The 115,343-nt window shown below is 44.4% G+C and carries 106 protein-coding genes, 1 tRNA gene, 2 pseudogenes and 2 riboswitches (1 of these 111 cut by a window edge); of the genes and pseudogenes, 62 read left to right on the top strand and 47 right to left on the bottom strand.

The genetic code is table 11. The features are described from left to right. A protein-coding gene (gene fabI, locus BMX05_RS01275; protein ID WP_093308140.1) for an enoyl-ACP reductase FabI crosses the window boundary here: on the bottom strand, positions 1–702 show its 5' portion. It extends 72 nt beyond the left edge of the window; 702 of the gene's 774 nt are visible here — the first part of the coding sequence; the start codon lies at positions 700–702; the stop codon falls past the left edge of the window. Between the two features lie 260 nt (positions 703–962). Between fabI and BMX05_RS01270 the strand changes: the two genes are divergently transcribed. After that, entirely contained in the window at positions 963–1,601 is a 639-nt protein-coding gene (locus BMX05_RS01270) for a class I SAM-dependent methyltransferase (RefSeq protein ID WP_177166736.1), read from the top strand. A 14-nt stretch (positions 1,602–1,615) separates the two neighbouring features. On the opposite strand, the gene BMX05_RS01265 is transcribed toward BMX05_RS01270, so the two are convergent. Continuing rightward, entirely contained in the window at positions 1,616–2,545 is a 930-nt protein-coding gene (locus BMX05_RS01265; protein ID WP_093308138.1) for a hypothetical protein, read from the bottom strand. Positions 2,546–2,740: 195 nt separating this feature from the next. On the opposite strand from BMX05_RS01265, the gene BMX05_RS01260 reads away from it, so the two are divergent. Together BMX05_RS01260 and BMX05_RS01255 are read left to right on the top strand one after the other, a co-directional pair. After that, positions 2,741–3,955 carry a YbfB/YjiJ family MFS transporter gene (locus BMX05_RS01260; RefSeq protein WP_093308137.1) on the top strand — a complete coding sequence of 405 codons (1,215 nt, stop codon included), beginning with the start codon at positions 2,741–2,743 and terminating at the stop codon, positions 3,953–3,955. Positions 3,956–4,085: 130 nt separating this feature from the next. Continuing rightward, entirely contained in the window at positions 4,086–4,670 is a 585-nt protein-coding gene (locus BMX05_RS01255) for a superoxide dismutase (protein WP_093308136.1), read from the top strand. Positions 4,671–4,734: 64 nt separating this feature from the next. On the opposite strand, the gene BMX05_RS01250 is transcribed toward BMX05_RS01255, so the two are convergent. Then, positions 4,735–4,932, bottom strand: coding sequence for a hypothetical protein (locus BMX05_RS01250; protein ID WP_093308135.1), 198 nt, complete (start codon positions 4,930–4,932; stop codon positions 4,735–4,737). Positions 4,933–5,279: 347 nt separating this feature from the next. Between BMX05_RS01250 and BMX05_RS01245 the strand changes: the two genes are divergently transcribed. Genes BMX05_RS01245 through BMX05_RS01235 form a run of 3 tightly spaced genes read left to right on the top strand, consistent with a single transcriptional unit; the run spans position 5,280 to position 8,720 of the window. Further along, the gene (locus BMX05_RS01245) at positions 5,280–6,650 is read left to right on the top strand and encodes an NAD(P)/FAD-dependent oxidoreductase (RefSeq protein ID WP_093308134.1); all 1,371 of its coding nucleotides are present in this window, start codon (positions 5,280–5,282) and stop codon (positions 6,648–6,650) included. A gap of 25 nt (positions 6,651–6,675) precedes the next feature. Next, entirely contained in the window at positions 6,676–7,449 is a 774-nt protein-coding gene (locus tag BMX05_RS01240; protein ID WP_093308133.1) for a DUF1365 domain-containing protein, read from the top strand. Then, on the top strand, positions 7,449–8,720 hold the full coding sequence (locus BMX05_RS01235; RefSeq protein ID WP_093308132.1) for an SAM-dependent methyltransferase: 1,272 nt from the start codon (positions 7,449–7,451) through the stop codon (positions 8,718–8,720). Before BMX05_RS01240 ends, BMX05_RS01235 begins: the two co-directional genes overlap by 1 nt. Here the strand turns inward: BMX05_RS01235 and BMX05_RS01230 are convergent. Further along, entirely contained in the window at positions 8,703–9,134 is a 432-nt protein-coding gene (locus BMX05_RS01230; RefSeq protein WP_093308131.1) for a nuclear transport factor 2 family protein, read from the bottom strand. The two genes, BMX05_RS01235 and BMX05_RS01230, sit on opposite strands and share 18 nt — an antisense overlap. Positions 9,135–9,316: 182 nt before the next feature. Between BMX05_RS01230 and ycaO the strand changes: the two genes are divergently transcribed. Next, on the top strand, positions 9,317–11,074 hold the full coding sequence (gene ycaO, locus BMX05_RS01225) for a 30S ribosomal protein S12 methylthiotransferase accessory factor YcaO (RefSeq protein ID WP_218138957.1): 1,758 nt from the start codon (positions 9,317–9,319) through the stop codon (positions 11,072–11,074). On the opposite strand, the gene BMX05_RS01220 is transcribed toward ycaO, so the two are convergent. Genes BMX05_RS01220 through BMX05_RS01210 form a run of 3 tightly spaced genes read right to left on the bottom strand, consistent with a single transcriptional unit; the run spans position 11,052 to position 13,652 of the window. Beyond that, a complete protein-coding gene (locus tag BMX05_RS01220) occupies positions 11,052–11,477 on the bottom strand; it encodes a Rap1a/Tai family immunity protein (protein ID WP_143051923.1) in 426 nt (141 codons plus the stop codon). The genes ycaO and BMX05_RS01220 overlap by 23 nt on opposite strands. 58 nt (positions 11,478–11,535) lie before the next feature. Further along, entirely contained in the window at positions 11,536–12,984 is a 1,449-nt protein-coding gene (locus tag BMX05_RS01215; RefSeq protein WP_093308129.1) for a sensor histidine kinase, read from the bottom strand. Then, a complete protein-coding gene (locus BMX05_RS01210; protein ID WP_093308128.1) occupies positions 12,984–13,652 on the bottom strand; it encodes a response regulator in 669 nt (222 codons plus the stop codon). Before BMX05_RS01210 ends, BMX05_RS01215 begins: the two co-directional genes overlap by 1 nt. 163 nt (positions 13,653–13,815) lie before the next feature. On the opposite strand from BMX05_RS01210, the gene BMX05_RS01205 reads away from it, so the two are divergent. Next, complete coding sequence (locus tag BMX05_RS01205; RefSeq protein WP_093308127.1) at positions 13,816–14,577, top strand: hypothetical protein; 762 nt, start codon at positions 13,816–13,818, stop codon at positions 14,575–14,577. Positions 14,578–14,646: 69 nt separating this feature from the next. Here the strand turns inward: BMX05_RS01205 and BMX05_RS01200 are convergent, their stop codons facing one another. After that, positions 14,647–14,994: an H-NS family histone-like protein gene (locus BMX05_RS01200; RefSeq protein ID WP_093308126.1), complete on the bottom strand. Its 348-nt coding sequence runs from the start codon at positions 14,992–14,994 to the stop codon at positions 14,647–14,649. A gap of 260 nt (positions 14,995–15,254) precedes the next feature. On the opposite strand from BMX05_RS01200, the gene BMX05_RS01195 reads away from it, so the two are divergent. Then, positions 15,255–16,055 (top strand): crotonase/enoyl-CoA hydratase family protein, encoded by an 801-nt coding sequence (locus tag BMX05_RS01195; protein WP_093308125.1) that lies wholly within the window; start codon positions 15,255–15,257, stop codon positions 16,053–16,055. Between the two features lie 36 nt (positions 16,056–16,091). Here BMX05_RS01195 and BMX05_RS01190 read toward each other — a convergent pair whose 3' ends face one another. From BMX05_RS01190 to BMX05_RS01165, 6 genes are all read right to left on the bottom strand, one after another. Next, entirely contained in the window at positions 16,092–16,997 is a 906-nt protein-coding gene (locus tag BMX05_RS01190; protein WP_093308124.1) for an AEC family transporter, read from the bottom strand. After that, positions 16,994–17,419 carry an OsmC family protein gene (locus BMX05_RS01185; RefSeq protein WP_093308123.1) on the bottom strand — a complete coding sequence of 142 codons (426 nt, stop codon included), beginning with the start codon at positions 17,417–17,419 and terminating at the stop codon, positions 16,994–16,996. Before BMX05_RS01185 ends, BMX05_RS01190 begins: the two co-directional genes overlap by 4 nt. 226 nt (positions 17,420–17,645) lie before the next feature. Then, positions 17,646–20,783 (bottom strand): efflux RND transporter permease subunit, encoded by a 3,138-nt coding sequence (locus BMX05_RS01180; protein WP_093308122.1) that lies wholly within the window; start codon positions 20,781–20,783, stop codon positions 17,646–17,648. A 9-nt stretch (positions 20,784–20,792) separates the two neighbouring features. Continuing rightward, a complete protein-coding gene (locus BMX05_RS01175) occupies positions 20,793–21,899 on the bottom strand; it encodes an efflux RND transporter periplasmic adaptor subunit (RefSeq protein ID WP_093308121.1) in 1,107 nt (368 codons plus the stop codon). A gap of 47 nt (positions 21,900–21,946) precedes the next feature. After that, positions 21,947–22,771, bottom strand: coding sequence for a glycerophosphodiester phosphodiesterase family protein (locus BMX05_RS01170; protein ID WP_177166735.1), 825 nt, complete (start codon positions 22,769–22,771; stop codon positions 21,947–21,949). Positions 22,772–22,909: 138 nt separating this feature from the next. Next, positions 22,910–24,547 (bottom strand): electron transfer flavoprotein-ubiquinone oxidoreductase, encoded by a 1,638-nt coding sequence (locus BMX05_RS01165; protein WP_093308348.1) that lies wholly within the window; start codon positions 24,545–24,547, stop codon positions 22,910–22,912. A 512-nt stretch (positions 24,548–25,059) separates the two neighbouring features. Between BMX05_RS01165 and BMX05_RS01160 the strand changes: the two genes are divergently transcribed. Both BMX05_RS01160 and BMX05_RS01155 read left to right on the top strand, forming a co-directional pair. Then, on the top strand, positions 25,060–25,809 hold the full coding sequence (locus BMX05_RS01160) for an electron transfer flavoprotein subunit beta/FixA family protein (protein WP_093308119.1): 750 nt from the start codon (positions 25,060–25,062) through the stop codon (positions 25,807–25,809). A gap of 2 nt (positions 25,810–25,811) precedes the next feature. Then, entirely contained in the window at positions 25,812–26,741 is a 930-nt protein-coding gene (locus tag BMX05_RS01155) for an electron transfer flavoprotein subunit alpha/FixB family protein (protein WP_093308118.1), read from the top strand. A 105-nt stretch (positions 26,742–26,846) separates the two neighbouring features. Here the strand turns inward: BMX05_RS01155 and BMX05_RS01150 are convergent, their stop codons facing one another. Further along, positions 26,847–27,425, bottom strand: coding sequence for a TMEM165/GDT1 family protein (locus BMX05_RS01150; RefSeq protein WP_093308117.1), 579 nt, complete (start codon positions 27,423–27,425; stop codon positions 26,847–26,849). Between the two features lie 39 nt (positions 27,426–27,464). Continuing rightward, positions 27,465–27,621, bottom strand: a riboswitch (yybP-ykoY riboswitch). A 138-nt stretch (positions 27,622–27,759) separates the two neighbouring features. On the opposite strand from BMX05_RS01150, the gene BMX05_RS01145 reads away from it, so the two are divergent. Then, positions 27,760–28,140, top strand: a complete 381-nt coding sequence (locus tag BMX05_RS01145; RefSeq protein ID WP_143051922.1) for a hypothetical protein — start codon at positions 27,760–27,762, stop codon at positions 28,138–28,140. Positions 28,141–28,183: 43 nt separating this feature from the next. Here the strand turns inward: BMX05_RS01145 and BMX05_RS01140 are convergent, their stop codons facing one another. After that, complete coding sequence (locus BMX05_RS01140; protein ID WP_093308112.1) at positions 28,184–28,855, bottom strand: energy-coupling factor ABC transporter permease; 672 nt, start codon at positions 28,853–28,855, stop codon at positions 28,184–28,186. 127 nt (positions 28,856–28,982) lie between these two features. Between BMX05_RS01140 and BMX05_RS01135 the strand changes: the two genes are divergently transcribed. From BMX05_RS01135 to ychF, 9 genes are all read left to right on the top strand, one after another. Then, positions 28,983–29,393 carry a hypothetical protein gene (locus tag BMX05_RS01135; RefSeq protein ID WP_093308109.1) on the top strand — a complete coding sequence of 137 codons (411 nt, stop codon included), beginning with the start codon at positions 28,983–28,985 and terminating at the stop codon, positions 29,391–29,393. A gap of 118 nt (positions 29,394–29,511) precedes the next feature. After that, positions 29,512–29,997 (top strand): FKBP-type peptidyl-prolyl cis-trans isomerase, encoded by a 486-nt coding sequence (locus tag BMX05_RS01130; protein ID WP_093308106.1) that lies wholly within the window; start codon positions 29,512–29,514, stop codon positions 29,995–29,997. A gap of 84 nt (positions 29,998–30,081) precedes the next feature. Continuing rightward, the gene (locus BMX05_RS01125) at positions 30,082–30,582 is read left to right on the top strand and encodes a low molecular weight protein-tyrosine-phosphatase (RefSeq protein ID WP_218138956.1); all 501 of its coding nucleotides are present in this window, start codon (positions 30,082–30,084) and stop codon (positions 30,580–30,582) included. Positions 30,583–30,595: 13 nt separating this feature from the next. Continuing rightward, positions 30,596–31,531, top strand: a complete 936-nt coding sequence (gene ispE / locus BMX05_RS01120; protein ID WP_093308104.1) for a 4-(cytidine 5'-diphospho)-2-C-methyl-D-erythritol kinase — start codon at positions 30,596–30,598, stop codon at positions 31,529–31,531. Positions 31,532–31,589: 58 nt separating this feature from the next. Next, a tRNA-Gln gene (locus BMX05_RS01115) sits at positions 31,590–31,664 on the top strand. Positions 31,665–31,733: 69 nt separating this feature from the next. Beyond that, positions 31,734–32,678 carry a ribose-phosphate pyrophosphokinase gene (locus BMX05_RS01110; RefSeq protein ID WP_177166734.1) on the top strand — a complete coding sequence of 315 codons (945 nt, stop codon included), beginning with the start codon at positions 31,734–31,736 and terminating at the stop codon, positions 32,676–32,678. An 86-nt stretch (positions 32,679–32,764) separates the two neighbouring features. Continuing rightward, entirely contained in the window at positions 32,765–33,364 is a 600-nt protein-coding gene (locus BMX05_RS01105; protein WP_093308101.1) for a 50S ribosomal protein L25/general stress protein Ctc, read from the top strand. 118 nt (positions 33,365–33,482) lie between these two features. Then, positions 33,483–34,076, top strand: a complete 594-nt coding sequence (gene pth / locus BMX05_RS01100) for an aminoacyl-tRNA hydrolase (protein WP_093308097.1) — start codon at positions 33,483–33,485, stop codon at positions 34,074–34,076. A gap of 32 nt (positions 34,077–34,108) precedes the next feature. After that, positions 34,109–35,200 (top strand): redox-regulated ATPase YchF, encoded by a 1,092-nt coding sequence (gene ychF / locus BMX05_RS01095; RefSeq protein ID WP_093308094.1) that lies wholly within the window; start codon positions 34,109–34,111, stop codon positions 35,198–35,200. 57 nt (positions 35,201–35,257) lie between these two features. Here the strand turns inward: ychF and BMX05_RS01090 are convergent, their stop codons facing one another. The 3 genes from BMX05_RS01090 to BMX05_RS01080 all read right to left on the bottom strand — a co-directional run bounded on the left by BMX05_RS01090 (position 35,258) and on the right by BMX05_RS01080 (position 39,529). Continuing rightward, on the bottom strand, positions 35,258–35,698 hold the full coding sequence (locus BMX05_RS01090; RefSeq protein ID WP_093308091.1) for a universal stress protein: 441 nt from the start codon (positions 35,696–35,698) through the stop codon (positions 35,258–35,260). A gap of 12 nt (positions 35,699–35,710) precedes the next feature. Continuing rightward, the gene (locus BMX05_RS01085; protein WP_093308086.1) at positions 35,711–38,302 is read right to left on the bottom strand and encodes a TRAP transporter permease; all 2,592 of its coding nucleotides are present in this window, start codon (positions 38,300–38,302) and stop codon (positions 35,711–35,713) included. A gap of 219 nt (positions 38,303–38,521) precedes the next feature. After that, positions 38,522–39,529 (bottom strand): TAXI family TRAP transporter solute-binding subunit, encoded by a 1,008-nt coding sequence (locus BMX05_RS01080; RefSeq protein WP_093308083.1) that lies wholly within the window; start codon positions 39,527–39,529, stop codon positions 38,522–38,524. Between the two features lie 520 nt (positions 39,530–40,049). Here BMX05_RS01080 and BMX05_RS01075 point away from each other — a divergent pair. The 4 genes from BMX05_RS01075 (at position 40,050) to rimO (ending at position 45,589) form a co-directional block, all read left to right on the top strand. Continuing rightward, positions 40,050–41,357, top strand: coding sequence for a D-amino acid dehydrogenase (locus BMX05_RS01075; protein ID WP_093308080.1), 1,308 nt, complete (start codon positions 40,050–40,052; stop codon positions 41,355–41,357). Between the two features lie 234 nt (positions 41,358–41,591). Then, the gene (locus BMX05_RS01070) at positions 41,592–42,953 is read left to right on the top strand and encodes an alanine/glycine:cation symporter family protein (protein ID WP_093308078.1); all 1,362 of its coding nucleotides are present in this window, start codon (positions 41,592–41,594) and stop codon (positions 42,951–42,953) included. Positions 42,954–43,035: 82 nt separating this feature from the next. After that, positions 43,036–44,127: an alanine racemase gene (alr, locus tag BMX05_RS01065; protein WP_093308075.1), complete on the top strand. Its 1,092-nt coding sequence runs from the start codon at positions 43,036–43,038 to the stop codon at positions 44,125–44,127. A gap of 142 nt (positions 44,128–44,269) precedes the next feature. Beyond that, on the top strand, positions 44,270–45,589 hold the full coding sequence (rimO, locus tag BMX05_RS01060) for a 30S ribosomal protein S12 methylthiotransferase RimO (protein ID WP_093308345.1): 1,320 nt from the start codon (positions 44,270–44,272) through the stop codon (positions 45,587–45,589). A 14-nt stretch (positions 45,590–45,603) separates the two neighbouring features. Here the strand turns inward: rimO and BMX05_RS01055 are convergent, their stop codons facing one another. Beyond that, positions 45,604–45,942, bottom strand: coding sequence for a hypothetical protein (locus BMX05_RS01055; RefSeq protein WP_093308072.1), 339 nt, complete (start codon positions 45,940–45,942; stop codon positions 45,604–45,606). Positions 45,943–46,156: 214 nt separating this feature from the next. On the opposite strand from BMX05_RS01055, the gene ppnP reads away from it, so the two are divergent. Then, positions 46,157–46,453, top strand: coding sequence for a pyrimidine/purine nucleoside phosphorylase (gene ppnP, locus BMX05_RS01050; RefSeq protein WP_093308069.1), 297 nt, complete (start codon positions 46,157–46,159; stop codon positions 46,451–46,453). On the opposite strand, the gene BMX05_RS01045 is transcribed toward ppnP, so the two are convergent. Continuing rightward, positions 46,450–47,070 carry a Maf family protein gene (locus BMX05_RS01045; protein ID WP_093308067.1) on the bottom strand — a complete coding sequence of 207 codons (621 nt, stop codon included), beginning with the start codon at positions 47,068–47,070 and terminating at the stop codon, positions 46,450–46,452. The genes ppnP and BMX05_RS01045 overlap by 4 nt on opposite strands. A 215-nt stretch (positions 47,071–47,285) precedes the next feature. Between BMX05_RS01045 and BMX05_RS01040 the strand changes: the two genes are divergently transcribed. From BMX05_RS01040 to BMX05_RS00980, 13 genes are all read left to right on the top strand, one after another. Beyond that, positions 47,286–47,771 (top strand): YceD family protein, encoded by a 486-nt coding sequence (locus BMX05_RS01040; RefSeq protein WP_177166733.1) that lies wholly within the window; start codon positions 47,286–47,288, stop codon positions 47,769–47,771. A gap of 38 nt (positions 47,772–47,809) precedes the next feature. Next, positions 47,810–47,989, top strand: coding sequence for a 50S ribosomal protein L32 (gene rpmF / locus BMX05_RS01035; protein ID WP_093308031.1), 180 nt, complete (start codon positions 47,810–47,812; stop codon positions 47,987–47,989). 40 nt (positions 47,990–48,029) lie between these two features. Next, a complete protein-coding gene (plsX, locus tag BMX05_RS01030; protein WP_093308028.1) occupies positions 48,030–49,067 on the top strand; it encodes a phosphate acyltransferase PlsX in 1,038 nt (345 codons plus the stop codon). 153 nt (positions 49,068–49,220) lie between these two features. Continuing rightward, a complete protein-coding gene (gene fabD, locus BMX05_RS01025) occupies positions 49,221–50,165 on the top strand; it encodes an ACP S-malonyltransferase (RefSeq protein ID WP_093308025.1) in 945 nt (314 codons plus the stop codon). Positions 50,166–50,188: 23 nt separating this feature from the next. Continuing rightward, on the top strand, positions 50,189–50,953 hold the full coding sequence (gene fabG / locus BMX05_RS01020) for a 3-oxoacyl-ACP reductase FabG (protein WP_093308022.1): 765 nt from the start codon (positions 50,189–50,191) through the stop codon (positions 50,951–50,953). Positions 50,954–51,190: 237 nt separating this feature from the next. Continuing rightward, a complete protein-coding gene (gene acpP, locus BMX05_RS01015; RefSeq protein ID WP_093308019.1) occupies positions 51,191–51,424 on the top strand; it encodes an acyl carrier protein in 234 nt (77 codons plus the stop codon). A 230-nt stretch (positions 51,425–51,654) separates the two neighbouring features. Then, positions 51,655–52,893: a beta-ketoacyl-ACP synthase II gene (gene fabF / locus BMX05_RS01010; RefSeq protein ID WP_093308016.1), complete on the top strand. Its 1,239-nt coding sequence runs from the start codon at positions 51,655–51,657 to the stop codon at positions 52,891–52,893. A gap of 66 nt (positions 52,894–52,959) precedes the next feature. Further along, positions 52,960–53,847 carry an aminotransferase class IV gene (locus BMX05_RS01005; protein ID WP_093308013.1) on the top strand — a complete coding sequence of 296 codons (888 nt, stop codon included), beginning with the start codon at positions 52,960–52,962 and terminating at the stop codon, positions 53,845–53,847. Positions 53,848–53,866: 19 nt separating this feature from the next. Continuing rightward, positions 53,867–54,910 carry an endolytic transglycosylase MltG gene (mltG, locus tag BMX05_RS01000; protein ID WP_093308010.1) on the top strand — a complete coding sequence of 348 codons (1,044 nt, stop codon included), beginning with the start codon at positions 53,867–53,869 and terminating at the stop codon, positions 54,908–54,910. A 7-nt stretch (positions 54,911–54,917) separates the two neighbouring features. Further along, positions 54,918–55,559, top strand: a complete 642-nt coding sequence (gene tmk / locus BMX05_RS00995; RefSeq protein WP_093308007.1) for a dTMP kinase — start codon at positions 54,918–54,920, stop codon at positions 55,557–55,559. Continuing rightward, positions 55,559–56,605 carry a DNA polymerase III subunit delta' gene (locus tag BMX05_RS00990; protein ID WP_093308004.1) on the top strand — a complete coding sequence of 349 codons (1,047 nt, stop codon included), beginning with the start codon at positions 55,559–55,561 and terminating at the stop codon, positions 56,603–56,605. The genes tmk and BMX05_RS00990 overlap by 1 nt, the downstream gene beginning before the upstream one ends. A gap of 109 nt (positions 56,606–56,714) precedes the next feature. Beyond that, positions 56,715–57,641 (top strand): ABC transporter substrate-binding protein, encoded by a 927-nt coding sequence (locus BMX05_RS00985; RefSeq protein WP_177166732.1) that lies wholly within the window; start codon positions 56,715–56,717, stop codon positions 57,639–57,641. Positions 57,642–57,651: 10 nt separating this feature from the next. After that, positions 57,652–59,544 carry a sensor histidine kinase gene (locus tag BMX05_RS00980; protein ID WP_093308000.1) on the top strand — a complete coding sequence of 631 codons (1,893 nt, stop codon included), beginning with the start codon at positions 57,652–57,654 and terminating at the stop codon, positions 59,542–59,544. A 2-nt stretch (positions 59,545–59,546) separates the two neighbouring features. Here the strand turns inward: BMX05_RS00980 and BMX05_RS00975 are convergent, their stop codons facing one another. The 12 genes and pseudogenes from BMX05_RS00975 to BMX05_RS00910 form a co-directional block, all read right to left on the bottom strand. After that, positions 59,547–61,283 (bottom strand): helix-turn-helix transcriptional regulator, encoded by a 1,737-nt coding sequence (locus BMX05_RS00975; protein WP_093307996.1) that lies wholly within the window; start codon positions 61,281–61,283, stop codon positions 59,547–59,549. A gap of 15 nt (positions 61,284–61,298) precedes the next feature. After that, positions 61,299–61,751, bottom strand: a complete 453-nt coding sequence (locus BMX05_RS12835; protein ID WP_281246211.1) for an EAL domain-containing protein — start codon at positions 61,749–61,751, stop codon at positions 61,299–61,301. 8 nt (positions 61,752–61,759) lie between these two features. Beyond that, a complete protein-coding gene (locus BMX05_RS12830) occupies positions 61,760–62,476 on the bottom strand; it encodes an EAL domain-containing protein (RefSeq protein ID WP_093307991.1) in 717 nt (238 codons plus the stop codon). A gap of 61 nt (positions 62,477–62,537) precedes the next feature. After that, a complete protein-coding gene (locus BMX05_RS00960; protein ID WP_177166731.1) occupies positions 62,538–63,983 on the bottom strand; it encodes a methyl-accepting chemotaxis protein in 1,446 nt (481 codons plus the stop codon). Positions 63,984–64,010: 27 nt separating this feature from the next. Further along, entirely contained in the window at positions 64,011–64,646 is a 636-nt protein-coding gene (locus BMX05_RS00955; RefSeq protein WP_093307985.1) for a cache domain-containing protein, read from the bottom strand. A 233-nt stretch (positions 64,647–64,879) separates the two neighbouring features. Next, on the bottom strand, positions 64,880–65,503 hold the full coding sequence (locus tag BMX05_RS12435; RefSeq protein ID WP_093307983.1) for a methyl-accepting chemotaxis protein: 624 nt from the start codon (positions 65,501–65,503) through the stop codon (positions 64,880–64,882). Continuing rightward, positions 65,484–66,854 carry a methyl-accepting chemotaxis protein gene (locus BMX05_RS00945; protein ID WP_093307980.1) on the bottom strand — a complete coding sequence of 457 codons (1,371 nt, stop codon included), beginning with the start codon at positions 66,852–66,854 and terminating at the stop codon, positions 65,484–65,486. The genes BMX05_RS12435 and BMX05_RS00945 overlap by 20 nt, the downstream gene beginning before the upstream one ends. Before the next feature lie 185 nt (positions 66,855–67,039). Then, positions 67,040–67,694, bottom strand: a pseudogene (locus BMX05_RS00935) (ISL3-like element ISPpu12 family transposase); the annotation flags it as partial. Further along, a complete protein-coding gene (locus BMX05_RS12950; protein ID WP_093307977.1) occupies positions 67,645–67,839 on the bottom strand; it encodes a DUF4236 domain-containing protein in 195 nt (64 codons plus the stop codon). The pseudogene BMX05_RS00935 and the gene BMX05_RS12950, both read right to left, overlap by 50 nt. Positions 67,840–67,988: 149 nt before the next feature. Beyond that, on the bottom strand, positions 67,989–68,465 hold the full coding sequence (locus BMX05_RS00925) for a c-type cytochrome (protein WP_093307974.1): 477 nt from the start codon (positions 68,463–68,465) through the stop codon (positions 67,989–67,991). Positions 68,466–68,627: 162 nt separating this feature from the next. Then, positions 68,628–68,825 (bottom strand): annotated as a pseudogene (locus BMX05_RS00915) (ISL3 family transposase); the annotation flags it as partial. 87 nt (positions 68,826–68,912) lie between these two features. Then, positions 68,913–69,809, bottom strand: a complete 897-nt coding sequence (locus BMX05_RS00910) for a cation efflux transmembrane domain-containing protein (RefSeq protein ID WP_004574643.1) — start codon at positions 69,807–69,809, stop codon at positions 68,913–68,915. A gap of 95 nt (positions 69,810–69,904) precedes the next feature. Here BMX05_RS00910 and cadR point away from each other — a divergent pair, with 95 nt between their 5' ends. Then, on the top strand, positions 69,905–70,312 hold the full coding sequence (gene cadR, locus BMX05_RS00905) for a Cd(II)/Pb(II)-responsive transcriptional regulator (RefSeq protein ID WP_093307968.1): 408 nt from the start codon (positions 69,905–69,907) through the stop codon (positions 70,310–70,312). A gap of 204 nt (positions 70,313–70,516) precedes the next feature. Here the strand turns inward: cadR and ppsA are convergent, their stop codons facing one another. Then, the gene (gene ppsA / locus BMX05_RS00900; protein ID WP_093307965.1) at positions 70,517–72,886 is read right to left on the bottom strand and encodes a phosphoenolpyruvate synthase; all 2,370 of its coding nucleotides are present in this window, start codon (positions 72,884–72,886) and stop codon (positions 70,517–70,519) included. A 314-nt stretch (positions 72,887–73,200) separates the two neighbouring features. Between ppsA and ppsR the strand changes: the two genes are divergently transcribed. Beyond that, a complete protein-coding gene (gene ppsR / locus BMX05_RS00895) occupies positions 73,201–74,028 on the top strand; it encodes a posphoenolpyruvate synthetase regulatory kinase/phosphorylase PpsR (protein ID WP_093307962.1) in 828 nt (275 codons plus the stop codon). Between the two features lie 153 nt (positions 74,029–74,181). Further along, a complete protein-coding gene (locus BMX05_RS00890; protein ID WP_177166730.1) occupies positions 74,182–76,230 on the top strand; it encodes a TonB-dependent copper receptor in 2,049 nt (682 codons plus the stop codon). Between the two features lie 52 nt (positions 76,231–76,282). Here the strand turns inward: BMX05_RS00890 and BMX05_RS00885 are convergent, their stop codons facing one another. After that, positions 76,283–76,726: a MarR family winged helix-turn-helix transcriptional regulator gene (locus BMX05_RS00885; protein ID WP_093307957.1), complete on the bottom strand. Its 444-nt coding sequence runs from the start codon at positions 76,724–76,726 to the stop codon at positions 76,283–76,285. A 164-nt stretch (positions 76,727–76,890) separates the two neighbouring features. On the opposite strand from BMX05_RS00885, the gene BMX05_RS00880 reads away from it, so the two are divergent. After that, complete coding sequence (locus BMX05_RS00880) at positions 76,891–77,268, top strand: hypothetical protein (RefSeq protein WP_143051921.1); 378 nt, start codon at positions 76,891–76,893, stop codon at positions 77,266–77,268. Positions 77,269–77,372: 104 nt separating this feature from the next. On the opposite strand, the gene BMX05_RS00875 is transcribed toward BMX05_RS00880, so the two are convergent. Genes BMX05_RS00875 through BMX05_RS00865 form a run of 3 tightly spaced genes read right to left on the bottom strand, consistent with a single transcriptional unit; the run spans position 77,373 to position 79,753 of the window. After that, complete coding sequence (locus tag BMX05_RS00875; RefSeq protein WP_093307951.1) at positions 77,373–77,690, bottom strand: hypothetical protein; 318 nt, start codon at positions 77,688–77,690, stop codon at positions 77,373–77,375. Positions 77,691–77,693: 3 nt separating this feature from the next. After that, the gene (locus tag BMX05_RS00870) at positions 77,694–78,560 is read right to left on the bottom strand and encodes an alpha/beta fold hydrolase (RefSeq protein WP_093307949.1); all 867 of its coding nucleotides are present in this window, start codon (positions 78,558–78,560) and stop codon (positions 77,694–77,696) included. 38 nt (positions 78,561–78,598) lie between these two features. After that, positions 78,599–79,753: a GNAT family N-acetyltransferase/peptidase C39 family protein gene (locus tag BMX05_RS00865; protein ID WP_093307946.1), complete on the bottom strand. Its 1,155-nt coding sequence runs from the start codon at positions 79,751–79,753 to the stop codon at positions 78,599–78,601. Positions 79,754–79,944: 191 nt separating this feature from the next. Between BMX05_RS00865 and BMX05_RS00860 the strand changes: the two genes are divergently transcribed. Then, positions 79,945–80,220 (top strand): hypothetical protein, encoded by a 276-nt coding sequence (locus BMX05_RS00860; protein ID WP_093307943.1) that lies wholly within the window; start codon positions 79,945–79,947, stop codon positions 80,218–80,220. 64 nt (positions 80,221–80,284) lie between these two features. Here BMX05_RS00860 and BMX05_RS00855 read toward each other — a convergent pair whose 3' ends face one another. Next, positions 80,285–80,596, bottom strand: coding sequence for a DUF6482 family protein (locus tag BMX05_RS00855; RefSeq protein ID WP_093307940.1), 312 nt, complete (start codon positions 80,594–80,596; stop codon positions 80,285–80,287). Positions 80,597–80,857: 261 nt separating this feature from the next. On the opposite strand from BMX05_RS00855, the gene BMX05_RS00850 reads away from it, so the two are divergent. From BMX05_RS00850 to BMX05_RS00825, 6 genes are all read left to right on the top strand, one after another. Then, on the top strand, positions 80,858–81,208 hold the full coding sequence (locus BMX05_RS00850; RefSeq protein WP_093307938.1) for a CidA/LrgA family protein: 351 nt from the start codon (positions 80,858–80,860) through the stop codon (positions 81,206–81,208). After that, on the top strand, positions 81,201–81,923 hold the full coding sequence (locus BMX05_RS00845; protein ID WP_093307935.1) for an LrgB family protein: 723 nt from the start codon (positions 81,201–81,203) through the stop codon (positions 81,921–81,923). Before BMX05_RS00850 ends, BMX05_RS00845 begins: the two co-directional genes overlap by 8 nt. A gap of 132 nt (positions 81,924–82,055) precedes the next feature. Beyond that, a complete protein-coding gene (locus BMX05_RS00840) occupies positions 82,056–83,660 on the top strand; it encodes an AAA-like domain-containing protein (RefSeq protein ID WP_093307932.1) in 1,605 nt (534 codons plus the stop codon). Between the two features lie 125 nt (positions 83,661–83,785). Next, positions 83,786–84,685, top strand: coding sequence for an Lcl C-terminal domain-containing protein (locus BMX05_RS00835; protein ID WP_093307929.1), 900 nt, complete (start codon positions 83,786–83,788; stop codon positions 84,683–84,685). Positions 84,686–84,758: 73 nt separating this feature from the next. Next, complete coding sequence (locus BMX05_RS00830) at positions 84,759–84,965, top strand: hypothetical protein (protein WP_093307926.1); 207 nt, start codon at positions 84,759–84,761, stop codon at positions 84,963–84,965. 171 nt (positions 84,966–85,136) lie between these two features. Continuing rightward, entirely contained in the window at positions 85,137–85,928 is a 792-nt protein-coding gene (locus BMX05_RS00825; protein WP_093307924.1) for a substrate-binding periplasmic protein, read from the top strand. A 154-nt stretch (positions 85,929–86,082) separates the two neighbouring features. On the opposite strand, the gene BMX05_RS00820 is transcribed toward BMX05_RS00825, so the two are convergent. Then, entirely contained in the window at positions 86,083–86,997 is a 915-nt protein-coding gene (locus tag BMX05_RS00820) for a carbon-nitrogen hydrolase (protein ID WP_093307921.1), read from the bottom strand. A gap of 10 nt (positions 86,998–87,007) precedes the next feature. Then, entirely contained in the window at positions 87,008–88,090 is a 1,083-nt protein-coding gene (locus BMX05_RS00815; RefSeq protein ID WP_093307918.1) for an agmatine deiminase family protein, read from the bottom strand. A 231-nt stretch (positions 88,091–88,321) separates the two neighbouring features. Here BMX05_RS00815 and purM point away from each other — a divergent pair, with 231 nt between their 5' ends. The 5 genes from purM to BMX05_RS00790 all read left to right on the top strand — a co-directional run bounded on the left by purM (position 88,322) and on the right by BMX05_RS00790 (position 95,334). Beyond that, the gene (gene purM / locus BMX05_RS00810; protein WP_093307915.1) at positions 88,322–89,386 is read left to right on the top strand and encodes a phosphoribosylformylglycinamidine cyclo-ligase; all 1,065 of its coding nucleotides are present in this window, start codon (positions 88,322–88,324) and stop codon (positions 89,384–89,386) included. Continuing rightward, complete coding sequence (purN, locus tag BMX05_RS00805) at positions 89,379–90,065, top strand: phosphoribosylglycinamide formyltransferase (protein ID WP_218138955.1); 687 nt, start codon at positions 89,379–89,381, stop codon at positions 90,063–90,065. Before purM ends, purN begins: the two co-directional genes overlap by 8 nt. Before the next feature lie 77 nt (positions 90,066–90,142). Next, entirely contained in the window at positions 90,143–91,312 is a 1,170-nt protein-coding gene (locus BMX05_RS00800) for a DUF3095 family protein (RefSeq protein ID WP_093307912.1), read from the top strand. Positions 91,313–91,381: 69 nt separating this feature from the next. Further along, positions 91,382–93,148: a gamma-glutamyltransferase gene (gene ggt / locus BMX05_RS00795; RefSeq protein ID WP_093307909.1), complete on the top strand. Its 1,767-nt coding sequence runs from the start codon at positions 91,382–91,384 to the stop codon at positions 93,146–93,148. 131 nt (positions 93,149–93,279) lie between these two features. Then, positions 93,280–95,334 (top strand): DUF262 domain-containing protein, encoded by a 2,055-nt coding sequence (locus BMX05_RS00790; protein WP_093307906.1) that lies wholly within the window; start codon positions 93,280–93,282, stop codon positions 95,332–95,334. A gap of 158 nt (positions 95,335–95,492) precedes the next feature. Here the strand turns inward: BMX05_RS00790 and BMX05_RS00785 are convergent, their stop codons facing one another. After that, complete coding sequence (locus tag BMX05_RS00785) at positions 95,493–97,058, bottom strand: GGDEF domain-containing protein (RefSeq protein WP_093307903.1); 1,566 nt, start codon at positions 97,056–97,058, stop codon at positions 95,493–95,495. Positions 97,059–97,146: 88 nt separating this feature from the next. Beyond that, positions 97,147–98,424: an ABC transporter substrate-binding protein gene (locus BMX05_RS00780; RefSeq protein ID WP_093307900.1), complete on the bottom strand. Its 1,278-nt coding sequence runs from the start codon at positions 98,422–98,424 to the stop codon at positions 97,147–97,149. Positions 98,425–98,606: 182 nt separating this feature from the next. On the opposite strand from BMX05_RS00780, the gene BMX05_RS00775 reads away from it, so the two are divergent. Both BMX05_RS00775 and BMX05_RS00770 read left to right on the top strand, forming a co-directional pair. Continuing rightward, the gene (locus tag BMX05_RS00775) at positions 98,607–99,974 is read left to right on the top strand and encodes an McrB family protein (protein ID WP_093307896.1); all 1,368 of its coding nucleotides are present in this window, start codon (positions 98,607–98,609) and stop codon (positions 99,972–99,974) included. Next, positions 99,971–101,218 (top strand): McrC family protein, encoded by a 1,248-nt coding sequence (locus tag BMX05_RS00770; protein WP_093307891.1) that lies wholly within the window; start codon positions 99,971–99,973, stop codon positions 101,216–101,218. Before BMX05_RS00775 ends, BMX05_RS00770 begins: the two co-directional genes overlap by 4 nt. Before the next feature lie 19 nt (positions 101,219–101,237). On the opposite strand, the gene thiC is transcribed toward BMX05_RS00770, so the two are convergent. Continuing rightward, positions 101,238–103,118 carry a phosphomethylpyrimidine synthase ThiC gene (gene thiC / locus BMX05_RS00765; RefSeq protein WP_093307887.1) on the bottom strand — a complete coding sequence of 627 codons (1,881 nt, stop codon included), beginning with the start codon at positions 103,116–103,118 and terminating at the stop codon, positions 101,238–101,240. Between the two features lie 94 nt (positions 103,119–103,212). Next, positions 103,213–103,322, bottom strand: a riboswitch (TPP riboswitch). A 23-nt stretch (positions 103,323–103,345) separates the two neighbouring features. Continuing rightward, complete coding sequence (locus BMX05_RS00760; protein ID WP_093307884.1) at positions 103,346–104,254, bottom strand: hypothetical protein; 909 nt, start codon at positions 104,252–104,254, stop codon at positions 103,346–103,348. Positions 104,255–104,398: 144 nt separating this feature from the next. Here BMX05_RS00760 and BMX05_RS00755 point away from each other — a divergent pair, with 144 nt between their 5' ends. Then, positions 104,399–105,199: a ParA family protein gene (locus BMX05_RS00755; protein WP_093307881.1), complete on the top strand. Its 801-nt coding sequence runs from the start codon at positions 104,399–104,401 to the stop codon at positions 105,197–105,199. A 56-nt stretch (positions 105,200–105,255) separates the two neighbouring features. Here the strand turns inward: BMX05_RS00755 and BMX05_RS00750 are convergent, their stop codons facing one another. Continuing rightward, on the bottom strand, positions 105,256–107,148 hold the full coding sequence (locus BMX05_RS00750; RefSeq protein ID WP_093307878.1) for a propionyl-CoA synthetase: 1,893 nt from the start codon (positions 107,146–107,148) through the stop codon (positions 105,256–105,258). 635 nt (positions 107,149–107,783) lie between these two features. On the opposite strand from BMX05_RS00750, the gene BMX05_RS00745 reads away from it, so the two are divergent. From BMX05_RS00745 to BMX05_RS00735, 3 genes are all read left to right on the top strand, one after another. Next, positions 107,784–108,113, top strand: a complete 330-nt coding sequence (locus BMX05_RS00745) for an ArsR/SmtB family transcription factor (protein WP_093307875.1) — start codon at positions 107,784–107,786, stop codon at positions 108,111–108,113. Positions 108,114–108,419: 306 nt separating this feature from the next. Then, on the top strand, positions 108,420–112,034 hold the full coding sequence (locus tag BMX05_RS00740) for an indolepyruvate ferredoxin oxidoreductase family protein (protein WP_093307872.1): 3,615 nt from the start codon (positions 108,420–108,422) through the stop codon (positions 112,032–112,034). 10 nt (positions 112,035–112,044) lie between these two features. After that, a complete protein-coding gene (locus BMX05_RS00735; RefSeq protein WP_093307870.1) occupies positions 112,045–113,145 on the top strand; it encodes a Glu/Leu/Phe/Val family dehydrogenase in 1,101 nt (366 codons plus the stop codon). Here the strand turns inward: BMX05_RS00735 and BMX05_RS00730 are convergent. Then, on the bottom strand, positions 113,142–113,360 hold the full coding sequence (locus BMX05_RS00730) for a hypothetical protein (protein WP_093307868.1): 219 nt from the start codon (positions 113,358–113,360) through the stop codon (positions 113,142–113,144). The two genes, BMX05_RS00735 and BMX05_RS00730, sit on opposite strands and share 4 nt — an antisense overlap. A 239-nt stretch (positions 113,361–113,599) precedes the next feature. Here BMX05_RS00730 and BMX05_RS00725 point away from each other — a divergent pair, with 239 nt between their 5' ends. Next, the gene (locus BMX05_RS00725) at positions 113,600–115,060 is read left to right on the top strand and encodes a glyceraldehyde-3-phosphate dehydrogenase (protein WP_093307865.1); all 1,461 of its coding nucleotides are present in this window, start codon (positions 113,600–113,602) and stop codon (positions 115,058–115,060) included. The last annotated feature ends 283 nt before the right edge of the window (positions 115,061–115,343 follow it).

The following is a 115,343-nucleotide window of genomic DNA, read 5'->3' as shown; positions in this document are numbered from 1 at the left end:
AGCAAGGAAAGCAGCAGCATGACCTACGTCATTAATATCTGCTAGGTGGCGCACAGGTGTGTGTTCTTCCGCATGGTGCATTAGCTCATCAAAGTGACCGATACCAGAAGCCGCACGGGTCATAATTGGGCCTGGTGACAGAATATTGACACGAATTTGTTGCGGACCTAGCTCAGCAGCTAGGTAGCGTCCAGTCGTTTCCAAGGCTGCCTTAACAGGCCCCATCACATTATAATGGCTGACGACTTTTTCAGCGCCATAGTAGCTCACTGCTAACAAGCTACCACCTTCTGCCATTAGTGGCTCAGCAAGTTTAGCCATACGAATAAAAGAGTGGCACGAAACATCCATAGCGGTTTTGAAACCTTCTGCACTACTATCGACTACACGGCCATGCAAGTCATCCATAGGACAAAAAGCGATAGAATGTAGTAAGAAATCTAGCTTACCCCAGCGTGCTTCGATAGCTTCAAACACGCCTTCTAGCTCACCAGGGTGGCTAACGTTGCAGGGTGCGAAAATTTCTGCACCTAGCTCTTCCGCTAAAGGTTGTACGTGAGGACGTGCTTTTTCATTTAAATAGGTTACAGCAAGCTCGGCACCTTGTTGGCGAAATGCCTTCGCACAACCGTAAGCAATACTTTGATCGTTGGCGATACCAATCACTAAACCTTTTTTACCTTGTAGAAATGAACTAGTCATAATCAATCAACTTCCTATAATACAAACAACATGAAATTTAAAGTGACAAGCTTTAGGATGTGGCCCTTAGCGGCGCAATTTTTTATTTTTGTTAAAAACATCACTCTAAGCACTTGGAGACCTTAAAACTGAGTCTAAGGTTTACATATGACAGACAAACGACTTTTTTGTCGCAATTTGTTTACGATAAAAGGTTTTTTTGTGCATTGCACCTAAAATGAGTGACTTAAATATATGTTAGAGTTCTGTGGGAGGTGGACTTGGATAAAGCATTCTGGGATCAAGCATGGCAAATCAAGCGCTTAAACGCTTATCAGCCAATGACGCACCCTTTGCTCATGAGTTTTTGGCCACGTGTACAAGCACAACCACAAACTTGGGTATTCGTACCTTTTTGCGGCAGTAGTCAGGATATGCGTTGGCTCGCTGCACAGGGGTTTCGTGTACTTGGTGTGGATGTTTCTGAATTAGCACAACAAGATTTTGTTGCTAAAGACCCACATAATACAGTCAATTATTTATACGAAGATGGTTTTAAAATTGCCTACCAGCAGCAAATTAGCTTTTATTGTGGTGATTTTTTTCATCTACATACTAAACATTTGCAAGGGATCAACTCAGTCTATGATGCAGCGGCCTTAGCTGCATTACCAGAAGCACGCAGGCAAAGATATAGTGTGCATTTGGCACATTTGCTCAAACCAGGAACCCGTATGTTAATGCTTGCGCATGAATTTACACAAAAGCGTATCACGCCACCTTTTAGTGTAGAAGGTAGCGAGATGCAACGTTTATTTGGGTGTAACTTTCATATTGAGTGCTTATACCAAGGCAGTACAGGGAAAACAGGCCATAGAGAAATGGTGTATTTACTGACACGCAAAGGCTGTCAGATTTGAGAAAAATAGACGGATTATTTTTTACGTAGCGTATCGAGTTGCAAATATAGGTCATTGACATCACTGAGAAGCTTTTGCGTACTTTGGATAACTTGCTGGCGACTTGCTTCCAGAGAAGCTAAGCGTTGTTGATGTTCTTGTATTTGTTGTTGTGTTTGTTGATTTTGTAGACGCAACAAGGTGACCTGCTCCCAATCGAATGTTTGCAAATTTTCATCCAATCCTGCCAAAGACGTACGCACGGTTTGCATTTGTTGATTGAAGTTCTTTTGCAATTGCAACAATTGCGTTTCAGTCACACCTTGCTTGATTTGTTGTGTCATTTGGCGCTGTTGCTGCGTGAGCGTGTCTGTCTTGGCAACCAGTTGTTGGTATGTTTGCTGTAAGGCTTGTATTTGCGTGGAAACATCTTGTGCCTGATCACCTTGATGTGCTGCTTGCGCCGCCAACTGAGCGGCCAACTCATTTTGCATGCTTTCTAGTGTTTGCTGAGCTTGCGCTTGCCAAGTTTGCATTTGTTGCTGATGTTTTGTGAGTGCTTGTTGTAATGCTTGTGCATGTTGAGTATTGGCTGCTTGTGCTTGTGCATCTAGGCGGGTTTGCCAAGCTTGAAAATCTTGTTGCGCTTGCGTTTGCCAAGTTTGCCAATCTTGTTGGCTACTTGTCTGCTGTGTGCTCAGTGCTTGGATTTGTGTTTGTACGGACGCTTGTACTTGTGCAAGCTGCTGCTGTATGCCTTGCAATTCTTGGTAAAAATGTAGGCTACTGATGCCTAAAGCTATGGTAAGACCTAGTAGCCCCACATATAAGCTCCAAGGTAATGGGGGCTTTTTTTTGCGTGCTGAACGTGCATCTGCATTGGTGCGATCCACCGCATGGGCTGTTAAAGGCTCAAAAAGCAGCGCAGGTGGTTGGTTTTTGGAGGACATATCATCAGAAGCCATACAAATTCCTTGCAAACACGCAGATAAAAGACAACGCAAGATCATAACAAGGCACTAGCAAAATCCCAAGTAGACTAGAAATTCGATCTTGTATAAGGGCCGTAATTGACAAAAAATCACTAATAAAATCTGTATTTGTTTATTGGTCTGACATAAGCTTGCAGCAAAAAAATGGATCTTAAGTTGAAAGGAGACATGATGAATCAAGCACAAAGATACCAAGTACTGCTTGCAGGCGTGTGTAGCCAAATTATTTGTATCGGGATTGCAAGGTTTTCATACACACCTTTATTGCCTGTGATGCAAACCCAAACTTGGATAGGTGATCTAGAAGGCGGTTGGCTGGCTGCTGCCAACTATGCTGGTTATATGCTGGGAGCTTTGATTGCTGCCTCAGTCACAGATTTAGGTATCAAAGATAGGTTATACCGCTGGGGCTTGTTAATGGCAGTGGTGACAACCTTGGCTATGCCACTAAGTGACAATTTATGGGTCTGGTCTGGTCTGCGCTTCTTATCCGGTTTAAGTAGTGCTGCCTCTATGTTGATTGCATCTGCCTTGATCTTGAACTGGTTAATCCGTCATGGTCATCGTAGTGAGTTAGGGATCCACTTCGCTGGTGTCGGGGTTGGCATTATGGTTGCCGCTTTATCAGTGGAACTCTTATCTTATTGGAGCTTATCTTGGGATCAGCAATGGTTGGCTTTTGGTGCTTTAGCTGCCTTATTAACTTGGCCCGCTTGGCGTTGGTTGCCATGTCCTCATGCCAGTCAACCTCAAGGTCATGCCCATTTGATGCAAGATCAAGTACCCACACGCCAGTTTATGTGGTTGATGTTAGCGGCCTATTTTTGTGCAGGTTATGGTTATGTCATTAGTGCGACCTTTATCGTGACGATTGTGGAGCGCATTCCTGATTTACAAGGTATGGGAGCATTAACTTTTGCGGTCGTTGGCTTGGCAGCCGCCCCTGCAGTGATGAACTGGGACTTGATCGCGCGTCGTTTAGGGTATTTAAACGCCCTGATTCTGGCCTACGGCTTACAAATTATCGGTATTATGCTACCCATTTGGGTACATACGTTAGAGGCCGCTTTATTTAGTGCCTTGTTATTTGGAGGCACTTTTATTGGGTGTGTGAGTTTAGTACTCACTATGGCCGGACGCTTGTATCCGTCTAAGCCTGCTAAACTCATGGGGAAAATGACCTTGGCTTATGGTGCTGCACAAATGTTTGCACCTGCTTTAACTGGAATGCTGGCTGAGCAAAGTGGTAACTATGATCTAGGGTTAGCCTTGGCGGGTGGGTTTGTTGCTTTAGGTACTGTATTGATTATTTGGTTGAAATTTTCTGATCCGACCGCACATCAGTTAGATGGACAAGTGCAAGCAAAAGCTGTAACTGGCTAATAACCTAGTTTAAAAGTCAAGTATTGGCGAACCAAGATTTGAGTGTTATCATGCCAGTATGACCTGAACGAAGGGATCTTGTATCCCTGCTTGATATACCCTGTAAATGCATGAATGAGGAGAGAATACCATGGCGTTTGAATTACCTGCTCTGCCCTATGAAAAGGATGCATTAGCACCCCATATCTCTGCAGAAACTTTAGAATTTCACCACGGCAAGCACCATAAAACTTATGTTGATAAGCTCAACGGCCTGGTTCCTAACACAGAATATGAAGGCAAAAGTTTAGAAGATATCATCAAATCAGCACCTGCTGGTCCTGTATTTAATAATGCAGCCCAAGTGTGGAATCACACTTTTTACTGGCATTGCCTCAGCCCAAACGGTGGTGGTGAGCCAACAGGCGCGCTTGCTGATGCGATTCAAGCCAAGTGGGGTTCTTTTGCGCAATTCCAAGCGGAATTTAACGACAAAGCCGTGAACAATTTTGGTTCTTCTTGGACTTGGTTGGTGAAAAACGCGCAAGGCGAGTTAGAAATCGTCAATACGTCGAATGCGGGTACGCCTATGACCAATGGTCAAACAGCGATTCTAACTGTTGATCTATGGGAACACGCTTATTACATTGACTATCGCAATGTACGCCCTAATTACCTCAACGGTTTCTGGGCACTCGTGAATTGGGACTTCGCTGCACAAAATTTTGCGGCCTAATCTTTAGTGAGATACAAAAAACGCCCTCATCAATAGGGCGTTTTTTTATATTGGATGTAACGGTTTAGTGCTGACTTAACAAAGTGAGCAAACGCTGTTGCACACTGCTAATTTGGCAGTAAGTAATGCGAAACCCCTGCTCATCACCAGCCTGACGCTTACGGCTCAAATCTTGTTCTAGTTGCTGCAGTTGATCGCTCAATTCTTGCACTTGCGGATGATGACGCATTTGCGTAGGCATCCAATCATGATTAACTAGCATGTGTTGACTCTCCTCGGCCCTTGGGCATATCCCTAATTTTTATTATCAAGCATACCCGTAGTGATTTTGTGGGTATGTTTCTAGGTATAGCTAAAGTTAGGGACTTTAGCCACCAGAAGCCATGTGTTTTAAATGAATAAAAAGCCTCTATTGGTTGGTTAGCATGACGTTCACCTGTGACATCTAGGTGAAATTCTGAAGGCAATTTGTTGAAGACAAGAAGCTTAGCCAAGCACACAAAAGCACACAAAAAAGACATCTTTTAATGCTTTATTATTTGTACGTCTGGTGTACTATGTACAAGTAATGTATAGCTATTGCGCTTTTGCATGTATGGAGATGTCCTTATGTTGCCCAGACAAGAACGCCGCTTAAAAATTGCCGTAGTTGGATCAGGCATTGCAGGACTATCAGCTGCTTGGTTATTAGACCAAGCACATGAAGTGACTTTATTCGAAAAACAAGCGCGTTTAGGTGGGCATACGCATACGCATCATCTTGATTTGCCAGAAGGAAATGTCGCCGTAGATACCGGTTTTATTGTTTACAATCCGGTGAATTATCCTAACTTAGTCGAATTATTCAAACACTTGGACGTGTCCACGCAAGCGACGGATATGTCCTTTGGCGTTGCCTTACATACTAAAGAGCACAAATTAGAATACAGTGGTTGTGGGCTAGGAGGATGGTTTGCGCAGCGCCAAAACTTATGGCGTTGGCAACATTGGCACTTATTGAAGGAAATCTTACGTTTTTACCAACATACAGAAATCTTAATACAAGAAGCGCAACAGCAAGCCTATACCTTAGAGGAAATGTTGACGAAACACGGATATTCGCGTGCTTTTATTGAACAACATCTTATCCCTATGGGCGCAGCGATTTGGTCCACGCCTGCGGATAAAATGTTGCAATATCCAGCACTTGCCTTTTTGCGTTTCTGCCGCAATCACGGTTTGGTGCAACTCAAGGACCGACCACAATGGCGTACCTTGTGTGGGGGGTCTCATACCTATGTTGAAAAAATAGCAGCGAGTCTGAATGGTCGGATTCAACTTAATGCCCATTTGCGTAAGGTGCATCGTCATCAAGGTAAAGTGATTGTACAGCATCAAGATGGCCTAACTGAGGTGTTTGATCATCTGGTATTGGCTTGTCATGCGGATCAAGCCTTAGCGTTATTGGCGCAACCTAGCAAACAAGAACAGGACTTGCTCGGTGTGTTTAGCTACCAGAAAAACCTAGCTTACCTACATCAAGATACTCGCTTCATGCCAGAAGAAAAACGCGCTTGGGCAAGCTGGAACTATTTAAGTCACCCGCAGCAGCAACAAAAACAAGTGTCTGTTACTTACTGGATGAATCGCCTACAACACTTATCTACTAACAAACCTTTATTGGTCACCTTAAATCCAGTGCACCCGCCGAAAGCCAGCCATATTTTACGCAGTGTCCTTTATGAGCATCCTGTATTTTCTTTGCAAAGTATGCATGCGCAACAGGCCCTTTGGTCATTACAAGGACAAGCAAACGCTTGGTTTTGCGGCGCGTATTTTGGTTATGGTTTTCATGAAGACGGCCTACAAGCGGGTTTAGCCGTTGCAGAAGCTTTAGGCGGTGTACAGCGACCTTGGCGATTAACACAGCCCAATTCGCGGATTTTTGTGCCAGATGCAGCTGCTTCAGCAGACCATGTACCTTGGCCACAAGCAAGCTAGCACATGACATTTAAGGAGTGTACCCATGTATACCTCTGCCATTTATCAAGGCCAAGTGATGCACCATAGGCTAAGGCCTAAAGTACATAGATTTATTTATCGGGTTAGTGCATGTTTATTTAACTTGGATGAGTTACCTTTGTTATCTAAAGCTATTCCTTGTTTTAGCTACAATCAATTTAACTTATGGTCTTTTTACGATCAAGATTATGGTGATCATTCTAAGATTCCACTCAATCAACAAGTGCGTACTTATCTGAAAGCACAAGGCTACAATCTGGGTGAGGGGAAAATTTTTTTATTATGTTATCCACGTTTATTAGGTTATGTATTTAATCCTTTGAGTGTTTATTATTGCTATGATGAAGCTGAAAATTTAAAGTTAATTCTTTATGAGGTCAGCAATACCTTCGCACAAAAACATAGATATTTATTGCAGGTCGATACGCAAGAAATAAAAAATACACCTTATATTGTGCGTCAATCTTGTAATAAAACCTTTTATGTTTCTCCCTTTATTCCAATGCAGTGTCGTTATGATTTTCGCATGCGTCTTCCTGATGAAAAAGTGCTGGTAGGGATTCGGCAACACGATCAGGCAGGTGCATTTTTACACGCTGTATTTCAAGGCCGGCGTCAAGATTTTACCCAAGCAAATTTATTACGTACTTGGATGCGTCATCCTTTCATGACACTTAAAGTCATTGCTGGGATTCATTGGGAAGCTCTACGTTTGTGGCGTAAAAAAGTTCCCTTCTATCCACGTCCTAAGACAGCACAATCTGGAGATGAAAAGTGATGAAAAGCTTACCTTGGCATAAAGCTTCTTTGGCAACTAAGTCAGCCAGTCCATTGACAGCAAAAGCCTTACAAGCTTGGCTTGCACATTTATCGGATCAACATGATGGCTGTTTACTTATTTTATTGCCTGATGCCACACCTTTACGTATTGGTCAGCCTAGCGCAGATGCTTTACAGGCTCAGGTACATTTACATGATTATCAAGCATTACAGCGTTTGCTAAACGGTGGTTTAGTCGGATGGGCAGAAGCTTATATGCAAGGGGAGTGGACAAGCCCAGATCTGGTCAGCCTTATTCGTTGGGGGGTGCGTAATCAAGCCGCAATAGAAGCTTGGGCGCATGGGCGGACTTGGGTGCGCTTAATAAACCGAGTGCTACATAAGATGCGTGCCAATACTAAAGAAGGTAGCCGGCGCAACATTGCCTATCATTATGATTTAGGTAATGATTTTTATCGGTTGTGGCTTGATGCAAGCATGACTTATTCTAGTGCTTTCCGTGCGCATTCAGAACAAACTTTGGCGCAGGCGCAACAACACAAGTATCAACAAATTGCCAAAACCTTAGGGATTCAACCAGGGGATACGGTTTTAGAAATTGGCTGTGGTTGGGGTGGGTTTGCAGAAGTTGCTGCGGCTGAATTCGGTGCGCAAGTGACAGGGATCACTTTATCAAAGGCGCAGTTTGATTATGCACAAGCCCGTATTCAAGCAGCAGATTTAGCTGAGCAATGCCAGTTTTATTTGATGGATTATCGTGATCTTGAAGGACAATATGATCATATTGTCTCGATTGAAATGTTTGAGGCGGTAGGTGAAGAACATTGGTCTACTTATTTTCAACAACTTAAGAACTGTTTAAAACCCCAAGCGAATGCTTTATTACAAGTGATTAGCCTTGATGAGGTGCGTTTTGCACGTTACCGCAAACAAACAGATTTTATCCAAAAATATATTTTTCCTGGTGGTATGCTACCAACAAAACAATCTATGCATACGTATGCAAACGCAGCCGGTTTAACCTTAAAAATGCGTCAAGATTTTGGTCAAGATTATGCTTGGACCTTGGCACAGTGGCGACAAGCTTTTTTAAAAGCTTGGCCACATTTGCAAACCTTAGGATTTGACACAAATTTTAAGCGTATGTGGTTATATTATTTAGCCTACTGTGAAGGCGGATTTACTGAATCTTGCCTAGATGTCAGCTTTTATTTATATCAACATCAACAAAAAACTTGTGTATTAAATAATCTAAGTACGGATGGCTAACTTGGATTGAATCCAACCGAGGGCGCTACCAAAGACAGGTAAGCGCCGATATAAAGGGCTGGGATCCCAAAAATCCAGGTGCTCACTGATACGACCTTGTGCATCGGCCTGAATGCGCGAAGTGCCTAAAATGTCTAAAGCGCCTAACTTAGCGAAGCTTGTCTCAAAACGCCAGTAAACACACGCACTTGCCGTTTCCATATTTGGATAAACTTCCAAGGTAGTAAAACGATTGCTTTGTGTGCGCTCGAACATATCAACGAAGACAAGGCGCATGTGTGCCCACTGGTGTACATCGTTAAAGGGATCACGAAAATGAATGTCAGGACTGACATAAGTGGCTAAGCGGTCAAGGTTTGCAAGCGTAAGTCCTTCAAAACTATGGGCATATTGGTGAAATAGCTCAGCTTTCATACACTTTCTCCTATGAGAAATCTTCAATCTGTTTTCTTCAGACGCCAGTATCACTTGGGTGTTCACCCCTTGTGGGGAGAAAAAATAAATTGTTGGATCTCTCACTCTCAGCCAAAGAATCAGCTATGATTTGTGCTTGCAAATCTCTCCTTTTTTTTATTTTTTAGCAAGCAGGTTCCTGTGTGACACACTCAAACCCTACGTTTATTCCTGGTAAAGACAAAGCATTAGAAGATAGCTTGATCTTTATGCAAAGCCAATTATCACGTTTAGGCTTTAATGTGCAGCCAGTTTCTTGGCTCAATCCTTTGCCGCATGTCTGGTCTGTACACGTGCAGGATCAAAATTGTCCACATTGTTTTACCAATGGTAAAGGGGCTTCTAAGGAAGCAGCACTGGTTTCCGCATTAGGAGAATTTTTTGAACGCCTTGCGACTAATTATTTTTGGGCCGATTATTGGTTGGCAGAAGGGGCAGATACTTTAGGCTTTGTACATTATCCAGATGAAATTTGGGTATTAATAGAACAAGAAAACCAGAAACTAATAGAAGCACCAGTGCTTTTGGATGATTATACCAGAGAAGTGTATGATGCAGAGGCACAGATTTATTTAAATGATTTAATTGATATTAACACAGGGCAAAAAGAACGTGGCGTATGTGCCTTGCCCTTCATACGTCAAAGTGATCAGACATCAGTTTATTTTCCAGTTAATTTAATTGGGAATTTATATGTATCAAATGGGATGTCAGCAGGTAATACGCCCGCAGAGGCGCAGGTGCAAGCCTTATCAGAAATTTTTGAACGCGCCATTAAAAATCGCATTTTGGCAGAAGGCATCCGTTTACCAAAAATTCCTGAACAAGTATTAAAACGTTATCCAAAAATTTATCAGGGTATCCAAGCACTTAAAGAAGCAGGTTTTACTTTATTTGTGCAAGATGCGTCGTTAGGTGGGCATTTTCCAGTGATTAATATTAGCCTGCTTAATCCACGAGATGGTGGATGTTTTGCATCCTTTGGAGCACACCCTTTATTTGAGGTAGCTTTAGAGCGTACCTTAACTGAGCTGGTTCAAGGGCGTGCACTCGATGCCTTGGATGGTTTTCCTGCACCTAGCTTAGATATGGCACAAGTTGCCGATGAGCATAATTTAGAAACACATTTTATTGATTCAAGTGGTTTAGTCTCTTGGCATTTAATTGCAGATGCAGAAGATTATGATTATTGTGCGTGGAATTTTAGTGGAGAGACGAGAGCACAGCGAGATCATTTATTAGAACGTTTGCACGATCTAGGGTATCAAGTCTATATCGCAGAATACCAGCATTTAGGTGTCTATGCTTGTCGTATTCTCGTGCCGGGCTTTTCTGAAATTTATCCTATCGATGAGCTGCAATGGCATAATAATAACCAAAGTGTGCCTGTACGAGATGCGATTTTGCAGCTTGCGCATTTGCAAGAGGAGACGTTACATGAGCTGCAAGATACCTTAGATGCTTTAGAAATTGATGATCAACAAAAAGTAGCTGCTTGGTTAGGAATAGCGAGCGCCTCAGGTAGCCAATGGCAAACTTGGCGTTTAGGTGAGCTTGGCGCTTGCTTAGCTTTGGCGACTGGGGATTGGGTACGGGCGCTGGCCTTCTTAGATAATGTACTCCTGTTTGATCACCTTGACCACAAACGTAAGCGCCAATACCAGGTGTTACAAAGCTTGCTTTCCATGTTGGTTGAAGGTTTAGAGCCGGAAAGCTTCCATACAAGTTTGCACGCTTATTATGGTACTGGCTTAGTTCAGCAAGCTTTGGGATGGATTGAAGGCGAGGGTTTATTTGACGCTTTAATTCCAGAGCAGCCGGCAACCCATATGTCAGCACATCAAGCTTTACTCAATGCTTATCAAAAAGTACAAGCCGCTAAGGCAGCCGTGCATACTTAACGTGTGTATTGGTTTGTCCTATATCTAATGTTTGGCAGGGTGTGCTTGCTAAAAGTAGGGTACGTAAAATAGGCAAAGCAGGTGCTTGTGTTGGTAAGGAAGGCGTCTTTTGCATAAAGTGAATGACAGCTTGCACCGCTTGTGCTCTTGGAGTGCCTTGTGTGGAACAAAATTCATGCAAGGTATCATAAACGCCTAGGATATAATGGCTGCATTGCCCAGCGGAAAAAGCACTCATTACATCTTGAGGCGCATCTTGAATTAAAGGTTGGCACCAATGTTTGAGCTGGCCCAAGGTTAAAGGCGGCTCTAGATGCACTGCAGCAATTGCTTGGGAATTAATTGACGTAAGGCTAAGCGTAAGGCTGAAGCCGATGGATATCATTTGCATTAACCTAAGCATAAAACCTGCCTCTATCTACATGGAGATAACGAGCTTTGAGCTTAGGGATAAAACTTGACTAAGCTTTGACTTGGTTGTGACAGTCTAGTGATGTTTGTTGGTTGGCATAAGGTAAACACATACTCACTTTAAGTCCGCCTTGCGGGGTTAATGCAAAACTTAAATCTGCTTGTGAATATTTACGCATGAGTGTTTGCATAATAGAAATCCCTAAGCCACTGCCGCTTGCTGTATGCGGTTGCAGACGCACAAAACGTTCGCCTAAACGTTGCAAATCAGCAGTTGTTAAACTTTGCCCTTGATCTTGAATTGTGAGCAGAGCATGCGCAGAGTTGGCGGTCAATTGGATGTCAATATCTGTACCTTTAGGCGTATATTTACATGCGTTATCAAGTGCATTACGTACTAAAAGGGCGAGATCATGATGATCAAAACCAATATAAATCTCTTGCTCTGGAGTCGCTAAATGTAACTCATGCCCGCTTTGGCAAGCTAGAGGATAATATTCAGCAAGAAAGCCACTGAGCCAAGTATTCAAAGCGAGGTTTGAGTGTGGCGTCTCTAGATAAGAGGCAGCAGCTTCTGAGCGGGCCAAAGTTAGCATTTGTTCAATAAGATGCTGTAAACGACGTGCGCCTTCCAAAGCAGCTTGTATTGATTGATCGCTGTGAGTTTGATCAGGTGCTTGCTGTGCATTTTGTAAGTGAATCTTTAAAGCTGCCAGTGGTGTACGTAATTCGTGGGCTGCATCTGCGGTAAAGCGACGTTCGCGTGCAAAGGCGGCATCTAAATCAGTAATAAATTGATTAAAAGCATGTTGTAAACCGGTCAGTTCTTGAGGTAAATCAAGTTGTAATGGAAGGAGCTGCTGCGTATTTTGTTGGGCTACACCTTGACTTAAACGCGCTAAAGGTGCCAATCCCGTACGCAGACCAAAGTGAATACTAAGCCAAGATAAAGGCAAAATAAGCAATAAAGGAAGGCTAATTTGTAAGGTGATTTTTTCAACAAGCTCACCGCGAATATCGGCACGTTGTGCGGCACGAATCCATAAAGCATCTTGCTGATCATATAAGGTAAAAGTGCGCCAAGTATCTTGTGCTTCATGCTTCCAAGCAAACCCTGTGTGAATTATCTGCGCTTGCAAATGTTGGGGTTGAATATTTTGTAAACTCTGCACCTGATGAGGGGGAAATAAACGTTCTCCTTGGGCATTCCAAACACTCAATAGCAACTTTTTTTCATATTTATGCTGGACTGTTTTTGAATGCACTTGCGTCATTTGATAGCTGGCAATTAAGTGCTCGGCAAGATGCTCGTAAGTTTTAGTGGACGTTTCTTGGGCAAACAAAGCCGCTCCCATACGCGCCCATTGAGCAAGCTCAGCATCCATCAGTTCTTCGACTTCGTGATTTGCCTCAACAAAATACCAAGCACCAAAGCTGATAAAAATAATACTGAGACTAGAAAGCAATAAGATATTCAAATATACATAAATAGAGCGCATTAAGGAGTCTCATTAAGATGTAATAAGTAACCTACACCTCTTAAGGTACGAATAAGATGAGGGGCAAGCTTTTTACGTAAATGATGGATGTGTACTTCTAAGGCATTGCTTTCTACTTCATCATCCCAACCATAAATTAGGGTTTCTAACTGTTGGCGTGATAGTACACGGTTTCTATGCTTAACTAACTCAAGTAATAAAGCATATTCACGCCGCGATAAATGAACTAGACAACCTTGCCAATACACTTCCTGTAATTGTGTATCTAAAACCAAATCACCAAGTAATATTTGATCTTGGGCCTGTCCCAGAGCGCGACGCATAATGGCGCGTAAGCGTGCAAGTAATTCTGCTAATTCGAATGGTTTGAGTAGGTAATCATCTGCACCAGCATTCAAACCGGCTAAACGGGATTCAAGTGCATCACGTGCCGTTAAAATCAGCACAGGCAAATTTTGCTGATCACGTCTTACTTGAGTCAAAACCCGCATACCATCGATACTTGGTAAACCCAGATCCAAAATCATCGCGTCAAAAGGTTCAACGGCGAGAGCATGCAAGGCGGCTTGACCGTCAGCAACCCAGTCCACACGGTATTGATGTTGTATTAAGGCGGTTTTGACGCCTTCTGCCAACAAAGTATCATCTTCAACCAGTAAAATACGCATATTTCACTCACTATTTTAGACTTAAGTGATGCAAGTGCGGCTAACTAATGTTGCGCTGCACAATGTTTTTGCATACTCTGATATAAGCACTTAGCTTATGGTAAGAGTCCATAAAAAAATGTCTTCTCTGCAACACTTATTGAGTACCTAGGAGCTTATCGATATGAACAAAATGACACAAGTCAGCTTAGTCACAGTGGCTCAAGAAGCTTTACCCCTGCAAATGGCACAACTGGGATTTAAGATGTTACAAGCTTTAGGTCAGTCGCATTGGGACTGGCAAACACGTTGGAGCCAGCACTGGCAAGAGCGTGTACAGGTATTACATACGTGTTCTAGTCCTTTAAGCGTATGGGACTGGCAAATGCATAATCAACAATTGGCTTGGCAACAATGGCAGGAAAGTTGGCAAGTTTGTGCACAAAGTAGTCAGCAAATGCAAACGTCGATACAGGATTGGTTGCAAGAACATACTTGGGTTTGGGTGGATGTGCGTACTCAAGATGAGCCAGTGAGTGAGCGCGAAATTCAAGGGGAGCGAGTACAAGCGCCAAATTTACAAAAGGCAAAGATTGCAAAGACAAGTCAACCACTTGTGCAACAACAAGAGGCATCATCTACAGCAACGCCTGCATCTTGCACACAAACCGAGCAGCCGGTACCAAGTCTTGTCACTCAAGTAGAAACAGCTCAAGTATCACAAGAGAAGAAAAATGCACCTCAGTCTAAAGTTCACACCGAGACTTCTGAGGACCCTGCATCTCAGTCTAGTGAGATACCTGCCCAAGCAGTGCAAGCAAAGCTGATTGAAACCACGGAAACAGTATCTAAGCAAGTACAAGCGAACGAACAAGCAACCACGAGCAAGCGTCGCCCTAGCACACGCAAACGCACCACACGCCGTACACCAAGTACACGCCGTTAATTGCACTGGTAAAGGCTCCGTAAACAAGCAAGCTGAGCTTTGTTAAGAGGAGCCTCAAGATATAGGGTATTAAGTCATCGATTGTGATAAAGAAGGTGATAACGCACGCGCTTTCGGTGGGCGGCCACGTTTGCGCGGCGTATTTAACGCTGCAAGTAAATCTTCTGCTTGAATGCCTTCTTGTGCCATGACCGCTTGTATTTGTTGTAGTTTTTGTTTGCGGCGTTCGGCCTCTTGTAGACGCTGATGTTCTAGTTGGCGTTGCTCATCGAGTACTTGCTCAATAGCATCTTTTGCTTTTTCCAGATCGCTTACACTTAAACGGCGCAAAAAGCCTTTTAGACGATTTTTATTCGCAAAAACCCAGGCTGCTTCATTAAAATCAGCAGGGGTTGAAGTCTGCGATTTTTTCCCCATATGTAAACGCCTCCAGTAGGTATCAATAAGGGTGTTATAGCAGTACTTATTACCTAAAGATTTCTCTTTATTGCTAGATTATACGATAATTAGGCGTTAAAAAGATATTATTAACTGAAGGCTAATTAATACACTAGGTAGGATAAATGATCTAGGTTAAACCAAGCACTTGAAGTTACTTTTGCTTTCGTCGCTTGTGAGCTTGCGTTAACCTAGGTCAATCAAGTTGATCAATGATAATATCCAAGGAGAATCCATTAATGTCACAACCTGTGTTATATCAGCAAACTGGCGCCTGTGTCACTTTGACATTAAATCAACCGCAAACCCGCAATGCAATTTCAGACGATGCCATGATCGAGGGGTTAGAAGCAGCCGCAGCACGGATTAATGTAGATACTTCAGTTTCTGTGGTGATATTAACAGGCGCAGGTAGTGCCTTCTCATCTGGTGGTAATATTAAGGATATGCACGAGCACCAAGGCATGTTTGCAGGCACAGGTGTGCAACTGAGAGAAGGTTACCGCCGTGGCATTCAACGTATCCCTTTAGCCTTGTACCATTTAGAAGTGCCTTTAATTGCTGCAGTCAATGGACCTGCCATTGGTGCAGGTTGTGACTTAGCAATGATGGCAGATATACGCATTGCATCTACAGCAGCAAAATTTGCAGAGAGTTTTGTGAAGGTTGGTATTATTCCTGGAGATGGTGGCGCCTGGTTTTTACCTCGCGTCATTGGTTTATCACGCGCTTGTGAAATGGCCTTTACTGGGGAAGCGATTAGTGCACAACAAGCTTTGGCTTGGGGGATGGTGTCTGATGTTGTGGAACCAGACAATTTATTAGATGCTGCGAAGGCGATGGCGCAAAGAATTGCTGTCAACCCACCACTTGCGCTACGGATGACCAAAAAACTGATTCGTGAAGGCCAACAAACCTCTTTAGCAAGCTTATTAGAGCTTTCTGCCAGTATGCAAGCCTTAGCTCACCAAACGCAGGATCATCAAGAAGCAGTAGCTGCGATGTTAGAAAAGCGTGTGCCAACTTTTAAAGGTTGCTGAACCTACACCTACCCTTGGCTTTTCAATCAAGAAAAGTCAGGGGAGTAAATATTCCAGTACCCAAGGTAAGCTAATAAAAGCCAACAGCGTTTGCCCAGTAATTAAAGCAGCCATTAAATCTGCATCACCTTCTAATTGACGTGCCAAGATATAAGCAGAGGTTGCTGTAGGTAAAGCACAGAATAAAATAAAAACACTCGCCATTAGTTGTGGTAGATTCAGCAAGTAAGAGACCATTACGGCAATAAGTGGCATCACCACCAGCTTAAAAAGGCTATTAGAAAAAATTAAATAGCCATGATTCAATAAGACCTTAGGTGATAGGGCGGCACCAACTGCAAGTAAACCTAAAGGTAGGGCGGCTCGTCCTAGCAAATCCAATACTTGATCACTGCCTAAGGGGAGGCCAATGCCACTAATATTTAAAAAAACACCAATAAAGCAAGCAAGAATTAAAGGGTTTTTTGCTAGGTTAATAATAAATTTTTTCCAAGAAAAACCAGCTGTTTGTAAGCTTATTTGAAATACAAGTATGCAAAATAAGTTTAAACTAGGAATCATGATTGCCATTAAAACTGCTGCAATTAATACGCCTTGATCACCAAATAACTGTGCAGAACAAGCTAAACCGATATAGGTATTAAAGCGTATACCACCTTGATATAAAGAGGTAAAGCTCGCTGCTGAAGTGTGCCAAAACGCTTTACATAACCAAAGTGCAGCACTGGTCAATACCAAGGTAAGACCAATCGCACCGGCTAGAGGTAAAAGCGTGAAATCACTAATATCTGCTAATGCTAGTTTGTGAATTAACAGTGCGGGCAATAAGATAAAATAAATAAAAGGCTCAGCAAGTGCCCAAAATTCAGCTCTAGGCAAGGCAAGGCGCTTGAAAAAAGCGCCTAATAACAAAGTTGCGAAAACCGGACCGAGCGCGTTCACAAATCAACCGCTTGAATTTCGAACGAATGGGTAATTTTGACGCCTCCTTGTGCCAGCATCAAGGAAGCGGAGCAGTATTTTTCTGCAGATAAATCAATAGCACGTTTGACTTGAGATTCTTTAAGTGCTTGTCCAGTAACAATAAAGTGAATATGAATTTCTGTAAAAATTGCAGGTATACCCTGAGCACGCTGTGCTTCTACTTTAGCCTCGCAGTTAATGATCTTTTGTCGGGCCTTACGCAAAATGGTGACTACATCATAACTTGTGCATCCCCCCAAACCCATTAGTAGCATCTCCATCGGACGTGGCCCTGTATTACGTCCACCGCTTTCAGCGGCACCATCCATCACCAGTGCGTGACCTGAACCAGATTCGGCAACAAATTGAACATCTTGGGTCCATTTAATATGTGCTTGCATACGTCTGAATGCTCTTTTAGTAAGGAATGTTTTTGATAGAAATAAAGCAAAGGCCTTGCTCAAGTGATGGGGAATATTCTCATAAATATTGGCTAGATTTCCAGTAATGCTTTAGAAACCTGCCTCTCATTGAATGAGATTAGACGATTTTTTTATAATGTGAGCGCATCTTTTGTCATACCTTGTCCATAGGCCCTGCTTATTCTTTTTATTTAAAATGCCATCCCTAGGATGAAGGTGCAGCACTTGACTGACTGAATAAGCTTTCTCCCAACACTAAAAGGGCAGGTGTTAAAAATAAAGTTAATAAAGTGGCAAAAGCTAAACCACCAGCAATCGCACTTGCTAGCTGAGTCCACCATTGGGTTGAAGGTGCACCAAGGTCGATTTGTGCCTCAAGTATATCTAGGTTCATACCCAGCACCATTGGCATTAAACCTAAAATCGTGGTACCTGCAGTTAATAATACTGGACGCAAACGCACGCTACCGGTAATAAGTGCTGCTTGGGGTGGCGGATGTAATTGTCTTAATTCTCGATAAGTATCAATTAAAACAATATTGTTATTCACTACAATACCTGCTAATGCAATAATGCCAACGCCAACCATCACCACACCAAAGGCTTGCCCAGTGATTAACAATCCTAATAAAACGCCTGCTGTAGAAAATACAATGGCAGATAAGACTAAACAGGCTTGATATAAGCTATTAAATTGAGTCACTAAAATCAATAGCATTAAAAATAATGCGACTCCAAAAGCTGTGCTTAAAAAATCAGCCGTTTCTTGCTGCTGTTCATCTTCACCTTTAAAATTAAGTTTAATATCTGCGGGCCAATTGTGTTGACTAAAAGCCTGAGCTAAGGCTTGCACGCGTTCGCTCACTAAATAACCTTGAGCTGCATCTGCTTGCACTTTAATCACTTGACGTCCTTGGGTGCGATGAATATTGCCTACCTTGGGTGCAGGTTCCAAGTGTACAAAATGGCTTAAGGGGACGCGTCCTACAGGGGTATGAACTTGCATTTGCATCAGAGCATCTAGATGACGCTCTGTTGCAGGATAACGCAAACGAATATCTACCTCGTCATCAGCATAATCAGGGCGGAAGTCGCTGAGTTTAATCCCTTGAGTCATCAATTGAATGCTTTGTCCAATTAAGGCAACATCCGCTTGGTAACGCATGGCTTCAGAGCGATCAACTTGTAACCGCCATTCAATTCCAGGTAAGGGACGGTTGTCTTCTACACTGATAAAACCACCGAGTTCTTGCATCAGCTGGCGCACCTTGTGCACACTGGTATATAAGGACGTGGTATTTAAAGCGCTAACCTCGACTTGAATCGGTTTTCCTTGGACTGGGCCTTCTTCTGCTTGCCGAAATTCCAATTCAAACCCCGCCATATCCTGAGTTAAACGCTCAAATTCGGCAAGAATCACTTGTGCGCGCGGACGTTCTTGCCAATCGACAAGTTCAACTTGAATTTCCGCAATCACATCTTCGGCCATTTCCCCGCTGGGTGCTTGAAAGCTGCGTGCATAGAGAGAACGAATATAGGGGACAGGCGCAATGCGCGCTTCTACCTGCGCTAAGAGGGCATCTTTTTGCTGAATTGATAAATCGCCACGCGCATGTAGACGTACCAAAACATTATCTGGATCGACTTCAGGAAAAAACTCCACCCCTTTCCCCCAGACGCCATACGCGACATAAGTCGCTAGCAAAAAGAACAGGGAAACGAAAAAAGTTTTCCAAGGGTGAGCAAGTAAAGAGGTTAAAATAGTGCGGTAAGCTTGATTAAAAGCACCAGCAGGTAACTGCCAAGGATGTGCGTCTGTAGAATGAGTGGCGAGGTGTGCGCCTGATGGCGTAGTGACTTGAGTAGAAGTTGGGGATTGACTGAGTACACCACCTAGTACGGGGATAAAAATTAGTGCCATAAATAAGGAAGCACTTAAGCAAATGAGCACGCTTAAAGGAAGGTAGCTCATAAACTCACCAACAACACCTGGCCAAAATAACAGTGGCATAAAGACCACAAGGGTGGTAGCGGTCGCAGTAATCACAGGCCACGCCATGCGTGAGGCTGCATAAGTAAAGGCTTGTCGTGCATGGGTACCAGTTTGCATTTTGCGGTCTGCTAATTCAATGACTACAATTGCCCCATCAACCAGCATCCCTACGACAAGAATCAAGCTAAATAAAACCACAATATTGAGCGTAATTCCCATCCAATATAAAATAAAGATGCCAGTTAAAAATGAACTAGGAATCGCTAGACCAACTAACCAAGAGGATTTAAATCCCATAGTGGCTAAAACAACTAGCATCACTAAAATAACCCCACTTAATACATTATTAAAGAGGTCTTTGAGCATAGTGTGAATGATTTTGGACTGATCAAGTAAATAAGCAACTTGAACTTGACCGGCAGGCCATAAACTTTGGTGAGCTTGTACAAGTGTACGCACCTCTTCCAAGGTTGCAATAATATTAGCACCTACCTTCTTTTTAACACTAAGGACTAACGCAGGTTGTTGATTGACTCGTGCGAAACTTTGCGGATCTTTAAAAGTATTACTTAATTGTGCGATATCGCGAAAATGCAGTACTTGCCCTTGATAAGAGGCAAGCGGCATATTTAACATATCCTCTAAATCTTCGACTACCCCAGGCACTTTAATCACTTGGCGGCCATCAAGGGCTTCAATCGCACCGGCAGCAACGAGCTGGTTATTACTGCTAATGTGCTGTAGAATTTTTGCAAAATCAAGTTGATAAGTTTCTAGTTTTTGCGGATCAATCAGAATCTCCATTAAATGTTCGCGTTCACCACCAATCTCAACTTCTAAGACACCTGATAAACCTTCTAAATCATTTTTGAGCTGACGGGCTAATTGTAATATTTGTGTTTCAGCTAAATCACTACTTAAGGCAATATTAATTACGGGAAATAAGGCGACATTGATTTCATGAATACTCGGCTCTTCTGTGGCTGCAGGAAGCTTGGTTTTTGCGGTATCGACTTTTTCGCGTACATCTTGCAAGGCTTGTTGACTATCAAAACCTGCATTAAATTCTAACGTAATTGAGGCATGTCCCTCACTGCCTAAAGAGCGCATCTCTTTAACGCCTTCAATACTTTGCAGCTCTTTTTCCATTGGGCGTAATAATAAACGTACTGCATCTTCTGGGGAAATACCCTCATAAGGAATCGAAATATAAATTAATGGGATAGCGACATCTGGATTGGCTTCCTTAGGAATTTTCTGAACAGCAATAAAACCGCCGATTAATAAAAATAGAAGAATTAATAGCGTTGTGCGGCTGTAATGCATGGCCGCAGCAATCAAGGTCGACATACTCAGTTCCTATGGTAGCTCAGGCGTGAAGGCAGGCAGGTTAGCAATTTGAGGTATGACTTGGGTGCCTAAGGAAGCGAGGTGTTGCCCAAGAACCACTAATTGTAACGACTGGGCTTGGGTTAACTCAGGCAAGCTAACCCAGACTCCTTGGCTTTGTGTACGGACTAATTGTGCTTGGAGACGCTCTAGTCTTTGCTGATCATCGACATAATGCACATATAAGTGCCCTTCGTGTAGGCTAAGTGCATTTCTCGGCACCCAATAGGCTGTTTGCGCAGGTAGTAATAAATCCAGACTAGCGGTGGAACCGACTAAACGTGCTGAAGTTTGTGGATGTGGTAGGTGGACTTCGATGGCATACGCATGGGTACTTGGATGGGCTTCGCTGGCAATCCAATCCACTTGGGCATCAAAAACTTGTGTTGGCAAGGCGTTAAAATGGACGCGTGCTGGGGTACCTAGCTCAATACCCGCTTGTTGTGTTTGCGGTAAATAAGCGGTGAGTTTCACTTGGCTAAGATCCAGATAATCAGCGATGACTTGGCCAACATCGACAAAGTCTCCAATTTCTACATGCAGCTGATCAAGATAACCATCAAAAGGCGCACTGAGAGTGAGCTTTTGAATCTGCTGCTCTATACGGGCTACCTGTGCTTGTGCGGCTTGGACTTGTGCTTGATGCGCACTGATTTGATTGTGGGCTTGATAGGCTTGCTTGGCTAAGGATTGGGTCGCCTGTAGATCGAGGCGCGCACTGACAAGTTGGGCGCGTGCTTGCTCAAGTTGCCAAGGTAAGTCCTGTGCCTCTAAGTGCAAAATAGCTTCCCCTGAGGCGAGGTCTTGTCCTTTTTTTGCCCAAATCTCAGTGACAGGTGCGCTCCATTGGGCTTTCAGTTGGACATGACGCCAAGCTTCTACTTGGGCTTGCAAAGTCAGTTGAGGATGAATGGCTTGTGGTTGTGCTTGGATAATTTGCACTTGCGGTTGGGAGGAGGTTGGTTTCGCTTGAGTTAGTGCCGCTGCAAAAGGACGCCGTACTTCACCTTGTGCCATCCATAAACCAATTAAAATCAATAAAATAAAAGCTGTAAGCTGATGAGGTGCCATGCGCATAAGACGTATCCTTACTAATGAACTTAAAAGACGCACCAAGATGGATTCTATGCAAAAGCAGCGAGGGTTTGGTTCTGATGATGGGGGAATATGGGTTGATCTCTAGACCAAAGTCGTACATCGTCAGTAAAGACAGCCTGTACACCAGCTTGTAGCAAACTTTGGATAGCTGTTGGATGGTTACAAGTATAAGTGGCCAAGGACCAGCCTAGAGCACGTGTTTTATGGGCCACATCAGGTGTTAACTGGCACCAATCTGTATGAATGGCAGCAAAATGACAGGGATAAGCAGCAATTTTTTGTAATTCGTCGGCATGTAAATTTTCTATTAAAGCGGCACGTGGGTAGTGTGGCCACAGCGCTTGGCAAAGCTCAAGTAAAGACCAATCAAAACTAGAAAAAACCAGAGGTAAGTGCGCATATTGATGCAATAAGGGAGCCAACGCTTGTTGCCACCGAATTGCTGGATGTTGAATAGCGGCTTTGAGTTCTAAATTAAGTGCAAGCTGGGCTTGTTGTGCATAAGCCAATAAGGTCTCTAAGCTTAGCAAAGATTGGGCTTGGCCATTGAACCAAGTGCCATAATCGAAAGCTTGTAATTGTGCATAAGTGAATTCGTGGACGCCTTGTGGACGCTGACAAATACGCGTCAAGGTCTCATCATGAAAGATCACAGGGACGCCATCCGCACTCAGTTGTACATCCACTTCCACTAAGTGTGCGCCGGCGGCTGCAGCTTCTTGCACACTCAAGAGAGTATTTTCTGGCGCTTGTGCGCTTAATCCACGGTGTGCAATAACAGCGGTAGCATGCAGAGGCCAAAACAGCTGGACGCAGCTTTGGTAAAACTCGGAGGTAGGCGGCAGGCGCATGAAGTGCCTCATTTGATAAAAGTGAAAAAACGGCTTTTATACTAGCGCCTTTTATTAAAGAGACAAGGGTGATTTGCGTAACAAACTTGATACAAAAACGGGAGCTTGCGCTCCCGTGATTGATTTTCTAGTGACCTATTACATATTCGGGTAGTTTGGACCGCCAGCCCCTTCTGGGGTCACCCAAGTGATATTTTGGGCAGGATCTTTAATATCACAAGTTTTACAGTGAACACAGTTAGAAAAGTTAATTTGGAAGCGTGCTTGACCGTCTTCATCTGTGACGACTTCATAAACGCCTGCAGGACAATAACGTTGTGCCGGTTCGTTATAGGTAGGCAAGTTATCACGTAGTGGCAGCTCAGGATCGGTTAAGCGCAAGTGGCAAGGTTGATCCTCTTCATGGCTGACATTGGCAAGGAAGACAGAAGACAGTTTATCAAAGCTTAATTTGCCATCAGGTTTAGGGTAATCAATCGGTTGGCAAACATCTGCAGGTTTTAACTTGGCATGGTCTGGAGTGCGATCATGTAAGGTAAAAGGTAAATGGCCGGCGAAAATATTTTGATCCAAGAAATTGAAAGCACCACCAAGGAAGGTACCAAATTTGTGCATTGCAGGACCGAAGTTACGTGATCTTTGCAATTCTTCATAGGCCCAAGAAGCTTGCCAACGTTGGGTGAAGTCGCTAAGAATTTGTGCGCCCTGATCCCCTTGGCTGATGGCATCAAAGACGGTTTCTGCCGCTAGCATCGCGGATTTCATGGCTGTGTGTACGCCTTTGATTTTGGCAAAGTTGAGAGTGCCTGCATCGCAACCAATCAATAAACCGCCGGGGAAAGTCATTTTCGGCAGACAGTTTAAGCCCCCTTTGGTAATGGCTCGCGCGCCATAAGAAATACGCTTGCCGCCTTCCAGATATTGCTTGATCACCGGATGGTGCTTCATGCGTTGGAATTCATCAAAAGGCGACAAGTGCGGGTTAGAATAAGATAAATCAACAATTAAGCCGATTTCTACTTGGTTGCTTTCATCATGATAGAGGAAGAAACCACCGTGGGTATCTCCTGTGAGTGGCCAACCCGAGCCATGAACGACCAAGCCTTCTTGATGTTTGCTTGGATCAATCTCCCACAACTCTTTGATACCAATGCCATAATGCTGAGGATCACAGCCTTGGTCCAAGTTGTATTTGTTAATTAATTCTTTCCCTAGGTGGCCACGGCAACCTTCTGCAAACAAGGTGTATTTAGCGCGGAGTTCCATGGAGGGTACGTAGGAATCTTTCTGCTCGCCGTCAGCACCAATGCCCATCGCACCAGTTAAAATACCGACAACACGCCCTTTATCATCATAGAGGACCTCACGTGCGGTAAAACCTGGAAAAATTTCTACACCAAGATCTTCTGCTTGCTGTCCTAACCAACGGCAGAAATTCCCCAAGCTCACAATATAATTGCCTTCGTTGTGCATCGTCTGTGGCACAAGTGCGTTAGGTAATTTTTGTGCATTTTGCTCATCTTTTAGCAAAAAGACTTGGTCTTCTGTCACGCTAACATTTAAAGGCGCACCTAGCTCTTGCCAATTAGGGAATAATTCATTGAGGGCGCGAGGCTCTATCACTGCGCCAGAAAGAATATGTGCGCCAACTTCGGAACCTTTCTCTACTAAGCAGACACTGAATTCTTGGCCTTGCTCATTGGCCTGTTGCATCAAGCGACAGGCTGCAGCTAAACCCGCAGGGCCCGCGCCTACGATGACTACATCAAATTCCATTACATCTCTTTCTTCCACAGTGGGTGCTCCTCATGCTTGGTAAGTAAGACCACAAGTCTTATTATTTTTAAACGGTCGTTTGCTTTTCGTTGCCTTATGCCTCATATTATGCAAATTGGCATAGGTGTCAAATCTTGCTTGAAATTTTCTTGCCTAGACCTTGGGCAGATCACTTGCAGTGACCCAGCTTCACAAGGTAAGGTCATTGGGCCTTGATCATTCAGTCGCGCGTATATTAAAGCAGGCTAGAGACAATGACCAAGGTGTAACAATTGCAGTATATCAGGATACCTAGGGGTAAAGGCAGAGGCTTACCTTATCTCTAGGACCAAACCGAGCAAAGTAAAAAATGTGACTGGTGAGTTTAGTATGAAATTTGACCTAAACTCGCATTGTGGTCATTATTGTGCGGGACGCAGTTTTTCGAGCGCCCGTTAGGGTGTTTGCATACAACAAGGTGTGGCGCAAATACGAGTCCATGTCCACCCACCAACTAGGAAGACGAGGAATCTATGAAGGTTCTTGTTGCTGTTAAGCGAGTCGTTGACTACAACGTCAAAGTGCGTGTTAAAGCAGACCAGTCTGATGTCGATTTAACCAATGTTAAAATGGCGATGAATCCCTTCTGTGAAATCGCCGTAGAAGAAGCAGTACGCTTGAAAGAGAAAGGCGTGGCGACGGAAATCGTCGTTGTCTCTATCGGCCCCAAAAAATCCGAAGAGCAAATGCGTACCGCTATGGCATTGGGTGCAGATCGCGGTATTTTGATCGAAACCGACGAAGCGCTAGACTCTCTCGCAGTTGCCAAGTTGCTCAACAAGGTGGTTGCTGATGAACAACCGGGTTTAGTGCTTTTAGGCAAACAGTCCATTGATACGGACAACAACCAAACTGGGCAAATGCTTTCTGCTTTAGCGGGTATGTCTTTAGGGACTTATGCTTCTGAAGTGGCCATTGAAGGTGAGCAACTCAATCTCGTACGTGAAATCGATGGCGGTTTGCAAAAGCTACAGCTTAAATTGCCTGCCGTGGTGACCGTAGACTTGCGTTTGAATGAACCACGTTACGCGCGTTTGCCAGATATTATGAAGGCGAAGAAGAAGCCTTTAGAAGTGAAAACACCAGCAGATTATGGTGTGGATACAGCTTCTAAAGTGACAACTTTAAAAGTTGAGCCACCTGCAGAGCGTCAAGCAGGCATTAAAGTCGCTAGTGTGGAAGAACTCGTTGATAAACTGAAAAACGAAGCGAAGGTGATCTAATAATGAGCATTTTAGTAGTTGCTGATCATCACAATGCAGATTTAGTTGCCGCAACGGCAAATACTGTAGCGGCTGCGCAGAAAATCGGTGGCGATATTCACGTATTAGTTGCTGGTGAAGCTTGTCAAGCAGCTGCAGAAGCTGCCGCTAAGCTTGAAGGTGTAGCGAAAGTATTGGTAGCGGATCATGCCGCTTACAATCATCAGCTTGCAGAAAATCTAGCGCCTTTGGTTGCTGATTTGGCAAAAGCCTATTCGCATGTACTTGCACCTGCAACGACTAATGGCAAAAACTTGATGCCACGTGTAGCTGCTTTGTTGGATGTTGCGCAAATCTCTGAAATCATCAGTGTAGAAAGTGCCGACACCTTTAAGCGTCCTATCTATGCAGGTAGCGCGATTGCAACCGTACAAAGCAGTGATGCGGTTAAAGTCCTCACTGTACGGGCGACAGGTTTTGATGCCGTTGCCGCAACAGGTAATGCTGCCATTGAAGCGGTTGCTCAAGATGCTCAAGATGCTGGCTTGTCTAGCTTTGTCGGTGAAGAAATTGCTAAATCAGATCGTCCTGAGCTAACTGCTGCGCGTGTGGTGATTTCCGGTGGTCGTGGTTTAGGTTCAGCGGAAAACTTCGCTAAGTTGGATCCTTTGGCTGACAAACTCGGTGCTGCGATTGGTGCCTCGCGTGCGGCAGTTGATGCAGGCTTTGTACCTAATGATATGCAAGTTGGTCAAACTGGTAAGATTGTCGCACCAGAACTTTATATTGCCTTTGGTATCTCAGGTGCGATTCAGCACTTAGCCGGTATGAAAGACTCTAAAGTGATTGTTGCAGTTAACAAAGACGAAGAAGCGCCTATTTTCCAAGTAGCAGACTATGGCTTGGTTGCTGATTTGTTTGAGGTCTTGCCTCAGTTAGAGCAGCAGATTTAAGTCGCTTTTGGTTACAACAGACTTAAGCAAGGCTCTCGCTTAAGTCTGTATTGCGCGGAACCCCCTAGATTGTTGTTATCAAACTAGGGGGTTTTATTTTATGTGTTAAGCGCTGGCTTGCGGTAAGCCCATGATAATCACATAAATCCCTAAAAGAATAAAAACAGCACTGGCAACACGTCGAATCCAATCAAGTGGTAGTTTATCCACTGCTAAATGCCCCATCATCACCACAGGCACATTCGCCGCTAACATACCTAGGGTAGTTCCCATCACGACCATCAATAACGAGGTGTATTGTGCGCCTAAAATAATGGTCGCTATTTGGGTTTTATCGCCAATTTCTGCAATAAAAAACAAGACCAAACTGGCGACAAAAGCATTTGATTTGAACCAAGAAGACTCCTCTTCTTCATCGAGTTTGTCAGGAATCAGCACCCATAGACCCACAGCAATAAAGGCGGCGCCAACCACCCATGGGAGCCAGTCTGCTGTAAGTAGGTTGGCAAAGCTTTGTCCTAACCAAGCAGCGACCGCGTGATTGGCAAGTGTCGCTACCAAAATGCCCCAAATGATGGGCCAAGGTTGACGAAAGCGGGCTATCAGTAAAAAAGAGAGGAGTTGGGTCTTGTCGCCAATTTCGGCGATGGCTACAGAAAAGGTTGAAATGAGCAAAGCTTCCATGAGGGATCCTTGGGGCCAGCACAGACACGCTTTGACACTAACCTTTGCAGCTGACCCCAATTAAAAAGGTACAAAGGCTAATATCAAAGGTCTCGTCAGGCTGCTAAGCTGCTTATACCATGAGCTGAGGCTCAACGATGTTGATATAAGCCTTAATCACTTGGATTAAGCGACTACTCCCCTAAGATGAAGTCGGAAAAATAACAAAAAGGTGATTAAAAATCAAGTTTAAAGCTCAGTAAAGTAGCAAAGATATGAGCATCATGTGCAGGATTAAATAATGCGTATATTATGGTTTTTTCTATTCATCACTAGCCTATTTATGAAAACGAGTATGGCAAGGGCAACAGAGGTTTTTTATTGCCAGTTTGCTAATAAAAAACAAGTCTTGGTCGAAGATCTAGGGACTCATCTTAGATACCGCTTTGGTAAGAATTTACAACAAGCCGAGCTTGAATTACAGACGAATAAAGCCCAGGCTTTTACTTGGCAGTGGAAGGGTGTGGGGCGTCATTATTATTATGATTTAAGTGTTTTTAATGGTAAGACCCGCTATCGAATGTTTTTTTCTGTAGATCGATTAGTCGAAAATGCGCCCGTCGATGCAGGGATTTCTGTAGAGCGGGGGGAACAAGTTTTAGCGCACTTATCGTGCCAGCCGCAGACAGTGCGCCAAGCTTTAGAAGGCATATCTGGGATTGCGGAAGAAGAATAAGGGACAACCAAACCAGCCTCCCTTCCTTGGGAAGCTGCTTTGATTATTGGCTATCGAGATAACGTTGCTCGTCAAAAGTACGCACCCAATGGGGGGTATAAGCTAATAAGCCGCTAATAATCATGCCATTGACGACAGCTTCAGGTGGCAAAACTAAGGGCAAAAATAGCAAATATTCGCCACCCATACGGGTAAAATCATAACTTGAGGTAATCAACCAAAGGCAGGCAAATAAGCTTAAACCAGAGGCTAAGGCAGCAAGGGCGCTCCCAAAAAAGCCATTGGCAAATACGAAGACAAAATAATTATCTGGTAAACGTTGATCCACAAAACGCCAGATAAAATGGCTCACAACCACAGGAATCACGCCAGTAATCAGGCCATTAAGCCCTAAAAAATCCCAAGGTGTTTTACCGCTCCAGGCAGTCCCTAATAAAGCTAAGCCAGTGGCAATCAGTGCTAAAGGCCAGCGAAACATGAGGGTAAAGGTTGTGGCTAAAAGAAAATGAATGCCAATATCAGGAGAAAGCCCAGCACGCATTTGCCAAAGCAACATAGCGAAAACACTGGTTCCTAAAAATAAATGTTGTAATCCAGTATCCTGCACCAACTCGCGCCAATTGATGTGCCAGAGAGCCCATAATAAAATCATGGCATATAACACATTGGCCCATATTAAAGAGCTGGTGAGGGGGAATAGTTGGGAAAAGCTCATAAATAAACCCTCGCAGCGAGCGAATGATGGAGTCTTTTTGCCCAAAGTGGGCGTCTGATTCGCGTGCAAATTTCTAAACAAGTATATCAGTAGGGATGCAAGCAAAGAAATGATTAAGGAAAAGCGGATGTTACCTGTGATCCAAGAGGAAGTAAGCGGCTGTGGGATTGCCTCTGTTGCTAACATTCTAGGTAAAACCTATGCAGAAATGAAACAAATTGCCAATGCGATGGGGATTGATGCGGAAGATCAGGCGCTATGGTCAGATACGCATTATGTTAGGGAAATGCTGGCGAGTGCAGGCGTACAAACTTCAGCCCAAGAAATCCCTTTTGTTGCTTGGGAAACCTTGCCCGACATGGCGCTACTGGCGATTAAACACCATCAAAAAGAAGGGAAAAACTTCTGGCATTGGGTAGTTTTTCAACGTCAAGATGGTAAAGAATTTGTTTTAGACTCAGCAAGTTACTTAACTTCAAACCTACGTACAGACTTTGCAGCAATGCGGCCAAAATGGTTTATCGAAGTCAAAAAATAAGCTGTTTGGTGTTGTCTTGATTGAAGTAAAAGTGCGGGCTTGTCTCCAGATTGGGTTTGAGCTTAGCCGCTAGGATGGCTACAATGAAAACTCAATTCATCAAAAAGTTGGACCTCTTATGCAAATCAGCGCGAATTCAGTAGTCGGCATTCACTACACTTTAACAGATAACGCGGGTACTGTTTTAGACTCTTCTCGTGATCGTGGTGAGCCGCTTTACTATCTTCACGGTCATAACAACATCATTCCAGGTTTAGAAAATGCGCTCTTAGGTAAAGAAGCTGGCGAAGCTTTGCAAGTCACAGTGGAACCTGCACAAGCTTACGGTGAGCGTAACGATGCGCTGGTGCAAGAAGTAGATAAAGCTGCTTTTCAAGGGGTTGATGATATTCAGCCGGGTATGCAGTTCCAAACCCAAGGCCCAGGTGGTGCCATGATTGTGACGGTCACTGATGTCGCTGCAGAAAAAGTGACCATTGATGCTAACCACCCTTTAGCGGGTACGACATTGAATTTTGATGTAGCCATTGAAATGGTACGTGAAAGTACGCAAGAAGAAGTCGCGCATGGCCATCCTCACGAAGGTGAGCTAGCGAATCACTAATAGAATCGTTATGACAGAAAATAAAACCCGCCATTGCTGGCGGGTTTTGTCGTTATAGATGAGGCAAACAGTGGATACTTATGTATGAGTAAAAAAATCAAAGTCTTATTTGTTTGTTTAGGGAATATTTGTCGTTCGCCTACTGCAGATGGCATTTTTCGTCAATTGGTGGCAAATGCAGGTTTGCAAGAGGTGATTCAAGTGGATTCTGCAGGTACCGGAGATTGGCATATAGGCAAAGCGCCTGATGCTAGAACACAAGCCGCTGCAAAAAAGGCAGGCTATGATTTGTCGCACCTCAGGGCGCGCCAAGTAAAACCGCAAGATTTGCAGACCTTTGATTATGTTTTAGCAATGGACGAAGCCAATCTAGCGCATCTGCGTGCTTGGCAACAAGCGCAAACATATGCCCATGTGGATCTTTTTCTCAGCTTAGTCCCAGAAACTGGCTATCAAGCTGTGCCTGATCCTTATTATGGTGGTCCGCAAGGCTTTGATCAGGTTGTTCGTTTAGTGGAAATTGGTAGCCAAGCTTGGTTGACGTACCTGATTAAGCAACATAAATTGCCAGTGAAAACCCCCTAAGGACCATGCCTTTATGCCTGATGTGATTGCCTCGACTGTACCCTTGGTCTCTATACTTGCACCAGCAAAGCTGAACCTCATGCTACATATTGTAGGACGTCGTGATGATGGTTATCACGAGTTGCAAACTTTGTTTCAATTACTAGATTATGCAGATCAATTAGATTTTTATCCCGCGCCTATAACACAAACCCAGCTGCTTGATATCCATATGTCTGGGCCATTGGCGAGAACGCAAGATTTAATGAACTTGCCCCTGCAAAACAATATTGTCTATCGTGCGGCACAAGCGCTTTATCAGGCTGGGTTGGTGCGGGGAATAGCGCCTGACTCCATGCAAAAACTTGTGGTGCATTTGCACAAAAAAATCCCCAGTGGTGGTGGTTTAGGTGGTGGCAGTGCTAATGCTGCGGCAACCTTAATAGCACTTAACCAGTTGTGGGGTTTACAATTTTCTACAACAGAGTTGGCAAGTATTGGCTTGAGTCTAGGTGCAGATGTGCCTGTATTTGTGCATGGGCGCAATGCTTGGGCGCAAGGTATCGGTGAGGATCTTACTTTTGTCAATTTGGCAACGCAGTCTTTTCTTGTGTTACATCCTGGTTGCCAAGTCGCTACAGGGCGTGTATTTCAACACCCTAACTTGACGCGCTCTAGCCCAAAGATTACAATGCGCACCGCACTTGAACAAGGCGGCGAGAATGCTTGCCAAGCATTAGTATGTCACTTGTATCCTAAAGTCAAACTAGCCTTAGATCTATTGACTCAAATAAGCCTAGCAAATCAAGGCTGCCCCGCTCGGTTAACGGGTACGGGTGCTTGTGTTTTTGCTGCTTTTGCACATCAAACACAGGCACAGGCAGGATTGTCTTTGTTAGCAAAGACCCTCGCAAATTCAGGGTTAGATGAGCAAGCGTGTACTTACTTTGTTGCTCAAGGCAAGGCATAAAAACCGATAACTCTTCAGGCTTTGTATTAAGTGCTATAGATGAAAGCTTGTTCATTGATGGGGTATCGCCAAGTGGTAAGGCATCGGTTTTTGGTACCGACATTCCCAGGTTCGAATCCTGGTACCCCAGCCAACAAGCGCCTTCAACAATGCCGAAAGCCGAATTCTGTTCCCTCCCAATCAATATTAAAGGTGGCTGCGCGTGTCCAAGATGATGGTATTTACTGGGAATGCCAACCCTGAGCTTGCCCGTAAAGTAGTTGAATGTCTGGATATCCGCCTCGGTGATGCGACTGTAGGTCAATTCAGTGATGGTGAAATAGCGGTAGAAATTAACGAAAACGCCCGTGGTAAGGATGTTTTCGTGATTCAATCAACTTGCGCGCCCACAAATGATAATTTGATGGAATTAATTCTGATGATTGATGCACTGCGTCGTGCATCTGCACATCGGATTACTGCAGTGATTCCTTATTTTGGCTATGCGCGTCAAGATCGTCGAGTGCGTTCTGCACGCGTGCCCATCTCTGCAAAAGCGATTGCTGATATGATGTCCGCTGTGGGCGTTGATCGTGTGATGACCATGGACTTGCATGCAGATCAAATTCAAGGCTTCTTTAGCGTGCCTGTCGATAATGTCTATGGCTCGCCGGTTTTGCTGGATGATATTCAGCGCCAAAACTATGAAAATATCGTGGTGGTCTCGCCAGACGTTGGCGGTGTCGTGCGTGCGCGTGCAGTGGCTAAACAATTAGATGATGCAGATTTAGCTATTATTGATAAGCGCCGTCCACAAGCTAACCAAGCACAGGTCATGCATATTATTGGTGATGTCAAAGACCGCACTTGTTTGCTGGTTGATGATATGGTGGATACTGCAGGAACCTTGTGTAAAGCCGCAGAGGCATTGAAAAAACATGGCGCTAAACGCGTCGTCGCTTATGCAACCCATCCTGTACTTTCAGGTGCGGCTTTAGATAATCTGCGTGGCTCTTTGTTAGACGAGCTCGTGATTACAGATACCATTCCTTTGAATGCGGAAGCAAAACGTTGCAATAAAATTCGTCAGTTGACGATTTCTGGTTTATTAGCTGAGGCGGTACGCCGTGTCAGTAACGAAGAATCTATTAGCGCTATGTTCCGCTAATATCTTGGCTGCACTAGCTAGCCTATATAGCATCCAGAATCTGGTCGCGGAGTCTGGATGTTTTTTATCCTAAATGAGGAAACATCATGTCTAAATTTGTATTTGAAGCTCAAGCACGACAAGACCTGGGGAAAGGTGCGAGCCGCCGCCTGCGTCGTGGTAACGTTTATATTCCTGCCATTATCTATGGTGGTGACAAGCAGCCTCAGCCGATTGCTTTAGATAAGCGCGAATTCTATCGTGCACTAGAAACTGATGAGCGTATTTACACCAGCGTATTGACGTTGAAGATTGATGGTGTAGAAGAGCAAGTGATGATGAAAGACTTGCAACGCCACCCATTCAAGCCAGTGTCTTTGCACGTAGATTTCTTGCGCGTTGACGAAAACACCAAAGTGACGGTGAACGTCCCTGTACACTTTATCAACGAAGAGAAGTGTGTAGGCGTGAAAGCACAAGGCGGTAAACTCCAACGTCTATTGAACGAAGTTGAATTGGTTGGTACTCCAGGTAGCATCCCTGAGTATTTAGAAGTTGACCTCGCTGAGATCACTGCGGGTCAGATTTTGCACCTTTCTGACTTGAACCTGCCAGAAGGCACGCAAGTTGCTGCCTTGCTACAAGGTGAAGACCACAATGCAGGTGTTGTGAGCGTGAGCTCGCCACGTGGTAAAAAAGCTGAATAATCTAGGCTAATTTTGTAAGATCAAGCACGGCTTGATCAGCAAACTAGTACATACGCCACTTAAACCGAGCAAGGTCTAAGTGGCGTTTTTGTTTATTCATCAAAAAGGTGTGTGCGGTATGTCAGTAGCCATTAAAGCCATTATAGGCTTAGGGAATCCCGGAGCTGAGTATGCAGCGACTCGGCATAATGCAGGTGCTTGGTTTGTTGAAAATTTAGCACGTCAAAGCGGTGTTTCGTTAAGCCCCCATAAGAATTTTTATGGTTTATACGCCAAAATAATCCTAGATGGGCAAGAAGTGCATTTGCTTAATCCTACTACCTTTATGAATCGTAGTGGCCAAGCAGTGGCTGCTTTAATGAAGTTTTACAAACTACCGTTGGCAAGCCTGTTAGTTGCGCATGATGAGTTAGACCTTGCGCCTGGAATTGCACGTTTTAAACAAGCAGGTGGTCACGGTGGTCATAATGGGTTACGTGATATTATTGCGCATTTAGCCAACCAAAAAGATTTTTACCGTTTGCGTATAGGTATTGGACATCCAGGATCAAGCGACAAAGTGACAGGTCATGTACTCAAACGGGCGCCTGCTAGCGAACAAACTTTGATTGAGCAAGCGCTAGCCGCCAGTCATCAAGCCTTACCTTGGGTATTAAAAGGACAGTGGACGCAGGCGATGAATCAGTTACATGCTTTTAAAGCACAAAGCTAAAAAATTTTCGACCATTTTGAGGATCATAAATCATGGGATTTAACTGTGGGATTGTTGGCCTACCAAATGTAGGTAAATCGACACTTTTTAATGCATTAACTAAATCAGGTATTGATGCGGAAAACTTCCCGTTTTGTACCATTGAGCCTAATACAGGGATTGTCCCTATGCCGGATCCACGTCTAGATGCGTTGGCGGAGATTGTCAATCCAGAACGCATTTTGCCAACGACAATGGAGTTTGTCGATATTGCTGGCTTGGTAGAGGGGGCATCACGTGGTGAAGGCTTAGGTAATAAATTTTTAGCCAATATTCGTGAGACCCAAGCCATTGCACACGTTGTACGTTGTTTTGATAATGATAATGTCATCCATGTGGCAAACCGTGTTGATCCGCGTGCAGATATTGAAACGATTAATATCGAGCTCGCCTTGGCTGATTTGGACTCGGTAGAGCGTGGTATTCAAAAGCTTGCACGTAATGCGAAAGGTGGGGATAAAGAAGCCATTGCTGTGAAAGCCGTGTTAGAGCGAATCCGTCCACACTTAGAAGAAGGTTTGCCTCTACGTAGTGCCGGTTTAACGATAGAAGAACAAAAGTCTTTACGTAGTTATGGATTTTTGACGCTGAAACCTACGATGTACATTGCCAATGTCAACGAAGACGGCTTTGAAAATAACCCTTATTTGCGTATTGTCGAAGAAATTGCCGCCGAAGAAGGCGCGCTTGTCGTACCTGTATGCAATAAGCTAGAAGCCGAAATTGCCGAGCTTGATGAAGAAGAACGTAACCTATTTTTAGAAGATTTAGGTATGCAAGAGCCAGGCTTAGATCGCGTGATTCGTGCTGGTTATCAGTTACTTGGCTTGCAAACTTATTTTACTGCTGGCGTCAAAGAAGTCCGTGCTTGGACGGTTAGACAAGGCGCGAGCGCGCCAGAAGCTGCTGGGGTGATTCATACAGATTTCCAGAAAGGCTTTATCCGCGCTGAAGTTATTGCCTATGATGATTATGTCAACTTTAAAGGCGAACAAGGCGCAAAAGAAGCAGGCAAATGGCGTTTAGAAGGTAAAGATTATGTGGTGCAAGATGGGGATGTAATTCACTTCCGTTTCAACGTATAAGCAGTCTTTGAGGCTGCGCAACACGCAGCCTCAAGCACCTAGTTGAATGAATTGATTTTAATGGCGAATCACCAACACAGACGTATGGGCACGTTCCAAAGTACGGGCAGCCACTGAACCAAGGAAAAAGCGTTCCATAGCATCTTGGTTATGGCTAGACATGACAATCAAGTCAATAGGCCATTTAGCAGCAGCAGCTAAAATCTCCTTATGTGGGGTGCCTTCTACCACACACTGGCGTTTGATTTTTGCTTGCAAGGGTGCAGGTAAATGCGCTTCTATTAGTGTTTGCAGCTTTTGCTGGGCTTCTTGAATTAAGGCATCAAAATCAAAACGCTGGAAGTAGCCTGCGACTAAAGGTGAGCCAAAACCTGGTAAAACGCTCAGCAGATATAAACAGGCTTGCTGATCTTGAGCCTGTACACTGGCTGCGTGCAGGGTCAAAGCAGCAAATTCTGGCTCATCTAAATCAAGGGGCACAAGAATATGTTTAAACATAAGATCACCTTCTTAGGATGGGCGGTTCGCTAATAAGCGACGACTTTGTAACCAAGCCAATAAAGCTAATAGCATAAAGGCGGGTAACATCATCCATTCCTTTGCTGGCCGTTGGCTTTCTTCTTCCAAGTATAGAATTTCCCAATCAAAGTCGATGCCTAAATTTGCCGCAGGACTGCTAAATTCCACACTTTCTACTTTAACTTGTGCGCCTTCGAAATACAGATTAAGCCCCGCTTGTGCAAGACGCTGTTCGCCGCTTCCCGTGCCTTCTAAAGGTAGCAAAATATGCTTACTGACAAGATCACCATCAATATTTTCACCTTCTACAAGCATACGCAAAGGTTGACCTTCGGGGATTTGTTCAGCGGCTTGGTAAATTTGTTGTGCGCTGATTTGGTTGAGGGGTGGATAAATGTCATCCCACCAAAAACCAGGGCGAAATAAGGTGAAGGCGATTAGAAGTAAAGCCAGCGTTTCCCACCAGCGATTTTTTACTAACCAGTAACCTTGGGTCGCTGCGGCGAAAATCAGCATGGCGCTGACAGCCCCTAAAATGGTTAAGCCTAATTCCCATAGACTATGAATATCGATCAACAAAAGATTAGTGTTGTAGATAAACATAAAAGGCAAGATGGCAGTTCGTATATCATAAGTAAAACCCTGCACACCCGTTCTAATAGGATCAGCTTTGGCAATCGCCGCTGCAGCAAACGCAGCTAGGCCTACCGGTGGGGTATCATCAGCCAAAATGCCAAAGTAAAACACAAATAAGTGAACTGCGATTAAAGGAACGATCAAACCATTTTCAGCGCCTAAATTGACAATTACAGGCGCCATCAGCGTAGAAACGACAATATAATTGGCGGTAGTTGGTAGGCCCATACCAAGGATCAGGCTGATAATGGCCGTCATAATTAGCATCGTCAGTACACTACCGCCGGAAATGTATTCGACGAACTCTGTCATCACAAGGCCAATCCCAGTGAGTGTCACTGTCCCTACGACAATCCCTGCAGCCGCTGTTGCGACCCCGATGCCAATCATATTGCGCGCACCTGTTACTAGGCCTTCGATAAGCTCTAACACACCTTGGCGTAGACTGTGTTGCCAAGTGTTGCCTAGGGTGTGTCCTTGCGCCTGTGCACGGAAGTAAGCAAGTAAGGGGCGTTGTGTGAGCACAATAAAAATCATAAATACCGTGGCCCAAAATGCGGATAAGCCAGGTGAGAAACGCTCCACAGTTAAACACCATACCAGCACGACAACCGGCAATAGGTAATACAAACCGGATTTAACGGTGGGGCCTAAAGGGGGAAGTTCATCAAGGGGACGCTCTGGGTCATCCATGGCTAAGGCGGGGAAATGACACGCATAAGCGACTAAACCAATATAGGTTGCTAACAAGACCAGCATAATCACAGGTAAAGCGGCACTCCCTAGATAAGCTTTACTCCAACCAATACCGTAGTAAACCACCAAAGTCAGGACACCAAGGATAATAAAGGTGGTTAAAAAGCTAAATAAGGTACGTGTCCAAGAAGAAGCTTGCTTACGCGGTAGACCTTGCATACCAGCTTTAACTGCTTCGAGGTGGACGATGTAAATTAAGGCAATGTAAGAAATTAAAGCAGGTAAGATCGCGTGCTTGATCACTTCTAGGTAAGAAATACCCACATACTCAACCATCAAAAAGGCGGCAGCACCCATGATCGGTGGGGTGAGTTGACCATTGGTTGAGGAGGCGACTTCTACGGCACCGGCTTTCGTACCAGGAAAACCGACGCGTTTCATTAATGGAATGGTAAAAGTACCTGTTGTGACCACATTGGCAATCGAGGAACCCGAGATAATGCCGGATAATCCAGAAGCCACAACCGCGGCTTTGGCAGGGCCACCGCGCATATGACCCAACATAGAAAAGGCCACCTGAATAAAGTAATTGCCTGCACCTGCTTTTTCTAGCAAGGCACCAAAAAGAACAAATAAGAAAACAAAGCTTGCTGAAACACTCACCGCAACCCCGAAAACCCCTTCTGTGGTGAGCCATTGGTGCGTCAGCAACTTTTGTAGACTTGCGCCTTGGTGTGCAATCACATCAGGAAAATAAGGCCCAAAGAGGGTATAGGTTAAAAAGACGCTAGCCACTATCATTAAAGGAGGGCCTAGGGCGCGTCTTGTCGCTTCTAGAAGTAGCACCAAACCAATGCCCGCGAAGATCAAATCATAATCCGTGGGATTCCCAGGACGCATGGCGAGGCCTTCGTAGAATAAAAACAAATAACCGGCACTAAAAGCGCCTAACAGTGCAAATAGCCAATCTTGCCAAGGAATATATTGCTGTGGGGAGCGTTTAAATGCGGGATAAGCAGTGAAGGCAAGAAAGACGGCAAACATCAAGTGAATAGCACGTGCTTTAGTCGAATTTAACAAAGAAAAAGGTGACGCATACCAAAGCTGAAAGAGGGACCAAATTAAAGGAACCAAAAACAGGAGTTTGCCTGACCAACCAGCCGGAGAGCGTGCGCCACTATCCGCTTGCAGCATTTGTTGCAATTCATCCTGCAAGTCTGTGTTTGAGGGATTGTCTTTATTATTATCCATAGTGTATTACCCTTAGGTGATAAAATTTATCAGGTTTTACATCTGTCATATCCTTTGTGAGCAGACGACTTCTCTAGGTCGCTAAAGTAGTTAAGTATAAAGGGAATCACAGGCGCTAGCAGCTGTTGACGACGAGAATCAATAAAAAAGGACTGTCTTTAGTCGCTTACGCAGCCTAATAGACAGCCCTTAAAAACGCGGCTTTCCGCAAAGAAGATTTTACTTAATTAAGCCGGCTTCACGATAGTACTTCTCGGCACCTGGGTGTAAAGGTGCGGTTAAGCTGGCGGAGACCATTTCTTCTTTTTTCAGTTGTGCGAAAGCTGGGTGCAAGCGCTTAAAGGTATCAAAGTCTTCAAAGACCGCCTTAACAAGCTCATAGATCACTTTTTCGGAAGCATTTGCTGAAGTGACAATAGTGGCACCAACCCCGAAGGTGTGGACATCTTCTGGGTTCCCTGCGTAAGTGCCGCCTGGAATCGTCGCTTTACGATAGTAAGGGAACTCAGCAACCAGTTTATCAACGACCTCGCCACTGACATTCACTAGGGTACTATCACAAGAGGTGGTCGCTTCTTTGATAGAACCGCTTGGGTGACCAACAACATAGACCATGGCATCAATTTTGTTGTCACACAAAGCACTAGACATTTCCGAAGCTTTTAGCTCAGCCGCTAGGGAATAGACTTCAGTTGATTTATTTTTTGCTGCTAAGAGGACTTCAATGGTCGCGCGCTGACCAGAACCTGGGTTGCCTACATTCACGCGCTTACCTTCTAACTGATCGAACTCAGTGGCATTGGCATCTTTGCGTGCAACTACGGTAAAGGCTTCAGGGTGCATGGAGAACACTGAACGTAGTTCTTTAAATTCACCAGCATCAGCAAACTGCTCTTTACCATAGTAAGCGTTGTAGTGTACATCTGATTGGGCAACCCCAAGATCTAACTCACCAGCACGTATGGTATTAATGTTGTACGCAGAACCGCCAGTCGATTCCACTGAACAACGGATACCATGTTCTTTCTTGCCTTTATTCAACAAGCGGCAAATAGCGCCCCCAGTTGGGTAATAAACGCCTGTGACCCCACCTGTACCTATAGTGACAAACTCTTGTGCGCTTGCTTGTGCTGCGCCCAAACCCAAACTTGCCGCAAGTAGGGCGCTTATTAGGGTCGATTTTTTGGCTTTACCTAGGGACGTCTTTGGTTGTTGTAATACGGACATAAGTTCCTACTCCTAGATCAAAAAAAGAGACCGCCAGCCAGACGGTGTGCTTGCTTCCATGAGTGAAAGTGCGCGCTATTTAAGTACTTTGTAGAAAGTGCAACCAGCCTTTGGGCGTTTGGTTTGTCTACACTCGCTTTAAGTCCTTAAAGTTCTACAGCATACCACACCTAGAGATGAGCGAAACCACTTGGGTCTGCATATCCCTGATATGCAACAAGTAAACCTAAATTATGCAAAGATTGCGCCAATTTTTAGATCGAGATGTAAAAGCACTGGCAAATAGCAAAATGTACCTAAATGACGCTTGACGTCTAGGTGAAGATTCAAAAAGAGGCATTTTCTGGTGTTAGTTATTTTATTAGTAGAAATAATTATCTAATAATTAAAAAACATTTTTTTATGCAAATAATAGGTTAATAAAAAGTGAAAAAAACTTTATAAATTATCTAGACTTATGCCTATTAAGTTTTTTCTACCGGCAGTTTTCTGTCTAAAAGTGAAATCACAGGAGGCGACAATGACAACACATCAGCATTCGGTACAAGGTCAACACGTGCTTGTTTTAGGTGGTGGCGTGATTGGTGTGACCTCTGCTTGGTATCTGCAGCAAAGAGGCTATCAAGTCACCTTGGTTGAGCGTCAATCGAGTGCGGCTATGGAAACCAGCCATGCCAATGCGGGGCAAGTTTCTTTTGGTTATTCCTCACCTTGGGCCGCGCCTGGCGTGCCGATGAAGGCAATCAAATGGTTATTGCAAACACATGCCCCTTTAAAAATTAAACCCTCGCTACAAGGTCGGCAGTGGCGTTGGATGCTACAAATGCTTTCTATGTGTACATCAAGCCGCTACCAAGTGAATAAGTCACGTATGGTGCGTGTGGCTGAGTACAGCCGTTTAGCTTTAGATGAGCTGAATCAGGTGTTAGATCTTCCTTATGAAGGCCGCTGCAAGGGGACTTTGCAGGTTTTTCGTGATCCTCGGCAAATTGCCGCTGCGGATAAAGATATTCAGGTATTAGAAGCTTTTGGCGTGCCTTATCGGCGGATGAGTGTTGCCGAGTGTATACAGCAAGAACCTGGCTTAGCCAAAGTACAGGATAAAATTTGTGGTGGGTTACATTTACCACAGGATCAGACAGGGGATTGTTTCTTATTTACCCAAGCCTTGGCACAAAAGTGTGCACAAGCAGGGGTGCGCTTTTTGTATGACACGCAAATTCAAGCACTAGAATATGATCAGCACAGCATTCACGGCGTATGTGTACAAGATGCCAAAGGGCAAATCCAAAAGCTCACTGCAGATCAATATGTGGTGGCTTTAGGTTGTTATTCTGTTGATATGCTTGCACCTTTAGGTCTGCGTTTACCGATTTATCCTGTGAAAGGCTATTCGCTGACATTCCCTTTACTCGATGATGCGCACGCACCTCAATCCACTTTGATGGATGAAACTTACAAAGTAGCCATTACCCGCTTTGATCAAAGGGTGCGGGTTGCTGGTATGGCAGAGCTTGCTAATTTTGATTTAAGCCTGAATCCGCAGCGTCGCAAAACCCTAGAAAAAGTGATTCAAGATCTATTCCCACAAGCGGTGGATATTAGCCAAGGAGAGTATTGGTGTGGTTTGCGCCCTATGACACCAGATAGCACGCCGATTATTGGCGGAACTCAGTACAAGAATTTGTTTTTAAATACGGGGCACGGCACCTTGGGTTGGACTATGAGTTGTGGCTCAAGTCGCTATCTCGCGGATGTGATCAGTGGACAGCCTTTAGAAATTGATCGCGAGGGTTTGGATCTGAGCCGATATGCTTTAGTAAAGTAAGCAAGATGCTTTCGGCCTTAGGTTGGAAGTTGGCATGAAATATGCTGTAATTTGGGCGTTTTTACCTAGGGGAAATCCATTTCTAGGAAAAGATTGACTAGGATGTGTGAAAAAACCACAGGATTTGCCTCAGTATAATAAGACCCGCAGTGGGATCTTCCTCCCCTGCGATGCCTGCTTCATTTTGACTCCTCAATCTCGCTGAGTGAGTCCTCTCTAATAGGTCAAAAATTTATGGATATCAGTGGATTAATTGGTGAGGTAAACGCGATTGTCTGGGGGCCTTTAATGCTCACGCTTATTTTAGGTGTGGGCATTTATTTAACCGCAGGTTTAAAAGCTTTACCGATTCGTGAATTACCACAAGGTTTTCGTTTGTTATGGCAAGGACGTAAAACCAGTGAAGACCAAGGGGAATTAAGCCCTTTTAATGCACTTATGACAGCACTGTCGGCAACTGTGGGTACAGGGAATATTGCAGGGGTTGCAACTGCTGTCTTTCTTGGTGGTCCAGGCGCCATTTTCTGGATGTGGTGTACAGCCTTAGTGGGCATGGCAACCAAGTTTGCCGAGGCTGTCTTGGCGGTTCATTACCGTGAGGTTGATAGTGCTGGCAACTATGTTGGTGGCCCTATGTACTATATTCGTAATGGCTTGGGTGCGCGTTGGGCTTGGTTAGGCACGACCTTTGCCATTTTTGGCGCGATTGCTGGGTTTGGGATTGGTAATACAGTACAAGCTAACTCAGTGGCGAGTGTACTCGAGAGCAATTTTGGTTTGCCTTTGTGGGTCACCGGCTTGGTGCTAATGGTGTTAGTCGGTTTGGTGTTAATCGGTGGGGTTAAACGCATTGGTGAAGTTGCGGGGGTCTTGGTGCCCTTTATGGCGGTCGCTTATTTGGGTGCAGGGTTAGTGGTTCTTGTACTCTTAAGTGAGCATCTGCTAGATGCGTTTTCGCTGATTTTTACGCATGCGTTTAATCCAATCGCTGCCCAAGGCGGGTTTGCCGGTGCGGCAGTGGCGGCGGCCATTCGTTTTGGGGTGGCACGAGGAATTTTCTCTAACGAAGCAGGTTTGGGAAGTGCCCCTATCGCACATGCCACTGCACGTACAAAAAATCCAGTACGTCAGGGCATGATTGCCATGCTGGGGACTTTTATTGATACCCTGATTATTTGTTCAATGACAGGGGTTGCCATTGTTGCTTCAGGGGTTTGGACTGAAGGAATTTCTGGTGCTGAACTTACGGCAGCAGCCTTTGATTTTGCCTTACCAGGTGTTGGTAGCCATCTGGTGGCCATTGCCTTAGCGATTTTTGCCTTTACCACGATTTTGGGTTGGAGCTTATACGGAGAGCGTTGTGTGATCTACCTCTTTGGCCCCAAGGCAACGCGTCCTTACCGGATTTTGTGGACCTTGGCGGTGCCTGTCGGTGCTTTACTGCACTTGGATTTCGTTTGGTTGGTGGCAGATACGCTCAATGCCATGATGGCTTTGCCTAATTTAATCGCACTTTTGTTACTGAGTCCTGTAGTGTTTCGTTTAACACGTGAACATACCCAAGGGCATCATTTGGATATGCAATCTGACCAGTAAAAGAATGCAAAAACTTGTTTGATTGACTGAAGACACCCCCTTGCTTCAAGGGGGTATTTTATTGCAAAAAGGAAACTTATGTATGGCTCGACCTGCACAAGCACATATTGATCTTGATGCGATTCTTGCAAATTATCGCGCTGCCAAAGTGTGTGCTCCCCAAGCGCGTGCGATGGCGATTATCAAGGCAAATGCTTATGGGCATGGGGCAGTAGCGGTAGCGCATGCCTTAGCTGAGCAAGCCGATGCTTTTGGTGTCGCTTGTATTGAGGAAGCATTAGAATTACGCGCTGCCGGTATTAAACAACCTATTTGTTTGTTGGAAGGTTTTTTCAGTGCGGAAGAAATCCCGCTGATGCTGCAACATCAACTAATTCCAGCGATTCATCATGCGGCCCAATTAGCCTTACTGGCGCAGTATTTGCCCTTATGTACACAGAAAACCCAGTTAAAAGTTTGGTTAAAGCTGGATTCAGGGATGCACCGCTTAGGCTTTGCGCCCGAGGATATTGCAAACGCCTATCAAGATTTAACTGCTTTACCTGTACAAGTGTTGGGGCTAATGACGCATTTTGCACGTGCTGATGAGCTCACTTGCCCTTATACACAAACTCAATGGCAACTGACGCAACAATGGGCCCAGTCTCTCAATCTGGCCTTATGTTGTGCGAATTCACCGGCGACTTTGGCGTGGCCCAGTACACATGCAGATTGGATTCGCCCAGGGATTATGTTGTATGGAGCAACGCCGATTCCTGAAGCACAAACACCTGTGCAATTACGTGCGGGGATGCGTTTAATCTCGCAATTGATTAGTGTACGTGATCTGGCCGCAGGTGAAGGGGTGGGCTACGGACAGACCTTTGTGACTTCCCAACCTAGTCGTATTGGGGTAGTGGCTATGGGATATGCAGATGGATATCCACGTCATGCACCTTCAGGTACACCTGTGTATCTAGAAAAACTCGGGGCTTGTGTCCCTTTGATCGGACGCGTGTCTATGGATATGCTGGCGGTTGATTTGAGCACCTATGCGCAAGCACAAGTGGGGGATACGGTGGAATTGTGGGGGCCGCATTTGCCCATTAATCAAGTAGCGGAAGCTGCTCAAAGTATCGCCTATGAATTACTTACCAAAGTGACCGCGCGTGTGCCTAGGTATTACCATTATTAACTTGTTTCTGTATGACACATTCGTTTTGCAAACACGGGCAGATCAAGCAACTGGATGTTGTTGTTGGGCTATAAGGGTATAATGATCAGCATCAAGGTATTTTGCCTTGCAGCAATCCGATCCTGACCAAAATGAGGCACGCATGTCTGAACCTAAAGTTGGCTTTATTAGCCTAGGTTGTCCTAAAGCGCTCGTTGATTCTGAGCGCATCCTGACGCAGTTACGCACTGAAGGATATCAAATTACCCCAACTTACGAAGATGCTGATTTGGTTGTGGTAAATACCTGTGGCTTTATTGATGCAGCAAAAGCTGAATCCTTGGAAGCGATTGGTGAGGCTTTACGTGAAAATGGACGTGTGATCGTAACCGGCTGCATGGGCGGGCAAGAAGCACAAATTCGAGCGATCCACCCACAAGTTTTGGATGTTTCTGGCCCTCATCAATATGAAGCTGTGGTCAATGCGGTGCATACATACGCACCACCTCCCAAAAAAGAAGCCAACCCCTTTGTGGATTTGGTACCGCCGCAAGGCATTAAGCTAACACCCAAACATTATGCGTATTTGAAAATCTCTGAAGGCTGTAACCATAGATGCCGTTTTTGCATTATCCCGTCTTTACGTGGGGACTTAGTCAGTCGTCCTATTGGTGAGGTGATGGACGAAGCGCAACGCCTCGTTGATGCAGGTGTGCAAGAGCTTTTGGTGATCTCGCAAGATACCAGTGCCTATGGTGTGGATACGAAATACCGCACTGGATTCTGGCAAGGTCAGCCAATCAAAACTCGGATGCTGGAACTGGCACAAGCGCTAGGGGACTTGGGCGCTTGGGTGCGTTTGCATTATGTGTATCCTTATCCGCATGTGGATCAAGTGATCCCTTTGATGGCAGAGGGAAAAATCCTCCCTTATTTGGATATTCCTTTTCAGCATGCGCACCCTGACGTTTTGCAAGCAATGAAACGTCCTGCGGCAAGTGAAAAAACGCTAGAACGTATTCACACTTGGCGACAAATGTGTCCGGACTTAACGCTAAGATCGACTTTTATTGTGGGCTACCCTGGCGAAACCGAAGCCCAGTTTGAGTATCTATTGGATTTCTTACAGGAAGCTCAGCTCGATCGTGTAGGTTGCTTTGCTTATTCTCCTGTGGAAGGGGCTGCAGCGAATGCTTTACCTGATCAAATTCCTGAAGAGATCAAACAAGAACGCTTAGAACGCTTTATGCAAACCCAAGCACAGATCAGTGCAGAAAAGCTGGCGGCGAAAATCGGCCGTGAGTTGGAAGTTCTGATTGATGATGTCGGTGATGATGGTGCCGTGGGGCGTACTGCTGCGGATGCACCTGAAATCGACGGGCTGATTTATCTACTCGATGATACCCAAGTGCAACCTGGGCAAAGAGTTAAGGTAAAAGTCACCGAGGCCGACGAATACGACCTCTGGGGACAAAGAGTTTAACTGCTGCGACAAGCCTAATCTTGGGTAAAGCTTTCAGCAAATTGGCGGCTAGAGTTTAAAACTTCTTGGCCGCTTTCCTGACTTGCTTCTAACAAGTCTTGCGCACCTTGTTTGCCTTCCTTCCATAAAAGCTGTGCTTGACAGCTCGCCGTATCTGCAGCGCAACGTGTAAAACAGCCATTTTGCGCAGCACCTGCATCAAAATGCTCTATTTTACAGCCTGTTTCGCATAGCGTGTGTTTAAGATCACAGTTAGCTTGTGCCTGTATGCTGGTGAAAGAGGTAAATAAACACGCTGAAATAAGCAAAGCCTTGCGTAAGGATGGAGCAAGCACTGCAAAAGTGTGAGACATACAACACCTAAACAAGAAAAGAGGAAAATAGAGACTTTTTGCTGGTATGCAAAAAGCACCTTGCGTTCTAGTGTGCCTATTTCGTTGCGGAAGATCGAGCAATAAATTGATTGATCTAAAGGTTTGTAAAAGAATATCAACGGGCAAGCGCTTGTATTTGTATCTAAAACCCTCTAGATTGCGCTTTTTTTATAGTCTGATAAAGGAAGCGAGCATGTTAAACGTCAATGAGTATTTTGAAGGTCGTGTAAAATCTATCGCTTTTACTAATAGCCAAGGGGTTGCCACCGTGGGCGTTATGGAACCGGGTGATTATGAGTTTTCCACGGCAAAAGCGGAAATCATGCAAGTGGTCAGTGGTGCTTTAAGCGTGCGTTTGCCTGAACAAGAAGATTGGCAAACTTTCGCTGCGGGTAGCCGTTTTGATGTGCCTGCCAATAGCCGTTTCCAAGTGCAAATCAGTGAGCAAAGTGCTTATTTATGCTATTACTTGGATGAAGCCGACGCCTAATGCGTTGTGGGGGCTAAAGGATCTAGCCCTAAATCTGCCAAAAGCTTACTCAAGCGAATCAAAGGTAGCCCAATCAGTGTGTTGGGGTCCTCACCTTCTAAGCGTTCAAATAAACAAATCCCTAAACCCTCAGATTTAAAACTACCCGCACAATCTAAAGGCCGCTCCTTCGCAACATAGGTTTGTATTTGTGTGGGGCTTAAGGTGCGAAAATACACAGTAAAATGCTCGACACAAGTATAAGTTTGTGTGTCTCTTTGATCATAAACACATAAACCTGTGTAAAAGACGACACTGCGCCCCTGTAAACGTGAAAGCTGCTCTATAGCTGCTTGTTCTGTGTGAGGTTTGCCAAGAAGATGATATTTGCCTTGAGCATCCTGGTAAGTTGCTAACTGATCTGAGCCAATAACAAGTGCAGGATGCCCTGTATGTTGTTCTGCCACAGCCAGTGCTTTTTGTAACGCAAGATGCTGAACTAAGGCTGGCGCACTGGCTCCCTCAGGTAGACTTTCGTCAATTTTGGGAGCTTGGCTAATAAAAGGTAATTGCAGCTTTTGTAACAGACTTTGTCGATAGGGAGAACTAGAAGCTAAAATCAGTAAAGGTAAAGACATAACAAATTCCTGTCATCACAGCAAACTTAAGGTATAATGCGCGCCAGCTTTGTAGCCAACGAGCTTGTGAAGCCTTGATGCATGGGCTGTTAATTCCTTTTATAAAGGTGACTTTATAAAGGCAACAGCTTTTCTTTGACACAACCGCCTCTTGTGCCTATTATTGCGCCCCTATGTTTACTGAGCAACTTCCCCTCAGGGTTGATCCCTACAAAATGGCAAAAGCTGCAAGTGAGTTTCAAACTAGCTTATCACTTGCTGATTTGACTCGTGTTGCTGAGTTGTTAACCCATACGCAAGGTGTGTTAACACTGCAGCTCAGCTTTGCTATCGATCCCCAGGGTATTCGTACGATCAGTGGTCACATTCAAGGTGAGGTAGAAGTACTTTGCCAGCGCTGCTTGCAGCCTATGCCTTGGACACTCGATAGCGAGTTTACTTGGGGTATTGTCCATCAGGATGCGGATGCAGCAAATTTACCGCGTGCTTATGAACCTGTGGTACTCGAGGGGGAAGAATTAGAACTCTTACCCGTGCTCGAAGATGAGGTCATCTTAAGCTTGCCACAAGCGCCTTATCACAAGGCCGGTGACTGTAAACTGGATTTATCTCAGGTGCATGTTGAAGAAACTGCTTCCAAGGCAGCACCTAGCAAAGAAAATCCCTTTAGCGTACTGAAAAAACTTAAGCAAAAACACTAGGCTTAAGTGGCCGTCCTGATTTATTAGGAGAATTATCCATGGCAGTTCAACAAAACCGTAAAACTCGTTCTAAGCGCGGTATGCGTCGTTCACATGATGCCCTGACTGCAGCGAACATTTCTGTCGATGCGACCAGTGGTGAAATGCACCGTCGTCACCATGTGACTGCGGACGGTTTTTACCGTGGTCGTAAAGTGATCGATAAAGACGCTGAGTAAATACGTCTTAGGACGTAAGCGTGTTTGACCATCGCCTTGTATGCTGATTCGTATAGCCATAGATGCGATGGGTGGGGACTTCGGTCCCCATATTACCCTCGCTGGCAGTCTCATTGCACTGCAGCACCATCCCCAGTTACATCTTGTTCTTGTCGGTGATCTTAAGCAATTAGCACCTCTACTCGAACACTTATGCCAGCAAGCGCCTTGGGCGCCTCAAGCGAGTGCTTTAAAAGCCCGTTTAAGTTTTCATCATGCCCCTGATGCAATTAGTATGCAGGATCCACCTGCACACGCTTTGCGTACACGTAAGCATTCTTCTATGCACTATGCATTACACTTATTGGCTGCCAATGAGGTGCAAGCTTGTGTTAGTGCAGGTAATACAGGTGCTTTGATGGCAATCAGTCGTCATATTGTGAAAACTTGGCCACAAATAGAACGTCCCGCAATCTCTACAGCCATTCCAACCCTTAATGGTCACTGCCAAATGTTGGATTTAGGCGCTAATATCAGCTGTGAACCCAAACACTTGTTAGAGTTTGCTTTAATGGGGTCTTTATTGACGCAAGCAGTGGATGAAATTCCGCAGCCGCGTGTTGCCTTGTTGAATGTGGGAGCAGAAGCGACTAAAGGGACTGTTTCGGTCAAACAAGCCGCTCGTTTATTGGCAGCGCACCCAGCAATTAACTATACCGGTTATGTCGAAGGGAAAGATATCTTCCGTGGTTGTGCGGATGTGATTGTGTGTGATGGCTTTGTGGGCAATATTGCGCTAAAAACTAGCGAAGGCTTAGCACAAATGTTAATCGAGCGTTTACAAAATATTTTTGCACAAAATCTCTATCGGCGTTTATTAAGCCTGATGGCGCGTCCTGTATTGGCCCAACTCAAACAACAGATGGATCCAGTACGTTACAATGGTGCTAGTTTGCTCGGTTTAAAAGCTTGTGTGATTAAAAGTCATGGTGAGGCGAGTGCGCGTGGTTTTGCTTATGCAATTGCACGTGCAATGAGTGAGTACCAGTTGCAAATTCCGCAACGTTTAGCACAACTGCCTGATTTGGGCTTAGAATGAATCCTTAAATTTGTTGACAATTTGCGGTTTTTTTACGCTTTTATCTTCAAAGTATGGTAAAATCAACGCGTTTTAATACAGATTTCATCTTTAGTCATCTGGCTGAGCAGGGTATCAATATCAGCTAGATCTTTGATAATAAAAGGGGTAGTTATGACAAAATCCCTGGCTTTTTTATTCCCCGGACAAGGCTCTCAGCATCTTGGTATGTTGTCCGAGCTTTCAGAGCGCTATGCCGTCGTGCGTACTAGCTTTGAGGAAGCCTCCGATGCGATGGAATATGACCTTTGGCAATTGGTACAAGAAGGGCCACTTGATCTTTTAAACGCGACGCAATATACCCAACCTGCCTTATTAACGGCAAGTGTAGCTGTATGGCGCGTTTGGCAAGAGCTAGAAGGCCATCGTCCGGCTTATATGGCTGGGCATAGCTTAGGCGAATACAGTGCGCTTGTGTGCAGTGGTGCTTTAGATTTTGCTGCAGGTGTTCGTTTGGTACACTTGCGCGGCCAAGCCATGCAAGCTGCTGTCCCTGCTGGTGAAGGTGCTATGGCAGCCATTTTAGGTCTAGAAGACCAGCAGGTCCAAGCTGCCTGTGAAGAAGCGTCTCAAGGTGAAGTTGTGGCCGCAGTGAATTATAATGCGCCTGGGCAAGTTGTGATTGCTGGCAGTAAAAGTGCGGTAGAACGTGCCATAAGTGCGTGTCAGGTACGTGGTGCTCGTAAAGCTATGCCTTTGCCTGTGAGTGTCCCTTCTCACTGTGCTTTGATGCGACCTGCCGCTGAGCGTGTGGCGCAGGCATTAGCAGAAATCACTTTTGAAGAGCCAAGAATCCCAGTGGTACAAAATGTGGATGCGCAGGCACACACGCAGCCACAGGTGTTAAAAGATAATGTATTGGCGCAACTGTATAGCCCTGTGCTTTGGTCAAAAAGTGTTAGTCTGATGACTGAACAAGGGGTGAATACCTTGATTGAGTGTGGGCCTGGCAAGGTACTTGTGGGTTTAGCTAAACGCATCCATAAGCCTGCGAAAGCCTTAGCGATGAATGATTCTGAATCGGTAGCTGCCGCATTAGAATTAACCCGTATGCACTAATTGAATAATAAAAAGGATGCATCATGAGTCAACCAGTCGATCAACAACCGCTTGCCGGCAAAATCGCCTTAGTCACAGGCGCAAGCCGCGGCATTGGTCGTGCCATTGCTTATGAGTTAGGACGTTTAGGTGCACAAGTCGTAGGTACAGCGACCAGTGCGCAAGGCGCACAAGCGATTCAAGAAGGTTTAGCTGAACAAGGTTATGCTGGTTGGGGACGTGAACTTAACGTGACCGACAGTGCAAGTATTGAAGCTTTAATCAAAGAAATTACGCAAGAACTTGGCCCAGTACAGATTCTAGTCAATAATGCAGGGATCACTCGTGATAACCTGTTAATGCGTATGAAAGATGACGAATGGGATTCGATTTTGGATACGAATCTAAAATCTATTTATCGTGTATCTAAAGCCTGCTTGCGTGGTATGACGAAAGCACGTTGGGGCCGGATTATTAATATTAGCTCTGTTGTTGCCTCCTCTGGTAATGCAGGGCAAACCAACTATGCGGCTGCTAAAGCGGGTTTGGAAGGTTTTACGCGCTCTTTAGCGCGCGAAATTGGCGCACGTGGTATCACTGTTAACGCCGTCGCGCCTGGATTTATCGCTACAGATATGACGCATGTTTTGCCAGAGGCACAAAAACAAGCTTTATTAGCGCAAATCCCTGCAGGACGTTTAGGCCAACCTGAAGAAATCGCAGCTGCTGTTGGTTTTTTAGCAGGTGAACCAGCCGCTTATATCACAGGTACCTGTTTGCATGTCAACGGTGGCATGTACATGAGCTAAGTAAATTTCTGGATAGCATCTTAGCCCTGCTGTAAAATGCCGCTGGGCTAAGCTGAATCTAGCTTAAGGCAGTCCTGTCAACACAGGACTATCCTAAAAAGTCACATGTCTTCACTGCACTTTTGCTTGGTTCTGGTCATTTAAAGAACACAGAAGAAAAAGTGGTCGCAGTGAGCAAGGTGCAAACCCCCGTATAGCATTGCTTACGGTTTCGTGATCTAGGAGTATAAAATTACTATGAGTACCATCGAAGAGCGCGTAAAAAAGATTGTTGCTGAGCAGCTAGGTGTTAAAGAAGAAGAGATTCAAAACAGCTCTTCTTTTGTTGACGATTTAGGTGCTGACTCTTTGGATACTGTAGAGCTGGTGATGGCTTTAGAAGAAGAGTTCGAGACGGAAATTCCTGACGAAGAAGCAGAGAAAATCACCACAGTACAAGAAGCAATCGACTACATCCTCAAGCACGAATAAAAGAGTATCAGGATTTAAGCTGAGTGCGTGTCCTGAGATTCTGCTAAATCTAAATGTCTGTATAAGACAAGATTTAGATGCCACACAGCCGCGCTAATCCTTATATTGGCGCGGTTTTTTTTGAGCCTTTAGACGTTCAGGGTCTTTAAAAATAAAGGCCATGTTTTATTAAAATCTGTAACAAAATCAAAGTGATAGCCCAATGCTACCCGCTTGGAGGAAAAAGAAGAATGCCACGTAAAAGGGTTGTAGTCACAGGTTTAGGGTTAGTCACCCCCCTAGGTAATGATGTCAATACCACATGGGAGGGGATTGTCGCCGGCCGTAGTGGAATTGCACCAATTGAGCATTTCGATGCAAGCAAGTTTAGTACCCGTTTTGGTGGACAGATCAAAGATTTTGATATTGGCGCTTACCTACCTGTAAAAGATGCGCGCAAAATGGATTTGTTTATTCAATATGGCATTGCCGCAGCCTCACAAGCGATTTTTGATGCAGGTTTGGAGTGCACACCAGAAAATGCGGATCGGATAGGCGTTGCCATCGGTTCTGGTATTGGCGGTTTGCCTATGATTGAAAAAAATCATCAATTATTAGAGCGTTCCGGTCCGCGTAAAATTTCGCCCTTTTTCGTGCCAGGTTCCATTATCAATATGATTTCTGGGAACTTAGCGATTAAATACGGTTTTCGTGGCCCTAATATTGCCATTACAACCGCTTGTACAACAGGTACCCATAATATTGGTTACTCGGCACGTACGATTGCTTATGGTGATGCTGATGTCATGGTATGTGGTGGTGCAGAAATGGCGACAACTCCCCTTGGATTAGGCGGATTTGCGGCAGCACGTGCTTTATCGACACGTAATGAAGATCCTTGTGCAGCTAGTCGCCCTTGGGATAAAGACCGCGATGGTTTTGTCTTGGCTGACGGTGCAGGCGTGGTTGTTTTAGAAGAATATGAGTATGCCAAAGCACGGGGTGCGCGCATTTATGCCGAGCTGGTTGGTTTTGGTATGAGTGATGATGCTTATCATATGACAGCGCCACCGGAAGACGGTCGTGGTGCTGCCGCTGCGATGGCGAATTGTTTGCGTGATGCGCAAATTAATCCAGAAGTGGTGGACTATATCAATGCGCATGGCACCTCGACACCTGCAGGCGATATCGCAGAAAGCCAAGCCGTTGAGCGTGTTTTAGGCTCAGCTGCACAAAAAGTTGCTGTTAGCTCCACTAAATCTATGATTGGCCACTTATTAGGGGCAGCTGGTGCAGTAGAAGCCGTGTTTTCTGTGTTGGCAATTCGTGATCAAGTTGCACCGCCTACAATTAATTTAGAGACACCAGATGAAGGCTGTCGTCTAGATTATGTACCGCATCAAGCACGTTCGATGAAAATTGATTATGCTCTATCCAATTCCTTTGGTTTTGGTGGTACAAACGGCAGCTTGCTTTTCACCAAGCTGTAAAGTGCACTTAAGATAGCCTGTCTTCTCGAGTATTGGCTTGCGGAAGACAGTGCATTGCGCCTACTTATGCAACAGACAAAGCCACAACAAAATACGCCTACGCTAGGTTGGTTTGATGGTCAGCCGTTAGAAACCTATGGAGGGGAGCTGACACAAGTTTTGCTTGCAAGTCGTAGTTTGGCGTATGGCGAATCTCTCTTTGAAACCATGCGCCTTATCAAAGGCCAAGTGCCCTTATGGCCTTTGCATCAGGCACGCTTGCTCACAGGTGCTCAAGCTTGGGGATATACTATTTCGCCCCAGCAAATTGCGGATATTGAGCAGCAGGTCATTGAGTTTAGTCAGCAAGAACCACATGCTGGTATTTTAAAATTAAGTCTATTACGTTTAGAAACTGCTGCAGGTTATGTGCAATCAACACAGAAACCTTGGCATATTTGGTTACAAAAGCGTGCTTTTGTGCCCGAGCTTGCCCCCTATCAGCACGGTATCCAAGCAGGGATTAATGAATATCTCCTTCCACAGATGCATACGCCTTTAACAGGTGCTAAGCATGGGAATCGTGCACATCAGATCTTGGCGCGTCAAACTTGGCAATCACTGTGGCAAGAAGCCGTGTTAATTGACCAAGCAGGCTATTTACTAGAAGCCAATAGCCGTAACCTTTTTTGGTGGTCGCAAGATCATTTATATAGTCCCCAAATTACCAGTGATGCTGTCCATGGTGTGTTTAGTCGCTACCTTACACAGCAGGGTTATGCGCCGACCTATGTACGCCAACCGTGGCAGGTATTAGCACAAGCGCAAAGCGTTTTTGTTGCCAATAGTGTGCAAGGTATTTGGCCTGTGGCTAGCTTACAAACTCCCGAAGGGCAATATCTTTATGCAAGTGATGATGCGCCAACCCGCCAACTTATGCGCGACCTACACCCTAAATTAGGTCTGCCAAGCTAGGACACGAGGATTTGGCTTCATGTTGATACGACTTGTGCTATATCTTGTGGCTCTATGTGCTGCATTTTTGACAGGCTTGAGTGCTCTGGTGTTAGTTGGTATGCAAGCCTTACACCAACCTTTAGCGCTCTCAGGAGCCACAACTTATGAGGTACCTGCAGGGACGAGTTTACAGACTTTAGTCGATGAACTTACGCAAGAACAGATCCTACAACAAGGATGGGCTCTAGTTGCTTGGGCGCGTTTACAAGACCAGGCCACGCAAATTAAAGCCGGAGAATACCAGCTAGAGGTTGGTTTAACGCCCTATCAGTTACTTGCTAAACTGATTCAAGGCAGTCAGATTAACCATCAAGTCACTTTTCCAGAAGGCTGGAATTTTAACCAGCTGCGTCAAGAATTGCGTAAGCATGCGCGTTTACAGCAAAAATTATCCGAACTAGACGATGCTGAAGTCATGGTTGCTTTGGGTGTACCTGGAGTCCACCCAGAAGGTCGCTTTTTCCCAGATACTTATTACTATCACAAAGGGATGAGTGATCTACAAATTTTACAACAAGCCTATGCGCGGATGCAGAAAATTCTCGCGCAGGAGTGGGCGCAAAGAGCAGATAATTTACCTTATGCTTCAGCACAAGAAGCTTTGATTATGGCCTCAATTGTAGAAAAAGAAACGGGTGTGGCCTATGAGCGTCAGCAAATTGCCGGCGTGTTTGTGCGTCGTTTACAAAAAGGAATGCGTTTACAAACGGATCCTACAGTTATTTATGGTTTAGGTGAGGCTTATCAAGGTAACCTTACACGCAAACATCTACGCCAGCCTACACCTTATAATACCTATGTGATTGATGGTTTGCCGCCAACACCGATTGCTATGCCGGGGCAGGGTGCGATTCATGCCGCTTTAAATCCAGCGGATGGGAACACACTCTATTTTGTCGCACGTGGTGATGGGACGCATTATTTTTCAGTGACTCTAGAAGAACATAACCGCGCAGTTGCTAAGTATCAAATCTATAAAAGACGCGCGGATTATCGCTCCTCTCAGGCAATACAGGACTAGCTTAGCCATGTGCAAAGGCAAATTTATTACCCTGGAAGGGGCAGAAGGTGTGGGAAAAAGTACACAAGCACAAAGCTTGTGTGCTTGGTTACAAGCTCAAGGGATAGAAGTCATCTATACACGTGAGCCAGGAGGAACACCGTGTGCTGAACGCTTGCGTGCTTTGTTGCTCAGTCAACACGAAGGTGAAGATTGGTTGCCGCTGAGCGAGTTGCTTTTGATGTTTAGTGCACGCCATCAACACTTAGAACATAAAATCATTCCTGCATTAAAACAGGGAACTTGGGTCGTGTGTGATCGATTTACAGACGCTACTTACGCTTATCAAGGCGGGGGCCGAGGTTTAGATCAAGCAGTCATTAAGCAACTAGAAACTTGGGTGCATGCACACCAGCAGCCAGATTTAACACTGTGGTTAGATTTGGCACCTGAAATTGCCCATCAGCGTTTGCAAACGCGTGGTACAAGTGACCGCTTTGAACGCCAAGATCAAACTTTTTTTGCACGTGTGCGCGCGATCTATGCACAAAGAGCTGAGATGTTTCCTGAACGCATTCATCGGATTGCTGCACAAGGTACACAAGCAGAAGTGGCCGCTCGTATTCAAGCCTGTTTACGTCCCTATTTGCTGGATGAGGAGGCGATTTAATGGATATTCCTGCACAAGTGTTGCCTTGGCAACAAGATATTTGGCAACACTGGCAACAACAAAAAGCGCGCCAACGTTTACCCCATGCTATTTTGTTAACAGGGATACCCGGAGTCGGTAAACGCCAGCTTGCATTGGCATTTGCACAAGCTTTGTTATGTCAACAAGTGCAAAGTGACGGTCAAGCTTGTGGACATTGTAGTCAATGTCACCTAGTCACTCATCAGCAACATCCTGATTTGCATTGGATACAACCAGAGCGTGAAGGCGGTGGGATTTTAATTGATGCCATGCGCCAATTGAGACAAGAAGTCAACCAAAGTGCGCAGCAAAGCGGATATCGTCTTTTTATCCTAGCGCCTGCTGAGGCGCTTAATACTTATGCGGCTAACGCTTTATTAAAAAGTTTAGAGGAACCAGGCGCTGCAACCTTATTTATTTTAATTAGTGATCAAAGCGCACGTGTACTTCCAACAATAAAAAGCCGCTGCCAACATTGGCAAGTCAAAACGCCCGCAGCAGACATGGCCTTGGCTTGGTTGGCAAAAGTGAAAAACTGGCCTCCTGAACAAGCGAAGATGGCTTTACGTCTGGCATCTGGTGCCCCCTTGCAAGCAGTAGATTGTTTAGATACGGATTATCAACAACATAGGCAAGCATTTTTTAATGCTTTAGATCATCTACTGAAAGGTTTTTTAGCGATTCAAGCCGCGCATACGTTACAAACTTGGTCTTTAGAAGCCAATTTACAACTGTATTTAAGTTGGCTGAAGGACACACTGGTTTACCAAATGACGCAAGAAACAAACAGGCTTCGTCATTTAGACCAAGTTCATTTAATCCAAGAAAGTGCTGTTTTGCTGACAAGGTTACAGATATTCAAATTATATCAGTTAGGTATTCAGCTTAGCCGTCAAGTACAAAATAAAACCAACCCGAATAAAGCTTTATTATTAGAAACGCTATGGTTGCAAAGTGCACATTTATTAAAAGCAGAGAATAACCAAAATTCTTTGGTACCAGGTTACCTGTTTTTATCCCACTAATGATGTATCAATATTTCTGGAGGTCAGTATGCAAAAGCGCCTTAGATTTATCGGTATATTGATATGCATTATTTTAAGTGTTTTTTTTTATGGGATATTTCCTATCTCAATGCCTGAAGAAAAAATAACGACGGCACTCACACCTGTACGCCTGCAATTAAACTGGGTTCCTAATCCACAATTTGCGGGTATTTATATTGCGCAAGCAAAAGGATTTTATCGTCAACGTGGAATCCAATTAGAAATTAATCCATATGATGAACAAGTAGCCGTACATGAACATTTATACCGTGGGCGTGCAGATTTTGGTATTGATGGCACGGATCAAGTCTTACAAGCGCGCCATCAAGGACAAGATTTAGTTGCAGTCGCTGCAATTTTTCGCTTAAACCCTGCTGCTTTTGCTTCACGAAAAAAAGATGCTATTGAACATCCGCAAGATTTAAAAGGAAAACGTATAGGTGTTTTACCTGATAATACCCGGACCATTTTAGAAGCTTTAATGCGTGCCTATCATATTCAAATATCTGATGTAGAACTTATTCCTTATGGGTATGACCTTCAATCCTTACGCGAGCATAGGTTAGATGTTGTACCTATTTATATTTTTGATGAGCCTTATATTTTTGCTCAGCAAAACATGGATATTAATATCCTGCTGCCTCAGGATTATGGTATTGATTTATATGGAGATGCTTTAATTGTCAGTCAGCATCTTTTACAAAAAAATCGAGAATTAGTGGCCTCTTTCGTGCAAGCTAGCTTACAAGGTTGGCGTTATCTGGTACAACATCCCAAAGAAGGTTTAGAAATCCTGCCCAAATATCTGCATCCAGATTATCGTGATCCAGGATATTTGACTTTTATGCTAAAAAATATGTTACCTCTAGTGCATACGGGCTATGACACACTCGGTTGGATGAAGCTAGAAGCTTGGCAACGTGCTGCACAAATTCTAGCTGCACAAAATAAGATTCCGCTGTTAAAAGATCAAGAGTTAAAAGCGGCTTATACTAATCAATTTTTAATTGAATAAGGGCAGCTTCATGATAAATCTAACTGCTTGGTTTTTTAGGAAATGCTGGCCTCAACCTAGTTTTCGTAATTATCTTATTACTTGGTTTTTACTTATTAGTATCTTGCCGCTCTTAACTTTAAGTGGTGTCGTCTACTTATTGGGAAAAGAGGCTTTATTGGATCAGCAAAAAGATTATTTAAGAGCACTTAATCATAGTAAAAATCAATTATTACAAGAGTGGGATGGACATCTACAGCAAATCTTAGAGCATATAGCACTTTCGAAAAGTATTCGCACAGACTTTGAAGTTTATGCGAAGCAAAAAGAGCTACAAGCTTACCAAGCTCTAAGTCAAGATTTTATTCAAAGGGTGGAGCATTATCAGGGAAATGGTTTCTTTGAAGTGTTTGCCATGAATACTCAAGGGGAAATATTAATTTCTAGTGACAAGCGTCAACAAAGCAAGCTCAAACAAAATCGACCTTATTTTACTGAAGGATTAAAAGGGCGTTATCGGCAAAATATTTATCATTCTTTAACCTTGGGTGAAGCGGCTATGACCTACAGTACGCCCCTTTATCATGTACGAAAAGAAAATCAAGTATTAGGTGTGATCTCAGGGCGAATTGATTTAAATTACTTAAATAATCTGACAGAGAATCCAAATACACCACATACAAAAACTTACTTGGTTAATCGTTATAATTTGATTGTAACTCAGAACTTGGCTGCAGCACCTAGCTTATTACAAGAATCAACACACAGTGAAGCTGTGCATCAGTGCTTACAACAAAAAAGCGGTATTGCTAGTTATGTTAATCATCAAGCCCAAATGAGTTTGGGAGCCTATCAATGGTTGCCTAATTTAGAATTATGCTTATTAACTGAGCGCCCTATGGCACAAGTACTAGCACCGATTCATAGATTTGCTGCTTTGTTAGTCGCTTTTGTTTTAATGCTATTAGGTTTATGTTTACCACTAGGTTGGCTAGTTGCACAGCGTTTAAGTGCTGCAATTCATGCATTAGTACAAGCTACTGAGCAAATTACCCAAGGGCAACTAGTTGATGTACAAGTGAATACACATCGCAAAGATGAAATAGGGCGTTTAGCACGTGCATTTAATACTATGGTGCAACATATAGAGCAGCATAACTTACATGCGCGTAACCAGTTCCATGAGCTAGAAAAATCACGTTTGCAAGCAGAACAAGCAAGTCGTAGTAAATCAGAGTTTCTTGCAACTATGAGCCATGAAATTCGCACGCCTATGCATGCAATTCTAGGTATTATAGCTTTATTACAAGAAACTGATCCGCTGACAGATGAACAAAAGCAACTCTTACATACAGGAGAACAAGCAGCCAGCCAATTACTGACTTTACTCAGTGATTTATTAGATATGTCTCGTTTGGATGCAGGGCGTATGCGTTTGCTCAATCACCCTATACATTTACCTGAAATGACCAAGGAAATTCACTCATTATTTAATATTAAAGCGCAGCAGAAAAGAATAGAGCTGAGTATGATTCTGGACCCTCAATTACCAGAGATGGTCTTGGGTGATAGCGCAAGGTTACGACAGATTCTAATTAATTTAATTGATAACGCAATTAAATTTACTGAAAAAGGGCATGTGGTTTTAGAAATACGTTTATTAGATATAGGTATGGAAAGTGTCAGCTTATTTTTCCAAGTGTCTGACACAGGTTCAGGAATTAGCCAATCGCAACAAAGAGATATTTTTGAGCTCTTTCAACAAGGGGATGCATCTTGTAGTCGTAAACATGGCGGAACTGGGCTAGGGTTGGCAATTGCACAGGGTTTAGTACGTGCGATGGGCGGTGAAATTAAAGTAGACTCGGAACTGGGCCATGGCAGCCGCTTTAATTTTACCCTAGCCTTAAAATGTCCTAAATAGCACTAGTGTGTTTGGATGAGTGAAATTAACCGTAAACGACCACGAGTATTAGTTTTTGTATAAATATTGGAGGCGTGCGTTTTGACAGTGTTCACGCTAATATTAAGTTCTTTCGCAATTTCTTCATAAGTTCTAGATGTGAGCAGATAAGTAAATACTTCGACTTCACGTGCAGATAGATTGAAATCTTTGTTCAGCTGATGAGCATCGATACGGATTTTTTGTACAGCCTCTTGTGATACTGGCTTCATTTTTCTTTTACTCCCTGTCTGGGTAGCATCAGTTAATTGTTGATCAAACTGTTTTTGTAATAAAAAATATTCTTGCAAACAAGGACTCGATTTGACTTGGTAATAAGATTTTTTGAGTGCTTTGATTGAGAGGCGTCCTGCATAGAATTTAATTAACTGGCTATACCAAAAATCCTCACAGTCCTGAATAAATTTTAAAGGAATGCTTGTCTCGGCAAAGTGCTTGAACAAGGGTGAATCTAAGTGTAAGTTGCCTGTGATTTGCATTAAACGATAATAGGGTGGCAAAAAACTTGGCTGCATCCAGCCTTGTTTAAAGTCTAGCACTTTTAGCTTTTCATATAATAAGGCTTCTTGTTTTTGGAAGTTTTCTAAATCACCTTGGCAGGCATACATATAGAACTGTGCGTACATAAAAAATAAGTGATGTCTAGACTGGTCTGTCTCCGTATCTATTTTATTTAAAGCTTCTTGTACTAGGTGAACTCCCTCGTGGCAATCAGGACGCCAAAGATTGGCAACCCCCCAAGTTAATTTGATCATGGTTTTTAGTTTAGGATTAATAAGATGATTTTGCTGTGCACGCGCATACATAGAAGCAGCGGTTGGATAATCATCTAATACAGCATAACTCAAAATACTAAACATATTGGCATAGGTAGCAATGAGCCAATGCTGACTTTTGATAGATTCTAAGTAACAAAGATAATATTGGTTGGCAGCATAAGAAAACTGCCCTATCAACATTTTTTCATGGCTTATTAAAAGGAGATAATCTGGATAGCTGGGATGTGCTTCAGTGAATATTTTGTTACGCACTAAGGGAGTAACGCGCGTATGGGCTTCAAACCGGTTATGGCACATACGGTTGGCTAGGCTTAAGCAAATTTGTAAATCAATATTATGATCTGGATTCTCCCCTTGTTTTGCCAGTAGGGTATGAGCTAGATCTAAATAGAGAATGCTTTCATGTGGTGCACCTAACGTGATTAAATTTCTCGCAATGACTAAACAAATATGTGGAGTATGATACATATATCCTGTAGGTAAAGATTCTAATAAACGACGTATCTCAGCACTCTTGCCACTGCGATATAAGCCGATAGATAAATTTACAATGAGTTTTTCAATTTGCTGATTAGTTTTACATAAACTAATTAATAAATTGACTTCAGAAATTTGAATATGTAAGCCCAACCACATAAGCTGTTGAGGATTTTCTAAAATAGACTCTAAAAAATGTTGGCGAATTTTACATAAATCTTGTTTTTCTAGTGGAGCATCAAGTATTAGCGTTTGCTGAAAGTTTGTTAAACAAGTTGTGTCTTGACTAATTTTAAAAATATTTTTGACGAGATCAACACCAAAGTACTCATTAACAGCGGGCGCAAATTTCAGCGGAAATTCTCCAAATAACTTGAGTAAAAATAAGCTGGTTAAATCCTGTTCATCTGTGGGTGGATGAATTTTGCTGATGCGAATGACCATAATAACAAGATTCCACTAGTTAAAAAGTAAGACTTTTTGACAATTAATAAATTTTACTAAATTTTCTAGAGGTTGTGGTTTTGCATAATAATATCCTTGCAATTCATCGGCTTCTAAGAATTTAGCAATATGATGATGATCTAAGTTTTCAATACCTTCGACAACAATTTTATCGTTCACAGCGCGTATCATATTCACAATCGCTTTGAGCATAGAGAATTTACTAGACTCTTGATCCACCATTAAAAGCAAAGAACGGTCTAGTTTGACATAATCAAATTTAATTTTAGTTAAATAAAGAATGGAAGAGTAGCCAGTACCAAAGTCATCAAGCGCGACTTTAAGACCAGCACGCCGCAAGGTATAAATTAATTGGCGGCTGGTTTTTTGATCTTCTAAAAGGGCAGTTTCTGTTAGTTCGACTTCAAATAAAAAAGGTTCTAAGCTAGAAGCTTTCACCTTGTCAATGATCTCATCTACAAAAGCTTGATTAAGTTGCAGAGCTGAAATATTAAAAGAAGTACGAATAAAAAACCTTGCTGAACTAGACTGGTCTGTAGATTAATCACTTGGTCTAAAATCCAGCGTCCAAGAAGATGGATATGTCCTGAGCGTTCCGCAATAGGAATAAAATCCATCGGAGGAATAAAACCAAATTCCTTATTTTTCCAGCGAATTAATAACTCAAGACTGTGAAATTCATGCGTTACTGAATCAAGACGTGGTTGGAAATGGAGTTCCAAGCCTTGAAATTGTGCAGCTTGCAGTTCATCTAAGGCTTGTAAGATAGAAATCTCGTATAAGCGCTTTTGTAAAATATGACGATCTTGGCTGTTTAAGTGTTTTTGTGGTAATGGCATAGAATTGAGCACAGGCACAAAGTAGACAAAATAAATACACACGCTTGTTGGTAAGCGCTGGATCCCTGTGCTGGCGAAAGCAAGGCTGTTAACAAAAAAAGTATGTTGAAAAGGAATCAGCTCATCTTGAAGTCTTGCTTGCTGAAGAAGCGGCCGAGTCACTTGCACAATATTTTGCAGCCCTGAACAGGTTTGTAAGTTAGCATATTCTGGGCCAAGTGCGTTAATCATGGCTTGGCTTAATTGCACAACTTGATGATCAAGGACCACACAAAAGCAGTACTCTCGGCTGAATTCATTAATTAAGCAATGCGCTTCTAGCGGAACATTCATTTTTATTCCTTAAAAATCAGTTGATTATATTTTTGGCAAATTTAGGCGCCAAGATACAAAATTACACCTTGAAGCGTGCCACAATATTTTGTAATTGCTGATTTAAGTGAATAAGAGACTGGTTGCTGGCTTGGGCTTGCGCACTTAAATGGTGCGTATATTCTAGGTGAGTGTGTACTTGGGCAATATGCTGACTCACTTCTTGTGTGACTGCGCTTTGTTGTTCCGCCGCGCTGGCTGTTTGCGTGTTATATTCAACAATGGATTCCATACGTTTTTGCGTCTCTCGCATTGTTTGGTAGGCATCTTCGCTCGCCTCTTTACCTTGTTGTGCACCCGCTAGCGTCGTTTCCATCATGCCCAAAACATCTTCGACAATATCGCGAAACTCGTTCAAGGTATTGGCAATATCTTCCACTGAACTTTGTGATCTTTGAGCCAGTGTGCGTACTTCATCCGCTACGACGGCAAAGCCTCGGCCGGCTTCACCTGCGCGTGCAGATTCAATGGCAGCATTTAAGGTCAGTAAATTGGTTTGATCTGCAATTGCATTAATATCCGCTAAAATATCGCCAACACGTTGATTCGCCTGACTTAACCCTTGAATGCGTGCGCTGGCCTTTTGCATGAGTTGACTGGCTTGTACTGCACCTTCGACATTAGCGTGAATCACAGCAGCACTTTTACTGACCAAGGTGGCAACTTCTTGCGCACTTCGCATAGAATCTTGGGCATTCTGCGCCACTTGGTTCGCGCTTGCGGCTAATTCCTCAACCGCAGCAACACTTTGGTTGAGTGTCATTTGGTTTTCTTCTAAAGCACGGTGGCTTTCTTGGATATGGCTGTGGGTTGTTTGTATTTTGTCATCCACTTGATCACAAGTATCGATAGTATGCTGAGTGCTTTCTTGTAGCCCTGCAATAAAAGTATTTAACCAGCGAATAGCATGACCAATTTCATCTTGGCTTTGAATCGGCAAACGTTGGGTTAAATCGCCATCCCCTTGAGCTAAATCGCGTAAAGCATGTACCATACTATGTAAAGGCCGTGTTAAATAACGTACTAAAATAACAATCAGGATGCTCGCTATCAATAAACCGATGAAGCCGCTCAACAAGACATTCGTATTTAAATCTTGTGTTTTTTGATTGAGCATGGCTTCTAAAGCATTCACTTTGGAAAAAGCGATGGTTTTATCGAGTTGTACAACGACATACCAAGCCTCCTGCATATTACCAAATTGAATTGGGGTCACCAATTCAAAATATGTTTTGTCATTAGAAGGCGTGGGTGCTTGCTGTTGAACGCCTAATTGATGAACTTGGATTAAATCCTGTGCATATTTTGCAGGTATATTGGCAGAAGTTAAATTCTCACCCAAATATTCTTGATATAAAGTGCTGGCAACTAAATGTTGGTGTTGGCTAATCACACTAATGACGGCTTGATTATTAAAAGTGTTCTGGTTGAGTTTTTGGACTAATCCTTGAATAAAATCTGTTGCCACACTTGCGCCGACCATACCGATGACTTTTTATTTAGCATAAATAGGCGAGGTGATTTTTGTCATTAATTGTTTTTTACCAGCCACCTCATAACGTAAAGGATCTGTGAGGCAATCCTTACCTGTGGTTACTGGGCAGGTATACCAAGGGGATTCCAGCGTTGCTAAATGATCTGTACGTGATTGATAGCCATTAGCGGTTCTTTCTGCCACAGGCAAAAAACGACCTTGTGCATCATGGTTACTAAGGCCACGCCAATTGGCATCCCAACCAATGGCTGCATCTGGTGCCCATTGAGAATAGACATAGGTCCAGTGAGGAAACTTTTTTAAAATCTCAATTTGGGTTTTAGGAATCACGGTACGATTAAATACAGGATCACGATATTCAGAGACTTCCACACTGGCACCAAATAAATAACTCAGTGTGCGTACTGTATCTAAAGCAACTTCTAGTTCGGCTTTAATGCTAGAACCAATTTGAATGGCATTGGCAACAAGGATTTTTTTGAGGTCTTCACGGGTCATTTGTGAGACATGCGTATAAATAGAATCTTTTGTTTTTTCGATGTCTTGACGTACTCCGAGCAAGACCCCCGCAAGAATACAGGCAAGAATAGCTGCAAGGCCGAGACTGAATTTGACATCCAAACTATTAGCACGCATGGGAAGCCCCTTTATTTATGTAGGTTACATATACTTTTAATTGCCGAGTGTGCAATTGCATATATATGTGGACCGAAAGCGGGGCCTACTCTAATAGATCCAACAAAAAAATAGATCACCCGAAAGTACCAAAAGGGCTTTCTGTGTAAATACTGTAAGTAAAATTGATGTTTATCAAAAAAAAGACCCACAAAGGTGGGCCAAATATAGGAAAAAATTGGTCTGCTATTATCTTATGATAGCCTAGTTACGCGATGTAACATACTAGCAAGTTGATGAATTGATTGAGTCTGTTGCTGCAAGGCCTGTTGTGCTTGGGCAACTACGTGGTGAGTTTGGGTTATCCCAGTGAGTAATTGGCTAATCCCTTGGGTCACTGCTTCCACTTCAGTCACGCCCGCACTGGATTGCTGATAGGTATCTTCAGCTAACTGAGTAATTTCTTTGGCACTATGGTCAGAATCAGCGGCTAGCTTACGTACCTCATCGGCTACGACAGCAAAACCACGCCCAGCTTCACCCGCTCTTGCGGATTCAATCGCGGCATTTAATGCTAATAAGCTCGTTTGATCTGCAATCGCATTGATGCTGGCTAAAATATCGGAAATTTTGGTATTAGCAGCTTGTAAATCCTGTATCTTTTCATAAGAAGCCAGCATATGTTGACCTGCACTAGCTGCATTATGACGATGTTGGCATGTTAGTTGATAACCTTGGTTGATACGTTGCGAGGTTTCTTTAATCGCCGTTAACGAGAGACTAGCATTTTCTGCTACTTGACTTGCACTAGTGGCCATTTGCTCTACTGCTGCGGCGCTTTGATCTAAAGCATTTTGATTATTGACTAAGTAAGGCATGGTGGTTTTTTGTGAGTAAATCTTGCGCTTCTTGAGTGGCTTGAATTAAAGCTTGTCCTTGAAGTACACTTGTTTTAACTAAAGTGTGTAAACTAGCTAAAAATTGATTTAAACTTTGGGTGACTTGGCCTACTTCATCCTGTGAATTCACGGGTAAGCGTTGAGTTAAATCCCCTTGACCTTGAGCTAGACAATCTAAAGATGTGACTAAGGATTTTAACGGGCGTGTACTTGCAGGTACTAGGATAAAGCTTATAACTAAGCTTATAGCTAAACAAAAAACCCCTATAAAAAACATTTTAATATCTAAACTTTGTGCAAAATCAACGAGGGTTTGCTCTAAGTTTTGTGCTTCAGCAAAGGCAATTTCTAAGGGTAAACTAGTGACAATATACCAAGGCGTACTCATATTACCTAAATATAAGGGTACGAGGACGCTAATTAATTCTTGGTCTTGATAAAGATAGGCAGCTTGCTGAGATTTCTGTGCTTGTTGATAAAAAATAGCTAGTTTTTGTACATAATCATTGGAGACTTTGGCTTCTTCTAACACTGCACCTAGGGCTTGTGGAAATAAAGTACTAGCAACTAAATGTTTATTTTGGCTAAGAATACTGACATAAGCTTGACCTTGGAAAAATTTCTGATTAAAAGCTTGGGCCTTCTCTTGAATAAATTGTGTTGGGATACTTGCGCCGACCATCCCAGCAATCCCTTGCTGACTAATAATGGGGGTGGTGACTTCCGTCATTAAAGCCATTTGACCACGGATCTTATATTGTAAAGGGTCAGTGACACAGTCTTTCCCTGTGGTAACAGAGCACTGATAATATTTAGCATCATCAGTGAAATTATAAGTGGCACGTGAACGATAAGTACCTTGATGGCGTTCAGCAACCGGTAAAAAACGGCCACTTTCTGTATGATTTACTAAACCACGCCATGCGTGATCCTGGCCGACAGCACCTTCTGGTTTCCACTGTGAATAAACAAATTCCCATTCTGGATATTGTTTTAATATGGCGATTTGTACTTTAGGAATAATCAGGCGATCAAATACAGGATTTTGTTGGTTTTCAACATCTAAACTAGCAGCAAACATTTGCGCCAAAGTACGCATGCTTTGTAAGGGAATTTCCAATTCTCCCTTGATCGCATGAGCAAGACTTTGTGCACTTGCTTGTAAGTGACGTAAGGTGTCTTGGCGCTTCATTTGGGATACTTGCTCTGTAACCTTGGCTTGAGTCTGGTGAGAAATAAAACGTATGCTTAAAAAACTGATCAGCAAGGTCAAACTAATCAGTAAAGTGAGATAAAAGCTAATGCGGCTGGAAAGAGAGCGAAAACGCATACTTGACTCCAAAGACTAAGCTTGTCAGTAAAAGACGCTACTTTAGCCAAGTTGCCTAGCAAAAGGATCACCCAAAAGTACTATTTTGAAGAAAAAATAAAATGTATAGGTATTAGTGAAATAAACTGGGTATACGGATTTAATGGTTGATGGGGCACCTTCACCCCATCAATCTGATACCACCCTCAGATGCTTGATAGATCGACTCCGTAGTTGAGTTCCTCTGCGAAGTCCGGCAGTCCGTAACCGATGGTTTTCTTGTAGAAAGGAGAGACCTTCGCAGTCGGTGCCTTCTTCTTGTGCTTCGTGGTGTAGAGCATTCGTGCCCGCATCACCTCGAAGGAGTAACCGCGCCCTTCACGGTTCTTGTCCTTGGCCAGTCGGTTGATGGACTCCGTGTAAGCGTTGGTGACGGGCATGTCCGTCTCGAAGTAGGTCATGGTCTCTTCGCGCCAGTTTCCCACTGCCCTGACCAGATCGCTCCAGACTTCCTTTTGGCCCTTCGGGATGGTGGCTATCCACTCGTCCAGGGCGGCTTCTGCCTGGAGCCGTGTGGTGGCGTCCCAGATGCCGTAGAAGCGCTCCTTGTGCTCGTAGGCGGCCAGCAGTTGCGGGAACGCGCCTGTCCAGGTCTCCATGATGAGGCGCTCCCGGTCTGAGACTTCGTGAGCGCGTTTCAGCAGGATTTTCCGGTCTCCCTTGAGAGTCCGGCTCTGGGACGGTTTCAGCTCCTTTCTGGAGCCCTTGCGCACTCTCTAGGGCATCGTTGGCCATGCGCACCACATGGAACTTATCGACCACGATACGGGCCTGGGGCAGCACAGCCTTGACCGGTGCCCGGCAGGCCAACATTACCATGCACCCCACGTTTGCCAGCAGTGACCGTTGCACCCCTCACCCCTGCAGACAGGCTGATGTCAGTTTTGCCCAGGTTCAGGCGGATGCCGGGGGCAATGCGGATGGTGTTACGAAAACGAAAAGCCATGAGTGCTTCCCTCCTTGGAGTTGAAATTACCGTTACTGCGCGATGGATGGACCAAGCTCCACTACTGAGTGGAACGCCCTGTGCGGAGCCGCATGCAGGGTGTTGTGGGGGCTGGGGGCTAGGCACCCCCGGCTACCCGATTAGGTTGCTCATAGCTGACGAAGATAGATAATTATTTTCCAAATATCGTCTTCTTTAAGGATACTTTTAAATGGTGGCATTGCCGTCTGTAATGGAGTTCCACCCTCAGCAATTGTCCAAAAGAGATAACCATCGGTTGCCATAGGCATTTTACTGAACATTGCTATGTTAGCTGGTCGAGGATTCAAATTTTTGCCAGCATCACCATCACCTTGCCCTGATGTTCCATGACAGCTCGCACAGTTTTGTTCATATAGCAATCTCCCATCAGTAATGTTATTGGATGTACTGCTCAGAGGATTTGCTTTATTGACGTATTTCTTATCAATACCATTTCGCATGACGAAGTGATGCCTAGTCATTGACATATTCATCATGTCTCCTTTCATCATGCCTTTTTCATCCATCATTCTCATTTGTCCATATCCATATATGGATAACAGGAGGGATGTTAATACTAGCAAACCAAAAAGACTCTTTTTCATACGCACCTCCAAATTTCTGGGAACCTAACATTGTTTTTTCTTGTGCATGCTTGATTTTCTGCTGCCAAGAGCTACTTTCATACGGCCAAAGTCATTGTTATTTAGGGTATACGGATTTAATGGTTGATGGGGCACCTTCACCCCATCAATCTGATACCACCCTCAGATGGTTGATAGTTCGACTCCGTAGTTGAGTTCCTCTGCGAAGTCCGGCAGTCCGTAACCGATGGTTTTCTTGTAGAAAGGAGAGACCTTCTCAGTCGGTGCCTTCTTCTTGTGCTTCGTGGTGTAGAGCATTCGTGCCCGCATCACCTCGAAGGAGTAACCGCGCCCTTCACGGTTCTTGTCCTTGGCCAGCCACTTTACAGCCTGATCAGACGCTGCCAGCAGGCCCGATATGGACAATAGGGCATATGGCGAGAGCTTTTTGCCAATAATGAGCATTATTTAACCCTTCAACGCCAAAATGCGTCTGGCACCGTTAAGTACAATGCCCCCCGCGATGGTGCCGATAATCAGATCCGGATAATTGGAACCGGTCCACGCGACCAGGGCGCCGGCGGTGATGACCCCCAGGTTGATCACCACGTCGTTGGCCGAGAATATCCAGCTTGCCTTCATGTGCGCCCCGCCTTCCCGATGTTTGGATATGAGCAGCAGACAACTGGTATTGGCAATCAATGCGACGAATGCGATAGCCATCATCACCAGCGATTCAGGCTCACTACCGAATACAAAGCGTCTCACCACCTCTACGAGCACGCCCACAGCCAAGATCAGTTGCAGTACACCAGCAAGATGCGCGGCACGTACCTGCATTTTCACGCTATGTCCAACCGCATAAAGGGCAAGCCCGTACACCGCCGCATCGGCAAAATTGTCCAGGGATTCTCCAATCAGGCCGGTGGACTGGGCGATCAGACCGGCAGTCATTTCCACCACGAACAGAAGTGCATTGATGCCGAGCAACCAGCGCAGGGTCCCGGATTCTTGCTTAGCAGAAGCTGCCGAAAACTCGGCGGCCTTGATGGTCTCCGGATTTGCAGCGACGGTTTCCTGAAGCGAGGCGCCTAGCCCCAAGGTCTTCAGTTTCGAGGTGACGGGCTCGACCTCGCCGTCATGCACGACCTTCAGCCGGCGGTTCGACAAGTCGAAGGACAGCGCCCGAATCTCCTCAAAGCCGTTCAGGGCTAGGCGAATCATTCGTTCTTCTGATGGACAGTCCATCTTCGGCACGGCATAAACACTGACCCATCTCCCTGGCGCCTCGGAGGAGGCCTGTATATCGGTATCCGCTGCGGACGTTGCATCACCGCCACAGGCGCCACCACAGGATTTGCTCATGATACGACTCCACTTGAACAATGTTGTGGTACCATTTAAAACTATAAAGCTACTATAAGGTCAATAGAGTAAAGAATCCGTTGGGGAGGAGGCTGATGCGCATTGGTCAGTTGGCGCAGTTGTTAGGGGTCGAAACACAGACGATCCGCTTCTATGAACAGCAGGGCTTGTTGCCGCCGCCTGATCGGCAGGACAACGGTTACCGTGTCTATACCGAGAAGCATGGTGAGAGGCTGGCCTTCATCCGTCGCTGCAGAATCCTGGGCCTGTCACTGGCTGAGATTCACGAACTACAGAGCTATCAGGACGACCCTCATCAGCCTTGTACCGCCGTCAACGCCTTGCTCGATGATCACATCTCTCATGTGCGGTCGCAGATAACCGCTCTGCAAGCGCTTGAGAAACAACTCGTTTCACTGAGAGCGAGTTGCAACGATGACCGGGAAGTTGAGGCGTGTGGGGTTCTTGCTGGAATTAGCGAAGGAAACATGCACCAGCAGTAGGTGAAGCATCAACCAGATAATCCGATGAGATGCCGGTCTGTCTCACTCTCATGCAAAGGTAAGATCAACCATTTAATCCGCTTACCCAATAAACTTATCTTAATCTTGATGATAGGCAAAGATTAAATACATAAAACGGCTAGAAAATTAATCATAAAAAAAGCCCCAAGCAAGGCTTGAGGCTCATTGGTATAAAAAACCAGTTTATTCGGATTGACTGGCTAACATAAACCAAGTATCTAAAACCGCATCTGGATTTAGGGAGACAGAATCAATGCCTTGATCCATTAACCATTTGGCAAGATCTGGATGATCTGAAGGTCCTTGCCCACAAATACCGACATATTTATTGGCATCTTTACAAGCTTGAATTGCCATAGATAATAAACGCTTAACGGCAGGATTCCGCTCATCAAATAAATGCGCCACAATGCCAGAATCTCGATCCAAACCTAGCGTTAACTGGGTTAAATCATTAGAGCCAATCGAGAAACCATCAAAGTATTCTAAGAACTCTTGTGCAAGCAAAGCATTGGCAGGGAGTTCGCACATCATAATAACTTTTAAATCATTTTGACCACGTTCTAAGCCATTGGCCGCCAGCAAGTCAATAACGCCTTTAGCCTCGCCTAGCGTTCTTACGAAAGGCACCATGATTTCCACGTTGGTCAGCCCCATCACATCACGGACCTTTTTCAACGCACGGCATTCAAGTTCAAAGCAGTCACGGAAAGATTCGCTAATATAACGTGAAGCACCACGGAAACCTAGCATGGGGTTTTCTTCGCCAGGCTCGTAAAGTTTGCCACCAATCAGATTTTCGTATTCGTTCGATTTAAAGTCAGAAAGGCGCACAATCACACGTTGTGGCCAAAAAGCAGCCGCTAAGCTTGCAATGCCTTCCACGAGTTTTTCGACATAAAAATCAATGGGGGATGCATAACCAGCGCAACGGTTTTCGATGCTTTTTTGAATATCACGCGGAATGTTATCAAAATCTAATAAAGCTTTAGGATGCACGCCTATCATGCGATTAATGATAAATTCTAAGCGAGCTAACCCGACCCCTTCATTGGGTAAGCTGGCAAAACTGAAGGCGCGATCTGGGTTACCCACATTCATCATAATTTTAAAGGGTAACTTGGGCATGGCATCCACACTATTGGTTTGCAGCTCATAATTGAGCAAGCCTGCATAAATATGCCCTGTATCCCCTTCAGCGCAAGAGACGGTCACTTCTTGACCATCTTGCAATACATCTGTGGCATCACCACAACCAACCACAGCTGGAATGCCTAGCTCACGCGCAATAATTGCAGCATGACAGGTACGTCCACCACGATTGGTCACAATCGCAGAAGCCCGCTTCATGATAGGTTCCCAATCTGGATCTGTCATATCAGTAACGAGCACATCACCGGCTTGCACCTTGTCCATATGCTCAGGGCCCGCGACTACTTTGACTGGACCGCTACCGATTCTTTGACCAATCGAGCGCCCTTGGCATAAGAGTTGGCCTTGTTCCTTCAATAAAAAGCGTTCCATTTGATTGCCTTCACTGCGACTTTTTACGGTCTCAGGTCGTGCTTGCACTATATAAAGCTGGCCATCGTCGCCATCTTTTGCCCATTCAATATCCATGGGGCGATCATAGTGTTTTTCAATAATCAGTGCTTGGCGTGCTAAGGCCATCACTTCTTCATCATTAATTGAAAAGCGTTGTCTATCTTGTGCATCGACCTCAACCGTTTGTACAGAACGCCCTGCGGATGGATCTTGGGTATAGATCATTTTAATGAGCTTGCTACCAAGATTACGGCGTAAAATCGCAGGTCGATGGGCTGCTAAGGTTGCTTTATGCACATAAAACTCGTCCGGATTCACTGCGCCTTGGACAACGGTTTCCCCTAAGCCATAAGCGGACGTAATAAACACAGCATCACGGAAACCAGATTCTGTATCTAGGGTAAACATAACACCGGCGGCACCAGTTTCAGAGCGTACCATGCGTTGCACACCTGCTGAGAGTGCAACAAGTGCATGATCAAAGCCATGATGCACGCGGTAAGAAATCGCGCGATCATTAAAAAGCGAAGCAAAAACTTCATGAACTGCAGTTTTTACTTGCTCAAATCCTTGAATATTAAGGAAAGTTTCCTGTTGACCGGCAAAAGAAGCATCCGGTAGATCTTCTGCAGTGGCAGAGGAACGCACGGCCACTTTAAAATCACTCTGGTCTTGTGCAAGGGCTTGATAGGCTTTGGCTAGTGCGGCCTCAAATGCAGGTGGGAAAGGGGTTTCGATAATCCAGCGGCGGATTTTTTCCCCTGTTTTTGCCAGAGCGACAACATCATCCACATTCAACTGAGCGAGTTCATGATTGATGCGTTCACTTAAGGCTTCATGCTGTAAAAACTCACGATAGGCTTGCGCCGTGGTTGCAAAACCCTGAGGGACTTTCACGCCAGCGGAGGCTAGATTGCTGATCATTTCACCGAGAGAGGCGTTTTTACCTCCAACGCGCTCAACATCTTGCATGCCTAGTTGATCGAACCAGAGAATATACTTATCCAAAATCAATCTCCCCTAACCTGTATGGGTCGTGCATATTAAAGAATGCAAAAGTGCAAATCCTATCATCTTGCCAAGTAAGGCCGCGCACCTACTTGAGCCTGAGTTTTCGTTATATCGTACAATGCTTATATCAGATGACACAGGCTAACAAGCAGGCGTGGGCACCAGGGTGCGCCTATATTAGCACGAAATTTGTAGGAGGTGCGGCTTCTTGTATGCAGGCAAACAAGTGCTTTTGTTAAGATACACTGGCGGCATAAGCATTCTGGCTTGTGTAGCAAAATCAGCCCTTGTTGATATAGGAAAATATTTTGATGAACAAACGTACGGCTTTTTTTATTTCTGATGGAACAGGCATTACTGCAGAAGCTCTGGGTAAAAGTTTATTAGCACAGTTTGAGCGGATTCAATTTGAGTTTGTCACTAAACCTTATATTGATACGGTGCAAAAAGCACAAGCGCTGTTATTAGTGATTAATGAGACGGCTCAGCGTGATGGTTCACGGCCTTTAATTATTGATACTGTCGTCGATCAAAAAATTCGTGATGTCTTACATTCGAGTGAGGCATTTAAAATTGATGTATTTTCCACTTTTTTATCTCCTTTAGAGCAGGAATTATCGAGCCAGTCCTCGTATACCGTCGGGCGTACCCATGCAATTCCTAAAGATGCCAGCTATAAATCGCGAATTGATTCAGTGCATTTTGCTTTAGATAATGATGATGGCGCACGAACCCATCAATACGATAAAGCAGATGTCATTTTAGTTGGCGTATCTCGTTGTGGAAAAACGCCTACCTGTTTATATATGGCACTACAATTTGGCATTCGGGCGGCAAATTATCCTTTTACGGAAGAAGACATGTTTGATTTTAATTTGCCCAAAGCCCTCAAACCTTATAAGCATAAATTATTTGGCTTAACCATAGATCCGCAGCGTTTAGCGGCGATTCGCCACGAAAGACGCCCAGGAACACGTTATAGTTCTTTGACACAATGTGAACGTGAAGTCCATGAAGTAGAAGAACTTTATCGACGCCATGCGATTTCTTTTGTCGATTCGACGCACTATTCGATTGAAGAAATATCAACACGTATTTTGGCGGAATGTGGCATTGAGCGCAGATTCTCTCCTAAATAAGGACTGCGACAATCAGCCGCATTCCTAAAGTATGCGTTTTTGCTTATGCTCGGACCCTCTGTTGATCCATCGGGATACTCGACTCTGGGCTTATCACGGATAAGCCTAGGGTTATTTTTTGGTTGGATAAAAACTTATTGGAAAGGTCTTTCTATGCATAATAAGCAGCGCCTCTTGGCCTTGCACCCCCTAGCATTAGGGGTGTGCCTTGGACTGACAAGCCTCACAAGTGTTGCCGCAGAGACGCCGGCACGGATTCAAGTGCAAGCTTCCGCAATCCCAGAGCAGCCCCAGCAAAGCCGTGTTGATCTGCAACAAACCCAAGCACCGAGTGCAGATTTGGCAGAAAGTTTACGCAAAGTCACAGGGGTCTCTAGTGTGCGTATGGGCGGACATGGTCTGGATTTGGTGGTGCGTGGCCAAAGTCAGACTCGCTTAAATGTGCTTGTGGATGGTGCTTATGTGCATGGCGGTTGCCCTAATCGCATGGACCCACCAACAGTATACGCACCAACAACCACTTATGATGCTGTGACCTTAATTCGTGGCGCATCCAGCGTCCAACATGGGGCAGGTGGTGGTGGTGCGACCTTATTAATTGAACGTCAACGCCCTGATTTTTCGCAAGTAGAAACTAGCCAAGTGCAAGGCCAGCTCAATTTAGGCCATAGTAGTAATGCAAATGCTTATGAAATGGGTGCCCAAGTTTTAGCTGGTAATCAAAGTGGTTATATTCGTTTATTTGGGGAATATAAAACTGCCGATGATTACCAAGATGGTGATGGTCAAGATATACGCGCGGCTTATACCTCACGCAATGCAGGCGTTGCGTTAGGTTTTACCCCAGATGAGGCAACTTGGCTGGAATTGGGATATGAGGTTGGCCGTTTACGGGATGCGCTTTACGCCGGTTCCGGTATGGATTCGCCTTACAGTGATCATGATAAAGTCAGCCTGAAATTTGCGCGTCAACTGGCACAGCAAGGCTGGAGTCAAGTTGCTGCTGAGTTACATGCCAGTCAGGTCGATCACCTGATGGATAACTACTCATTACGTCCTGTGATGCCAGGCGCAATGAAAATGCGCACACCAACCGAATCCGATACCTATACAGCTAAAATAAGTATGGATTACCTATGGGAGGCATCCAAGCTCACCATAGGCACAAATTGGCAACAAAATCAGCGTCAGGCGACAGCTTATGGTGGCATGGCGAGCATGGCCGGTGATCCACAAAGCGAAAAATTCTATATGTGGCCTGAGGTGACTTTAAACACCTTAGGGGTTTTTGCCGAGTTAATGCATCCATTGAATGAGGTGCTGGCGGTAAAAACTGGTTTACGTGTGGATTATCACCAAGCTGAGGCAGACCGTTTACATGCTGTGCCAAATGGAGGCACTTTATCCGCGGCGCAAGTGTATCAAAATACCTATGGTATTCAGGTCGATGATGAGTATACGGATACAGATTGGGGCGGATTTGCGCGTTTAGAATATCTGCTGAATGCCAATGCCCTAGTATATACAAGTTTGAGTCGTAGTGTGCGTCATGCCGATGCCACAGAGCGCTATTTTGCGCGTACGAATTGGGTCGGTAACCCTGAAATTGCCCCAGAGAAACACCACCAACTTGAGGTAGGTATTCAAAACGATCAAGGCATGTGGGGATATAACGCAAGTTTGTATAGCAATTGGGTTCAAGATTATATCTTGCTCAATAAAAGTACCCCAGTGGCGCGTTATATGAATCAAGATGCCCATTTGTATGGTGCTGAGTTTGATGTGTTTGCACGTCATGGCTACCGAGTGGCGAGTTTGGGCTTTGCTTGGACACGGGCAAAACTGGATGATTTAAATGATAATTTGCCGCAGATTCCACCATTAGAAGGCCGTTTCCGTTTGGGGTATGAGAGTCCAAAATGGAGTGCTTTAACCGAGGTTGTCTTTGCGGCAGGTCAAGACAAACTGAGCCAAGTCGGCGGAGAAACCTATACAAGTTCCGGCTATGGTATTTTGAACTTACTCGGCCATTATCAAGCGGGTGGGGTACGTTGGCGCGCTGGAGTAGACAATGTATTTGATCGTACTTACGCGCATCATATCAACCGCTATAGTACAGATCCTTTTGCAATGCAGCTCAATGGCCAGCCCATCCATGAGGCAGGACGCAGCTTCTGGGTTGGTATGGACTATCAATTCTAGCCTGACCTAAACGTTAAACAGCCGCCTTAGTTGCGGCTGTTTTTTTGTTTGCTTAAGTATCTAAAATTTGCGACAACTTGCGCAATACGGCCATAGTGGTTTCTAGTTCAGCCTGTTGAATCCCTGAAGTACACTGACTTGCCCAAGCTTTTTGTATGGAGGCAAGTTGTGCATACACTTCTTGTCCTTCGGTGGACAAACTAATAAGTTTTGCACGCTTGTGCTGAGGGTTATCATGGAAGACAAGTAATCCGTCGGCAGACATTACATCGACAAGACGTTGCACCGCTTGACGTGTTAGCCCCATGCTTTGGGCAATTTGTGAAGCAGTTTGTGCCTGTCCTGCAAGCGATAAAGCCCCTAAAACCTTCCAACGCGCACTGCTAATACCATAGGCGGACCCCATGCGGTCGCCTTCTTGTACCAGTAAGCCACCAAGTTTAAAAATTTCTAGCACAATGTCTGTGAATACTTGATTTTTTTCGCAAGTAGGCATTTTTTATCCTTAGATTTATTTTTGACAACATATTGACAATATGGGATTGGCGCTTAGATAATGACAGCATGTTGTCATTTTGGTTGATATTGGGGAGAAAGCGAGTGCTGATATTACACAGGTTTGCTGTTGTGCTTGCGAGCTTATGTATTGGGGGATTTTTTTTGGCCAGCATGCTTGTGGCGCTTTTTGCAAGCCCAGCAAGCTTTATTGTATTGAAAAGTTGGATTGTCTGGCCTGGTTTGGGGATTTTGATACCTGCGATGGCAGCGACGGGTATTAGCGGCATATTGCTGGCACGTAAAAATCCACAACACCCCCTTGTGCAAAAAAAGCAAAAGACCATGAAGTTACTGGTGATTAATGGTCTTTGTATTCTAACCCCTTGTGCTTTATTTTTGGATGCTTGGGCTGCAGAAGGAAGCTTACATACAAGCTTTTATCTTGTACAAGGGGTTGAGTTTCTTGCTGGTGGAATGAATTTTTTACTGATTTTGATTAATATCAGAAGGGGGTTTGATTTACGTACTTCTTCATTATAAGGGTAAGGGGACTTGTATTTTATCAAATAGCGCATAAAGCCCCTTCCTGACGCCTAGAGGGAGAAGGGAAGGGAAGATGTCAAACAGATCACTAAATAAGCAAGTTAGCACTGGTCCTTGATAAAGCTTTCGGCATCTTTCACTGGCATGGCCTCAAGATGATCTGCCATTTGTTGGTATTCTTCTAAAACTTCTTGTGCCACTTCATCAAATCCAAATTTTTCTGCAAAACTTGCAAAGTCTTCGATTAAAGTGCCGAGCTTTTGTTGGTAGTCTGCCAAATTTTTAATTTGATCACCATTTTCTGCTAAAGCTTGGCACATTTCTTTATCAAGAATATATTGGCTAAAAGATTCTACGGGAGAACAAGCACTCATTAAAGGTAATAGTAAAAAGCTTCCTATCAGTTTAAGTTTTGACATAAATTAGTTCCCTTGATCATTTAAAAACGCTTGCAGGCTTAAAGCTTCAGAGAGGCTATCTAATAAAGGAGCATGGCCTGCATGAGGACAAATAAAAAGATCAGCTGGTGGATAAATTTGTTGCATTTTTTGGCAGGTCTCCAAAGATAAAATATCTGAATGCGCACCACGAATAATCAGACTTGGAATCTCTGCTTGTGCAATGTTTTGCCAAGCAGCCCATAAATCATAACTGGGTTCATAATAAAATTGGCGGACAATTCTGGGATCATAATGGAAAGTCCACTGACCATCTGGGAGGCGTCGTACAGACGTTTGCAGCATCTGCGCCCAAGTGTGTGGATGATGCAGTGGAAAACCAGCATAAATACGTCTTAATACTTTTGAAGCGGTTTCTAAATCAGCAAAGAGATAATCTTGTGATAAATATTTAATAATGCGCTCAACCCCTGAAGGTTGAATTTGTGGCCCTATATCATTCAAAATCAAACGTTGCATTCGGCCTTGTAAGTGACCTGCTGCAAGACGCAATCCAAGTAGCCCACCCATAGAGGTGCCAAGCCAATTTATCTCTTGTAATTGGTAATGCGCAATCAATTGTAGGGCAAGATGCTGATAATTAGCATAAGAATAATAAAGCGCAAGATCTTGTGTGTTTTGAGGTGCCCAAGCGGAATAACCGCGTCCTGGCGTATCAGGTGCAAGGATACGCCAATCCGTTAAATGCTGTGCTAAACCGGAAAAATCACCACCATGACGTGCAAATCCATGCCAAGCAATGAGGGTCTGTTGGGCTTGTGGATTATAAACACGGACCCCAAGTTCAATCGGGCCTGCCAAACTTTGACAGGAAATAAGATGTAACTGCATAAGCTTCCCTCGCGTGGCAGTGATAAAAACATCAAGTGCTATCGGTAAATAAGCACACAGGTGCGTAAATCTTCTTGGCCAAAACGCGCCATTTTGGTGAATTGGCTTTGACGTACAGGGACATGTTGTGTGTCCAAACCATCTTTGTGGGCTTGGGTGTCAATTTCTGGATCATGTAAATAAATGAAGTCTTCATCCATGGCGGTAATCACTACCCAATGTGGGCTCTTACTACGACTAAAGCGCCATGAGCTAATCAAGACTAAAGGAATTTTGCCGTCTTCTAAAGCATGTGCCAAATCTTGCAAGCTTAATTCGCCTACAAATTGATGTACTTGAGTTTGTGCAAGTTTTTCTTGAAAATCTGTGTGTACCAATTCAATCACCGCTTTTTTCTCTAGACTGCGTACACTATTTAAAAATAAAGCCTGTTCAGAGTTGACCCATAAGTCCACTTGAAAGCCACGTTGCCAAGCGGCTAAGGCTAAGCCTTGTGGGCTACAGCCACCATGACCTTGGGTCATAAAAATTGTTGTGGCTTCACGCCAGAGTTGGAGTTCATGTGCGCGTGATAATTCAGTCGTGTCATCGAGTGCGCGCATGGCCATTAATAAAGCGGCTGGCCCACAAGTAAAATCCAAGGTTTGCGCATAGTAAGGGGTGTCGCGTTTGACTTTAGGTAGGGCAACAATACGTTTTTCATAACGCAAGGCTTGGGTATGATCTGCGTAATAATCAGCGTAAGTACCGAAGTAACGATAACCTAAACGCTCGTATAGGCGAATGCCAGCGTGGTTATCGGCACGTACTTCTAAACGTAAATAAATGCACGCTTGGGCGCGTGCTAATATTTCTGCAGTACGCATTAAAATTTGCCCTAAGCCCGCTTGGCGATAATTTGGATGCACTGCAAGCGAATAGACACGTGCTAGCGAGGTGCCACGGTGAAATAATACCAGCACGTAAGCGGCTAGTTTCTCAGAGGCTTGTACATCATTAATCACCCAAAGTGCGGCTTTGGCACGAGTGAGCATCCATTTAAATTGGCGTTTGCTCAACTGATCTGTCTGAAAGCTCTGCTGCTCTAATTGGAATAAAGCTGGAATATCAGCGAGTTGTGCAGGGCGTAACTGGAAATCTGTTGATAATTGTAGGCGGGATGCAATCTCACAAGGATCTGGCAAAAGGGGCATATCAGCTACCTATCAGGCCAAAGGGGCAAGTTAGCCAGTATAGACGAAGCGAGATAGCTAGGGTATAAGAGAAATACAAAAGCACTAGATTGTGCTAACTCTTTGATTCTTTAATCTTTGCTCTAGAGCTTAAGGCGTGTGTATGCGAAGATGGAATGAATCGATTCATTAATTAGGGTGGGAGTGTCTCTATGAGTGCGAATACTGCAATGCAGCTAACGCGGGTCGTGAACGAGCTACGTCAGTTCACTAAAAAACTGTTATTAGAGCCGAGTATTTTAAGCACTGCTTTAGAAATTGGGCGTAAATATTATGGTGAGCCGGATATGCAAGCCAAGATTGCTCAAGAAATCAGCGCCACAACGAGTATTAAAATTCCGGATGATCCCGCAGATTATTCAGATGCAGACAAATTATTTTTAGAACTCGTGAAAGAAGTTTTAGATGAGGAACAAGCCTTGTACTAGAAAAGTACAAAAAATAGTACCAAATTTGAGGGGGCCAACAGGCCCCCTTAATGTTTAGGCGGGCTTAAGGTGCAAAACAAACTTTATGCGTTTGTTGCCAAGGCGCAAACCAACTCTCTCCTGCTTGGCCGACCATTTCATCATAACAGTTTTGGTAGATGAGCTGGCCTTCCTGTAAACCTAAGTACCGATACACATACTGGCCAGCGGCATGGGCACTGCGGAACGTTTGGATCTCGCCTTGTTTATTTTCTAGGTAGAAGGTTTGTTCATCACAATGAACCTGCACGAGGTAAACAATCGAATCACAGGCAAGAATGCTCGCTTGCAATGAGTGGCCCTGATTTTGTAACGCTTGCAATTCACGAATATGCATAAGTTTTACCCTTATTGTGATATCCAGTATATAAGGAAAAGGTTACAAATTTATATGTACAAGAATAGTACAAGATATGGATTTTGTACAAGTCTATTAGTAGATGTATTTTATTGCCACTTTAATGGTAAGGCTATTCATCCTTGGTCTTTGTATGGTTATTAGGGTGAGCCTTCTGGTACTTTGGCCTTAAGTCGGCTTCTTTTTTGTCAAGCATGCGGTACACTTCTTGCAAGAATAAGACCAATTTAGGACACGCTTATGTTAATTGGATTACTGGTTTTGCTGGCTTGCCAGTTATTAGGGGAGCTTATCGGGCGTGCTTTGGCCCTACCTGTCCCTAGCCCTGTGCTTGGGATGTTGCTGCTACTTATCGCCTTAATTTTTTATGGCAAGGTACCTGATGGCGTGCGCCAAGCCAGTGAAGGTATCTTAAGTTACTTAGCCTTGCTATTTGTACCTGCAGGTGTAGGGCTGATGGTGCATTATCCCCTGATTGCGGCGGATTGGTGGGTGATTGCCATTGCACTGGTTGTTAGCACAGGAATAACACTGGCAGTCACTGCATGGGTACTCAATAAATTGCACCAAGGAGGGGCTAACCATGAATGAGTTGCAAGATATTTGGGTCTACTTAAGTGCGAGTCCTTTATTGAGTCTTTTGGTGACGTTAGCTGCTTTTATTCTTAGTAGTTGGATTAATAAGCGCGCTGGTGGCACGCCTTTTTTACATCCTGTGATTGTTGCAATTGCCTTCGTTATCAGTTTTTTACTGCTCGCTGATATTGAATATCAAGATTATTTTGAGGGCGCACAGTTTATTCATTTTCTGCTTGGACCTGCGACTGTTGCCTTGGCGGTCCCTTTATTTGATCATCTTGAGCGGGTGCGTCAAATGTTGGTGCCTTTGCTGGTGGCGTGCGTGACCGGGATTGTGACCGCTGCCTTATCAACGATAGGCTTGGTGTTGCTTTTGGGGGGTAGTCGGGAAACCTTGTTATCTTTGACGCCTAAATCTGTCACCTCGCCCATTGCGATGGGAATTGCCGAAAAAATAGGGGGCTACGCATCACTAACGGCGGGCTTGGTCTTAATCACAGGTGCGATTGGTTGTGTGCTAGCACCTTGGATTTTCCAGCGTTTACGGATTCAAGATCAGAGTATCCAAGGCTTTACTATGGGGCTGGCGGCGCATGGCTTTGGAACTGCCTACTGTTTTAGCAGCATTGGCGCAATGGCAGGGGCTTTTGCGGGTTTGGCGATGGGATTAACTGGGATGCTAAGTGCCTTTATTTTGCCTTTGTTGGTTAAAATTTTAGGAATCTAACGAAAAACGTGGAAGGCTGCATCCAAAATTAGACTACACGGCTTGGTCATTTGGGTGGAGATAAGCAAGCTATTAATCCAGCCCGCCCACCCTGAACCCAGTTGCAATCATCCCGACAGAAGCGAACAGGTTATGAAACGATTTTTTAACACCGCAGGCCCGACCATTCCGGCAGACCACTACCATCTTGATCCTTTGTATCGGATCGATTGGGAGGAGATCCAACACCTGATTGCCAGCAAGCGCTATTTTGTTTTGCACGCCCCTCGGCAAACCGGCAAAACCTCCACCTTGCTGGCGATGATGAAGGCGTTGAATACTTGTGGTGACTATGCCTGTGCCTACGCCAACATTGAAGGCGCACAAGCTGCCAGAGGCGATGAAACTCAGGGCATTCCAGCGGCTTGTGATGCGATTGTAGCTTCGATTAGCCGTTATCTTAATCGGCAGGATATTAGTGACTGGTACTATCAACACAAGCAAGAGCTCAACTCTCAGCATCTTTTAACAGGCACGCTTGAACACTGGGCGAAGCTTTCCAATAAGCCCACTGTTTTACTGCTGGATGAAGTCGATGCCCTAGTGGGAGATACTCTGATCTCTCTGCTGCGCCAGATCCGCGCTGGTTACGCCCAGCGTCCGGAGTTTTTCCCGCAGGCGATTATTCTTTGCGGCGTGCGCGATGTACGGGACTACCGGATGCAGCAACCGGGGCAGGAGGTGATCACCGGCGGCAGTGCCTTTAATATTAAAGCTGAATCCCTGCGCATGGGTAATTTTACCCAAGAGGAAACCCGAGACCTTTGGTTGCAGCATACCCAGGCAACCGGACAGATGTTTGATGACGCGATTTTCCCCGAACTCTGGGAAGACACTCGTGGTCAACCCTGGCTGGTGAACGCCTTGGGGTATGAAGTCACTTGGAAAAACCGCGAAGCACGAGATCGAACCCGCCTGATTTCACTGGTGGATTACCAGCAAGCACGGGAGCGTCTGATCTATTCTCGTGCCACCCATCTGGATCAGCTCACTGATAAACTCAAAGAACCCAGAGTACATAGGGTCATCAGTACGCTTTTAAGCGGCGAGGATGAAGAAAACCTGAACCTGATCTCCGTGGATGATCAGCAGTATGTGGAAGACCTGGGACTGATTACCACCCGTCCTTCCGTGAAAATCAGCAACCGTATCTATCAGGAAGTGATACCGCGTGAATTAACTTGGGTAGCGCAAACCCGCATCCCGAATCAGGAACAAAGCTGGTATATCAATGACGACCATAGCCTGAACTTGCCCAAATTGCTGGAAGCCTTTCAGCAGTTTTTTCGGGAACACTCGGATACCTGGTGTGAAGGTTTTGACTACAAAGAAGCCGGGCCACAGCTTTTGATGCAGGCTTTTTTGCAACGGATTATCAATGGTGGCGGCCGTATCAGCCGTGAATACGGCCTGGGCAGAAAACGCACCGATCTGCTGATTGAATGGCCGCGAGACCCCGAACAAGGCATGTACGGCCCGCTGCAACGGGTAGTGATTGAACTGAAAATCCAGCGCGGCGGCCTCGATACCCTGATCAAAAACAGCTTGGCACAGGTTTACGATTACCAGCAGCAGGTGGGTGCGGACGAGGCTCATCTGGTGATCTTTAACCGCAAAAAAGGCGTCAGCTGGAAGAAAAAGATCTGGCATAAGCAAGCCGCCTACCAAGGGCACAAAATCGCCGTTTGGGGTGCCTAAAAGCCCCTTATTTTGTATGATGAAACCCCAGTACCCACACCCTCCAGCGGAACCCGTGCCTTTTTCGCCTATACGGCACCTGAAAAAGGACATCTAAAGGACACCTAAATTAAGGAGTAACGAATATGACCCAACGCCTCACCCGCAGCCTTTTTCTTGGGCTGGCCGCCTTGGTGTTAATCGCCTGCAGTAACGAAAGCAATGCCAACAGCAACACCCATTCCGCTTTACCGCCGGTCACCGACCAGTCCGGTATGCTGCGTATCACCACCAAGTCCGGCGATGCCAAGATCTTTATCAACGGCCAGCGCAAGGGCAATTCCCCTTCACAGGCGGGGCAAACCTTTGCTATTAAACTGGGGGAAGGCAGCTATGTAATAGAAGCCCGTAAAGCTGATGGTGAGCAACATGAGTTTATTGGTAAACGCGAAGATGTGTTTGTTGCTGATGGCACCCTGCAAACAATTCACCTGGATTTGCAACGGCAAGTCACTGCACAAGCCTTGGCAGAACGAGAGCGCAGGCTTGCAGAACATGGGCGTCGCTACCGCGATCACGGTGATGGCACGGTGACCGATACCCAAACTGGCCTGATGTGGATGCGCTGTAGCATCGACCAGCAGTGGAATGGCACCACCTGCACCGGGGAAGCCAGTGAACACAGCTGGGCCGGAGCCAATGCCTTCACCAACCAGCACCGCTTTGCCGGGCGCAGTGACTGGCGTTTGCCCACTGTAGACGAGCTGGAGACCCTGGTCTACTGCTCCAGCGGCCAGCGCCGCCCCAGTGCCAGACCCAATGGGAAGTATGTGCGCGAGACCAATGGTGAATGTGAGGGTGACTACCACCAACCCAGAATCAATCAATCTGCCTTCCCGAATACGCCCCAGGGTTGGTATTGGTCGTCGTCGCCCTACGCCGACTACGCCAGTACTGCGTGGTATGTCAGTTTCGGCGACGGCCGTGTCGACTACCTCAATAAGCGCGCCAACGGCCGTGTCCGCTTGGTGCGCGCCGGACAGTAGTTGGTCTTTGGGCCGCGTAGCGGCGGGGGTATGAGGGTGTTAGCCCCCATCGAAAATTTTTTAGGAGCAGACCATGCCGGTATTTTTTTATCCACGCCTCGGCGTTCTTTTATTGGCGCTGGGGTTGCTGCTGGGTGGCAGCCACGCCCTGGCGTTTAGTTTTGATGATATGGAGCAGTTGGAGCAGTTGGAGCAGGCGGAACAGCAAGAGCTGCACCCGGTCGTTCATCCCATCAAACAGCAACTGGCGAGCAGTCAACCGCAAAAAATATGCAGTTAAGGAAGGAGATACCTTAGGGACTATCGCTAAGAATTTTTATGGGTCTAGACATCAATGGAGCAAAATTTTTTATGAGAATCGTGATGTATTAGGAAATAATCCTAATATTATAGAATTATAGAAGTTGACACAGTTCTTTCGCTACCTTGTGTTGGGCGCTCTGAAATAGAAGTGGATGACGAATTTACTCAACAAAAGAATATTGAATCTAGTCAAGATACGATATCTATATTGATTGGTCATTATTCGCCTTTTACTGGCCGTGACTTACTTTATAAGGGCATGACGAGTCAAATTGTTGCTGAAGCTTTAGATGCTATAAATCAATCTTACACAGTTACTTATATTAATGACTTTCCCGCTCATCTTAATGTTTTGCTGAAAAATCGTCACTTTGATACGGGGCACCCTTGGTTCAATCTGGGTTGTTCCGATATTAAAGTTAAAGAAGCTAACCCTATAAGATGTGAATATAGATTTTCAAAACCCATCTTCAAGACGTTAGTGATGTTTTGGAAACGTGTTGACGATCCTTTTGATTTTCAAACAGACTCCGATGTCCATGGTAAACGTGTTTGTCGTCCTGAAGGGTGGTTTACACATGATCTTGATTCCCCTGAACGTCGATGGATTCGTGATGGGCATATTACTTTGGTTCAGCCCCCAAATCTTAGTGAATGCTTTAAACTCTTGATGGGCGGGCAGGTAGATCTAGTTACTGATCAAGAGTTTGGTGGACAAGAAGCTTTGCACCAATTGGGAATACAAGATCAAGTGGAAATCCTTTCTCGCCCTGTTAGTGATGAGGCAATGCACATGCTTATCCATCGATCTCACCCGCAGGCTACTAGGTACTTATTGAGACTGAATCAGGGTTTGAAAATTTTGCAAGAGAGTGGACGCTCTGAAAGAATAAAGGCTTGGCATATTGATCGCTTTTGGCATGAGCTAGAAAAAAAGTAAGCTTTTTTTAATGTAATGGAAGCAATTCATTGACAGAGTATCTTGATGCTTTCACCTAAGGTTTAACGCCACTTCCTAAGTCACTCCAACTACAGGGGAGATACTTTTTGAGGATCTCCCCTGTGATTGTTTCTAGACTCTTATCACCGGTGCATTAATCCAAATAACGTGCGCTTAAATCTCCGTAAGCATCAATACGGCGGTCGCGTAAATAGGGCCAAATACGGCGTACATTTTCGCTGCGTGCTAAATCGACTTCCACCAGCAAGTTCTCCGCTTGCTCGCCTGCATGGGCTAAAAGTTCCCCTTGTGGGCCTGTGACAAAGCTGCCACCCCAAAATTGAATACCTTGGCTTTGTGCACTCGGATCGGCCTCTAAACCCACACGATTCGCTACAAGCACAGGTAAGCCGTTAGCGACGGCATGGGCACGCTGAATCAAAGTCCAAGCTTCTTTTTGTCTTTGTTGCTCATCTAAAGGATCGCTTGGATCCCAACCTATCGCAGTGGGGTATAAAAGAAGGTCTGCACCTGCAAGACTCATTAGACGCGCTGCCTCTGGATACCACTGATCCCAACACACAAGCACGCCTAAGCGGCCGACGCGTGTTTCTATGGGAGTAAAACCACTGCGACCATCGCGGCGTGTGGCATCTCCAGGGGTGAAATAGAATTTCTCGTAAAAGCCCGGATCATCCGGAATATGCATTTTGCGGTAATAGCCAACTAAGCCAGCATCACCATCAAGCACTACGGCTGTATTGTGATATACACCAGGTGCGCGTCGTTCAAAGATGGAACCCACCAAAGTAATATCTAATTCTTTTGCCCAAGCGGCTAATGTTTGCGTTGTTGGGCCTTGGAGCGGTTCAGCGAGATCAAAAAGATCCGTGGTTTCAGTTTGACAAAAATAATGGGTAGCATGTAATTCTTGCAACAAGATTAACTTTGCCCCTTGGGCCGCCAGTTGGCGCACGCTAGCTTCCGTAATCGCAAGGCTAGCGGCTTTATCGGCATGGGCAACTTGTTGGACGACACCAAGAGTTAATGTTTGTGTGGTGGAAGACATGGAAAACCCTCTAAACGTATGGTGTTGGCGTTAAAGTGCCCTGAATGAGCTGCATGGTTAAGCAATGGATGCTGCCATGTTGTTCAATAATCACCCGCGAATCAATCGGGATGAGTTGATGATGTGGAAACGCATATCTAAGCTGGGCTAAGGCCTGCGCATCGGCTGGATCATTGTAAACAGGGACAAGAACCGCTTGATTAATAATTAAAAAATTAGCATAGGTAGCAGGCAAGCGGTGGCCATCTTCGGCATAAATGGCCTGCGGCATTGGTAAGGGAACCAAATGATACGGGGTGCCTTGCGCAGTTTGTAAGGCTTTTAACTCTTCTTCCATCGCTTGCAGCTCAGCGTAGTGCTCATCTTGGGTATCCAAGCATTGGACATACGCGAGGGTATGAGGATCACAAAAACGCACCAAGGTGTCTATATGACTGTCTGTATCATCACCGGCGAGATAGCCATGTTTCAGCCATAAAATCCGTGTAACCCCGAGTTGCTGCTCAAGTTGCGCTTGGATGTGGGTGCGATCTAAGGTGGGGTTACGATTGGGATTTAATAAACAGGCTTCCGTTGTAAGTAAAGTTCCCAAGCCATCAGACTCAATCGAACCACCTTCCAAGACCAAAGGATGCGTTTCTAAAGGCGCAGCAAAGGCGCCTTGCTCGGCTAAGCCTTGGTTGATGGCATTGTCATGCTCAGCTGCAAACTTATCGCCCCAACCGTTAAAGGTATAGTTTAACAGCACAGGCGCATTACCCTCGATCAAGCTAATCGGGCCATGATCCCGCGCCCAGGTATCCTGGGTTGCTAGCACATACACCTGTATGTGTGAGCTATCTAACCCCAAAGCTTGTGCTTGATGACGGATTTTTGCGGCTAGCTCAGGTGTATGGGCACTAATAAGCACTTTTTCAAACCGGCTAATCGCTTGTACTAATTGCCAGTAAGTTGCTTCGATTTCACTTAGCCAATCTGCCCAATCACTCTGTTCATGCGGCCAAGTGAGCATCACAGCATCTTGCGGGTACCACTCTGGTGGTAGCAAGCGCACCTTTGTACAAGCGGGGGCAACAATCGCATCTAAAGACATGAATTTATCCTAGGTGAGGGGCGAAAAATCAAAACGTCACTGTAAACAAATTGGGTCTATTTTGCAGCTTAGCGCGGCTTTGTGAAAGTAGAAATACAGGTAGGAATACATTAACAAGACTAGAGCCTAGGCCGTGGCACTGTTAGAATACAAGTTTCTTATTTTGTTGATGCTTGAAGGCGCATATTTTTAAGCATCTCCCCTCCTTACTCAGCAAATGTAGGATCCAGCATGACAGGCAAAAACTCCCAATCTTTAAGCTACAAGGATGCAGGTGTCGATATAGATGCAGGTAATGCCCTTGTAGAACGTATTAAAGGGGTGGCAAAAAAGACCTCTCGTCCCGAAGTGATGGGCGGTTTAGGAGGCTTTGGCGCTTTATGTCAGCTTCCTAGTGGCTATCAAGAACCTGTATTAGTGTCAGGAACTGATGGTGTGGGTACGAAATTACGTCTTGCAATGGATAGCCAGCGTCATGATCAAATTGGGATTGATTTGGTCGCTATGTGTGTGAATGATCTGGTGGTCTGTGGGGCTGAGCCTTTATTGTTCTTGGATTACTACGCCACTGGTAAGTTAAATGTTGATATTGCCGCAGATGTAGTCACTGGGATTGGTGAAGGCTGTGCACAAGCAGGTTGTGCGCTTGTCGGAGGGGAAACCGCAGAAATGCCAGGCATGTATGCGGGCGAAGATTATGACTTAGCCGGTTTTTGCGTTGGTGTAGTAGAGAAATCGAAAATTATTGATGGTAGCCAAGTGCAAGCAGGCGATGCCATTGTGGGTTTAGCTGCTTCTGGTGCGCACTCTAATGGATACTCGCTGATTCGCAAAATTTTAGAAGTGTCACAAGCCTCCCTTGATATGCCGTTAGGGGAAACGACCTTGGGTGATGCCTTGCTCGCGCCCACACGCATTTACGTTAAACCCTTGTTGCAATTGATTCGTGAATCAAGCGTACAAGTACACGCGCTAGCGCATATTACCGGTGGTGGTTTATTAGAAAATATTCCGCGTGTTTTGCCCGCCCAAACTAAAGCAGTGATTGATACCCAAAGTTGGCAACGTCCACAAGTCTTTGATTGGTTGCAAAGTGCTGGCGGCGTCGATGCACACGAAATGCACCGCACCTTTAATTGTGGAATTGGCATGGTGATCGTGGTTCCTGCTGCCCAAGCGCAAGAAGCGATTGCTTTTTTACAAGCAGCTGGAGAAAACGCCAGCTTGATTGGCCACATTGAAGCGGCACAAGCGGATGAGGCTCAAGTCGATTTACAAGGATTAGCGCGTGATTGATAGCGACGACCTGCAAGCGGCCGTACCTGCCTCTAAGGGGCGGATTGTGGTGTTGATCTCTGGTTCGGGTAGTAATTTGCAAGCCTTGTTAGATGCCCAGCATACGGATGAAGGCCTAGAGGGCGAGATTGTGGCTGTGATGAGCAATCGCGCACAGGCTTACGGGCTGGAACGTGCGCGTCAAGCTGGGGTGGCTACCCAGATCTTGGATCATACCCAATATGCAAGCCGAGAAGCTTTTGACCAAGCCTTAATTCATGCCATAGATACATATCAAGCAGATTTAGTGGTCTTAGCCGGTTTTATGCGTATTTTGACCCCGCAATTTGTGCTGCATTATTATGGGCGCCTACTCAATATTCACCCTTCGTTATTACCTAAATATCAGGGGTTACATACCCATCAAAGGGCTTTAGATGCAGGTGATAGCGAGCATGGAGCCTCGGTACATTTTGTGACTGAGGAGCTAGATGGCGGCCCTGTGATCTTGCAAGCGCGTGTGGCGATTGAAGCGCAAGATGATGCGCACACCTTAGCACAACGGGTGTTAGAGCAAGAACATGTAATTTACCCGATTGCTGTGCGTTGGTTTATGCAAGGACGCTTGCAGTTACTGGCACAAGTCCCTTGTCTTGATGGGCAAGCTTTGCCACTTGGTGGGGTCTGTCTCAATGGATAAGCGAGTTATTAGTTGAAACGACCGTTAAAAGACGAAGCACTCCTTAGGGGGTGCTTTTTTTGTAGGAGAATATCCCCATGTCTACAGCACATTTTTATCAAGATTTAGCTGGTGTCCCTAATTTTGAGACTTTATTACAATTAGATGCCTATCAAGTCTTACCAGATGATTGGTATCTTTTGATCGCAGATATTGAAAACTCAACGGATAAAATCCATGCAGGCGCTTATCAAGAAGTCAACACGCTAGGGGCAAGTTGTATTATTAGTGTATTAAATGTGTGTCGTCCGCTAAAGATTCCCTATAGCTTTGGTGGTGATGGTGCTGTATTAGCGATTCCCGCTGCGTATTATCAAGCGAGTGTACAAGCATTACAGGGAACTCAAACCCTTGCTCAACACGTGTATCAATTAAAATTAAGAATCGGTGCGGTCACGGTAAAAGCATTAAATCAGCATCAAGCCAAGGTGAAAGTGGCAAAACTACAGACGCAAGTTTCAGGACAAGTCAATGAACAAGCCGCTTTTATGGGGCAGGGTTTAGTTTTAGCAGAAACTTGGTTAAAACAAGGGAAAATTCAACTCGCGCATAATCCACAAGCACAAGCAGATTTTAGCGGTTTGCAATGTCGTTGGAATCAAATTGCTAGTCCTTCTGAAACGACGCTCGCGTTATTGGTGGAAGCAAGAGGCGAAAGCTTGAAAGCACATCTTCAAATTTATCAAGAAGTCACTGCAAAAATTAAAGAGATTTATGGGGAGGCGATACACCCTTTAAATATTGATAACTTACATATGACATATGCTGAGTCTAAGCTAGGTATCGAGAGAAAGTTACACCAATACAGAAAAAGTAAGATGTCTAATTTTTTATATGCAATAAAAACACGTTTTATTGTTGCTCTTGCAAGTATGATGATGGCAACTAATATTAAAACTTCAGGTTATGCTTGGGGGAATTATAAAGCAGATATGTTAGCCCGTACGGACTATCGTAAATTAGAACAGGGTTTACGCTTGATTGTAGCGGGGACTTATCAGCAGCAAGCACAGCTAGTTGATTATTTACATCAACAACAAAATTTAGGTCAGTTATTTTTTGGTATTCATAGTGCACAAGCGGCGTTATTAACCTGTATGATTTTTGATCCTGCGAAGGATCATTTTCATTTTGTGGATGCTGCCGATGGAGGGTATGCGCTGGCAGCAAAGCAATTAAAACAAGCCAAACAGGCTGCTCTTGTTTAATTTTTTGGGCATTTCGGCATAAAAACTGCTAATGATACTCCTTGAATCAATAAAATAAGGAGTTACCCTATGCAGTACAAATCTTTATATAAGCAGATGTCTCTAGGAGTCTTACTTGCGATGGGCTTAGGCTCCACGAGCTTAGCGTTTGCTGCGCAAGTGACAGATGCGATTGATCCAGAAGCTGCCAGCGGTTTGCAAGAAAAACAAGCGGTGCATGCAAATCACTTTATGGTAGCGGCGGCGAATCCTTATGCGGTAGAAGCAGGGTATCAAGTGTTGCAAGCAGGCGGCTCTGCGATGGATGCCATGGTGGCAGTGCAGGCGATGTTAGGTCTAGTGGAGCCGCAATCCTCGGGTTTAGGTGGTGGGGCTTTTATGCTCTACTATGATGCTAAACGCCAGCATCTGACGACCTTTGATGGCCGTGAAACCGCCCCGATGCAAGCACGGCCAGAACTGTTCCAAAATGCACAAGGCCAGCCTTTAGATTTTTATGAAGCCGTCGTCGGTGGACGTTCTGTGGGCACGCCGGGAACGGTTAAATTGATGGCGGAAACCCATGCACGTTTTGGTAAACTGGCTTGGTCTTCTTTGCTGCAGCCAGCTTATCAGTTGGCGAAAACAGGGTTTAAAGTATCGCCACGCTTGGCCGCAGCTATTGCACGAGATCAAACACGTTTAAGCCGCTACCCTGAAACGCGAGCGTATTTCCTCGATGAACAAGGTCAAGCTTGGCCTGCAGGTCACATCCTAAAAAATCCCCAATACGCAGCCACTTTGGCTACTTTAGCGCAACAAGGCGCGCCTGCTTTTTATCAAGGCGAAATTGGTCGTGCTTTGGTGCATAAAGTGCGTACCCTGCCAGATAACCCTGGGGTACTTAGCGAGGCAGATTTAGCTAACTATCAGATTCAAGAACGTCCGCCCACATGTGCACCTTATCGTAGTTATCAAATCTGTGGTATGGGGCCACCAAGCTCAGGTGCCCTTACTGTGGGGCAAATTTTGGGCATGGTGCAACATTTTGATTTAGCTACTAAAAGCCCGCAGGATGTAAACGCTTGGCAGATTATTGGGGAGGCTTCACGTTTAGCTTTTGCAGATCGTGGGCGTTATATGGCAGATACAGATTATGTACCTATGCCTACCGGTTTGCTGGACAAGGAGTATTTGCGGCAGCGTGCTGCCTTGATTCAGCAAGGAAAAGCGTTACCAGAGGTGACACCAGGGGAGCCCAAATGGCAAGAGGCACAAGCGCAAGCGGATGATGTGTCTTTAGAACTACCCTCTACTAGCCATCTGGTGATTGTGGACGCAGAAGGTAATATTGTGTCCATGACCACCACGATAGAAAATGGTTTTGGCTCTCGGGTGATGTCTGGTGGTTTTTTATTAAATAATGAATTAACCGATTTTTCCTTTATTACACATCAAAATGGCTATCCGATTGCCAATCGTTTAGAACCGGGTAAACGTCCGCGTTCGTCAATGGCACCGACTTTAGTTATGCATCAAGACCAACCCTATTTAGCTATAGGTTCTCCTGGTGGTTCGCGGATTATTGGCTATGTAGCGGGTGCTTTAATCAAGCATTTAGATTGGGGGTTAGATATTCAAGAGGCAATTAATCAGCCACATATTTTAAATCGTTTTGGGACCTTTGATTTAGAAGAAGGGACGGAAGCGGAAAAGTTAAAACCTGCTTTAGAAGCGATGGGTTATCAAGTGAGTATTCGTGATTTGAATTCAGGTCTGCATGCGATTCAGTTTCATGAAGGCAAACTGATAGGAGCAGCCGACCCAAGACGTGAAGGCATCGTGATGGGCGATTAGCTAAAATAATAGAAGACTCGGTACTATTGAGTTGCTGAGATAAGCAAGCCCGCTGCTATAGCGGGCTTCTTGTTTCTATTGTCAATAAAGTGTGCTATTTTTTAGCTTTTAAAAAATATAGGGATGTTTTTATGAAAGCTAATGAAACGAAGGTAGAAGATTTTTTATCTGCATCTAAGACTTGTTTTGTCATTCCTGTATATCAAAGAAACTACGACTGGTGTGCCTATCAATGTAAGCAGTTTTTAGATGATATTTTAAAAGTGGGCAGTGATCAGAATACACGTGCACACTTTATTGGTAGTTTAGTCTATATTCACGATGATATTTACGTTGCCGGAAAAATTAAAGAACTGAACATTATTGATGGCCAACAAAGAATCACTACCTTAGCCTTAATTTATCTGTCCCTTTATTGGTTTGCTCAAGAAAATCAACAAGAAGGTCTAGCAGAAGAAATTATAGAAACTTATCTCATCAATAAGTTTGCACCTGTGGAAAATTCCCTAAAGCTGAAACTAACAGACAATAACGAAGCTGCTTTAAAATTTTTATTGGATAGCCCAAAAACAGAAGAATTTGTTGGTTTCTCTAGAATAATCGAAAACTTTAACTACTTTAAAAGAAGGGTGTGTGAAGAGAATTTTCAATTTATTCTAGATGGCTTGAATAAGCTGATTATTGTGGAAATATCACTTAATAAAAGCCAAGATGATCCGCAAAGAATTTTTGAAAGTTTGAATTCTACAGGTTTGGAATTATCACAAGCAGACCTAATTCGTAATTATATTTTAATGAGTCTGGATGCTCATGGCCAAAAGCAAATTTATCAGAAATATTGGCAAAAAATTGAAAATTTAGCTAGGGATGAAATGACTCATGTCAGTCGAGTATCAGACTATATTCGTGATTATTTGACAATGCAAAATAAAAAGATACCCAATAAAGGAAAAGTCTATCTTGAATTTAAAGAAATATATCATTTCTCAAACATAGATCAAGTGGAAGCAGAGTTAAAAAAAGTTAAACAGTTTGCTTTTTATTATAATAAGCTTGCTAACCCAATGAAGGAAAGTGATCAAGCGATCCAAAAGCAGCTGCAATATATTCAGTGCTTAGAGATTAATGTAGCTTTTCCTTTTTTGATGCGGGTGTATGACGATTATGCACAGAATCTGATTGATAAAGAGACATTCATCCATGTATTGGAATTGGTGCAAGCCTATGTGTGGCGAAGGTTTTTAGTGGGTTTGCCTACCAATGCACTTAATAAAACTTTTATGAGTTTATATGATAAATTAGATAAGGAAAATTACTTGTTTTCTGTGCAAAAAGCCTTTTTGCAAAAGGCAGGAAATCAAAGGTTTCCTAAGGATAAAGAAGTTGCTGATGTGCTAAAATTAAAAGATATGTATAATATTAAACAAAAAAATAGGCTGTACTTTTTTGAAAGAATTGAAAACTTTCAAAATACAGAGCAAGTCTTGGTGCACGGTAATTCAAAAATAACTATTGAGCACATTTTTCCACAAAATCCCGAACCACGCTGGCGTACAGATTTAGAGCTTAAAGAGTATAACTTGATTAAGGAAAAATATTTACATACTTTAGCTAATCTTACCTTGTCGGGTAACAACGCGAAATTGAGTAACAAAGCTTTCCAGCAAAAACGTGATCTTGCTGATGTCGGTTATAAAGATAGCCGTTTATGGCTGAATCAATATTTAGCAGGATTGGACCGTTGGGGTATGGATGAAATGAAACAAAGGTACCTGCTGCTGTGTAAACGTGTTCTAAAAATTTGGGCTTATCCTCGTATCAAGATGCAAGCTTATACAGAGGTAGAAGAAATTAATATTTTTGAAGCCGACGATCCCAAACACAAAAAACTAGAATATATCGTCTTTTTAGATCAAAAAATACCGGTTCATCAAGTGGCTAAGCTTTATGTGATCATTTTTGAAAAACTTTTTGCAGCACGCCCAGAAATATTTTTTAGCTCTGATTTAGGTGAGCGTCTTGGTCTTAGCAAAAACCCGCAAGACATTAGGCAGGCTAAGCCGATAAGTGATAGCTATTTTATCGAAGCCAACTTTAATAACACAACTAAGTTTGAGCTGATTAAATATGGGCTAACTTTATTTGAATGGGAAGATGAGCTCTTGATTAAGTATGCTTCTGAATAAAATAACGGCTTGCAATTTAATGCCAAATTAAAGTTGCTAGATAATAAGGTACATGGCGCTATGGGCTGGGGCTGAGATACTATGCTTTTGAAGCTTTCAAACTGCTTGCACCAGCCTATGCACTCTTGGATGAAAAGTAAGTTTAAAGAGGGATATTTTTAATGCGCAATACATACGCGATTACGCCCTTCTGCTTTGGCGCGATATAAAGCTTGATCGGCCCGCTCCAGCATACTTTCTTGGGTATCTTGTGACTGAAAAAGGCTAACACCAATACTTACAGTTACCCTTTGCTTTAAATCTGTAAAGCTATGACGTGCCAGTGCCTGACATAAGCCTTGCGCAAGCGTCAGCGCATGAGACGTATCGGTTGCTGGGCAAAGGATTAAAAACTCTTCACCTCCCCAGCGGCCTAAAAGGTCTGTCTCTCTCAGGTTATTTTTTAAAATGTGAGCGCTTTCTATTAATATTTTGTCACCGGCTTGATGCCCATAAGTGTCGTTAATGCTTTTAAAAAAATCAAGGTCACAAATCATTAAAGCAAAAGGTTTAGCTGTCTGATAGGAATGGCTGATTTGTTCTTGAAAAAATTCTTCTAATTTTACACGATTATAAATTTGTGTGAGTTTATCTGTGATGGATAACTGCTCTAATTCTTGATTTTTTTGTGCTAATTCTCGTGTGCGTTCTTGTACTTTGAACTCCAAATGCGCATTAGTCTGTTGAAGCTGATAATAATATTGTCGAATACTGTCGCTCATTATTTGAAAAGCCTTTGCTAAATCACCTAATTCATCATGGCGTGCCAGTATGGTGGGGTTTTTCTGGGGAAAATAACCTTGAGCTAAGGCTTCCGCTTGTCGCTTAAGCAATAATAAAGGGCGAATGATTGTGACAAGCACAATAAAGGAAATAGCTAATAAAGAAACGAGAAAAAATATGCTGGCTTCAATAATACGAGATTGGGTAATACGCTGAATTTCAGTATTTACCTGCTGTTCTGTGTAATTACTAAAGGCTAAAATTTCTTGTTCTGCACGTTCGCGAATCTTGTCTAAGGTGTGATTATCATAATAAAAAATAACTTTGCCTAAATAATCATCATCAAGCACTTTCTGGGAAATCGACTCTAGATATTGGCCACGAACGAATTTCTGCTTAATTGTGCTAATTTCCCCTTGATGATTAAGGGTAAAGCCAGCAAAAATTTTGTCTTCCCAATCAAGAATTTCGACAGCGAGAATGTCGCCTCTAGCTAATAAGAGCTGAATACTCGTTTGTATCATTAAGTGATTGACAATGCGAACTGCATTGATCGTAAAGTGATTAGAATACATTTTTAAGCATTCAAAGCTGGTTTGTGAAGTATTTTTTTGGAAGCAAGTTTGAAAGCGTTTGACGACTTCTTGTTCAATATAAGGGCTTGTCTCTTGAATTCTACTAATATTATTAAGTAAAGGCCCTTTGACAGACTGAACAAGGATGTGCAATTGCTCCGTTAACTCACGAAGACGTTCCTTTTCCCTGATTTGAATCTCTTGTGCGAGTTTTTCACGCTGTGTTTGAATCTGGATATCCCTTTGCTGATAAAGATTTTTTTTTGCTAACTCGACTTGAATAATATGGCCTACAGAAAAGATGACTAGTAAAATTACTAATACACTGACCAAAAGTCGAAATACTAAGCTGGTATAAAAATGACCCTTGCTCGTGCTCTGCTTCATCGTTTAAATATCACCTTATCCGAACCCTAGCCAAAAAATAAATAGCATACCTTGGCATAGGTATGCATTGTTGAATGCTTGTTATCCTTTACCAGGATGCATTTTCTTTGATTCTTATTAAATCTCTTTCTAAGGTGATCAGTGTATCATCAAGCCCTTGATGACCTGCAAGATAATGGTGCACAGCATGATGAAACTTCTTGGATACTTTGGGATAACTAAGCCCTGTTATTTTAGCGGGGCGGGCAACACCATAAAGTAAAGCTTTTTTATAAGCGGCCATAAAACCGCGTTCTGCTAATAATTCTGGATCTGTATAGGTGTCTATTACGGTAGGCGCAAACGAGTAAGCTAATGCATGACGTTTTTGTTGTTGACTATCGGTTAAAAAACGCACAAGTTGTGCTGCTTGTTCAATATTTTGAGAATACCGAGAGACAGCTAAGCTCATATCACCTAGGGTACCAGAATGTTTACCTTGTGGGCCACCTTTGGGGATAGGTGCTAAGCCAACTAAGCCTTTAATTGGGGAATCTTCTTGGTTTAACAAGCTCCAGTATTCCATCCAATTACGCATAAAGATGGCCTTACCAGAACGAAAATGATTACTCGTTTCTAATTCGCTATAATCAAGTACGGCAACTGGTGTTATTTCACCAATCCAAGAACGTATCAGACTTAAAGCTTGTTTAGCCTGTGGATTATTAATTGTAATGGCACCCGTTTTTTCATCAATAATGGTACCACCATGGAAAGAGTCAATCCATTCTAAAGCATTACAGGTTAAGCCTTCATAGCTTTTGCCTTGCCAGACAAAACCAGTTAATTCGGGATCTTGCTCACCTGCAAGAATGACTTTTGCTATTTGTTCGAGTTCTTGCCAAGTTTCAGGTGCAGAAAAGCCATATTTTTCTAATAAATCTTTACGGTAATAGAGTAAACCTGTATCTGTAAATAATGGCATAGCAATAAGATGTTGGTTATTGAGGGTCAGATTATTAATAATAGGTTGAAAGTGTTGTTTAATCTCTTGTTCAGGAATGTATTGGCGTAAATCGACAAGATGCTTGCCTAAAACACCTGGCCAAATAGTATCAATTAAAAGGATATCAAGCTCACTACTTTGTGTATTGAGTACTTGTCGATAAAAACCAAGTAAATTGTCTGCTAGGTGCCCTGCTTCATACAGTTTGACTTGGGTGTTATCTTGTGTTTTTTGCCATATTTTGGCACTTTCTATAAAGCCTTTGCACCCCCAAGAAGTGCAGTTTAAGTTGATTTCTGTTGCTTGGGTGATCAGTGGTTTTAAAAAGCCTAGTATGCTCAGTGCGAGAAGTAATAATATTTTTTTGTAAGAATGAGGCATGCGTTCTTCCTATATAAAAACCTGTGATAGCTAGGTTTGCTTGGCAATCCTAAGAAGATTCAGTCTGAAAATGACAGCTTATCTTTTATGGTTAAAACCTTCTAGTGTAATTTTTGTTTACAAAAAAATATAAAGCCAGCATCTTGAGTCACTACAAGACACTATAAGGAGTGTTGTTTTTTATGATCAAGCCGGTGAATCAAATTTTTTACGGGCCACCAGGGACGGGTAAAACCTATTACTGGTGCACAGAATTGCAACCCAAGTACGAAAGTCAAGTCAGCAGCGTGTTTCTAGGGGAATGGTTCGAAGATCAGTTAGCTGATACCACTTGGTGGGAAGTTATTGCTTTAGTGTTGGCCGATTTGCTCGCTAGAGGACAAGGCACCCGAGTACAAGATGTGCTGATTCACCCTTATTTTAAAGCTAAAGCACGTGTGCAAGGGCGTGCAGAAAGTCAAACTTTACAAAATACTTGCTGGGCAAGTTTACAAACGCATACGGTGTTGACTTCGCGTACAGTGAATTACGCACGAAATAAACGTCAACCACCATTAATTTTTGATAAGCAGCAAGGTGGTCACTGGATACTAACAGGCGATTGGGAAGAAGCCGGTGAGGCATTGCGTGAGCAATTACAAAGATTACAACAAGGGCCACAGCATGAAACAGCCCGCATTAAACGCCATCTTATGGTGACGTTTCACCAAGCATTTAGTTATGAAGATTTTGTGGAAGGAATACGCCCGCAAACAGCAGAAGGTGATATAAGTTATGAGGTACGCGACGGGGTATTTAAGGCCTTTTGTCAGCGTGCGCGGCAAGATCCACAGCAAAGATATGCCGTATTTATTGATGAAATTAACCGAGGCAATATCGCAGGTATTTTTGGTGATTTAATGACCTTAATTGAGGTAGATAAACGTGCTGTATGGAATCAAGATGGCCAGTTAATTCAAGGACTAGAAATGACCTTGCCTTATTCTGCAGAGCGTTTTGGAGTACCGCACAATGTGGATATTTATGCTGCCATGAATACTGCCGACCGCTCAATTCAGCTGATGGATGCCGCTTTACGACGGCGTTTTCATTTTATCGAATTTATGCCAGCGCCTGAAAAAATTCCCGGCACTCAAGGTGATGGTTATATCCCTGATGGTGAGGGTGGAAAACTAAACTTGCGCGCTTTACTTGCAGTGATTAATTTGCGGGTGCGGTATTTATTGCATCGAGATCAAACATTCGGCCACGCATTTTTGATGGATGCTCAGTCTATTGAAGATGTACGCACAGTCTTAGTACAAGATATCCTACCTATGTTAGCGGAATACTTTTATGAAGACTGGCAGCAAATCCGTCAAATACTGGCAGATACGCAGGCACCTTTACAGCACCAAATTATCACCCAAAGCCCACTAGATCATAAAACTTTGTTTGCAGAAGCAAGCGATCATTCGCCACAAGGTTTTGATTATCAGGTTAGAGCACCGCAAGATATTACTGCTGAAGCGATTAGAAAAATCTATCACCGTTTGGAAGATAATATATGAGGCGATTAACCACTTATGAGCATACTTGGTTAAGCATAGGCCCTGAAGGAGATTTAAGGCAGCAAGATGCACAGACACTAGCGCAGATGGAAGCTTATTTACCGAAAAGATGCCTTGATTGGGGACGCCACCGTGTAAAATTCCGCCAATTTTGCGGTCTTGTGCAGTTAGGACAAGTGCAAATAGAAATCTTACCTAAGATTTATCAACAGCAACAGCCTGCTCAAGAACGCCGCGATTTATTGGAAATACTGGCTATTTGTGGCGAGTTTAAAGCCTTGCCGGCATTGCAAGCAGAATTAGCAACTGGCACACAGGGTCTATTGGATATTTTTATCTGGCATTTTATATATTTGTTGGAACATGAGTTACAGCAAGGTTTGTTACGTGACTACCGGCAAACACAGGCAACTTTGGGACAAGTACGGGGCCGTATCGACTTGGTGCGTCAGCAAAGGGAAAATAGGCTGCAGCCGCAACGTTTGGCCTGTCGATTTTATGAGTTAGTAACCGACATCCCAGTGAACCGTTTGCTGCATACAAGCTTGCTATATCTGATCGACTTGGTAACAGTACCTGAGTTACGCCAGCGGCTTTGTAGATTACGCCAGCGTTTTATTGGGATCACGTGCTTGCCACCGCGAGCAAAGCTTGTGCATCCACGAGAATTGAACCGAATGCAACGCCGTTATGCAGATGTTGTGTCTTTAGCGCGCTTATTTTTACAGGGCCGTTATTTAGATATTCGTGCTGGTGAACAACCTGCATTTAGCCTGCTTTTTGATATGGAGCGCTTATTTGAACGTTACGCGAAAGAGGTAGTCAAGCCTGTGGTATCTCAATTGGGCGGGTATTTATTCACCCAAGGGCCAAGGCGTTATTTAGCAAAAGATACTATGGGAAAACATCGCGTCCACATGCGTCCAGATATTTGCATAGAGAATCAAGATCAACAGCTTTTGACGGTGATGGATGTGAAATGGAAAATCTTATCTGGCACGGATCCTTTAAGTTGTTTAGCAACGAATGATTTATATCAAATTTCAGTGTATGCACAGGTTTATGGATGCTCACAGGTATTTTTACTCTACCCACAGCAAGCTACTTTGACAACCTCTCGACAATTGCAGATAGTCACTGGGGTGACTTTGCATCTGATGTTCGTACCTTTACAGAAAGAAAAACGCACTCAGTGGCAAAATGACTTATTAACCTTACTAGACTTCCGCCAGCCAATCGACTAGCGAAAGCCTAAGCGGTGGTTTAGATTTTTTGGTAAAGCTTGCTACCTTGCGCTAAAAATTCTTGCGATTTTTCTTGCATCCCTTGTTCAGCTTGCGCTTGTATCGCGGCGACTTGGTCAGCATCAAGGTCGCGGACTTCTTGAGAAATCTTCATAGAACAAAACTTAGGACCACACATAGAGCAAAAATGTGCGACCTTAGCCGATTCTTTCGGCAAAGTTTCATCGTGGTAAGCACGTGCTGTATCAGGATCTAGGCCAATATTAAATTGATCTTCCCAACGGAACTCAAAACGTGCTTTTGACATGGCATTATCGCGTACTTGGGCTGCGGGATGACCTTTTGCCAAGTCGGCAGCATGAGCTGCAATTTTGTAAGTAATAATACCGGTTTTTACATCATCTTTATTGGGTAAGCCGAGGTGTTCTTTCGGGGTGACGTAGCACAACATAGCGCAGCCATACCAGCCAATCATGGCTGCACCTATGCCTGAGGTAATATGATCATAACCTGGAGCAATATCTGTCACTAAAGGCCCTAGAGTATAAAAAGGCGCTTCGCCACATTCTTGTAACTGCTTATCCATGTTTTCCTTAATCATATGCATGGGCACATGGCCTGGTCCTTCGATAAAACATTGTACATCATGCTGCCAAGCAATTTTTGTGAGTTCACCAAGGGTCTCTAATTCTGCAAATTGGGCTTGATCATTAGCATCATAAACCGATCCAGGACGCAGACCATCCCCTAAAGAGAAGGTCACATCATAGGCCTTCATAATGTCGCAAATTTCGGCAAAGTGTGTATAAAGGAAGCTTTCTTGGTGATGAGCAAGACACCATTTCGCCATAATAGAGCCGCCACGAGAGACAATCCCTGTCATACGCTTGGCGGTGAGAGGGACATAAGCTAAACGTACACCGGCATGAATGGTGAAATAATCGACGCCTTGTTCTGCTTGTTCGATTAAGGTGTCACGGAAAATTTCCCAAGTGAGATCTTCCGCAATGCCATTGACCTTTTCCAAGGCCTGATAAATAGGTACAGTCCCCACAGGTACTGGACTGTTACGGATAATCCATTCACGGGTTTCATGAATATTTTTTCCCGTAGACAGGTCCATGATGGTATCTGCACCCCAGCGAATGCCCCAAGTCATTTTGGCGACTTCTTCCTCAATCGAGGAACCCAGCGCTGAATTACCAATATTTCCATTAATTTTAGTAAGAAAATTGCGCCCAATAATCATGGGTTCAATTTCTGGATGGTTGATGTTAGCAGGTAAGACCGCTCGACCACGCGCAATTTCTGCACGAACAAATTCTGGGGTAATTTCTTGCGGAATTGCCGCACCAAAAGAGTGACCAGGGTGCTGTTGATTGAGTTGTACCTGTTCACGCATCTGCGCGATTTTCATATTTTCGCGGATGGCGACATATTCCATCTCAGGCGTGATAATCCCTTGGCGTGCATAGTGCATCTGGGTCACGTTTTTGCCTGCTTGAGCACGGCGCGGCTTACGTTGTAAATCAAAGCGTAGGGGTTCTAGGCTAATATCTGCCTCGCGTTGACGTCCATACTCGGAGGATAGTTGTGGCAAGATGTCCGTATCAGCACGTTCTTCAATCCAGAGATGACGCTGTGGATATAAACCTTTGCGTACATCAATAGACACTTGCGGGTCTGTATAAGGGCCTGAGGTGTCATAGACCCGCAGGGGTTCATTCTCCTCATTCCCAAAGCTGCCTGTGGTAGGGCTGAGGCTAATTTCACGCATAGGCACGCGAATATCAGCACGGCTTCCCTGAAGATAAATTTTGCGTGAGTTAGGAAAGGGTTGGCGTGCGGCTTGATCAACTTGGGCACGTTCACGAAGAAAATTTTGCGTATTTGCGTTCACGGAATCACTCCATCATCAAGAGACACAAGACTCGGGGAGCACGTGAAAACCCATCGTAGAAACAGAGGCAGGGTGCAAGGTGTGCTTGCGCAACGAAACACAAAGACTTGATTCCTACGCCGGTATGATCCGGTTCAGGTTCCACGGGTATAATCTCAGCGATCTAGCAAAAAATTGATGCAGATCACACCCCGTCAAGACAAAAGCCAGTGTAGCAAGAAACCTTGTTAGCGATAAGCGTCTTTATACAGATAAGCACGCAAGCTTGGTAAAAAAACTTCATCGGCTAATTGGTTATCTACTCTTTGTTTACGTGTACGTGCTTCTGGTGCGTTTAAACTAGGTTGATTGTGTTCGGGAAGGTGCGTCATTTGTACAAAAAGTGGTAAAGCGACATTCAGAGCACGTCGAGTCCGTCCATCAGCCAGCGCTTGTTGATAAAAGATATTAGCCCGCATGAGCGGTGCTTGTGCTTGCACTTGTGCTAAGGGGGTTGATGCAGGTAGTTGCGCAAGTGCTTTTAACTGGCGTTCGACTAAGGGATCTTCAGGATTCATTGCCATCAGTAAATTATGTGCTTGGGCCACACTCAGACGTTTGATGCTGCGCCCGCTGGAATACCAGCTAAAGCGAATTTGTTCAATAGGAGGATCAATGAGTGGGAGTTGACGCCAACTTTGTTTAAGATGCAAAGCACTTAACCCTTGCGATGCCAACGCGCCTTGTAAAGCAAAGGGCCTTTGATGTTGTTTTAAGCTGGCGGCGACTTGGCTATGTAAATTGGCTTTAATGCTGGACCAAGCTTGGGGGTAAGCTTTTTTGATGGCATCTAAAGCTTGTTTAAGCGCCAACTTGCTTTGGTTCACTTGCCTTGCAGCCTGCATCAGTGGGGCAGAAACCGCGACAATACCAACGTAAGTGCGTGTATAACGTCCATCTTGTCCTGTCAGATACCAAATATCTTGTAGAGCCTGAATTAAATAGTCTTGGGCTTGGCTGTAGGTTAAATCTTGTGCATGTAACATCCATAAAGGTGGGGATTCTTGACGGATATAAGTGCATAAATGTTGTAGATCTTCGAGAAGTTGCTGAAAACAGTGAGCCACTTGGTAACTGAGATGATAGTCCAGCGACATAGGTAATCCTTTTAGAATCTTGACGAAGTACAAATCTGTTAAGAGTTAACATAACAAAAAAAATCTTAGATTTTGTCACTGTGTACAATAAAAACCTCTGTATACTGGCCACAGAACTTTTATATGAGGGTTGGAGGATAGGTTATGACACCTAATATCCTGGTTTTTTGTCATCGCAGTGAGGGCACAGGGAAAAGTGTAAGCGCCTTAAATTTGGCCTATGAGTGGGCGCGTGCGGGCATCAATACTTTAGTCATTGATTTTGATCCGGATGCACCTCTAACACAGATTGTGTTAAGGGGGATGGCGCTAGCCCAGCAAGGTTTACCTGATTTAAGTCAACTGGATCAATTAAATGCACATCAATGGATGTTAGGCGAGCAACAAATGACCGCGGAGCATTTAGGGTTGGCTGTGTGTGAACACTTGTGGGTGTTGCCTGGAAAATTGGGTTTTATGGGAGAGGATGCCCATGTGCAAATGTATCAATTAAAACAGCGTTTGCAAGCACAAGCAGCTGAGCTTGCAAAAATTCAGCGTATTATTATTGATACGCCACCGAACTTAGATCCTTGGGTGATTAATGCGCTGCAAGCGGCACAAGTTTTGGTCATTCCTTTTATTCCTGATATGGATCAGGTGTTAGATACGAGAAGCTGGATGCATTTGGTGAAACAAATTAGCCAGCGTCACAATCCACAAGTGCAGACCTTGTTGTTGCCGACACATTGGCGCAAAAAGGATACGGAGCAAGAGCAGGTCTTGCACGAGCTGGGCGAACACTTTGGCCATGAAACCTTATTGCGCGGGATTCGTGAACATGCTTCGATACGGGAAGCTGCTGCAAAAGGGCAAAGTCTGCAAAAAGCTGCACCCCAAAGCTTAGGGGCTTTTGATTATCACTTGTTTGCAGAAGCTCTAGAGGTGTATCTGGGAGCCTCTTAAGGGATATGATGGAAGTAGGCTGAGCGCTTGCAGCAACCCAGCCTACCAAAGCTTGCTTAGCTAGCGGCGCCCACTTTATGGGTTGCCATCGCTTGTTCGATTTCTTTTAGACTTGCTGGATCATCAATAGTCGAAGGGACTTGATACTCTTTACCATCTGCAATCGAGCGTAGGATCTTACGTAAGATCTTACCAGAACGTGTCTTAGGCAAACGATCCACAACAAGGGTTTGCTTGTAACAAGCAATCGCACCGATTTCTTGACGAACCAAGGCAGCAAGCTCAGCTTCTAACGCTTCTGGAGTGCCTTGCCAACCATCTTTAGTAATAACTAATCCAACAGGTAATTGGCCTTTTAACTCGTCATTGATACCAATCACGGCGCATTCAGCCACACCCGCGTGTGAGGCAATGATCTCTTCCATTTCCCCTGTGGAGAGGCGGTGGCCGGCGACATTAATGACATCGTCAGTCCGTCCCATAATAAAGAGATAACCGTCTTTGTCTAGGTAACCGCCATCCCCAGTGAGGTAATAACCAGGATAAATCTTCATGTAAGAGTTTTGGAAGCGGTCATGATCGCCCCAGACCGTAGTGAGACAACCTGGTGGCATGGGCTGCTTAATCACCACACTGCCTTGCTCGCCGGCGGGCATGGGTTCGCCTTTGTTATCTAAAATTTGTACATTAAAGCCAGGGACAGGATAGGTTGCAGAGCCTGCTTTGGCTTCTACTGGTTCAATCCCCATAAGATTCCCTGCAATTGCCCAACCGGTTTCCGTTTGCCACCAGTGATCTACGACAGGTAATTGGGAAAGCTCCTTCAACCAGTGATAAGTTGGCGGATCGAGACGTTCACCGGCTAAATATAAAGCTTTCAAGCAAGAAATATCATATTTCTGCAGAAGCTCGCCTTCGGGATCTTCTTTCTTCACTGCACGAAAAGCTGTTGGCGCAGTAAAGAAAGCTTTGATTTGGTACTCTTCAATTAAACGCCAGAAAGCGCCTGCATCAGGCGTTTTAACCGGTTTGCCTTCGTACACAATAGTGGTGCAGCCAGCGAGTAAAGGCGCATACACAATATAAGAGTGACCAACAACCCAGCCTACGTCAGATGCTGCCATAAAGACATCGCCCGCATCCATATCGTAAATAGCTTTCATGCTGTATTTGAGGGCAACGGCATGGCCGCCATTATCTCGCACTACCCCCTTAGGCTTGCCTGTGGTACCAGAAGTGTAAAGAATGTAGAGCGGATCTGTAGCTTTCACAGGAACACAATCCACAGGATCAGCTTCAGCCACTTGATTCCAATCAAGATCACGGCCGTCAGTCATTTCACCTTGATGTTGTGGACGTTGCAAAATTACACAATGATCAGGCTTATGCTCGGCTTGATTCAAGGCTTCATCCAACATGTTTTTGTAGGGAATGACCTTGTTGATTTCAATACCACAAGAAGCAGAGATGACGGCTTTAGGGGTGGCATCATTGATACGTACGGCTAACTCATGAGGGGCGAAACCACCAAAGACGACCGAGTGTACCGCACCTAAACGCGCGCAGGCGTACATAGCAATCAAGGCTTCCGGCACCATGGGCATATAAATCACCACACGGTCACCTTTGCTGATGCCTAGTTTCGCTAAGCCGCCAGCAAAACGAGCCACTTGATCACGCATATCGCGATAGGTCAGCTTGGACTTGGTATCAGTAACAGGGGAGTCATAGATGACAGCGACTTGGTCAGCACGTCCATTTTCAACATGATAATCTAACGCGGCATAACAAGTGTTGAGTTCACCATCAAGAAACCAACGGTCTGTACCTAGTTCATCCTTGCCTAAAATTTGTGTAGGGGCTTTGAACCAAGGAATATCAGCGGCTTTTTCTTGCCAGAATAATTCAGGATGCTCAATAGAACGCGTGTATTCGGTCTGGTAGGCCATGAAGCAAGGACCTCTCTTATTTTGGTCGTTGTTGATGTAAACAACAGTGTCTGTTGTGGGATCTTGGGCACTTCAATGCGCAAAATGAGCGCACGCTACCCTTATTGTTAACAATTGCTCACCAAGCAAGCCCTTACTTTAATTCATCTGTGCACATCTGAAACTAAGACAAAAGGTGAACATGTGCCTACTAGATCAAGCATCTTTGTGTATTGATTAGGGAAATTCATTGAGAAAATATCCATCTATTTTTAGAAAAAAAAGAGATAAAAAAGGGAAGCTTGTTGACAATAAAGCTAAAAATGATAGAGCAGATGTGTACCCTTTTATGTATAAGATCTGCATTAGATCAAAAGAAAAGCGTGCAAGTTTTGTATACCGGCTAAACTCTTCTATAATGCGCGTTTGCCTCAGGCAAAGCGGTACCACCCTTAAGTTATCCTAGAGGTTTAACCCTTTTTTCAAAGGGATATTTTGCCGCATTGAGGTAACTTTATTGCGCAAACAAGTGGATGTTTATCCAACGTAATATACGAGGGGCAACACTTGCCAAGTGAGACAGATCTTGAGTAATCCAAGCCTTCTGTAACACAATAAAAATTTTTGCTAATTTAGCGATAGCAGGTATAAACTAGATGACAGTATCGACTGACTCACAGGAATGCGAACTTAACGTGACGGAATTACGAGACAACGCCAAAGAAGCGACAGTGCTTTTAAAAGCGCTTGCCAACGAAAATCGCTTAATGATTTTGTGCTATCTCGAGGGGCGTGAACTTTCTGTATCTCAGCTCAATCAGTGCTTGGATTTGAGTCAATCTGCTTTATCGCAGCATTTGGCTATTTTACGTTGTGATAATTTGGTACGTACACGGCGTGAATCGCAAACAATTTATTATTCCTTAAATGGTGATCAAGCACGTGCAGTGATTCAAACCCTACGTAGCCTGTATTGCACGCATTAATTTTTAAAGTCATATGTGATTTTTATTCAGCGCCTTCTGTAGAAGGCGTTTTTTTTGGTCTTATCACCTTATGTGACTTTTGGGTCACAAAGTAACAAAACCACCAAAAGAGGTGCTAATTTTGTTGATTTTTCTAAGTTAAGCTACTGAAAATAATATAGAAAAATAATTTGGCATTGTCTGTGCACCCTTGGTATTAAGCTTTACTTAAGCCACAAGCGAATCGGGTAAAGCGCCCACTCTAAAATTGACGTATCCGTAAGGTTTTAGGGTGTTGCCTTCTGATAAATCCAATGGAGGTGGGCCATGTCTTCTAATGTGCATATTTTTGATCCTCAGACAAATACAATAGATCAAGCTGAGCGCAGGCAAACTTCTGCTGCGGCTGATCTTTCCCTTCTTGATAAATATCGAGCACAACAAGGCCGTGTGCTGTTAAGCGGTGTACAAGCTCTAGTTCGTTTACCCTTAATGCAAGCAGCTTCAGATAAAGCCCAAGGGATAGAAACGGCAGGCTTTATCTCTGGTTATCGAGGCTCGCCTTTAGGGGCTTTAGATAAACATTTGTGGCAATGCAAAGACTTGCTGGAAGAGGCTCATATTCATTTTCAGCTAGGCTTAAATGAAGACTTAGGTGCAACAAGCGTCTGGGGAAGTCAACAAGTTAATTTATTTGAGAAAGCAAAATACGCAGGGGTATTTGGGCTTTGGTATGGTAAGGGTCCAGGGGTGGATCGTTGTGGTGATGTATTCAAGCATGCCAATGCTGCAGGGACTTCCGCTTGGGGCGGCGTGCTTGCCGTTGCTGGTGATGATCATGCTTGTAAATCTTCGTCTTTACCTCACCAAAGCGAATTTGCTTTTATGGACGCTATGATGCCTGTACTCAATCCTGCAGGCATCCAGGAAATTCTCGATTATGGCTTATATGGCTGGGCATTATCACGCTATAGCGGTTGCTGGGTTGGCTTGAAGGCGATTGCTGAACAGATGGATGCTTCTGCGAGTGTTTCCTTAGATACAAGTAGGGTAAAAATACGTTTACCCACAGATTTTGTCATGCCCGAAGGTGGATTAAATATCCGCTGGCCAGACCCTCCGATCCAACAAGAAGCGCGTTTACATCATCATAAGCTAGCGGCTGCTCAAGCGTTTGTACGTGCGAATCAGTTGGATAAAACTGTTTTAACAAATCCTGATGCTTGGTTAGGCATTGTAACAACGGGGAAATCTTGGTTAGATTTGCGCCAAGCCATGGCCGATCTACATCTGGATGAAGCCCATTTACGATCCTTAGGGGTGCGTATTTATAAGGTCGCTATGAGTTGGCCGTTAGAACCTGAAGGTATTAAAACCTTTGCTCAAGGTCTGCGCGAGCTGTGGGTCATTGAAGAAAAGCGTCCTTTATTAGAGCCGCAAATTAAAGATATTTTATACGGATTAGCGCGTCGCCCAAAAATCACTGGCAAATATGATGCGCAAGGTAACAGACAACTGGATTCCACTCTGGAATTAACACCAGTGGATATTAGCCGTGTATTGGCAAAATATTTGCAGGGCCGTCATCAAGACAAGCAAATCAAAGCGCGTCTGCAGCTGCTTGAACAGGAAACTGAACGTCTTAAGGCGCTCAATACCTTGGCTCATGTTGAGCGCACGCCACATTTTTGTTCTGGATGCCCGCATAATACGTCCACTCGAGTCCCTGAAGGCAGTCGTGCCGTGGCAGGTATTGGTTGCCACTATATGGTGAATTGGATGGACCGGCAGACCGCCACCTTCACCCATATGGGCGGTGAAGGCGTAACTTGGATAGGTCAGGCGCCTTTTACTGAAGAAACCCATATTTTCCAAAATTTAGGTGATGGTACTTATTATCATTCTGGCAGTTTAGCGATTCGTGCCGCCGTTGCTGCTCAAGTCAATATTACCTTTAAGTTACTTTATAATGATGCAGTTGCCATGACAGGTGGGCAGCCAGTTGATGGCCCTTTAGATGTACCTAGCTTGATTCGTCAAGTTATCGCAGAAGGCGTGCGACAAGTCGTTGTGGTTGCTGAAGATGTAGCCGCAATGCACGCACTGGATTTGCCAGCACAGGTGCCTGTATATGAACGCACAGAGCTGGATCAGGTGCAGCAAGATTTACGCCAGCAAACTGGTGTCAGTGTTTTGGTCTATGTGCAAACCTGTGCAGCGGAGAAACGCCGTCGGCGTAAAAATGGTCGTTTGGCAGAACCAAGTAAGCGTTTCTTCATTAATGAAGCTGTGTGTGATGCTTGCGGTGATTGCAGTGTGCAATCGAATTGTTTATCGATTATCCCCAAACCGAGTCTTTTTGGACGTAAGCGGCAAATTGATCAATCCAGTTGTAATAAAGACTACACTTGTGCGCAAGGCTTTTGCCCCAGTTTTGTCTCTGTTGAAGTGGCCGAGACTAGAGTTGGTAATAAAACCCAGCTTAAAATTCCTTTAGATTCTATACCTGATCTGCCAGCACCTCACTTGCCACTAGATCAAGAGGTATGGCGTGTATTGGTGACTGGAGTTGGAGGAACAGGCATTGTCACAGCCTCGGCTTTGTTAGGGATGGCAGCACATCTAGAACAAAAAGGGGTGACAACCCTTGATCAAACGGGGTTAGCGCAAAAATTCGGCGCTGTGATGAGCCATATTCAAATTGCTACCCATCAAGGCCAACTCAGTGCACCTCGTATCGCGCTTGCTGATGCAGATGTCTTGATTGGTGTCGATCAAGTGGTCGCAAGTAGTGATGAGGCCCTATCCCGTTTGGACGTGCATACTAGCCGTAGTGTGATTAATACCCAAGTGGTGATGACCGCAGACTTTACCCGCCAACGTGATGCAAGTTTCCCTGCAAAAAGTATGCAGGCACGGATTCAAGCAGCAAGTGCGCAATATCAAGCTTTAAACTTTACCCAATGGGCACAAAAGCTACTGGGCGAATCTACCTACGTTAATGTATTAATGTTGGGGTATGCCTACCAGTTAGGTTGCTTGCCTGTGCAGGCATCCTCTTTAGAAACAGCGATTCGTATCAATCAGGTGGATGTCGATTTAAATTTGGCAGCCTTTTACTATGGGCGTTGGTTGGCTTTTGATCCGCAAGGCCTTTCTAAGCTATGTAAGCAGTTGCCAGTCAAGCAGCCGCTAGAGGCTCCTGCGACACTGGTACTTGATCCACAAACAGCGCCGTTAGCAGATCTAGTGGATGAATACGCACGCTATTTAACTGATTATCAAGATGCCGCTTATGCACAAGCCTATGTAAAGGCTATTCAGGCAGTACAAGATCAAGAAGCTCAATGGCCTTTTGTCAGTCGTTACACAAGTACGCCGTATGCATTAACGCGGGCGCTAGCCATTTCTTATGTACATTTGTTAGCGGTTAAAGATGAGTACGAGGTGGCACGGCTTTATAGCGCGCCAGCATTTTGGCAACAGCTTGCTGCTGAGTTCCCAGATTACAAAAGGGTGCGTGTGCATCTTGCATTGCCAGGGTTGCGGCATATATCCACAAAAGGTGTGCCAACCAAGGGTAACTTTGGCGCTTGGATGTTTAAGCTTTTTCCGTTATTGGCGAAAGCTAAAACATTACGGGGTACACCTTGGGATGTGTTTGCGTATACAGAAGAAGGGCGTCAGCATCAACATTGGCGGCATTTGTTTGAGCAGGATATGCAGCGTTTGCTCCATGAAACCCAAGCTAATAACTATCAATATGCGTTGGCACTGGCAGCTTGGCCACAAGAGGTGCGGGGTTTTGGTCATGTACGTCTTCAAGCGTATCAACAAGTGAGTGAAAAACGTGCTGCTTTATGGCGTGCTTTTGAACGTCCGCAAGCAGATTGGGTACAGACTGGCCACAAGTTGGTTGAAGTCATTCAGCGTGCAAGCTAGGAGGTGGATCATGTCCGTTTTTACTCATGAAGCCATGCATGATCATCAAATGCTGGTATTTATACAAGATAAGGCTGTTGGATTAAAAGCCATTATCGCTTTGCATAATACAAGACTTGGACCGGCTTTAGGTGGATGCCGTATGTACCCTTACGCATCAGAAACAGAAGCTTTGGCCGATGTGCTACGTCTTTCCGAAGGCATGACATATAAAGCGGCTTTGGCAGGTCTGCCATTAGGTGGAGGTAAGGCAGTTATTTTAGCTGATCCACGTAAGGACAAATCGCCTCAGTTATGGCGTGCTTTTGGGGATGCAGTGCAAAATTTGCAGGGTCTTTATATCACTGCAGAAGATTCGGGCACTTGTGTACAGGATTTACATCAGGTCGCGCAAGTCTGTGATTATGTTGTGGGTATTCAGCAAAAGCCTTGCATTGGCGGTGGATGGCGTTCTGGTGATCCTTCCCCTTCTACTGCGTATGGGGTGTATGTCGGTATTCAAGCGAGTGTTGCTTTTCGTTTACAGCGGCAAGACTTACGCGGTTTACGCATTGGAATTCAAGGATTAGGGCAAGTGGGTATGGCGTTAGCACACCTACTGCATGCGCAAGGCGCGCGCCTGTATGTACAAGATATTGATGCTGATAAGCAAACAAAATGTGCACAGGTATTCGGCGCACAAGTGCTTACAGAAGAAGATTTCTGGCATGCAGACTTAGATGTTATCGCACCTTGTGCTTTGGGTGGGGTGTTAACGCAAGCACGTGCAGCTTCTATAAAAGCCAAAGTGATAGCAGGTGCAGCCAATAATCAATTGGAGGATATGCGTGTTGCTGATGCATTAAAGCGCAGAGGTATCTTGTATGCGCCTGATTATGTCATTAATGCAGGTGGCTTGATTGATGTGGCTTATGAGAGCCAAGGTCAGTATCAAGCCGCGCAGGTACAAGCACATATTGAACAAATAGGAGAGCGCTTGCACGGTATTTATCAACAAGCGCAGCACCAAGGCAGATCAACAGCCGATATAGCACAAGAAACAGCCTTGCATTGTTTATCTCATGCGCAAGCAGCAAGACATACGCAAGCAATGGCAAGTGCTTCAGCTTAACTTGGTGTAACCTTTGTTTCTGCGGCTTGTAAGCGTGCTTGTTTACGTGCCGCTTGCTGTTGGCGTTGTTTACGCTTTTTCAATGCGAACCGGGTCAAAGGTGCAGGGTCACCTTTTTCTGCTTCACGTTGACGTAAGGATTTAAAATCAGATTTGCGCCCGGTTTTTAAGTTGACACGGTCTGCTAAGGACCGTGTTTTTTTACGTCGAGTCATTTGTTTCCCCAGTATTAGAAAAAAATATTAAAAAGTATTATAAGCGACTTCTTTCTTAGCATCACTAAGAAAGCCTACGATTGCATAGACTTTGGCATGACTTAAGTCGGAAATCTGGGGATTAAATTTGCGTGTCTGCTAAGGAGCAAGCATAATACGCGAGTTTTTCATCCCCTCCCTTGAGAGTGGGCGAGTAGTTGGCTACTCACCGCCAGTAACCTATGCAAAGAGGCAAGCCTGTGAGTCAAGATAAGCTAGATACTTATTTCCAAGAGTGGCAAGCGCGTGAAGCGGCTGCTGAAGCCATGATTCCTATGATTGGCCAATTGTACCGTAAGTATAATGTGGTCACTTCTATCTATGGACGTGCACTAGTTAATCGCTCTGTGATTCGTATTCTTAAAGATCACCGCTTTGTGCGTAAGGTCGAAGAAACTGAGCTGGCCGTTGAAGACACCCATGCTCTGTTGGACGCCATGCTGAAGTTGAACTTAGGCCCAGCACACGTGGATGTAGGTAAACTTGCGGTTAAATTTAAGCAAGAAAATGCCGGCCGTGATGTAGAAGCCTTCTTGCGTGATGAGTTAGCTGAAGTAGTAGGCCAATACCAAGAATCTAGCCAAGGTGGTGAACCACAAGACGTCGTTTTATACGGCTTTGGTCGTATCGGTCGTTTGGTTGCGCGTATTTTGGTTGAAAAGGCAGGCGGTGGTAGCTTACTACGCTTGCGTGCGATTGTAGTGCGTGGTCAAGGCAGTGCCGCCGATTTAGAAAAGCGGGCTAGCTTGCTGCGTCGTGATTCTGTGCATGGTCCATTCCAAGGAACGATTTCAGTCGATGTAGAAAATAATGCCATGATGATCAATGGCAATTATGTACAAATTATCTACTCAGACGCTCCAGATCAAATTGACTATACCCAATATGGTATTGACAAAGCCGTTGTGGTGGATAATACGGGTAAATGGCGTGATGAAGCGGGCTTAGGCTTGCACTTAAAAGCGAAGGGTGTCGCGCGCGCTTTATTAACTGCACCTGGCAAAGGCGATATCAAAAATATCGTATTCGGTATTAATGATGATGAAATTAGTGCCGAAGATCAGGTTTTATCAGCAGCATCTTGCACAACGAATGCGATTGTACCTGTATTGAAGGCCATTAATGATAAATTTGGTATTCATCACGGCCACGTAGAAACGGTACACGCGTACACCAATGATCAGAACCTGATTGATAACTATCACAAGGCTGAGCGTCGTGGTCGTTCTGCACCTTTAAACATGGTATTGACAGAAACAGGTGCAGCTAAGGCTGTGGCTAAGGCGCTACCTGAATTAAAAGGCAAGCTAACAGGTAATGCGATTCGTGTACCAACGCCAAACGTTTCTATGGCGATTCTTAACTTGACGTTAGAAAAAGAAACGCAAGTTGAGGAAATGAATGAATACCTGCGTTGGACTTCGTTGTACTCACCAATGCAAAAACAAATTGATTATGTTGACTCGCCTGAAGTAGTTTCCTCTGACTTTGTGGGCAACCGTCACGCAGGAATTGTAGACGGTAAAGCCACTATCATTAGTGGTCAGCAAGCGGTGCTTTATGTATGGTATGACAACGAGTTTGGTTATAGCTGCCAAGTCGTTCGTATCCTGCAAAAAATCTCTAATGTAGACTTTAAAGTTTTCCCGCAGGATCGTTAAGCCACATAGGTTGATGTCTTAAATGCAAAGGCCCATCTAAAATAGATGGGCTTTTTTTGTGCAACTTGGTGAGGAGAGTGCTATTTTTTGGAGCTGCACTCTCGTTTCCAAAAAATACTTTTTGCGGAACCTGCGTAGTGCAAGATGGACAAAATTGTGCAATCACTAGAGGGAGTTGTGATTTGTAAGCACAGAAACGCCTCATTGTCTGAATGTTGTATAGCCATTGGCTAACATCATCTTTATAATGCATAAGATTTTTTGGGGTACAGTGCCTAATTTA

It is taken from the genome of Allopseudospirillum japonicum, from assembly GCF_900108915.1.
Lineage (GTDB): Bacteria > Pseudomonadota > Gammaproteobacteria > Pseudomonadales > Halomonadaceae > Pseudospirillum > Pseudospirillum japonicum.
This window is presented reverse-complemented; position numbering and strand designations above follow the sequence as displayed.

Coding starts and splice junctions, on each gene's coding strand:
- BMX05_RS00845 (WP_093307935.1), top strand. CDS start 81,201: ATGAATGAGTTGCAAGATATTTGGGTCTACTTAAGTGCGAGTCCTTTA.
- BMX05_RS00870 (WP_093307949.1), bottom strand. CDS start 78,560: ATGCAGTTACATCTTATTTCCTGTCAAAGTTTGGCAGGCCCGATTGAA.
- BMX05_RS00730 (WP_093307868.1), bottom strand. CDS start 113,360: ATGACTCGACGTAAAAAAACACGGTCCTTAGCAGACCGTGTCAACTTA.
- BMX05_RS00860 (WP_093307943.1), top strand. CDS start 79,945: ATGAGTGCGAATACTGCAATGCAGCTAACGCGGGTCGTGAACGAGCTA.
- BMX05_RS01125 (WP_218138956.1), top strand. CDS start 30,082: ATGAGTAAAAAAATCAAAGTCTTATTTGTTTGTTTAGGGAATATTTGT.
- BMX05_RS01245 (WP_093308134.1), top strand. CDS start 5,280: ATGTTGCCCAGACAAGAACGCCGCTTAAAAATTGCCGTAGTTGGATCA.
- BMX05_RS00760 (WP_093307884.1), bottom strand. CDS start 104,254: ATGTCGCTGGACTATCATCTCAGTTACCAAGTGGCTCACTGTTTTCAG.
- BMX05_RS00780 (WP_093307900.1), bottom strand. CDS start 98,424: ATGCCTCATTCTTACAAAAAAATATTATTACTTCTCGCACTGAGCATA.
- BMX05_RS00890 (WP_177166730.1), top strand. CDS start 74,182: ATGCATAATAAGCAGCGCCTCTTGGCCTTGCACCCCCTAGCATTAGGG.
- BMX05_RS01215 (WP_093308129.1), bottom strand. CDS start 12,984: ATGCGCTCTATTTATGTATATTTGAATATCTTATTGCTTTCTAGTCTC.
- BMX05_RS00740 (WP_093307872.1), top strand. CDS start 108,420: ATGTCTTCTAATGTGCATATTTTTGATCCTCAGACAAATACAATAGAT.
- BMX05_RS00925 (WP_093307974.1), bottom strand. CDS start 68,465: ATGAAAAAGAGTCTTTTTGGTTTGCTAGTATTAACATCCCTCCTGTTA.
- BMX05_RS01220 (WP_143051923.1), bottom strand. CDS start 11,477: ATGCTTAGGTTAATGCAAATGATATCCATCGGCTTCAGCCTTACGCTT.
- BMX05_RS00800 (WP_093307912.1), top strand. CDS start 90,143: ATGTCTACAGCACATTTTTATCAAGATTTAGCTGGTGTCCCTAATTTT.
- BMX05_RS00835 (WP_093307929.1), top strand. CDS start 83,786: ATGACCCAACGCCTCACCCGCAGCCTTTTTCTTGGGCTGGCCGCCTTG.
- BMX05_RS12830 (WP_093307991.1), bottom strand. CDS start 62,476: ATGAATGTTCCGCTAGAAGCGCATTGCTTAATTAATGAATTCAGCCGA.
- BMX05_RS01160 (WP_093308119.1), top strand. CDS start 25,060: ATGAAGGTTCTTGTTGCTGTTAAGCGAGTCGTTGACTACAACGTCAAA.
- BMX05_RS00755 (WP_093307881.1), top strand. CDS start 104,399: ATGACACCTAATATCCTGGTTTTTTGTCATCGCAGTGAGGGCACAGGG.
- tmk (WP_093308007.1), top strand. CDS start 54,918: ATGTGCAAAGGCAAATTTATTACCCTGGAAGGGGCAGAAGGTGTGGGA.
- ispE (WP_093308104.1), top strand. CDS start 30,596: ATGCCTGATGTGATTGCCTCGACTGTACCCTTGGTCTCTATACTTGCA.
- BMX05_RS00785 (WP_093307903.1), bottom strand. CDS start 97,058: ATGAAGCAGAGCACGAGCAAGGGTCATTTTTATACCAGCTTAGTATTT.
- ggt (WP_093307909.1), top strand. CDS start 91,382: ATGCAGTACAAATCTTTATATAAGCAGATGTCTCTAGGAGTCTTACTT.
- BMX05_RS00820 (WP_093307921.1), bottom strand. CDS start 86,997: ATGTCTTCCACCACACAAACATTAACTCTTGGTGTCGTCCAACAAGTT.
- BMX05_RS00865 (WP_093307946.1), bottom strand. CDS start 79,753: ATGCCCCTTTTGCCAGATCCTTGTGAGATTGCATCCCGCCTACAATTA.
- BMX05_RS00830 (WP_093307926.1), top strand. CDS start 84,759: ATGCCGGTATTTTTTTATCCACGCCTCGGCGTTCTTTTATTGGCGCTG.
- BMX05_RS00955 (WP_093307985.1), bottom strand. CDS start 64,646: ATGCGTGCTAATAGTTTGGATGTCAAATTCAGTCTCGGCCTTGCAGCT.
- BMX05_RS01090 (WP_093308091.1), bottom strand. CDS start 35,698: ATGTTTAAACATATTCTTGTGCCCCTTGATTTAGATGAGCCAGAATTT.
- rpmF (WP_093308031.1), top strand. CDS start 47,810: ATGGCAGTTCAACAAAACCGTAAAACTCGTTCTAAGCGCGGTATGCGT.
- fabG (WP_093308022.1), top strand. CDS start 50,189: ATGAGTCAACCAGTCGATCAACAACCGCTTGCCGGCAAAATCGCCTTA.
- BMX05_RS00775 (WP_093307896.1), top strand. CDS start 98,607: ATGATCAAGCCGGTGAATCAAATTTTTTACGGGCCACCAGGGACGGGT.
- BMX05_RS01255 (WP_093308136.1), top strand. CDS start 4,086: ATGGCGTTTGAATTACCTGCTCTGCCCTATGAAAAGGATGCATTAGCA.
- BMX05_RS00855 (WP_093307940.1), bottom strand. CDS start 80,596: ATGCATATTCGTGAATTGCAAGCGTTACAAAATCAGGGCCACTCATTG.
- purM (WP_093307915.1), top strand. CDS start 88,322: ATGACAGGCAAAAACTCCCAATCTTTAAGCTACAAGGATGCAGGTGTC.
- BMX05_RS01145 (WP_143051922.1), top strand. CDS start 27,760: ATGGCAAGGGCAACAGAGGTTTTTTATTGCCAGTTTGCTAATAAAAAA.
- BMX05_RS01135 (WP_093308109.1), top strand. CDS start 28,983: ATGTTACCTGTGATCCAAGAGGAAGTAAGCGGCTGTGGGATTGCCTCT.
- BMX05_RS01075 (WP_093308080.1), top strand. CDS start 40,050: ATGACAACACATCAGCATTCGGTACAAGGTCAACACGTGCTTGTTTTA.
- BMX05_RS01195 (WP_093308125.1), top strand. CDS start 15,255: ATGTCACAACCTGTGTTATATCAGCAAACTGGCGCCTGTGTCACTTTG.
- BMX05_RS00875 (WP_093307951.1), bottom strand. CDS start 77,690: ATGTCAAAACTTAAACTGATAGGAAGCTTTTTACTATTACCTTTAATG.
- BMX05_RS01250 (WP_093308135.1), bottom strand. CDS start 4,932: ATGCTAGTTAATCATGATTGGATGCCTACGCAAATGCGTCATCATCCG.
- BMX05_RS00815 (WP_093307918.1), bottom strand. CDS start 88,090: ATGTCTTTAGATGCGATTGTTGCCCCCGCTTGTACAAAGGTGCGCTTG.
- BMX05_RS01200 (WP_093308126.1), bottom strand. CDS start 14,994: ATGGGGAAAAAATCGCAGACTTCAACCCCTGCTGATTTTAATGAAGCA.
- BMX05_RS01150 (WP_093308117.1), bottom strand. CDS start 27,425: ATGGAAGCTTTGCTCATTTCAACCTTTTCTGTAGCCATCGCCGAAATT.
- BMX05_RS01170 (WP_177166735.1), bottom strand. CDS start 22,771: ATGCGCCTGCCGCCTACCTCCGAGTTTTACCAAAGCTGCGTCCAGCTG.
- BMX05_RS00980 (WP_093308000.1), top strand. CDS start 57,652: ATGATAAATCTAACTGCTTGGTTTTTTAGGAAATGCTGGCCTCAACCT.
- rimO (WP_093308345.1), top strand. CDS start 44,270: ATGTCTGAACCTAAAGTTGGCTTTATTAGCCTAGGTTGTCCTAAAGCG.
- BMX05_RS01085 (WP_093308086.1), bottom strand. CDS start 38,302: ATGGATAATAATAAAGACAATCCCTCAAACACAGACTTGCAGGATGAA.
- BMX05_RS01175 (WP_093308121.1), bottom strand. CDS start 21,899: ATGCGCATGGCACCTCATCAGCTTACAGCTTTTATTTTATTGATTTTA.
- BMX05_RS01210 (WP_093308128.1), bottom strand. CDS start 13,652: ATGCGTATTTTACTGGTTGAAGATGATACTTTGTTGGCAGAAGGCGTC.
- BMX05_RS00790 (WP_093307906.1), top strand. CDS start 93,280: ATGAAAGCTAATGAAACGAAGGTAGAAGATTTTTTATCTGCATCTAAG.
- fabD (WP_093308025.1), top strand. CDS start 49,221: ATGACAAAATCCCTGGCTTTTTTATTCCCCGGACAAGGCTCTCAGCAT.
- BMX05_RS00975 (WP_093307996.1), bottom strand. CDS start 61,283: ATGGTCATTCGCATCAGCAAAATTCATCCACCCACAGATGAACAGGAT.
- mltG (WP_093308010.1), top strand. CDS start 53,867: ATGTTGATACGACTTGTGCTATATCTTGTGGCTCTATGTGCTGCATTT.
- BMX05_RS01180 (WP_093308122.1), bottom strand. CDS start 20,783: ATGTCGACCTTGATTGCTGCGGCCATGCATTACAGCCGCACAACGCTA.
- ychF (WP_093308094.1), top strand. CDS start 34,109: ATGGGATTTAACTGTGGGATTGTTGGCCTACCAAATGTAGGTAAATCG.
- BMX05_RS00985 (WP_177166732.1), top strand. CDS start 56,715: ATGCCTGAAGAAAAAATAACGACGGCACTCACACCTGTACGCCTGCAA.
- BMX05_RS00745 (WP_093307875.1), top strand. CDS start 107,784: ATGACAGTATCGACTGACTCACAGGAATGCGAACTTAACGTGACGGAA.
- cadR (WP_093307968.1), top strand. CDS start 69,905: ATGCGCATTGGTCAGTTGGCGCAGTTGTTAGGGGTCGAAACACAGACG.
- BMX05_RS00945 (WP_093307980.1), bottom strand. CDS start 66,854: ATGCGTTTTCGCTCTCTTTCCAGCCGCATTAGCTTTTATCTCACTTTA.
- BMX05_RS01055 (WP_093308072.1), bottom strand. CDS start 45,942: ATGTCTCACACTTTTGCAGTGCTTGCTCCATCCTTACGCAAGGCTTTG.
- BMX05_RS00885 (WP_093307957.1), bottom strand. CDS start 76,726: ATGCCTACTTGCGAAAAAAATCAAGTATTCACAGACATTGTGCTAGAA.
- ppnP (WP_093308069.1), top strand. CDS start 46,157: ATGTTAAACGTCAATGAGTATTTTGAAGGTCGTGTAAAATCTATCGCT.
- BMX05_RS01080 (WP_093308083.1), bottom strand. CDS start 39,529: ATGTCCGTATTACAACAACCAAAGACGTCCCTAGGTAAAGCCAAAAAA.
- ppsR (WP_093307962.1), top strand. CDS start 73,201: ATGAACAAACGTACGGCTTTTTTTATTTCTGATGGAACAGGCATTACT.
- BMX05_RS01155 (WP_093308118.1), top strand. CDS start 25,812: ATGAGCATTTTAGTAGTTGCTGATCATCACAATGCAGATTTAGTTGCC.
- BMX05_RS01230 (WP_093308131.1), bottom strand. CDS start 9,134: ATGAAAGCTGAGCTATTTCACCAATATGCCCATAGTTTTGAAGGACTT.
- BMX05_RS00990 (WP_093308004.1), top strand. CDS start 55,559: ATGGATATTCCTGCACAAGTGTTGCCTTGGCAACAAGATATTTGGCAA.
- BMX05_RS12435 (WP_093307983.1), bottom strand. CDS start 65,503: ATGCCTTACTTAGTCAATAATCAAAATGCTTTAGATCAAAGCGCCGCA.
- BMX05_RS00850 (WP_093307938.1), top strand. CDS start 80,858: ATGTTAATTGGATTACTGGTTTTGCTGGCTTGCCAGTTATTAGGGGAG.
- BMX05_RS12950 (WP_093307977.1), bottom strand. CDS start 67,839: ATGGCTTTTCGTTTTCGTAACACCATCCGCATTGCCCCCGGCATCCGC.
- BMX05_RS00750 (WP_093307878.1), bottom strand. CDS start 107,148: ATGGCCTACCAGACCGAATACACGCGTTCTATTGAGCATCCTGAATTA.
- alr (WP_093308075.1), top strand. CDS start 43,036: ATGGCTCGACCTGCACAAGCACATATTGATCTTGATGCGATTCTTGCA.
- BMX05_RS01185 (WP_093308123.1), bottom strand. CDS start 17,419: ATGCAAGCACATATTAAATGGACCCAAGATGTTCAATTTGTTGCCGAA.
- BMX05_RS00840 (WP_093307932.1), top strand. CDS start 82,056: ATGAAACGATTTTTTAACACCGCAGGCCCGACCATTCCGGCAGACCAC.
- BMX05_RS01140 (WP_093308112.1), bottom strand. CDS start 28,855: ATGAGCTTTTCCCAACTATTCCCCCTCACCAGCTCTTTAATATGGGCC.
- BMX05_RS01260 (WP_093308137.1), top strand. CDS start 2,741: ATGATGAATCAAGCACAAAGATACCAAGTACTGCTTGCAGGCGTGTGT.
- BMX05_RS01240 (WP_093308133.1), top strand. CDS start 6,676: ATGTATACCTCTGCCATTTATCAAGGCCAAGTGATGCACCATAGGCTA.
- plsX (WP_093308028.1), top strand. CDS start 48,030: ATGCTGATTCGTATAGCCATAGATGCGATGGGTGGGGACTTCGGTCCC.
- BMX05_RS00735 (WP_093307870.1), top strand. CDS start 112,045: ATGTCCGTTTTTACTCATGAAGCCATGCATGATCATCAAATGCTGGTA.
- BMX05_RS01235 (WP_093308132.1), top strand. CDS start 7,449: ATGAAAAGCTTACCTTGGCATAAAGCTTCTTTGGCAACTAAGTCAGCC.
- BMX05_RS01040 (WP_177166733.1), top strand. CDS start 47,286: ATGGCAAAAGCTGCAAGTGAGTTTCAAACTAGCTTATCACTTGCTGAT.
- BMX05_RS00910 (WP_004574643.1), bottom strand. CDS start 69,809: ATGAGCAAATCCTGTGGTGGCGCCTGTGGCGGTGATGCAACGTCCGCA.
- BMX05_RS01005 (WP_093308013.1), top strand. CDS start 52,960: ATGCAACAGACAAAGCCACAACAAAATACGCCTACGCTAGGTTGGTTT.
- BMX05_RS00770 (WP_093307891.1), top strand. CDS start 99,971: ATGAGGCGATTAACCACTTATGAGCATACTTGGTTAAGCATAGGCCCT.
- BMX05_RS01165 (WP_093308348.1), bottom strand. CDS start 24,547: ATGGAATTTGATGTAGTCATCGTAGGCGCGGGCCCTGCGGGTTTAGCT.
- BMX05_RS01105 (WP_093308101.1), top strand. CDS start 32,765: ATGTCTAAATTTGTATTTGAAGCTCAAGCACGACAAGACCTGGGGAAA.
- BMX05_RS01205 (WP_093308127.1), top strand. CDS start 13,816: ATGAACAAAATGACACAAGTCAGCTTAGTCACAGTGGCTCAAGAAGCT.
- fabF (WP_093308016.1), top strand. CDS start 51,655: ATGCCACGTAAAAGGGTTGTAGTCACAGGTTTAGGGTTAGTCACCCCC.
- BMX05_RS01045 (WP_093308067.1), bottom strand. CDS start 47,070: ATGTCTTTACCTTTACTGATTTTAGCTTCTAGTTCTCCCTATCGACAA.
- acpP (WP_093308019.1), top strand. CDS start 51,191: ATGAGTACCATCGAAGAGCGCGTAAAAAAGATTGTTGCTGAGCAGCTA.
- BMX05_RS01265 (WP_093308138.1), bottom strand. CDS start 2,545: ATGGCTTCTGATGATATGTCCTCCAAAAACCAACCACCTGCGCTGCTT.
- BMX05_RS01130 (WP_093308106.1), top strand. CDS start 29,512: ATGCAAATCAGCGCGAATTCAGTAGTCGGCATTCACTACACTTTAACA.
- BMX05_RS01070 (WP_093308078.1), top strand. CDS start 41,592: ATGGATATCAGTGGATTAATTGGTGAGGTAAACGCGATTGTCTGGGGG.
- pth (WP_093308097.1), top strand. CDS start 33,483: ATGTCAGTAGCCATTAAAGCCATTATAGGCTTAGGGAATCCCGGAGCT.